The sequence below is a fragment of the Streptomyces sp. CA-111067 genome (genome assembly GCF_050956065.1).
Classification (GTDB): domain Bacteria; phylum Actinomycetota; class Actinomycetes; order Streptomycetales; family Streptomycetaceae; genus Actinacidiphila.
Window position 1 is genome coordinate 1,080,194 of record NZ_CP192103.1, and the last position, 113,969, is coordinate 1,194,162.

The window sequence follows — 113,969 nt, forward strand, 5'->3', positions numbered from 1 at the left end:
GGTTGAACTCGGCGAGGGTGGAGGGGAACTCGCCCCACGTCGAGCCGCACTGGAAGTGCCCGCAGTCCCCGGTCACGCAGTGGCCGTTCCCGGCCGCGTCGAAGTGGCAGCCGGTGCGGGCCCAGACCCGGACGTCCCAGTGGTCGGGCACGGTGAAGCTCACGCTCGCGCCCGGTGTGAGGACCCAGCCGGTGGCGCCGACGGGGTGCTTGGGGTCCGCGGCGATGGCCGGCCAGATCGTCTGGGAGAGCCGGTTGACCAGGGTGACCGTCCGCTTGCCGGGGGCGGCGGCGGAGCCCTTGTGCGTGGGAGGAGGCGGTTTCCGCGGGGTGGACGCCGAGGTCGCCGACCGGGTCGGGGAAGCGGTCGCGGAGGGCGGCGCGGAGGCCGACGGCGAGGCGGTGGCGGTCCCCCGGGCGGCCGTGGCGGAGGCCGAGGGGACCGGCGCGGGGCGGCTCGCCGCGGCGGCGGAGGCGGACGCGGAGGTGGGCGGCCGGTCGGCCGCGGCGTCTTCCGGCCCGCCGCGGATCAGCAGGACGGCTGCGACAACGGCGAGGCAGGTGACGACCGCCGCGGCGGCAGCCACCGAGAAGGTCCGCGCGCGCCTGCGCCGGCTGCGCTGTCTGCGGCGGCGGGACAGCCGGCTTTCTGACACCGCGGGCACTCCTGTCCGGTCATATGGCTGCTTCCGGAAAGGAGACGGCTCCGAGGCCGTCCGGATAACGCAAACCTCGCCGAGCGAGGCTGAGGTCAGGCAGCGGGACGGAGGAGGGTGTTCAGTTCCTCGGCCGTCACCACCCGATGCTGAACACCCTCCCCGCTGTCCCGGGCCAGGACTGCGGATCCCGGGACTTCGGAGTTCGGGTCAGGCCGTTCTGGCCTCGGGGTCCATGTCCCGCGGCACCGGCTGTTCGACCAGTGCGAGCACGCGGGTGGCCATGAAGCGGGCGGTGCGCACCACCGTGCCGCTGCGGGTGACTTCACTCACTTCCACCACCCCGCGGCGCACCGCCGTCTCGACCCGGCGTCCCGCGCGGGTGGCGATCACCTCATAGGTTCGGGTGGTGTCCCCGGCATCCACGACTATCTCCACACGATCACCTTTCACGGCGTCATTCCCCCTTGGCAGACGGACCGTTGGCGAAGTGGGCGCGGCGCTGACAGCCCGTCGGACGGGCCCGCTCCCACACCTCCAAGGATCCCACCGGGCACTGACAATTCACGGCCCCGCGCCTGCGGGGCTTCAGCGCACGCGGGGACTTGAGTCCGTAAGCTGTGGTCGGCCGACCGGCCAGTCGGCGGACAGTTGAGTGGGGCCTCCCCCACCGGAGGCAGGGGACGGACATGGCGATGATGCGGCTCCGACGGGAGGATCCGCGGGTCGTCGGCGCGTTCAGGCTGCACCGGCGGCTGGGTGCGGGCGGCATGGGCGTGGTGTACCTGGGCGCCGACAAGCGCGGCCAGCGGGTGGCGTTGAAGGTGATCAGGCCGGAGCTGGCGGAGGATCAGGAGTTCCGCTCCCGGTTCGCCCGCGAGGTGTCCGCGGCCCGGCGGATCCGTGGCGGCTGCACGGCGCGGCTGGTGGCGGCGGACCTGGAGGCCGAACGGCCCTGGTTCGCCACGCAGTACGTGCCCGGGCCGTCGCTGCACGACAAGGTCGCCGAGAACGGGACGCTGGCCGCCGCGGAGGTCGCCACGATCGGCGCGGCGCTGGCCGAGGGCCTGGTGGCCGTGCACGAGGCCGGGGTGGTGCACCGCGACCTGAAGCCGTCCAACATCCTGCTGTCGCCCAAGGGGCCGCGGATCATCGACTTCGGCATCGCCTGGGCGACCGGGGCGAGCACGCTGACGCACGTCGGCACGGCGGTCGGCTCGCCCGGGTTCCTCGCGCCCGAGCAGGTGCGGGGCGCGGCCGTGACGCCGGCCACCGACGTCTTCGCGTTCGGCGCCACGCTGGCCTACGCGGCGACCGCGGACTCGCCGTTCGGGCAGGGCAGTTCCGAGGTCATGCTCTACCGGGTGGTGCACGAGGAGCCGGACCTCGCGGGCGTGCCGGACGCGCTGGCGCCGCTGGTCTACGCGTGCCTGGCCAAGGATCCGGAGGAGCGGCCGAGTACGGTGCAGCTCTCCGAGCGGCTGACGGAGATCGCGACGCGCGAGGCGCGCGGGATCGGCGCGCCGCGGCGCGAGGCGCGGGACGCGCTGCCGAAGGCGGCCGGGCCGCGACCCGAGCGGCCGGTGGGGCGACGGGCCGAGGAGTACGCGCAGCAGCGCACGGAACGGCGGCCTTCGGCGGGGCCGGGGGCGGCGTCCGGGCCCGGTGGCCGCTCCGGGACGGGGCGCACGCCGGTGTCGCGACCATCGGGTGCGCGCCAGCAGGATCGCGTGCCGCGGGCGACCGGGGCGGGGCGGACGACCGGTTCAGGCCGGTCGACCGGGGCCGGGTCCGGGCAGCGGCCCGGGGGCTCCAACCGGCGGTTGATGCGGCAGCGGATCGTGGTGTTCGTGATCGTGACGTTGCTGGCGGCGGTGTGTATTGCAGCCGTGCAGGGCTGCCAGCACATTTAACGCATCCGCGCGGGGCAACCCGATCGTCCCGGCTGCCCGGCCGTCGTGGCTGAGCGCGCAGTTCCCCGCGCCCCTTCTTCCCGCCGTAGGGGCCGAGCTTTGCGTCTACGTGCCGGCCCGTCGTGGCTGGTCGCGCAGTTCCCCGCGCCCCTACGGGGCACGTCTCCCCGGGGCCGGGCGGCCCCCGTCAGGGGCGCGTCCGCCGGCCGGGTGGGCCCCGCTAGGGGCGCGGGGAACTGCGCGACAAGCCACCTACCGGGCCGCAGACCGGGGACGAGCGCAACCACCCCACCCCGACCCGGAAAGGGGCGCGGGGAACTGCGCCACAAGCCACCCACCCGGCCGCAGACCGGGGACGAGTGCAACCACCCCGCCCCGACCCGGAAAGAAGGGCTGGCGCTCAGGTCGGAGGGGACGTAGATTAGCAAGCGCTTGCTTAGCTCTGCACGGGAGAGAGGGACGCGCCGCATGACTGACCGCAGTGCGAGGGACGACCTCGGCGACGTAGACGTAGAAGCAGAGGTGGCCCGCCGGGTGCGGGAGCTGCTCGTCGCGCATGACCCGGCGTCAGCCGAACCGCTCGACTTCCTGCGCGCCCGCTTCGACGCCGGCCTCGCCTGGGTGCACTTCCCCGCCGGCCTCGGCGGCCTGGGCGCGCCCCGGTCCGCGCAAGGGGCCGTCGACGCCGCGCTCGCCGCCGCCGGCGCGCCGGACAACGACCCCCGCCAGATCGGCATCGGCCTGGGCATGGCCGCCCCGACCATCCTCCGCTACGGCACCGATGAGCAGAAGTCCCGCTTCCTGGGCCCCCTGTGGACCGGCGAAGAGGTCTGGTGCCAGCTGTTCAGCGAGCCGGGCGCCGGCTCCGACCTGGCCGGTCTGCGTACCCGCGCGGTGCGCGAGGAGTCCAGCGGCGACTGGATCGTCGACGGCCAGAAGGTCTGGACGTCCAGCGCCCACAACGCCCGCTGGGCCATCCTCATCGCCCGTACCGACCCGGCAGTACCCAAGCACCAGGGCATCACCTACTTCGTCTGCGACATGACGGACCCCGGCGTGGACGTCAGGCCGCTGCGCCAGATCACCGGCGAGGCGGAATTCAACGAGGTGTTCCTCACCGGCGTCCGGATCCCCGACGCGCACCGGCTCGGCGCGGTCGGCGACGGCTGGCGGGTCGCGCAGGCCACGCTGATGAACGAGCGCGTCGCGATCGGCGGCGGGGGCGGCTCGCTGCCCCGCGAGTCCGGGATGATCGGCACGGTCGCGGCCACCTGGCGGAACCGCCCCGAGCTGCGTACCCCCGAGCTGCACGACCGGCTGCTCGGCCTGTGGGTGGAGAGCGAGGTCGCCCGGCTGAGCGCGGAGCGGGTCAGGCAGCAGATGGCGGCCGGCGCCCCCGGCCCCGAGGGCTCCGGGCTGAAGCTGGCCTTCGCCCGGCTCAACCAGCGGATCAGCGGCCTGGAGGTGGAACTCCTCGGCGAGCAGGGCCTGCGCTACGGCGACTGGACGATGGCCAGGCCGAGCCGGGTGGACTTCTACGGCCGCGACGCCGGCTACCGCTATCTGCGCGCCAAGGGCAACTCGATCGAGGGCGGTACGTCGGAGGTGCTGCGCAACATCGTCGCCGAGCGGGTGCTCGGCCTGCCCGCGGAACCCCGTACCGACAAGGACGTCGCCTGGAAGGACCTGCCCCGATGACGCTCTCCCCCGCCGTGCCCGACCTGCTGTACTCCGAGGTGGAGGACGATCTGCGGGCCGCCGTCCGCGCGCTGCTCGCCGACCGCTGCGGCCCGGCGGCGGTGCTCGGCCGGATCGAGACCGACGCGCCGTACGACCCGGAGCTGTGGCGGGTGCTGGCCGCCGAACTGGGCCTGGCCGGGCTGCTGGTGCCGGAGAAGCTGGGTGGCCAGGGCGGCTCTGCGCGCGAGGCGGGCGTGGTGCTCGAAGTCCTCGGCGGCGCCGTCGCCCCGGTGCCGTTCCTGGGCAGCGCGGTGCTCGCCACCACCGCCCTGCTCGGCTGCGACACCGCGGACGAGGCGGTGGCCGCGCTGCTCGGCCGGCTCGCCGCGGGCACCGCCACCGCGGCGCTCGCCGTGCCGCTGTCGGCCGCGCCCGGCGACGCCTTCCCGGCCGCCGCGGTCCGCGCGGACGCCGAGGGCCGGCTGACCGGCCGGGTCACCAGCGTGCCGGACGCGATCACCGCCGACGTCCTGGTCGTCCCGGCCATCGGGCCCGACGGCCCCGGCCTGTACGAGGTCGCCGCCGCCGAAGCCGCCGTCGAACGCCCGGTCTGCCTCGACCTCACCCGGCCGCTCGCCGACCTGGCCTTCGACGGCGCCGCCGGCCGGCCGCTGCCCGCCGCCGACCCGGCCGCCGCGCTGGACCGCGCGCTGCTCACCGGCGCCGGCCTGCTCGCCTCCGAGCAGCTCGGGGTGGCCCAGTGGTGCCTGGACGAGACGGTCCGCTACCTCGGCGAACGGCACCAGTTCGGCCGCGTCGTCGGCTCGTTCCAGTCGCTCAAGCACCGCCTCGCCGACCTGTGGCTGGAGGTCGTCTCCGCCCGCGCCGCGGCCCGCAACGCCGCGGCGGCGCTGGCCGCGCCGGGCAGCGGGCAGGAGGCCGAGATCGCGGTGGCCGTCGCCCAGTCCTACGTGGCGGGCGTCGCCGTGCACAGCGCGGAGGAGGCGATTCAGCTGCACGGCGGGATCGGCATGACGTGGGAGCACCCGGCGCACCTGTACCTCAAGCGGGCGAAGGCGGACGAGATCGCGCTCGGTACGCCGGGCAGGCACCGGGCGGCGCTCGGCGGCCTGGTGGGGCTGCCGGGCTGACGAACCTCCGGGTTCCGGCGGCAGGGGTCACACCACGGGCCTCTGGACGCCCGGTGTCCAGGTTGGCAGGATGCCGGGCGCCCGACGATCACGCGCCCGGCCGTCAACCGCGCAGGACAGGGAGCCACCCCGACCATGAACCGCCGCCCCGCACTGATCGCCGTCGTCCTGCTCGCGTCCGTGGTGGCGGTGGTGGGCGTGTCCAGGTGCGGCAACGACGGCCCGGACAAGGCCCAGGGCAGGAAGCTCGCGCTGGCCGACCGGAAGGGCGCGGCCACCGCGTACTGGAAGGCCGTGGACGCGCTGCCCGCGGGGAAGTTCGACACGCCGTCCGGCGTCGGGATGTTCCGGGCCTGCCAGGCGGGCCGGGAGAAGAACGGCAAGGGCGCCGCACGGTACGACCTGGCCGACTACCTCCAGCCCGTGCGGGACGACGAGAAGATGGCCGAGCTCCTCGCCACGGTGAGGACGGCACTGGCCCCGCAGGGCTGGCGGTTCACGTCCGTGCCGATCGCGGACAGCCTGATGCCGGACCCGGTGCGGGAGCCGCTGTACGTATGGCAGGCCGAGCAGGACGGCCGCTACCTCCAGCTCACCCTGCACGAGGGCAAGGACGGCCTGCCGGCCGCCGGGTACCTGGACGTGCTCACCGGGTGCCGGAAGTACGGCAAGGCGCAGAAGGAGGTCATCGCGCACTACGACGGGTCGGTACGGGACGAGTACCGGGCGACGTCGAAGGCGACACCGAACCCGATCCCGACCGGCTTCCCCACCGCCACGCCCTGACCGGGCGGTTCAGCCGTCTTCGCGCCGCGTGCGGGAATCCGGCGGCCGGGTGGCGTAGAAGGCCACGGCCGAGGCGGCGGCGACGTTCAGCGAGTCCACCCCGGCGGCCATCGGGATCGTCACCCGCTGGTCGGCCAGCTTCAGCGCGCCCGGGGTCAGCCCGTCGCCCTCGGTGCCGAGCAGCAGGGCGAGCCTCTCGGGCCGCCGGGCGGCGAGCTCGTCCACGGTGATCGCGTCGTCGGCCAGGCAGAGTGCCGCCACCGTGAAGCCGTGGCCGCGCAGCAGCTCCAGATCGCCCGGCCAGCTCTCCAGCCGGGTCCACGGCACGGAGAAGACGGCGCCCATCGAGACCTTCACCGACCGCCGGTAGAACGGGTCGGCGCAGCGCGGCGACAGCAGCACCGCGTCCACGCCGAGCGCGGCGGCGCTGCGGAAGGCGGCGCCCAGGTTGGCGTGGTCCACGATGTCCTCGAAGACGGCGACCCGCCGCATGCCGCCGGTCAGCAGTGCGGACGGCTCCGGCAGCGGTTCGCGGCGCATCGAGGCCAGCGCGCCGCGGTGCACGTGGTAGCCGGTGACCTGCTCGGCCAGCGCCGGGGTGACCTGGTAGACCGGCGCGTCTGCGGCGGCGATCACGTCGGCCATCGGGCCGAGCCACTTCGCGGACAGCAGCATCGAGCGCATCGCGTAGCCCGCCGCCAGCGCGCGCCGGATCACCTTCTCGCCCTCGGCGATGAACAGGCCCTCGGCCGGTTCGCGGCGGCGCCGCAGCTCGACGTCGGTGAGCGAGGTGTAGTCCGCGAGCCGCGGGTCGTCCGGGTCCAGGACGGCGACGGGCTCAGCCACGCCCGTACCCGCCGGCGCCGACGGAGACCACGTCGCCGATGACGATCACGGCGGGCGGCCGTACGTTCTCGTCGGCGACCGCGCGCGCCACCGTGCCGAGGGTGGCGTCCACCCGACGCTGCGCGGCGGTGGTGCCCTCCTGGATGACGGCGACCGGGGTGCCGGCGGAACGGCCCTCCGCGATCAGGGCGTCGGCGATGGCGCCGATCCGCTCGACGGCCATCAGCAGTACCAGGGTGCCGCGCAGCCGGGCCAGCGCGGACCAGTCCACCAGCGAGCGCGGGTCGTCCGGCGGTACATGGCCGCTGACCACCGTGAACTCGTGCGCCACGCCCCGGTGGGTGACCGGGATGCCGGCCGCGCCGGGCACGCTGATCGCGCTGGAGATGCCCGGTACGACGGTGACGGCGATGCCGGCCGCCGCCAGCGCCTCGGCCTCCTCCATGCCGCGCCCGAAGACGAACGGGTCGCCGCCCTTGAGGCGGACCACCGCCTTGCCGGCCTTGGCGTGCTCGATCAGCGCGGAGTTGATCGCCTCCTGGGCCATCGCACGGCCGTACGGGATCTTCGCCGCGTCGATCACCTCGACGTGCGGCGGCAGTTCGTCCAGCAGGTCGCGGGGGCCGAGCCGGTCGGCGATCACGACGTCGGCCTCGGCGAGCAGCCGCCGGCCGCGGACGGTGATCAGGTCGGGGTCGCCGGGGCCGCCGCCGACCAGGGCGACGCCCGCGGTACGGGCCCGGTGCCGGGGGGCGGCCAGGCTGCCGTCCCGCAGGCCCTCGATCACCGCGTCCCGCACGGCGGCGGAGCGGCGCGGGTCGCGCCCGGTGAGCACCGCGACGGTCACGCCCTCGGTGCGGCCCGTCGCCGGGGTCCAGGCGGTGGCGGCCTCGGCGTCGTCACTGCGGACGCACCACACGCGGTGCCGCTCGGCTTCGGCGCTGGCCGCGGCGTTGGCCTCCGGGTCGGTGCTCGCGATGAGGGCGTACCAGGCGTCGGCGAGGTCGCCGTCCCGGTACTTCCTGCGCTCCCAGCGCAGCTCGCCGGCGGTGGCCATCGCCTCGACGGAGGGGGTGGCGGAGGGCGAGACCAGCACGATGTCCGCTCCCGCGGAGACCAGGGCGGGGAGGCGGCGCTGGGCGACCTGCCCGCCGCCCAGGACGACGACCCGCCGTCCGCCGAGGCGGAGCCCGACGGGGTACGCGGGGGCGTCGTGCGGCATGAGGTCTCCTCGTATCAGTGACGTGGGGTTCGCCCCCCAGCGTAAAGGGCTCCGCCCCGGCCCCAGCCCCCCGGCTGCCCCGCCGTCGTGGCTGGTCGCGCCCACGCGGCGCCCTTTTGGGGCCCGGCCCCCGGCCCCCGGCATTCGGCTGCAGGTCCGCCGTGGCTTGTCGCGCAGTTCCCCGCGCCCCTTCGGGGCCCGACCGCCGGTTCCTCGGCTACCCCGCCGTCGCGGCTGAGCGCGCAGTTCCCCGCGCCCCTACGGGGCCCAGCCCCCGGTTCCTCGGCTACCCCGCCGTCGTGGCTGAGCGCGCCCACGCGGCGCCAGCCGCAAATGGACACAGCCCCGCGCCCCTGTCGGGGCGCGTTCCCCCCGGGGCCGGGCGCGCCCCGTCAGGGGCGCGGGGAACTGCGCGGCAAGCCCCCACCGGGCCGCGGGCCGGGAACGAGCGCGACCGCCCCGCCCGGGCCCGGAAACCCCCGCCGGGCCGCAGGCCGGATGGTGCGACGCGGCCCGGCGAAGGGCTAAGCCTTTTCCGTGACGCCGGCCGCGTCGAACGTGGCCACCTCGTGCATGACACGAGCAGCGCTCTGAACGAGCGGGAGCGCCAGCAAAGCGCCCGTGCCCTCGCCCAGCCGGAGGTCGAGATCCACCAGCGGCCGCAGGCCCAGCGTGGTCAGGGCCGCCACGTGGCCGGGCTCGGCGCTGCGGTGCCCCGCGATGCACGCCGCAAGCACCTCGGGCGCGATCGCCCGGGCGACGAGCGCCGCCGCTCCCGCGCTCACGCCGTCCAGGATCACCGGAGTCCGCAGCGCCGCCGCGCCGAGCAACAGGCCGACCATCGCGGCGTGTTCGAGTCCGCCTATGGCGGTGAGCACGCCGATCGGGTCGGCCGGGTCCGGCCGGTGCAGGTCGAGCGCCCGGCGGACGACGTCGATCTTGCGCGCGTGCATCTCGTCGTTGATGCCGGTACCGCGCCCGGTCACCTCCGCCGGGTCGACCCCCGTGTAAACGGAGATGAGCGCCGCCGACGTCGTCGTGTTGGCGATCCCCATCTCCCCGGTAAGCAGCGCCTTGTTACCCGCCGCCACCAGATCCCGCGCCGTCTCGATCCCGATCTCGATCGCCCGCAGCGCCTCTTCCCGGTTCATCGCGGGCCCGACGCTGAAGTCCGCCGTGCCGGCCCGCACCTTGCGCGGCAACAGCCCCGGCGTACTGGGCAGTTCGGAGGCCACCCCGACGTCGATCACGCAGATCTCCGCGCCGACCTGGTTGGCGAACGCGTTGCAGACCGCGCCGCCGCCGAGGAAGTTGGCCACCATCTGCGCGGTGACCTCCTGCGGCCAGGACGTCACGCCCTGCGCGTGCACCCCGTGGTCACCCGCGAAGATCGCCACCGCGGCGGGCTCGGGGATCGGCGGCGGGCACTTCCTGGACAGCCCGCTGAGCTGCGCGGAGATGATCTCCAGCATGCCGAGCGCCCCGGCCGGCTTCGTCATCCGCTTCTGCCGCTCCCACGCCTCGCCGAGCGCCTTCGCGTCCAGCGGGCGGATGCCCCGCAGCGTCTCCTCCAGCAGGTCGTGCGGCTCCTCGCCGGGCAGCGCCCGGTTGCCGTACTCCTCGTCGTGCACGACCCACGACAGCGGGCGCCGCTGCGACCAGCCGGCCTGCATCAGCTCCGGCTCGTCGGGGAACTCGTCCACATAGCCGATGCACAGGTATGCGACAACCTCAAGGTGCTCGGGAAGGCCCAGCTCCGTCACCATCTGCCGCTCGTCGAAGAAGCTCACCCAGCCGACGCCGAGCCCCTCCGCGCGGGCCGCGAGCCACAGGTTCTCCACCGCGAGAGCCGACGAGTACGGGGCCATCTGCGGCTGGGTGTGCCGGCCGAGGGTGTGCCGGCCGCCGCGGGTCGGGTCGGCGGTCACCACGATGTTGACCGGGGTGTCGAGGATCGCCTCGATCTTCAGCTCGCGGAACTGCCGCGCGCGGCCCTTGGGCAGCGACTTGGCGTACGCCTCGCGCTGCTGCGCCGCCAACTCGTGCATCTTCTCCCGGGTCTTCTCGGATCGGATGATCACGAAGTCCCACGGCTGGGAGTGCCCCACGCTTGGCGCGGTGTGCGCGGCCTCCAGCACGCGCAGCAGCACGTCGTGCGGGATGGGGTCGGGGCGGAAGCCGTTGCGGATGTCGCGGCGCTCCCGGATCACCCGGTGCACGGCGTCGCGCACGGCGGGCTCGTACGGTTCCGCCGCCGGGCCGTACTCCCGCTCGGCCGCCTCGTCGGCGAACGCGACGGACGGCCCTGCGGGCCGGGCTTCGGCGGGGACGGCGGCCGCGGCGTCAGCCTCTGCGGGCTGCTCGTCGAGAGCCGCGCCCGCGAGGTTCACGCCATGCGCGAGCGTCGCGCCCGCCGGGGTGGCGGCGGCCTCCTGGGCGGGCACTCCCGCCTCGGGACTGCCCGCCGGGGTGGCGGCGGCCTCCTGGGCGGGCACTCCCGCCTCGGGACGTCCGGCGTGGGCGCCGGAGGACCCGCCGCCGGCCGGTGCGGCCACCTCCTGCGGCAGGCCGACGGCACGCCTACGGGTACGGACCCCGCCGCCTCCCTGCGGCGGACGTCCCGCCGGGGCCGCACCGCCCGCGTGCGCACCCTGGCTCGCGCCAGCTTCTGCCCCGGGAGCGACCGGCGTCTGATCGCTCGGCGCGGTGCCCTCGGTGGGGCTGACGGCACCGGCCGTCTGCGCGTCCTGCGCGGGGATGCCGGAGCCGGCGGCCGCCTGCGGGACGGCACCAGGCACGCCATGCGCGGGAGTCCCCGACGCGGAGGCCGCCCCGATGGAGCCATCGGCCGTCGCCTGCTGCCCGTGCGCGTTGGCGCCGGGCGCGTCCAGCACGCTGACGCCATGCGCGGGAGTGCCCTGAGCCGAGTCCGACTCGACGTTGCCACCGCCCGCTGCCTGCTGCCCCTGGGAGTTGGCGCCGGGCGCACCCAGCACGTTCACGCCGTGGGCGGGAGTGCCCGACGCGGAGGCCGAGCCGCTGCCCGCTGCCTGCTGCCCCTGCGAGTCGGCACCGGGCGCACCTGGCGCGCTCACGCCGTGCGCCGGAGTCCCCGAGGCCGAGCCGCCGCCCGCCGCCTGCTGCCCCTGCGAGTAGGTGCCCGGCGAACTCGGCACGCTCACGCCCTGGGCGGGGGTGCCCTGAGCCGAGGCTGCGCCGCCACCCGCTGCCTGCTGCCCCTGCGAGTCGGCGCCGGGCGAACTCGGCGCGCTGACACCGTGGGCGGGAGTGCCCTGAGTCGAGGCCGAGCCGCCGCCGGCGGTGCCAGTCGGACCCGGCACACTCACGCCGTGCGCGGGGGTTCCGGACGCCGAGGCCGGGCCGCTTCCCGGCGCCTGCTGCCCGGCGGCCACCGCACCCGCGTCCACGCCCTGGCCGACCACACCCTGCTGACCGGAAGCGCCGCCGGCCACGGGAGCACCGTCACCCGGGGCCAACCCGGCCTGGACGCCGACCGCTTGCTCGCCGCCGGACGCCTGCGCGCCGACGCCGGGCGAGCCCGCCGTCACGCTCACGCCATGCGCGGGAGTGCCCTGCGCCGAGGCCGACTCCGGCGAGCCGCTGCCCGCGAGCTGCTGCCCGACGGACGCCTGCCCGTTCACCGCCTGCACGGGACCACCGGCGCCCTCGGCCAACTCCGCCGGAACGCCACCCACTTGCTGCCCGCCGGCCGAACCAGCCGCATGCACGCCCTGCGCAGGAGTACCGGCACCCGGGGCCGCCGGGACGCCGTGCACCTGCTGTCCACCGCCCACCTGAGCGGCCGGTCCGGCCACGCTCACGCCGTGCGCGGGCGTACCCGCAGCCGTAGCGGCCTGTGCGCCAGGCGCAGCAACGCCATGCGCCGGAGTCCCCGGAGCCGAGGCCGACTCAGGTGAGCCACCGGCCGCAACCTGCTGCCCAGCGGACACCTGACCGTTCGCCGCCTGCCCACCCTGCACGGGAGCACCGGCACCCCCGGCCAACCCCACCGGAACGTCACCCACTTGCTGGCCGCCGGGCACGTTCACGCCATGCGCCGGCGTGCCCGCAACCTGCTGACCGGCCGCATCGCCGGCCACTCCCCCGCCCTGCGCGGGAGTTCCAGCGCCCGGGGCCAACCCCACCGGACCGCCATGCACTTGCTCGCCGACGCCGGGCGTACCCGCAGCCGTAGCTGCCGTCGAACCTGGCGTACCAACGCCATGCGCGGGAGTCCCCGCGACCTGCTGCCCACCGACAACCGCAGCCGCCTGGTCGGCCTCAGACCCGTACGCCCCAGCGGCCGGAGTCCCGGAGCCGGGAGTCGGCTCGACGGAGACCACGGGCTGCACGCCACCCTGAACCTGCGGCTGCTCGGCCGGCGGGCCCACCGTGTGGGCGGAACCGGGGGCGTGCACGCCGTGCGGGGGCGTTCCCGGGGGGACGCCGGGCGTCTCGGCCGGGGGTTGCGGCAGCAGGTGGGCATCCGCCTGGACCGGGATCGGGATCATCTGCGCCGGGGCGGCGGGGAACGAGGTCTGCGCCGGGATCACGCTGTCGGCGTGCGGGATCAGCGAGACCTGGGAAGCCGCCTGGGCGGCCGGCCACTCGCTGCCGGGGACCGCGACCGCGGGATCGGCCGAACCGCCGGTCTGCTGGACGGGGATGCCCGTGGAGTCGTCGGCCGGCACGTCGAGGTACTCGGGGCCGATGGTGGGCGGGCCTGAGGCCCGCACCGGGGGCTGGGTATGGGCCGGGCCGCGGTCGGCCAGCGAGCGGACCGAGACGCCGGCCGTCGCGTCGGGCATGGGCGGCCCCATGTGCAGCGGCCGGCGCGGGGCCGGCGCGGCCTGCTGCGGCTGCTCGGCCTGCGCCGTCTCCACCGCCCGCACGGGTGCGAACTCCACCGAGCCGGAGTCCCGACCGCCCGACTCGTGCGCCGCGTCCCCGGCCTGCTGGGGCATGGGCTGGGACGGGACCGGCTGCGGATCGCTCCACGTGCCCTGCGGCCCCGGCATCAGCAGGACGTCGTCCTCGTCGTCGATCCCGGGCCCCGGCGCCGCCGGGTGGTCGAGGTACTCGAAACCCTGGGCGCCCTGGGAGCCCTGGCCGGCCTGCTGCTCCACCTGCCAGCCGGAGGCGTCCTGCTGCTGTCCGTCGAGGAGACCGTCGGGCCCGGGTACGCCGTTGCCGGGATGGGCGGCCGGCGGCTGAAGACCCGCCTCGCCGACCGCGTTCTCCGGTAGCCCCTCGCCGGGGATCTGACCGGTGTCCGTCATGCGTGCCCCTCGCCCATCGGTTTCGCTCCTTCCAGCGCCGCACCGTCCGCGACTCAACCCCCGCTACCAAGAACGAGCGTGCGGGGGATGCGGCACGTCGGCGCCGGGCGCCGGAAAAGCTCGACGACCCGTCAACGCACGACGACGGCACAACGATCCGCCAGCCTACCCCGCACCGCCCGGCCGCCCGCCCTGCGGTCCGTCCCATGGGACACCCATTCGAAGACCCCAGCCGTCACCGGGGTGACCAGCGAAAACAGCACCCCCACCAGCCCCGTTGATCATGGACAGGTCAGCGTCTGGTACCGCAGAGTGCGAAGGTCACCGACCGTTCCCGCTCGGCCCATTCGGCGTCCAGTTCGACTGACTGCAGGAGCGTACGTTCGATGTCGTAGCCCCCCTCGGCGAGCGCCCTGCTGACCGCCTCGGCGTCGTCCCGGGTGGCCGCGTCCGCCACGATCCGCTCCGGGCGGCGGGCCGCGCAGGCGGCGGCCACCTCGGCGTCGGCGCAGCCGATCCTGACCACGTCCGGCTCCGGCAGGTCTTCGAGCACCTGCGGCGCGACGCCGTGCACCACGTGCAGTTGGACGCCGGTGCGGCGGCCGGTCGCGGTGATCCAGTCGCAGGCGTCGGCGTCCCGGTCCACCGCGATGACGGCGGCGCCGAACCGGGCCGCCTCGACCGCGACCGCTCCGTCCGCCGCGCCGATGTCCCACACCAGGTCGCCGGTGCGCGGGCCGAGCCTGGCCAGCTGGTAGGCCCGCACCTGGGCGGCGATGTGGCCGCCGTACTCGGCCGGCGGCAGCGCCCAGCCGCGGACCGGGCCGGGGAAGCCGGGCTCGCCGCCGGCGATCCAGCCGCCGCCCGACGGGACCGGCGGGACACCGAGCACCGAGGCGCCGGGCGAGACGGCGCTGACCCCGCCGACGACCAGCACCACATTGGGATCGCGCCAGATGTGGTCGGCGACCTTGTCCGAGGTCAGGACGGTGACCTGCTCCTCCTCGCTGCCGAGCGCCTCGCAGATGACGAAGGTGCGGTGCACCCCGGTCAGCAGCAGGGCGAGTTCGGCCGGGCCCGCGCCGGGCGCGGTGAGCACCGCGACCTTGGGATAGGAGCGGCAGACGTTAACCGCGCGGCGCAGCGTGCGGCTGGTGGCGACGACCACCCGGGCGTCGTCCCACGGCATGCCGGCCCTGGCGAACGCCTGGGAGACGGCCGAGACGCCGGGGACGACCTCGATCTCCAGGCCGAGTTCGGGGGCGCGCAGCGCGCGGACCACGCCGAAGAAGCCGGGGTCGCCGTCGGCGAGCACCACCGCGCTGCCGCGGTGCTTGGCGATCCGGCGGGCGGCGATGTCGATGCTGCCGAGCACGATCTGCTCGGCGTGCGCCGGGACGTGGGACAGGGCCAGGTGCCTGCGGGTGCCCGCGACGAGGCTGGCGGCGTCGAGGGCGGCACGGGCGGCGCCGGACGGGGGTGAGCCGTCCCATCCGATCACGGTGACCCGGTCGGCCATCGTCGTCTGCCTCCATGGCGTGGGCGGATCGCTGGGGGTGCCGGGGAGGGTCCTGCCGGCGCGCTGGGAGGAGGCAGGTTCCCGGAGGAGAACCCTAACCCGGCGAGGTGTTCGAATGTGGTCCCCGGCAAGGCTCGCGGGTGGCCGCTCGGCGGAGAGCGGGAGCGGAGGCGGGAATCGGCGAGCGCGGGCGCGGCAATCGACGCGGGAACCGAGGAGCGCGGGCGGGGCCCGGGGATCAGCGCCAGTCGGCGTACGCGTTGTAGCTGTCGTAGGCGCCGACGGCGGTGGAGCTGTCCGACAGCCGCTCGTCGAGGTCCTCCGGGAGCAGGCTCCAGACCAGCAGGTCGGTGCGGATCTCGGCCCAGCGGCCGTCCTCGGTCTGGCTGCGGACGATGCCCGCGTTGCGCAGCACTCCCTCGCTGACGCAGCCGATCTTCTGCGCGACCTGCTGGGAGGCAGTGTTGTCCGCGGCGGTGCGCAGCTCGATCCGCTCGAAGCCCTGGTGGTCGAAGAGCCAGCGGCAGACGGCGAGCACCGACTCGCTCGCGTAGCCCTCGCCCCGGGCCCAGGACGCGGTCAGGTAGCCGATCTCGGTGCCGCGGATGCGCCAGTCGGTGTTCTGCAACTGCACCGCGCCGACCAGCCGCTGGGTGAGGAACTCGGTGACGGCCAGAACCAGGCCGCGGCCTTCGGTACGCTCGGCGGGCGCGGCGCGGGCGATGAACTCGCGGGCGGCCTCGGCGGAGTACGGCTGCGGCACCTGGGTCCACGCCGTGACCAGCTCGTCGTCCATCATCTCCGCGAGCGCGGACGCGTCCTCCTCGTCGTAGGCGCGCAGCACCAGCCGCTCCGTACTGAGTGAGACGTCCGGAAAGATGGAGGTCATTCGCTGCTCCGTAACAGGGCATAGGTGGACTGCTCAGCATGCAGCATCAGGCGCGGTGCCGGCCGGGCAGGGTCGCCACCGCGTGTCCCGGAGCGGGTCCCGAGCCGGTGCCGGGCCGGGTCCCGGAGCGGGCGGACTGGCGAACACCCTTCCAGAGTAGGGCGGATGCCCTTCAGTACGGGTATCCGTGCCCGTCATCTGATCCTGCTACCGTCAGCCCGCGTGACAGTGCACCACGCAGCAGGAGTCGGCTACCAGCGGGCCGCGGGGGTCTACGACCGCTCCCGGCCCTCCTATCCGCTCGCCGCCGTCGCGGCGCTCGCCGACGCGTTGCCCCTGGAGTCCGGCCGCACGGTGGTCGACCTCGGCGCGGGCACCGGCAAGTTCACCCGGCTGCTGGCGCTGACCGGCGCTGAGGTGCTGGCGGTGGAGCCGGTCAGGGAGATGCGCGAGCGGCTGGCCGAGCTGCTGCCCGGGGTGGCGGTGACGGCGGGCACCGCGGAGGCAACCGGGCTGCCGGACACCTGCGCGGACACGGTGGTGGCGGCGCAGTCCTGGCACTGGTTCGAGGACGGCGCGGCGCTCACCGAGGTGGAGCGGCTGCTGCGGCCGGGCGGGGCGCTGGCGCTGGTGTGGAACACGTACGACACGTCGGTGCCGTGGGTGCGGGACTTCCAGGACATCTACTTCAGGCTGGCGCCGAGCGACCTGCCGAGCCCGCCGCTGTCGTCCGGACTCGGCGCCCCCTACCCGGGCGGCGGCTGGCGCAAGGTGTTCGAGGCGCGGCCGGGCTGGGGCAAGGTGGAGGAGCGGCACTGGCCGAACCCGTACACCACGACGGTCGCGGACGTGGTGGAGCGGATGACGTCGTCCAGCCATATCGCGGTACTGGACGCGGCCGCGCAGGCGCGGGTGCGGGCCGAGGTGGAGGCGCTGCTCGGGGCGCACGACGCGACCAGGTCGGGCGGGGCGATCGAGATGCCGTACACGACGGACGTGTACTGGATGCGGCACGGCTGACCGCCCCGGCCGGGGCTGCCGTCCGGCCGGCCCCGGCAGGCAGGGCGGCGGGCCCGGGGGTGGCGGGCCCGGGGGAAACCGTCCGTAATAAAGTCGTCGCATGCTCGACGCGGTGTTCATCACGGTCTCGGTCACTGCGCTGCTGCTGGCGGCGTGGTGCGGCTTCGCCGCGTATCGTGACGAACCGACCAACGACTGGCACTTCATCGGCATGGCCGTGGTCACGGTGGCCGCACTGGTCCAGCTCGTGGTGTCGATCGTGCGGCTCACCCAGGGCGACCGGCCCGAGCAGGGCACCGTGGTCTACGTGGCCTACCTGGTCGGCGCGCTCTGCGCGATCCCGGCGGCCGGCTTCATGTCGCTCGCCGAGCGGACCCGCTGGGGTTCGGCGATCGTCGCGGCCGGCGGGCTGATCCTGGCCGTACTCGAACTGCGGCTGAACGACATCTGGGGGGCCGGACATGGCTGAGGACGGCACGGAGGCCGAGAGCATGACGACGCAGGACACGGCGGAGACGGCCGCCCCGGTGGAACTGGCGAAGACGTCGGAGGCGCCCGGGGAGCCGGAGCCCGGGCAGAGCGGGAGCGGCCGGATCGGGCAGGGCCCCGGGCGGCTGCTGCTGGCGCTCTACGGGGTCTTCACGGTGGCGGCGCTGTCCCGCTCGCTGGTGCAGATCAGTACGAAGTACCACGACGCCCCGTTGGCGTATGTGCTGTCCGCGGTGGCCGGTGTGGTCTACGCGGTGATCACGGTGGCGCTGTGGCGCGGCGGCGAGTCGGCCCGCCGGGTGGCGCTGGTGTGCTGCTCCCTCGAACTGGCCGGGGTGATCTCGGTCGGCACGCTGACGCTGGTGGACTCCTCGGCCTTCCCCGACGCGACGGTCTGGTCCGACTTCGGGATCGGCTACGTCTTCCTGCCGCTGGCACTCCCGGTCGCCGGCCTGCTCTGGCTGCGGAGGTCCGCCCGCGAAGCGGCGGCGGACACGCGGCCCGGACAGGCCGGCGCCGAGGCGTGACGTTTGCGCGGTCGAGGCCACCGGCGGCGCCGGCGGTGGCCTGCCGCGGATCTCAGGCGGTGGCCGCGAAGCCGGCGGCCGCGGCGGCCTTCTCCATGGTGACCAGGCTCAGCCGGCGGCTGACCGGTTCCGCGGCGCCCACCTGCTCGTAGCCGAGCTTGCGGTACATCCGCAGGTTGACCTGGCTGCGGTGGCCGGTGAAGAGCCGGTACCGCTTGGCCTCCGCCTCCTCGGCCAGCCGGTCCTCGACGGCGGCCAGCAGCCGTCCGCCCAGGCCGTGCCGCTGCAGTCGCGGGTGGACGATGAGCTTGCCGATCCGCGCGGTGCCGTCGTCGTCGACGGCGCCGCGCACCGAACCGACGACCTCCTCGCCGAGGCGTGCCACGAGCACGACACCACCGGCGAGTTCGGCACGCAGTTCGTCCAGCGTCTGGGTGAGCGGTTCGATGCTGTAGTCGCCGTACAGCTCGGCCTCTCCCTGGTAGCAGAGGTATTGGAGTTTCAGGATCTTCTCGGCGTCGTCGTGCTCCGCCGTAGAGATGGTCACGCTCATGCCCATGCGCGCCGGCCTTCCCTTCGAATCCGTCCGGGCAGTTTGAGGGATGGGTAATCGCCCGGAACGTGTGCCTGAGTGGAGTTGGTACGGGTGTGCGCCGCCTCCGTGGCGCCGATGATCGCACATGCACTCCTGCGGGGTACCCCTTGCGCGATACCCGTCTCAGTCACGTCCAGGCGCGCCGAGGCTGCCCACTGCCGCTGACTGTTTACCGTGCATTACCCCGCCTCACCGGGGATCCAACCCTCGAATTCAGGATCGTCCGAAGACAGTTCAGACAGCGTGATCGCAGCGGCCCGAGGCTGCCCTGTGAGATTCCCAACTCCCGGGAGATTTGCCGGTAAGTGGGGTCAGAGGGGGACATCAGGGCGCCGACCACCTGCGGGCAGCGTCCCGGCAGCCGCCGCACCGCGGCCCGTACCGCCCGGTACGACTCCGCTGCCAGCACCTCGTCCTCCACGCCGCGGGCCTCCGGGGCAGCCGGTCCGGCGCCGTCGTGGTCGTCGTAGGGCAGCTCGCTGCGCATCCTGCGGGCGGCGCCGCGCACCTCGGCGCGGACCGCGCCGCGCACCCAGCGGCCGGGTTCGGCGGGCGGGCCGTCCAGTTCGAGCAACCGTACCCACAGGGTCTGTTCGAGGTCGGCGGCCTCGATCGCGCCGGGCAGCGCCTCGGCCGCGGCCTCCGCGGCGAGCAGCGGCCCCAGCAGCCGGTACGGGTCGGGGTCGGACGGTCCGGCCGCGGCCGTCGGGGGCGCGCTCAGCGGGGGCGGTGTCATGGGAGTCTGCATACCGGTTGCCACGGACCGGCCGGGCCCGGCGGTTGCCGGACCCGGCCGTTTTCATCTCAAGGTGTGGCGTTCCGGGCGGGGTTGACGTCTCCGAGGGCCGCCGCGTGCGTCAGGCGTTCCAGAAGTCCTGCCGGGCGAGCACCGCCGTGTCGGCGTTGTCGGTGAACAGGCCGTCGATGCCGGTGGCGAACCAGGTCCTGAAGGCGTCGATCGGCTTGCCGTACGCGTTCGGGTCGGTGCCCGTCCGGAAGTCGACCGGCAGGAACTGGTTCTCGTTGCGGGCGGTGAAGGGGTGCAGCACCAGGCCCTGCCGGTGGGCGTCCCTGACCAGGGTGGTGGGCTTGAGCAGGTGGCCGGTGGCGTCCAGCGGGATGACCAGCTCCGCGGTCGGGCCGATGCCCTGTGCGAAGCCCGCGATCCACTTCAGCCCGGCCGGGGTGACCAGGTCGGCCACGGTCCGCTTGTCGCCGGACACCACGAAGTCCCACGGCTGCGAGGTGAGGCCGTTGAGCAGGAAGATCTTCGCCGGGGCGGCGCCCAGCCGGCCGAGCCGCTGCAGGCTCTGCGCCTCGAAGGACTGCAGGAACTGCGGGGCGCCGGCCCGCAGCCTGCCGTACGGGCGCAGCAGCGCCACCAGCCGCTCCTCCAGCGGCAGGCCGATGCCGCGGAAGTACGTGGGGTGCTTGGTCTCGGTGTGCAGCCAGACCGGCCGGCCGCGCTCGCGGCCCTTGCGCTCGGCCCAGTCGAGCACCTCGGCGAAGGTGGGGATGTCCCAGCGGCCGTCGTAGATCGTGTTGCGCTGCCGGACGGCGGGCAGCCGCTCGACGGCGCGCAGCCGCTTCAGCTCGGCCAGCGTGAAGTCCTCGGTGAACCAGCCGGTGGTGGGGACGCCGTCGATGGTCTTGGTGGTCCTGCGGCCGGCGAACTCGGCGTGGTCCGCGACGTCGGTGGTGCCGCCGATCTCGGGTTCGTGCCGGCACACCAGGTGCCCGTCACGGGTGGGGACGACGTCCTGCTCGACGATGTCGGCGCCGATCTCCAGGGCGTGGTCGTAGGAGCCGAAGGTGTGCTCGGGGCGGTAGCCGGCGGTGCCGCGGTGGCCGACGATCGCCGGTACGGGCAGGCCGCCGGGCCTGCTCTTTCCGGGCGTGCCGGGCTTGGCCGCGGGATGCGCCGGGGCGGCGTCGCCGCTGTCCTGCGCCTGGGCGGTGGCCGCCGTGCCGAGCACGGCGCCGCCGGCGCCGATCGCCGCCGCGGACAGCACCGCTCGCCTGCCCAGGCCCGTCTTGTGCTGGTCATCCGTCATGCGCGGCATGATGCCGCGGGCAGCTTGCCGGGGTGCGACACCGGCCGGAACACGCCCGTAACACGGGTCAACACGGAGTAGCCGTCCGGTGAACCCGACGTGCGCCGGGACGCGGCACGGAAGTATCGTCTTCTTGCGAAGTCCGCCGTACGAGATCCGGAGGGGTCAGTTGTCCCGCACCTTGCTCAAGGCGATCCTCGGAGTGCTGATGCGCGTCCTGTACCGCCCCACGGTCGAGGGCTTGGAGCGGATCCCGGGCGACGGGCCGGTGATCCTCGCGGGCAACCACGTGACCTTCATCGACTCGATATTCCTCTCCCTGGTCGTCGAGCGGCAGGTGTACTTCATCGGCAAGGACGAGTACGTCACCGGCAAGGGGCTCAAGGGCCGGGTGATGGCCTGGTTCTTCACCACCTGCGGGATGATCCCGGTGGACCGGGACGGCGGCCGCGGCGGCGTCGCGGCCCTGATGACCGGCCGCCGGGTGCTGGAGCAGGGCCGGATCTTCGGCATCTACCCCGAGGGCACCCGCTCCCCCGACGGCCGGCTCTACCGCGGCCGTACCGGCGTGGCCCGGCTGACCCTGATGACCGGCGCGCCGGTGGTCCCGTTCGCGATGGTCGGCACCGACAAGGTGCAGCCGGGAGGCACCGGCATGCCGAGGATCGCCCCGGTCACCGTCCGCTTCGGCAAGCCGCTGGAGTTCGCCCGCTACGAGGGCATGGACCGCGACCGCTACGTGCTGCGCGCCGTGACCGACGAGGTGATGAGCGAGGTCATGCGGCTCGGCGGCCAGGAGTACGTGGACATCTACGCCACCAAGGCGAAGGCCGCCTGAGCGGCGGTCGCGGAACCGGGACCGGCCCGTTGAAGCCCTGGCTGTTCCTCGACGTCGACGGGCCGCTCAATCCCTACGCGGCCCCGTCCGGCCGCCTCCCGCGCGGTTACGCCCTGCACCGCCTGCGGCCGACGCACTGGCCGCCCGAGCACCCCGACCTGCCGGTCTGGCTCGACCCGGGCCACGGCGCCCACCTGGACTGGCTGACCGCGCACTTCAGCCTGGTCTGGGCCACCACCTGGGAGGACGACGCCAACACCATGATCGGTCCGCTGATCGGGCTGCCGGAGCTTCCCGTCGTCCACTGGCCGGAGCAGCGGGCGCAGTCCGCGACGGGGCTGTTCTGGAAGACCGCGGAGCTGGTGCGGTTCGCCGACGGGGCGCCGTTCGCCTGGGTGGACGACGAGGTCGACGAGGAGGACCGGGCGTTCGTGGCCGCGCACCATCCGGCGCCGGCGCTGCTGCACCGGATCGATCCCCGGGTCGGGCTGCGCAGTGCCGACTTCGCCACGCTGGGCGAGTGGGCGGTCGGGATCGGCTGAGCCCGGGGCGCGGGTGCGGCCCAGGTTGAGCCCGGGGCGCGGGGGCGCCTCGGGCTCAACCTGCTGACGGGTGCGGTCAGTTGTCCTTCGCGTGGGCCCAGGCGTGCTGGCGGGCCAGGTCTGCCTGGAGTTCGGCGAGCTGGACGGCGACCGCGCTCGGGGCGGTGCCGCCGCGGCCGCTGCGGGAGGCCAGCGAGCCGGAGACGTTCAGCACGCCGCGGACCTCGGGGGTCAGCGCGGGCGAGATCTTGGCGAACTGCTCGTCGGTCAGCTGGTCGAGCGTGATGTCCTCGGCCTCGCAGACCTTCACGCACTCCCCGGCGACCTCGTGCGCGACCCGGAACGGCACGCCCTGCTTGACCAGCCACTCGGCGACATCGGTGGCCAGCGAGAAGCCGGCCGGAGCGAGCTCCGCCATCCGCTCCTCGTGCACGGTGAGGGTGGCCATCATCCCGGTGAAGGCCGGGAGCAGCACCTCCAGCTGGTCGCAGGAGTCGAAGACCGGCTCCTTGTCCTCCTGGAGGTCCCTGTTGTATGCCAGCGGGAGCGCCTTGAGGGTGGCGAGCAGCCCGGTCAGGTTGCCGATCAGCCGCCCGGACTTGCCCCTGGCCAGCTCGGCCACGTCCGGGTTCTTCTTCTGCGGCATGATCGAGGAGCCGGTGGAGAAGGCGTCGTGCAGCGTCACGAAGGAGAACTCCTTGGTGTTCCACAGGATCACCTCCTCCGCGATCCGTGACAGGTTGATGCCGATCATCGCGGTGATGAACGCGAACTCGGCGACGAAGTCGCGGGAGGCGGTGCCGTCGATGGAATTGCCGACGCTGCCGTGCTCGAAGCCGAGGTCCTTCGCGACCGCCTCCGGGTCCAGGCCCAGCGAGGACCCGGCGAGCGCGCCCGACCCGTACGGCGAGACGGCGGTGCGCTCGTCCCACTGCCGCAGCCGCTCGGCGTCCCTGGACAGCGCCTGGACGTGCGCGAGCACGTGGTGCGCGAACAGTACCGGCTGGGCGTGCTGGAGGTGGGTGCGGCCGGGCATCGCCGCGTCCGGGTGCTCCTGCGCGAGGCCGACCAGCGCGTCCTGGAGGTCGGCGACCAGGCCGCCGACGATCCGGGCGTGGTCCCGCAGGTACATCCGGAACAGGGTGGCGACCTGGTCGTTGCGCGACCGTCCGGCCCGCAGCTTGCCGCCGAGCTCGGGGCCGACCCGCTCCAGCAGGCCGCGCTCCAGCGCGGTGTGCACGTCCTCGTCGGCGATGGTGCCGGTGAACTCGCCTGCGGCCACGGCCACTTCGAGCGCGTCGAGCCCGGCGGTCATCCGGTCCAGCTCGTCGGCGGTGAGCAGGCCGGCGTGGTGCAGGGCGCGGGCGTGCGCCCGGGAGCCGGCGATGTCGTACGGCGCCAGCCGGAAGTCGAAGTGCACGGAGGCGGACAGCTGCTCCAGGGCGGCGGACGGCCCGTCGGCGAACCGGCCGCCCCAGAGCTTGCCGCCCTGCCGCTGCCCGGTCACTGGGCCAGGTCCCGCTTGGCCGCGATCTTGCTCGACATGCCGAAGATCTCGATGAAGCCCTTGGAGAGCGACTGGTCGAAGGTGTCGCCGGTGTCGTACGTGGCGAGGTTGAAGTCGTACAGCGACTTGCCGGACTTCCGGCCGGTGACGACCGCCCGGCCGCCGTGCATGACCATCCGGATCTCGCCGGTGACGTGCTCGTTGGCCTCGGTGATGAAGCCGTCGAGCGCCCGCTTGAGCGGCGAGAACCACAGGCCGTCGTAGACCAGCTCGCCCCAGCGCTGCTCGACCTGCCGCTTGTACCGGGCGAGCTCCCGCTCGACGGTGACGTTCTCCAGCTCCTGGTGCGCGGTGATCAGCGCGATGGCGCCGGGCGCCTCGTAGATCTCCCGGGACTTGATGCCCACCAGCCGGTCCTCGACCATGTCGATCCGGCCGATGCCCTGGGCGCCGGCCCGGACGTTCAGCTGCTGGATCGCCTCCAGGACGGTGACCTCCTGGCCGTCGATGGCCACCGGCACGCCCTGGTGGAAGGTGATGACGACCTCGTCGGCCTCCCGCGGGGTGGCCGGGTTCTGCGTGTACTCGTAGACGTCCTCGATCGGCGCGTTCCAGATGTCCTCCAGGAAGCCCGTCTCGACGGCCCGCCCGAAGACGTTCTGGTCGATGGAGTACGGCGACTTCTTGGTGGTGGCGATCGGCAGGTTGTTGGCCTCGCAGAAGGCGATGGCCTTGTCCCGGGTCATCGCGTAGTCCCGGACCGGGGCGATGCAGCGCAGCTCGGGGGCGAGCGAGGAGATGCCGGCCTCGAAGCGGACCTGGTCGTTGCCCTTGCCGGTGCAGCCGTGCGCGACGGTGTCGGCGCCGTGCTTGCGGGCGGCGGCGACCAGGTGCTTGACGATGGTCGGCCGGGACAGCGCGGAGACCAGCGGGTAGCGGTCCATGTAGAGCGCGTTGGCCTTGATCGCCGGGAGGCAGTACTCGTCGGCGAACTCGTTCTTGGCGTCCGCGACCTCGGCCTCGACGGCCCCGCAGGCGATGGCCCGCTTGCGGATGACGTCCAGGTCCTCGCCGCCCTGGCCGACGTCGACGGCCACGGCGATGACTTCGGCGCCGGTCTCCTCGGCGATCCAGCCGATGGCGACGGAGGTGTCAAGGCCGCCTGAGTAGGCGAGTACGACGCGCTCGGTCACGGGTCTCTCCTTACGGGTGTCATACGCTGTTAGGTATAACTATGCACTCCCCCGCATGAACCGTCAACACGCCAGGTCAGCGGGGGTGCGGGCGCGCCGCGGTCAGCCGCTACGCGTCGCCCTGGGCGAGCCGCAGCAGATGCCCGGCCAGTTTCTGGCCGCCCGTCGCGTCGCGAGAGATGAGCATCACCGTGTCGTCGCCCGCGATCGTGCCCAGGATGTCGTACACCTCCGCCTGGTCGATCGCGGACGCCAGGAACTGGGCCGCGCCCGGCGGCGTGCGGATGACGACGAGGTTCGCGGACGCCTCGGCGGAGATCAGCAGCTCGCTCGCCAGCCGCCGCATCCGCTCCTCCTTGACCGACTCGCCCAGCGGCGCCTGCGGCGTGCGGAAGCCGCCCTCGGAGGGCACCGCGTAGATGAGCTCGCCGTCGTTGGTGCGGATCTTGACCGCGCCGAGCTCGTCCAGGTCGCGGCTGAGCGTCGCCTGGGTGACGCTCAGCCCGTCGTCGGCGAGCAGCTTGGCCAGCTGGCTCTGCGACCGCACCGGCTGCCGGCCGAGGATGTCCACGATCCTGCGGTGCCGTGCGGTACGGGTCTGCGGCACGGCCTGGCCGACCCCCTGCTGTGCGTCGGTCATCGTCGTGTCCGCCTCCGTCGTCGTGCCGTCAATGCCCCGGTCGGCTCACCCGGCTGCCCGGTGCACCTGGTCGAGGACGCCGGGCAGCACCTGGAGGAACGCGTCCGTCTCCTCGTCGCCGACGATCAGCGGCGGGGCGAGCCGGACCGTGCCGGGCACGGCGGCGTTCAGCAGGATTCCGGCGTCCTGAGCCGCCTGCTGGATCTGCGGGGAGCGCGGCTCGGTGAGCACGATACCGATCAGCAGGCCGTTTCCGCGTACATGATCGACCAGCGGGTGTTGCAGCGCCTCGATGCCCTGCCGCAGCTTCTCGCCCTGCCGCTTGACGTTGTCCAGCACGCCGTCGCCCGCGAGGGTGTCGAGGACGGCGATCGCGGCGGCGCAGGAGACCGGGTTGCCGCCGAAGGTGCTGCCGTGGGTGCCCGGGGTGAACAGGTCGGCGGCCGGGCCGAAGGCGAGGGTGGCGCCGATCGGCAGCCCGCCGCCGAGGCCCTTGGCCAGGGTGATCACATCGGGCTCCACGCCCTGCGCCTGGCACTCGAACCAGTGCCCGGTGCGGCCGATGCCGGTCTGCACCTCGTCGAGGACCAGCAGGGCGCCGGCGGCCGAGGTGATCTCGCGGGCCGCCTGGAGGTAGCCGGGCGGCGGCACGACGACGCCGTTCTCGCCCTGGATCGGCTCGATGATCACCATCGCGGTGTCGGTGCCGACCGCCGCGCGCAGCGCCTCGGTGTCGCCGAAGGGGACGTGGCGGACGTCGCCGGGCAGCGGCTCGAAGGCCTGCCGCTTGCCAGGCTGACCGGTCAGGGCCAGCGAGCCGATGGTGCGGCCGTGGAAGGCGCCCTCGGTGGCGACCATGCCGGTACGGCCGGTCAGCCGGCCCAGCTTGAACGCGGCCTCGTTGGCCTCGGCGCCGGAGTTGGAGAAGAAGACCCTGCCGGGGCGGCCGGCGAGCTGCAGCAGCCGCTCGGCGAGCGCGACCGGCGGCTCGGCGATGAAGAGGTTGGAGACATGGCCGAGCGAGCTGATCTGCCGGGTCACCGCCTCGACCACCGCGGGGTGCGCGGTGCCCAGCGAGTTGACCGCGATGCCGCCGAGGAAGTCCAGGTAGACCTTGCCGTCCGCGTCCCAGAACCTGGCGCCCTCGCCGCGGACCAGCGGCAGCCGGGGCAGCCCGTAGTTGTCCGTCAGGGAGCCCTGCCAGCGCTTGGCCAGTTCCTCGTTGCCGGTCACTGCACCTCTCCGCTCTGCGAGTCGTCTGTGTCGTCCGCTGTGTCGTCCGCTGTGCCAGCACTGTCTGCGCTGCCCGCGCTGCCGCTGCCGTTCTTCGGCGCCGCCTCCGGCGTGCCGTCCGGCACGACCATCGTGCCGATGCCCTCGTCGGTGAAGATCTCCAGCAGGATCGAGTGCTGCACCCGGCCGTCGATCACCCGGGCGGTGTTCACGCCGTTGCGCACGGCGAAGAGGCAGCCCTCCATCTTGGGCACCATGCCGCTGGACAGCTCGGGCAGCAGCTTCTCCAGCTCGGCGGCGGTCAGCCGGCTGATCACGTCGTCGCTGTGCGGCCAGTCCTCGTACAGGCCCTCCACGTCGGTGAGCACCATCAGCGTCTCGGCGCCCAGCGCGGCGGCCAGCGCGGCGGCGGCGGTGTCGGCGTTGACGTTGTAGATGTGGCCGTCGTCGGCGCCGCGGGCGATCGAGGAGATGACGGGGATCCGGCCGTCGTCGAGCAGCGCCTCGATCGCGCCGGTGTCTATCGAGGTGATCTCGCCGACCCGGCCGATGTCCACCGGCTCGCCGTCGATCCGCGGGTAGTGCTTGACCGCGCTCATGGTGTGCGCGTCCTCGCCGGTCAGGCCGATCGCCAGCGGGCCGTGCTGGTTGAGCAGCCCGACCAGTTCGCGCTGCACCTGGCCGGCCAGCACCATCCGCACCACGTCCATCGCCTCGGGCGTGGTGACCCGCAGCCCGGCCTTGAACTCGCTGACCAGGCCGTGCCGGTCGAGCTGCGCGCTGATCTGCGGGCCGCCGCCGTGCACCACGACGGGCCGCAGTCCGGCCTGCCGCAGGAAGACCACGTCCTGCGCGAAGGCCGCCTTCAACTCGGTGTCCACCATGGCGTTTCCGCCGAACTTGATCACCACCACCCGGCCGTTGTGCCGGGTCAGCCAGGGCAGCGCCTCGATCAGCACCTGTGCCTTGGGCAGGGCGGTGTGCTTGCGCGGGTGTACCCCCGGCTGGGTCTCGGGGCCGGTCATGAGCTGTACGCGCTGTTCTCGTGGACGTAGTCGGCGGTGAGGTCGTTGGTCCAGATCACCGCGGACTCCGGTCCCGCGGACAGGTCGGCGGTGATCACGACCTCGCGGAACCGCATGTCGACCAGGTCGCGATCCTCGCCGACCGATCCGCTGCGGCAGACCCACACGCCGTTGATGGCGACGTTCAGCTGGTCGGGTTCGAAGGCGGCGGAGGTGGTGCCGATCGCGGACAGCACCCGGCCCCAGTTGGGGTCCTCGCCGTGGATGGCGCACTTGAGCAGGTTGTTGCGGGCGATGGAGCGGCCCACCTCGACGGCGTCGTCCTGCGAGGCGGCGTTCACCACCTCGATCCTGATGTCCTTGCTCGCGCCCTCGGCGTCGCCGATCAGCTGGCGGGCCAGGTCGCCGCAGACGATGCGGACCGCGGTGGCGAACTCCTGGTAGCCGGGGGTGACTTCGGCGGCGCCCGAGGCGAGCAGCAGCACGGTGTCGTTGGTGGACATGCAGCCGTCGGAGTCGATCCGGTCGAAGGTCTGCCCGGTGGCCTCCCGCAGCGCCTTGTCCAGGGTGGCCTGGTCGACGTCGGCGTCGGTGGTGAGCACCACCAGCATGGTGGCGAGGCCGGGGGCGAGCATGCCCGCGCCCTTGGCCATACCGCCGACGGTGAAGCCCGAAGGGCCGGTGGCCACCGCGGTCTTGTGCACGGAGTCGGTGGTCTTTATGGCGATCGCCGCCTTCTCACCGCCGTGTTCCGACAGCGCTGCCGCGGCCTGCCCGATGCCCGGCAGCAGCTTGTCCATCGGCAGGGTGACGCCGATCAGGCCGGTGGAGGCCACCGCGATCTCGCCGGCGCTGTGGCCGAGCACCTCGGCGACCCGCTCCGCGGTGGCGTGGGTGTCCTGGAAGCCCCGCGGGCCGGTACAGGCGTTGGCGCCACCGGAGTTGAGGACGACCGCGGTGACGGCGCCGCCCTTGACGACCTGCTCCGACCACAGCACGGGCGCGGCCTTCACCCGGTTGGAGGTGAAGACGCCCGCGGCGGCGCGGCGCGGCCCGGTGTTGACCACCAGGGCCAGGTCCGGATTCCCGTTCGCCTTGATCCCGGCGGCGATACCCGCCGCCGTGAACCCTTTCGCTGCCGTCACGCTCACGGAGCCACTCCGATCGTGGAAAGTCCCGTCGCCTCGGGGAGTCCGAGGGCGATGTTCATGCTCTGCACCGCGCCGCCGGCGGTGCCCTTCGTCAGGTTGTCGATGGCGCTGATCGCGATGATCCGCTGGGCGCCCTCGTCGAACGCCACCTGGAGCTGCACGGCGTTGGAGCCGTAGACGGACGCGGTGGCGGGCCACTGGCCGGGCGGCAGCAGGCGGACGAACGGCTCGTCCGCGTACGCCTTCTCGTAGGCCGCCCTGACCTCGTCGCCGGTGACGCCGGGGCGCGCCTTCGCCGTGCAGGTGGCGAGGATGCCGCGCGGCATCGGGGCCAGGGTCGGGGTGAACGAGACGTTCACCGGCTCGCCGGCCGCCGCGCTGAGGTTCTGGATCATCTCGGGGGTGTGCCGGTGCGCGCCGCCGACGCCGTACGGGCTCATCGAGCCCATCACCTCGGAGCCGAGCAGGTGCGGCTTGGCCGCCTTGCCCGCGCCGGACGTGCCGGAGGCCGCCACGATGACGGCCTCGGGCTCGGCGATCCCGGCCGCGTAGGCGGGGAAGAGCGCGAGCGACACGGCGGTCGGGTAGCAGCCGGGCACCGCGACGCGCTTGGACCCCTCCAGCGCGGCGCGGCCACCCGGCAGTTCCGGCAGGCCGTACGGCCAGGTACCGGCGTGCGGTGAGCCGTAGAACCGCTCCCAGTCCGCCGGGTCCTTCAGCCGGAAGTCGGCGCCCATGTCCACCACGAGCACGTCGTCGCCCAACTGCCGGGCGACGGCCGCCGACTGGCCGTGCGGCAGCGCGAGGAACACCACGTCATGCCCGGCCAGCACCTCCGCGCTGGTCTCGGAAAGCACCCGGTCGGCCAGCGGCAGCAGATGCGGCTGCACCGCCCCCAGCCGCCGGCCGGCACTCGCGTGTGCGGTCAGCGCGCCGATCTCCACCTCGGGATGCCCCAGCAGCAGCCGCAGCACCTCCCCGCCCGCGTACCCGCTCGCTCCGGCAACCGCCGTCCGCACCACCATCGAACCCTCCTCGTCGATGGCATGAGTATACGGCGCTATGCACTTTTATACAAAGGTCATCTTGTGCGGACTGCTCGACCTCAGGCGTCAGCGCGCGCTGGAGACGGCTTGGTGAACCTGGGCCATGCATGTGGGGATGGGGGTGGTGGTGTCGAGAGTGAGGTGGGGGGTCCAGGGGCACCAGCTGGCACGCATGCGTTCGACGTGCTCCCAGGTCACGGTCCCGGGCCAGCCGGGGATGGAGCGGGAGCGGCTCTCGACGCGGGCGCGGTGCACGACCTCGTCGGAGCAGAGGCACTCCACCTCGACCAGGGCGCCGCCCAGGCCGGTGACCAGTTCTCGCATCCGGTCGCGGTTCTCCTGCTGGTGACCGGCCGTGTCGGCGACGACATCCAGGCCGAGCTGCAGCTGCCGGGCGACAGCCGCACGGACCAGTTGGTCGCCGAGCGCGGCGGCGTTGTCGCCGCGCACCAGACCGAACGGGGTGAGCGAGCCCAGCAGCCAGTCCAGCGAGAACACCGGGGCGCGCAGCGCGATCCCGGTCTCCTCGGCCAGGGTGCTCTTGCCGCTGCCAGGCAGGCCGGCGAACACCACGACGACCGGTGCACGGGCCGGCTCCGGGAGGCGTGGTTCGAGCGCGAGATAGCCGGCATGCGCCCGCTCGGCAGCCATCTCCTGTACCGCGGCGCGGACCGGGCCGAGTTGCGCGCCCCGGGTCAGTGCGTACAGGGCCAGCACCAGGTGTTCGCACCCGACGCGCAGCGACCCGAGGCGCGCGGCCTCGGCCTCGGCCCGGTCGGCCACGCCGGCCGGCGACACGAGGTCCGGCCACGGATCGTCCGGCACCACCCGCTCCAGCAACCGGGCCCCCAGGTTGGGCCCGTGCGAGGCGATCGTCGCGGCGACCGACCCGGCCGGCACCGGATCCTCCCCGCCCAGCGCGGCCAGCACCGCTTCCGCCCTGTCGTTCAGCAACCGGTGCCCCTTCTCACACTCCGAGCATACGGGCGGCGGTCCCGGGTTGCCCGGACCTCGCACGGCCCACCAACCGCAATGCGGGGCCTCCGGTGCGTACAGCGGCTGCATAGGATCGCCGGCATGGCACTGCGACCTGTTCAGGTGAACGTCAAGGCTGTGGACCACCTCGCCGTCGGCCGGTTCTGGGCGGCGGCGCTCGGCTGGAGCGTGCTGCGGTCGGGCGAGACCACCTACGTCGGGCCCGCAGGCGACCTCGTCTGGCCGGACCCGGTCACCGTCTGCATCGATGTCGTCCCGGTGCCCGAGGCCAAGGCGGCGGTGAAGAACCGGCTGCACCTCGACCTCGCCACCACCTCCCCCGCCCACCAGGCGGAGCTGGTCGCGCACGTGCGGGCCCTCGGAGCGACGCCCGTCGACCTGGGCCAGGGCGACGTGCCGTGGACGGTGCTCGCCGACCCGGAGGGCAACGAGTTCTGCGTGCTGGAGCCCCGGGAGGTCTACCGGGGCACCGGGCCGATCGCCGCGATGGTGCTGGACTGCGCGGATCCGCGGGCCATGGCCCGGTTCTGGGACGAGGCGACGGACTGGACCCTGCACGAGGTGACCGACGACCAGGCCACGTTCCGCTCCGCCGGCGGCACCGGGCCGTACCTGGAGCTCCTGCGCGTGCCCGGCGCGAAGACCGCGCCGGACCGCGTCCACCTCGACCTGCTGCCCTACCCCGGTGACGACAAGGCGGCGGAGGTGGCCCGGCTGCGGGCCCTGGGCGCCACCGACCTCGACGTGGGCCAGGGCGATGTCCCGTGGACGTGCCTGGCCGACCCGGAGGAGCACGAGTTCTGCGTCCTCGCGCTGCCCTGAGGCCGGGCGTGGTGGCGTCCGGCCCCTATCCCGTCCCGGCCCCTCGGAATCGCCCTTCGGGTCAGCGGAGCGCCTTGACGGCCGCCTCGCGGATCGCGGCGGCCAGGACGTCGGGGGCGGTGAAGTGGGCGATGTGGCCCTGGCCCCTGAGAGTGAGCACCCGGGCGTTCGGCAGGGTGGCGGCCAGATCGGTCACCCTGGCCCGCAGGTGGGCGGGGCTCAGGTCGCCCTGGAGCAGGGTGGTGGGCAGGTCGAGCGTCCTGAAGCGCTCGATGCCGACACCGAGCGCGTCGATCGCCTCGTCGTCGGTGATCTGCGCGGCGGCCTGGGCGGCGAACGCGGCGCGGATGCCGTCGTCGGCGAACATCGCGTCCACCTCCTCGGCGGGCATCCGGACGATGTCGCGCATGTGGATCCGCATCGCCTCGGCCAGGTCGCCGGCGTCGACCGCCGCACGGGCTCTGGCGCCGTCCTCCCCCGCGAGCGGTGCGCTGGTGGGCATCGGCGGCTCGTAGAGGAAGAGGCCGGCGAACGCCGACGGATCGGCGAGCGCGGCCTCCAGCGCCGCGACCCCGCCCGAGGAGTGCCCGACCAGGAACACCGGCCGATCGAGCAGCCCGGCGATCGCCAGGATGTCGGCGGCCTCGACCGCCATCGAGTGCGCGGTGGAAATGGCCGCGCCGGAGACGTAGATCCGGCGCCGGACCCTGACCACCCGGAAGTCGCCGGTCAGCTCGGCCGCCACCAGGTCCCAGGCGGTCTCGTCACCGCCGCCCGGGTGCAGGCACAGCAGGACGGGGCCGCTGCCCTCGTCGCGGGCCGTGATGGAGCTGCCGTCATCGAGTGTCACGTGAAGTTCGGTCATGCGGGCCATCGTGGGCCGGTGCGGCGACAGCACGCCGACACGGTACGGACGCGGCCGCCGACACCCCGTGTCGCCGGCGTCTCGGCCGGGTGTCACCGGCGTGCGCTGCGGCCTGGGCGGGGCCCCGACGCTCCGGGGGCGGTTCAGGCGACGGTCCCGGCCGGACAGGTCGGGGGGCAGCTCAGGCGGCAATCCGGGCGGGCAGGTCCGGGGCCAGCTCAGGCAGGAATCCGGGCGGGCCGGTCGGCCGGCGCGATACGGCCGGGTAGGCCGGGCGGGGGCTCAGGCGGCGGTACGGGGCGCGGTCCCGGCGGGGGTCTCGGCTGCGATCGGGGCGGGGGTCTTCGGGGACGGCAGGCCCTGGGCCGGCTCGGGCCGGCTGCTCGCGCCGGACACCGGCAGCACCTTCCGCAGCCCGGACCACAGCCGGGGCACGTCCGCCGGGTCGCCGACGTCCACGAAGGACGCGGTCAGGTCGGGGCCGCGGTGCGAGCGCACGTACCGGTGCTCGGGACCGGCGGCGGGCGAGACCGGCGACCACGCGGCCGGACGCGTGCGGAGCTCGGCGCCGGCCTCTCCGGGGCCCGGCTCCAGCAGGGCGCCCGACGCCGGCAACCGTTCACCGGCCAGCAGCCGGCTCGCCACGGGCCACGCGGCGGCCAGCAGGATCACGACCGCCAGGACGCAGCCGACCGTCTTCCAGACCGATCGCGGCGGTATGCCCGGAACAGGAGATGCCATGACAGCAGCCTGGAAGCCGTGGGCGCCCACGGCACCGCAACAGCCGCCGGACGGGCGACGGCGGCCCCTGCCCGGGGCCGGTGAACCGGGCGTGGGGCAGCCGCCGGGCCGCGGATCGGGACCGGATTCGGCGGCCCTTTTCCGGGGCTCAGGACGCGGTGCACACGTGCCGGTATCGGTGGCTGCGTGGCAGTTTATGCAGGGTGACGGGCTGCGGAAGATCGCATGCCGACAGCCCCCGCGGGCCTCCCCCGTGAGTAAAAAAGCCGCTGAGGATCGCAGCGCGGGGGGCCGGGGGCGCATAATGGAGCTCTGATGACAAAGCCCGAGGTAAAGAAGCGCGTCCTGCCGACCAGCCCGTTCAAGGCCTCGGCGGCGGCGCCCCTGAAGGTTTTCGCCGTAGGCAACCGCGTCACGCACGATGTGTACGGCCTGGGACGGGTCACCGGTGTCGAGGAAGGCGTCGCGGTGCTCGTGGACTTCGGCTCGACGCAGCACCGCATCATGAGCCCTTACAACAAGCTCACCAACCTCTGATCCGGATCGGCGGCGGAAGCACGCCGATCATGAGGTGACACCCACCCCGGCCGGGGTGACCCTGGCGAGCAGTTGCGCCCGCAGCTGCGTCAGCCGGGCTATCTCCGCGTCGAGGGCGGACAGGCGATGGGCGATGACCGGTGCGGTCGTCGCGCATGCCCCTTCGGGGCCGCCGCAGACCGGCAGCGCGTCCTCGTCCAGCAGGTGCAGGCGGTCCGCGCAGTCACGCACGTCCTCGACGGTCAGTCCGAGCGCGAGCAGCTGCCGGATCACCCTGACCCGGGCGACCTCGCGCGGCCCGTACTGCCGCTGGCCGGTCGCGGTGCGGGCCGGTGGCGGAAGCAGTCCGCGCTGCTCGTAGAAGCGCAGCGCGCGCGGTGTGGTGCCCGCGGCCGCCGCCGCGTCGCCGATTCTCATTCGTGCCCCCCTCCGTTCTCTCCCGCCCTGCATAACGATCCGGCACCGGCCCCGCGTTCCCGCCGAGCCGGATCCGTTCGATCCGGCCCGCCCGCGTCCGTCAGCCCTCGGGACGTCGGTCCGCAGGACGTCAGCGCGTCAGCCGTCCAGGCTGACCAGCACCGCGCCCACGTGCGCGCCGCCGATCACCTCGGACAACGCCTGGGGCCCGCGTTCGATGCCCGCGACCCGGACGTGCGGGAAGGTGATCTTCCCCGCCCGCAGCCAGCCCGCGAAGCGCTCGTTCCACTCCTGCCGGCCCTGCGGGTGGTCGAGCCCGCTGAAGCCGCGGATGCCGATCCGCTTCAGGATCACCGCATAAGAGTCGATCTCGACCGGCGCGCTGCCGCCGGAGCTGTCCGCCGCCAGCTGCCCGGACAGCGCGCCGACCAGGACGAAACGCGCCTGCGGCCTGGCCACCGCGAGGGCCGCCCGCAGCTGCTCGCCGCCGACGTTGTCCAGCAGCACGTCGATGCCGTCGGGCGCGGCCTTCGCCAGCTGCCCGGCGAGGGGTTCCGCGCCCCGGATCACGACGGCGTCGTAGCCGAGCTCCGCCACCATCCGCTCCGCCTTCGCCGGCGAACCGGTGCTGCCGATCACCCGGCCGGCGCCCAGCAGCCTGGCGATCTGCCCGGCGAGCGAGCCGACCGCGCCGGCCCCGCCGGAGACGAACACGGTGTCCCCTTCGCGCAGTTCGGCGCCCCGGGTCAGCGCGCTGTACGCGGTCGCGCCCTGCGAGAGGTGCGCGGCCGGATCGGGCAGCACGTCCCCTAGCAAGGTGGCCTCGGCGACGGGCACGGCCGCGTACTCCCGCCAGCCGTACCAGTGCGAGACGAGGTCACCGACCCGCGGCCCGCCGTCGGCGGCGGCCGTCACGACCTCGCCGACCGACGCGCCGATCAGCGTGTCACCCGGGCGCAGCGGCGGGAAGGGCGCGTCCTCCACCTCGCCGCCGACGATCGTGCGCAGGGCGGCCGCGACGTGGAAGTACCGGTTGCGGACGAGGAGTTCGCCGGGGCCGGGCACCGGCAGCGGGGTCCGCACCACCTCGAAGTCCTCCGGCCCGGGCAGTCCGCGCGGCACGGCGGCGAGCCTGACCTCCCGGGAAGTGCCGGGCAGTTCACTCACGGTGCCGGCCTGTGCGGGGCCGGGGTCTACGGTGCTGGGCTCGGCGGATTCGGGGTCTGCGGTGATGGGGTCCACGGGCATGGCGCGGCGCTCCTCGTGCGTTCGGCGTCCGGTCGCCGCACGGGAGGTCCGTACGGCGCCGAGACGCTAACCCCTGACCCGCACGTCAGGGTCAAGCCCGCCAAGCCGGCCGGACCGCGTGGTCAGCGCTTGACCGCCCGCAGCACCACGAACTTCGGGTCGCTCGCCACGGTGTGGCAGTTGCCGAACAGCCGCCGCAGCTTGACGTGGTAGCCCAGATGCCGGTTGCCGATCACCCACAACTCGCCGCCGGGGCGCAGCGCGTGCCGGGCCCCGGTGAACATCCGCCAGGCGATCGCGTCGGTGGTCGCCTGGTGGCTGTGGAACGGCGGGTTGTTCAGCACCAGGTCGGCGGACTCCGGCTCGGCCCCGGTCAGACCGTCGGCGACCAGGAACTCCGCCTTCGCGTCGGGCCCCAGGTTGTCCTGGAAGGTGGCCCGCGCCGACTCGACCGCGGAGAACGACTCGTCGAGGAAGGTCAGCCGGGCGGCGGGGTTGGCCAGCGCCACGGCGGTACCGACCACGCCGTTGCCGCAACCGAGGTCCACCACCCGGTCGGGGCCGCCGCGTTCCGGCAGGTGGCGGAGCAGGAAGCGGGTGCCGATGTCGAGCCGGTCGGCGCAGAAGATTCCCGCGTGGTTGGTGACCGTGACGCCGGCCAGCGGCGCCCCGAGGTCGTCGGGCAGCGCGTAACGCAGCGGCCAGCGGCCGGAGTCGGCCTCGGATGCGGAACCGGACGCGGATGAGGACGCGGCCCCGCTCCCGTCCGGCGTGCTGAAGATCAGCCGCGCCTTCCGCACCGCGAGTGACGTCCGCGTCAGGCCGATGAACCGCTCGAACAGCGCCAGCGTCGAGGTGTGGATCTCGGTGACCATGCCGGTGCCGACGACGACCGTGCCCGGGTGCAGGCCCGGTGCCAGCCGTCGCAGCTGGTCCTCGAGGAACGCCAGGTTCTTGGGCACCCGGACGAGCAGGACGTCGATCCGGTCCGGCGGGGTGTCCCGGGCGGACAGCAGCCTGGCCTGCGGCCGTTCCCCGGGCGCCTCAGCCGCGTTGCGGTCCAGGTTCGCGCGGGTGGCCTGCTGGGTGAGGAAGGAGTCGGTGATCTGCACCGGCGAGTGGCCGGCGAGCGCGGTGGTCAGCGCGCCCCAGCGGTCGCCGAGCACCACCACGGAGCCGCCGAGTTCCACCGGGCCGCGTTCGCCGGTGCCCTCGGCGAGGTGCCGCAGCAGGTAGTCGTCGGCAGCGTCCCAGGCACGCAGCTGGTCGCGGGGGTCTTCGGGATAGCGGGCGAGATCGTATTCGCCCCATGACGTCGTCAAACGGTTCATCGTGCGCCCACCCTACGGTCCCGGGCGGCGGCCGGATCACCACGCGGGGCCCGCCGGCCGGGTGGCCCGGCTCCGGCGGGGGGCCGGGAAACGGAGCGGGACCCGGGGGTGTGTCCAACCCCCGGGCCCCTCGAATGCCGCCCATATGGCACGCCGCACCAGTTGGCCGCGGGTCAATCGTCACGCCGTCTCGTTCTGCCATTGAACTACCGCCGCACGGAGAGCGGCGGACCGGATTCGAACCGGCACCTGACGGCCAAGCCCGCGCCGGGCGGTCCGGCGATCGGCGGCGAATGCTGAGTCTGGAGCAATAGTCTGAGCTTGACCGCGACCGCCCTTGACCGGGCCGGCCGCCTCATGACGAACTTCAGTTTCAGCTTCGCGCTCCTGGCGCACCCTCCCGCACTCGGGCGGGAGGGGGTCTGTGGTCAGGGTCCCAGCAGGTACCCCAGTACGGCGTCGCCGACCCGCCGGTCGGTGACCTCGGCGCCGTTGGCCTCCTCGCGGGCGAACTTGACGGCCTGCTGCGTCTTCTCCACCCGCTCCAGGATCTCGTTGACCCGGCGGGCGGGCAGCGCGCCGGAGAACTTCACCGTGGTCCAGTAGCCGACCGGCACGTCCTCGTAGTACACCTCGACCTGCGCCGGGTGCTTCTCGGTGGCCTCGGCCTTCACGTGGTTGCGCGGCACCTTCTTGGTGCGGATGGTGCGCACCGGCTCGGTCTTCCAGGAGTCCGTGGAGGCGTCCAGGTTCCACGACTCGGAGGCGTCGAGCACCGGCAGCGACCTGATGAAGGCGTGCAGCTCGGTGAGTTGCTTCTCCAGGAACAGCAGGTACGACACGGGTACGTCGCTGACGACGACCCGGCCGTCGACCGTCACGTCGGCGCGTGCCTCGCAGTTGGCCCAGTCCTTGGTGGCGGTCACATCGAAGAGCCGGGTCAGGGCGGCGGCGGTGGACCGCAGCACGCTCTCGGCCTGGAGCTGCACCCGGGTGGACTCGGGCGGCAGTTGCTCGCCTTCCTCGTCCTTGGGCTGGTAGGTGCGCGAGATGCCGGAGAGCAGTACGGGCTTGGCCAGGTCGCGGTGCGCACCGGTCAGCTCCTGCTGCGCCTTGGACTTGACGCCCTTCTCCACTGCGATGATCTGATTGAGTTTCGCCACGGCCCGACCGTAACAGCCGGGCGTCCACGCGTTCGACCCAATTGCCGCTGCCCCGGCACCGTTGGGAACGGTGCCGGGGCAGCGGGCGGGAACCCTGCGCGCAACTGCCGGGTCAGTCCAGGCAGGTGATCTGGGCCAGCCCCCAATCCGCGTGGTCGTAGTTCTTGTTGTCGCCGCCGTCGCCCACCGCGAGGGTGAGGGTGTGGACGCCGGTGACGTCGGCGGTCAGGTCGGTCTCCTTCTCGCCGCCGTGGAGCACGCCGGTGGCGGCGAGCTGCTTGCCGTCGTCACCGAGGACGGTGAAGGTGACGCTTCCGTTGCCCTTCGTGTCGTCGTCGACGCCGACGTGCGCGTCGAAGCGGGTGCAGCGGCCCTGGAGGTCGATCTGCACCTGGGACGGGGCGTTGACGCCGAGGCCCTTGGCGTAGACGGTGCCGCCGATCGTCAGCGGGCCGCCGTCCTGGCCGCCGGCCTCGCCGTTGGACTGGTCACGCTCGACCGGCCCGTAGCCGTTGGTCTCGGTCAGGAACGGCTGGTCACTGGCGTAGACGGTGCCGTGCAGCGGGATGGAGACCTGGACGACCTCCTCGACGTGGATCGGCGGCGCCTTCCCGCCGGCCGGGTTGGCGTAGGTGACGACCACGGGCACGTCCACCTCGCCGCCCGGCTGGTCCTTGCCGACCGTCACGTCCCAGTGGCCGTCCAGTTCCTTGCCGGCCTTGAGCGAGCCGGCCGTGACATCGTTGCCAGTGGCGGACCAGCCGGCCGGGAGCCGGTCGCGGTCCAGCGTCATCCGCACCTGGTGCAGCGCGACGCCCTGCGGAAGCACGAACGTGGCGTCCACTCCGGTGCTCGCTCCCGGGCTCACGGTCGCCGTCGCCGGGTCGAGCGTGAGGGTGGTGGCGGGCGCGGTGACGACCGGCTCGTCGCAGTCGGCGCGGCCCTTGGTGGCGGGGCAGGCCACCGCGACGAAGCCGCCGTCGGCGGCGGCGGGCACCGCGAGGGTGTCCTTGGCGGTCAACGTGCTGACGGTGCGGCGCAGTTGGCCGCCGTTGTCGGCGATGGTCTCCACCAGCCACTTGCCCTTGCCGAGGAAGCCGAGCGGCGCCTTCATCGTGTCGCTGGTGCCGGCCAGGATGCCGCCGACGAACCAGCGGTCGCCGCTGCGGCGGGCGATGACGGCCTGCCGGTCGCCGGCCGGCTGCGCGCCGGGTCCGCCGGAGACGAGATGGGTCTCGTCCCAGGTGGTGGGGAGCTGTTCGAGGTAGCGCTCGGCCACCGGCTGCGCGGCGAAGCCCTCGGGGTTGTCGCCGAGGCTGGTCCAGCCGGACTCGTAGACCACCGGCAGTGCCAGCTCGTGCGCCAGCGAGTCCTTGCGGTCGGGGCGGGAGAACCAGGTCGGGGTGTAGTCCATCGAGCCGACGATGTTCCGGGTGAAGGCGAGGAAGATGTCCCGGGTCGGGTTCTGCCCGTTCTCCTCACCGCGGACGGCCTCCACGCTCATCACCTGCGGCCAGGTGCGCTGCAGGCCGCGCGGGATCGTGGCGCCGTGGAAGTCGATCATGAGCTTGGCCTTGGCCGTGTCGTGCAGGATCGCGTCGTACCACTGGAACGTGGACTGGGAGTCGGAGTCCATGTAGTCGACCTTGACGCCCGCGACGCCCCACGCCTTGAGCTTGGCGAACCAGGTGTCGCGCTGCGCCTGCGTCTTGAGGTCGGTCCAGGCGAACCAGAGGATCACATCGACACCCCTGGCCCGCGCGTAGCGGACCAGCTCCGGGACCCAGCTCGCCTGCCATCCGGCGTCCACGAGCGTGTACTGCAGGCCGTGTTGGGCCGCGTAATCGACGAAGTCCTTCTGCCGGTCGAAGTCGCTCGGGCTCGAACCGTTGCTCAGCCAGGACCAGTCGTCCACGCCCGGCCGTATCCAGGAGGTGTCCTTGAACTGCGCGGGCGGCGCGAGGTCGTCCACCAGAGTGGAGCCGACCAGCGTGTCCAGGCTGCCGACGATCGCGGTGCGCCACGGCGTGGCCAGCGGCCCCTGCGAGGTGACGGGCGCGTTGTCCGCCAGCGCGACCGAGTAGGAGGAGCTGCCGTCCACGTGGTCCAGGTGGCTGCCGGAGTAGCGGCCGTTGACGTCCGCCTCGGTCAGAAGGACGTAGGTGCTGCCGACTTCGAACAGCGTCGGGTAGCCGAAGGAGCAGGTGTCGCTGGTGCAGGTCCTGGGCTGCGCCGCGTTGGCCGCGCCCGCGGTGGTCTCGGTCCGCTCGGTCTCGTAGCTGCTTGAGTACGGCTGGACCCAGGCCCTGGCGTCGGTCGGCAGCTCGAACGTCGAGGCCTCACCGGTCACGGTCACCGGCCCCTGGTCGTTCAGCAGGTAGCGGTAGGCGACACCGTCGTCCGACACCCTTACCACCACGCCCAGTTGGGCGCCGCCGGCGCCGCGGAAGGTGAATGTGGCCTCCCGCATCGTGGCCGAGCGCTTCAGCTGCTTGCCGGTGGTCATGGTGTACGACTCGTGGACGGTGCGCTCCTGTATCTTCGCCAGCTTCAGACCCGCCGTCAGGTCGTGCTGGTCGGTGCGGATCCCGAGCCGGCCGGGCAGCAGCACCGGGGCGCCGCCGCTGTCCACCGAGAGGTGGAGTTCACCCGCGGAGTCGAGGGCGAGGTCCGCGCTGACCGCCGACTTGCCCGGCCCGTTCACCGTCCAGGACCCCGCGGGGTTCTGCGCGGCGGTGGACTCAGCGGCGGTGGACGGCCCGCCGGCCGCCATGACCAGCGCGCTGCCCAGCAGCCCCGACAGTGCGACGCCGGTCACCGCCCGCAGGAATGTTCTGTGCCTGTGCCTCATGTGCGTCCTTTACCTCGGACCGCCGCGAACCCCGCCGGGGCCGAGCCCTGATCGGCAGTCAGCACGGGTTCGGCAGTCACCAGTTGAACAACAACGAACTTTTTCGAAGGTTTTCCATCGCATACCATCGGATGCGCACACAGGCGTCAAGCGTTTGGACCAAGTTCGCCGCGCCCCGGGTTCCGGACATGCCGAAGCGGCGGAAAGGGGCAGGCAGAGCCCTCGATCCGCTCGCGTCAACTCATCGGTACGGTCAGGGAGTCCGCACTCGGCAGGGATAGTGGTCGGCGACCACCCGGCTCATCGCGCCGAGCGGGTCGGCCGTGACCTGGGTGGCGGAGAAGTACACATTGCCGCGCACCTGCGGGAAGTCCTGGTCGAACGTGAGGTGCTTCGACAGCTCGGCCGGGTCCTGCCACTGCGCCGGCTGCGCCGGGTCGCCCACCTTGTAGAGCGCCTCGCCGATGTACAGCCGGACCCTGGTGCCGGCCACCACGTCGGACCACCAGGGCACCAGCACGGCGTAGTCCGCGGCGGCGAAGCCGATGTTCCAGTACACCTGAGGAACGATGTAGTCGATCCATTCCTTCTTCACCCAGCCGCGGGTGTCCGCGTGCAGGTCGTCGTACGTCTGCACGCCCGCGGTGGTGGCCGAGCCGAGCGGGTCGGAGGCGGCGTTGCGCCAGACGCCGAACGGGCTGATGCCGAACTGCGTGCCGGGCCTGATCTGCTTGATCCGGGCGGCCGTCTCGCTGACCAGCAGGTCGGTGTTGTGCCGCCGCCAGGCGTCCCGGTCGGTGAAGCCGCCGCCGTAGCGGGCCCAGGCCGCGTCGTCGTCGAAGACCTGGCCGGCCACCGGGTACGGGTAGAAGTAGTCGTCCCAGTGCACGGCGTCGATCGGGTAGCGGCGTACCGCGTCCAGCATCGCGTCCTGGACGAAGCGGCGGACCTGCGGCAGGCCGGGGTTGTAGTAGAGCTTGCCGCCGTAGACGACCGTCCAGTCCGGGTGCAGCCTGGCCGGGTGGGTGGCCGCGAGCTGGGACGGGTCGGCGCTGTTGGCGATCCGGTACGGGTTGAACCAGGCGTGCAGTTCGAGGCCGCGGCGGTGCGCCTCGCGGACGGCGGTGCCCAGCGGGTCCCAGCCGGGGTCGCGGCCCTGGGTGCCGGTGAGATACGCCGACCAGGGCTCGTACGGCGACGGCCAGAAGGCGTCGGCGGTCGGCCTGACCTGGAACATCACGGCGTTCAGCCGCAGCCGCACGGCGGTGTCGAGCAGGGCGAGCAGTTCGGCGCGCTGCTGCTCGACGGGCAGCCCGGGGGCCGAGGGCCAGTCGGTGTTGGCCACGGTGGCGATCCACATGCCGCGCAGTTCGCGGTGGCCCGAGCGGTGCCGGCCGCCGCCGTGGTCCTGGCCCGGGTGTCCGTGTTCTCCGGAGGTGTCCGGGCCGGCGGAGGCGTCCCGGTCGGCGGCCCGCGCCGAGGCCGGCACCACCGTCGTGGCGAGCACACCCGCCGCCGCGGCGGTGAAAGTCCTGCGCGGGAGCCGGTTCATCGGAGCCTCCTGGAGCGGTCACTGCTGCGGTCGACCGGTGCGGTCAGTGGAGCGTCAGTGGAACGATCATCGGTCGCGATCCGCCGATGATGGCCGCCTCACGCCGCCGGAGCAACCCTCTGGTCCGGGTGTCCTCACCCACCGGTAACGTCTGTCCGGTAATCGACGGGTGAGCGGCGGCGAGGAGCTGGACGAGTGAGTGACATCGAGCGCGTCGGAGTGGTCGGCGCCGGCCAGATGGGTTCCGGGATCGCCGAGGTGTGCGCGAAGGCCGGCCTGGACGTCCGGGTCGCGGAGACCACCGGCGAGGCGCTGGAACTGGGCAGGACCCGGCTCACCAACTCGCTCGGCAAGGCGGCGGAACGCGGCAAGATCACCGAGGCGGAACGGGACGCGGCGCTGAGCCGGCTGACCTTCACCACCGACCTCGGCGAGTTCGCCGACCGGGATCTGGTGATCGAGGCCGTCGTGGAGAACGAGCAGGTCAAGACCGACATCTTCCGGGTGCTCGACCAGGTGGTCACCCGCCGGGACGCCATCCTGGCCTCGAACACCTCCTCCATCCCGCTGGTCAGGCTCGCGGTCGCCACCTCCCGGCCCGACCAGGTGCTCGGCATCCACTTCTTCAACCCCGCCCCGGTGCAGAAGCTGGTCGAGCTGATCCCGGCGCTGACCACCGGCAGCGACACCGTCAAGCGCGCCGAGCACCTGGTCACCGAGGTACTCGGCAAGCACGCGATCCGCGCCCAGGACCGCTCGGGCTTCGTGGTGAACGCCCTGCTGGTGCCCTATCTGCTGTCGGCGATCCGGATGTTCGAGTCGGGCATCGCCACCCGCGAGGACATCGACAACGGTATGGAGATGGGCTGCGCGCACCCGATGGGGCCGCTCAAGCTGTCCGATCTGATCGGCCTCGACACGATCGCGGCGATCGCCGACTCGATGTACCACGAGTACAAGGAGCCGCTGTACGCGGCGCCGCCGATCCTGCAGCGGATGGTGGACGCGGGGCGGCTCGGCCGCAAGACGAGCGCGGGCTTCTACGCGTACTGACCGGGAGGTTCAGCCGTTGTCCTCGTAGGCGGCCACGACCTCCTCGGTCGGGCCGTCCATCAGCAGCACGCCCTTCTCGATCCACAGCACCCGGTCGCAGGTGTCGCGGATGGAGTTGTTGTTGTGGCTGACCAGGAAGACGGTGCCGGCCTCCTTGCGCAGCTCCCGGATCCGCTCTTCCGAGCGCTTCTGGAACGCCCGGTCACCGGTGGCCAGCGCCTCGTCGATCATCAGCACGTCGTGGTTCTTGGCCGCCGCGATCGAGAACCGCAGCCGCGCCGCCATACCCGAGGAGTACGTCCGCATCGGCAGCGAGATGAAGTCGTCCTTCTCGTTGATCCCGGAGAACTCGACGATCCCCGCGTAGCGCTCCCGGATCTCCTCCTGCGACATGCCCATCGCGAGACCGCCGAGGATCACGTTGCGCTCGCCCGTCAGGTCGTTCATCAGCGCCGCGTTCACGCCCAGCAGGGACGGCTGGCCGTCGGTGTAGACCTTGCCGCGGTCCGGCGGGAGCAGGCCCGCGATGGCCTTGAGCAGGGTGGACTTGCCGGAGCCGTTGGAGCCGATGATGCCGACGGCCTCACCGCGGTAGGCCGTGAAGCTGATGCCCCTGATGGCGTGCACCAGATGGACGCTCGGCGAGCTCTTGCGGGCCACCAGCCGGTGCAGTGCGGCGGTGGCGTTGCCCTTGCCCGAGCCGGCGCCGTGGATCCGGTAGGTGACGTGCAGGTCGTCCACGACGACGGTCGGCACGCGGGACGCCGGGTCGGCGGGCGCCTGCCCGCTCTGGTCCAGGTCGGCGTCGGCCTGCGGGGCCCCTGACAGGGGCGGGCCGGCCTGCGGCGCGCGGGCGGGGGGCGCCTGCTTCGGCGCTTCCTCCGCCTGCAACGCCGGGACGGCCGACTGTCCGGTTTGCTCAGCCACGTCCGTACTCCTCCTCGGACGACCAGAAGAACGCGTACCCAGCACCTCCGGCCACAGTCGCCCAGATCAGGGCGAGCGGCCACACGTGGGGCGGCAGCTGGGCCCGGCTGACGCTGTCGATCAGCGCGTAGCGCATGAGTCCGACGTACACCCGTGCGGGGTTGACGTCCAGCAGCACGATCACCGGCCGCGGCAGGCCCGCGGTGATCCGGGACAGGTCGTAGAAGATCCCCGACATGTACATCCAGGTGCGCAGGAGGAACGGCAGGAGCTGGGCGACGTCGGTGGTCCGCGCGCCGATCCTGGCCATCGCCAGGGCCGCGCCCGCGTTGAAGACGGCCTGCAGGGCCAGCGCGGGCACGGCCAGCAGCCAGCGGGCGGTGATCGGGACTCCGGTGGCGACCACGATGACGGCGAGCACGCCGAGCGACAGCAGCAGCTGCCGGAGCTGGAGCAGGGTGTCGGCCAGCGGGAGGCAGGCGCGCGGAAAGTGCAGGGCGCGGACCAGGCCCAGGTTGGCGCTGACCGAGCGGGTGCCGGCCAGTACGGCCGACTGGGTGAAGGTGAAGACGAAGATGCCGGTGCACAGGAACGGGATGTAGTCGGGGATGCCCTTGCCCGAGCCGAGCAGGGCGCCGAAGACCAGGAAGTAGACGCCGGCGTTGAACAGCGGCGTCAGCACCTGCCAGAGCTGGCCGAGCCGAGCGTCGGTGTACACGGCGGACTGCCGGGCGGCGGCGAACTCGGTGATGAAGTGCCGGCGGCGCCACAGCTGCCGGGTGTACTCCACGATGCCGGGACGGGCGCCGCTCACGGTCAGGCCGTGGGCGGTCGCGAAAACGGCGGCGGGGACGGAGGCGGGGTCTGCGGCGGGCGCGAGGGCGGGGGCGAGGGCGGTGGGCATGGGCTGCCTCGGGGGTCGGGTGGGCGTTACGACGGAACGGGACCGTATCGTCGTTTCCGACCGTAGGGCAGGGAGGTGGCCGTTCGCAAGGATGGAACGTCACCGTTCCGTCGCAACGGTGAGGTATCGGCGCACGATAGGGTGACGGTATGACTGCGGATCCGGCGCCCGCGCGGCGCGTACCGGCCGGCGCGGCCGTACTGCGCGAGGACGTGACCGAGGCGATCAGGGCGGCCGTCTTCGCGGAGCTGGCCGCCGTCGGCTACGGGCGGATGTCGATAGAGGCGATCGCCCGGCGGGCGGGCGTGGGCAAGGCGGCGGTCTACCGGCGGTGGCGCTCCAAGCTGCCGCTCGTGCTCGACCTGGTGCCGGCGGTGGCGGCCGGGGGGCTGCCGACGCCCGACACCGGGACGCTGCTGGGGGATGTGCGGGCGCTGCTCGAAGTGAGCGAGCGGGCGCTGCGGCATCCGGTCGCCGCGCAGATCATCCCCGACCTGCTGGCGGAGGCGGCGCGGAGCCCCGAGCTCGGGGAGGCGCTGCGGGAGGGGTTGCGGGAGGCGCAGGGTGGGGTGGCGGCGGCGATCGTCCGCCAGGCGGTGGCGCGGGGTGAGCTTGTCGCGAGCTCTGATGTGGAGCTCGCTCTCGATTTGCTGGCGGGGCCGCTGTACTGGCGGGTCTCCGTCCTGGCGGACCGGTCTTTCACGCCGGCCCGGCGTGAGGCGTTGGCGACGGCGATCGTCGCGGCGCTCAGCTCCGCGGGCTGACCCGGTATGCGGCTACCCGCCGCGTGGCTTCCGACCGTCCCCCGGCTGCACCGCCGCCGTGGCTTGTCGCGCAGTTCCCCGCGCCCCTTTGCGGCCACCCGCCGCCACGCTTCCGACCGCCCCCCGTCTGCCGGCCCGCTGTGGCTGAGCGCGCAGTTCCCCGCGCCCCCAAACGGCCACTCGCCGCGACGGCCGAGCTCGTCTCCCGGCTGCACCGCCGCCGTGGCCATTCGCGCAGTTCCCCGCGCCCCTTCGGGGCACGTTCCCCCGGCCGGGTGGGCCCCGTTCGGGGGCGCGGGGAACTGCGCGGCAAGCCACGACGAGCCCGCACCCGACCACCAACCGCCACCACCCCCAGGGGCGCGGGGAACTGCGCGACAAGCCACGACGCGCCCGCACCCGACCGCCGACCGCCAGCACCCCAAGGGGGAACTGCGCCGCCCATCACAGTGGGCCCGCGGCCGAAGGGGGCTACGTCGGGAGGAAGATCGTGCGGTGGGCGAAGGAGGTGGCCGGGGAGGGGGACGTGGTTGCCGCGGCTACCAGGGGGACGGATGTCGTGAGGTCGTGGAGGGTGGCCCACACGCGGTGGGCGGCGGGCTCGTCGGGCGGGGCGTCGACGCCGTCCACCAGCAGCGCGTCCGGGCGGGGGATCAGCGCGAGCGCCACCGTCAGCAGGAGCTGGTCCACCGGGGAAAGGTGCTCGTAGCGGGTGCCGCGGGGCAGCACACCGGGAGGAGCGTCGGCCGGGGGGTGGTCCTCCACGCGCAGGCCGGCGGCGGCCAGAGCGCGGGTCACGTCGGGCGCGCCGATCCGCCGGCCCGCCTGGACCGCCGCGAGGTCGAGCAGCTCGCCGACCCGGTCGTAGCGGTCAGGGGCCGCCGCCCCGAAGGTCCTGGCGACGCCGACCCGGCGCCGCACCGGGTGCGCGGGCCCGCCCCGCAGCCGCATCCGCCCCCCGATCCCGGCAAGCATCCCGCTGCGTCCGGGCCCGGCCGGACCGATGACGGCCAGCAACTCCCCCACCGGCACGGCGAAATCGCCGTCCGGTCCGCGCTGACCGGTCGCCACTGTGGTCATTGCGCCCTCTCCTCACATCGGCCCGTACAAGGACAATGCGCCCATGTCTACCAAGGAAGGACCCGATCAGCGCAGCGGCACTCCGGAGAGCGCGGCGGCCCGCGGCCGGCCGGTGATCCGGACCGGGTCCCGTACGAGCACGAGCAGCGCCACGTCGTCCGCGCAGGCGCCACCGGTGTGGCGGACGACGGCGGCCCGCAGCGCCGCGGCCACGTCCCGTCCGGACAGCGGCGGCCGGGTGGCGTCGGTCAGTGCCGCGGACAGCGGGAAGAAGCGCCCGGCGGGGTCCCGCGCGTCGGGCAGCCCGTCGGTGTGCAGCAGCAGCCCCTCCCCCGCCGCGACCCGCCCGCAGGTCACCGGCGTGACGGTCTGCGCGGGGTCGAACAGCCCGAGCGGCGGCAGCGGCTCGCCCAGCGGCAGCGCGCTGGCCCCGTCGGCCTCGTCGAGCAGATACGGCTGCGGGTGGCCGCAGTTGACGGCCTGGAACACCCCGTCGTCGGTGAGCTGGACGAACTGCGCGGTGGCGAACTCCTCCGCCACCGGTTCCCGCGGCCCGGACCCGCAGACCGCCGGGTGCTCGCCCTGCGCCCGGTCCCGCAGGTGCCTGCGCAGCGCGCCGTCGAGCCGGCCGACCACACCGGAGAGCTCCGGCTCCTGGTGGGCGGCCTCCCGGAAGCTGCCGAGCAGCGCGGCGACCATGCCGATGGCGGGCAGCCCGTGCCCGCGGGCGTCACCGATCAGCGCGCGGACCCCGTAGGGCGTGGCCAGCACCTCGTAGAAGTCGCCGCCGACCCGGGCGCCGCGGCTCGCGGACAGGTACTCCCCCGCGACCGTCCAGTCGCCGACCCGGCAGGGCAGCGGGCGGACCAGCACCTGCTGGGCGGCCACCGCGATCTCCCGGGTGCGGTCGAGTTCGGCGGACAGCAGCGTGCGGCGCCCGGCCGTCCAGCCGCCGGCGACCATCACCGCGACCAGCGTCGCCGCCGCTCCGAGCACCGGGCCCGAGACACTGAGCGAGTCGTCGGCCAGTTCGCCCGCCAGCTCCGCGAGGGTCAGCGCGCCCATGCCGAGCACCCGGCCGCGCCGGGCGCCGATCGCGCAGGTCAGCGCGGGGGCGACGGCGAGGGCCGGCAGCACGTCGGAGCCGTCGGGCAGCCACCAGGCCAGCAGCCCCACCGCCGCCGCCCAGGCGGCGGGCAGCAGTGCCCAGCTGAGCCGGCGCAGAGCGCCGACCGCTCGGTTGAGCATCATCCGTGGAGGCTCCCCCTGAAGCAGCGGCGTAGGCAGTGGTCGTCAGCAGTCGTCGTCAGCAGTCGTCGTAAGCGGTGGTCCTGAGCGGCGCGCCCGCGAGGGCCTGTCCGACAGGCCCCGCCCGGCTCCCGCGTCGCCCTCGATTGTGTCGATTCCCCCCGGCCGCGCCCACCGCCGCTGGACCCAATCACTCGAAAGAGCTACGAAACCCCCGACTCGAACCCGAACACGGCGAAGGGGGCCGCCCGGAACATCCGGGCGGCCCCCTCCATAGGCTGAGACGACGTCAGGCGCCGCGCAGCGTGGCCCCGGTGGCGGCGGTGGCCGCGGCGACCGCCGCGTCCCTGGCCGCGCTGGCCTCCTCGGCCGTCAGCGTGCGGTCGGGAGCACGGAACCGCAGCGCGTAGGCCATGGACTTGCGGCCCTCGCCGATCTGCTCGCCGGTGAAGATGTCGAACAGCCGGATGGATTCCAGCAGTTCGCCCGCGCCCTCGCGCAGCGCCCGCTCCACGTCGGCGGCGGGCACCGAGGAGTCGACGACGAGCGCCACGTCCTGGGTGGCCACCGGGTAGGTGGACACCCGCGGACCCTCGGCCCGCGCGCCGCCGGCCGCCTCGGCCTGGTCGAGGTCGAGCTCCATGGCGCAGGTCCTGGCCGGGAGTCCGAGCGCCTTGGTGACCCGGGGGTGTAGCTCGCCCGCGTGGCCGAGCAACACCTCCGTGCCGTCCACCATGGCGACCAGTGCCGCGCACCGGCCCGGGTGGAACGGCTCGAAGCGGTCCCGCCGTACGGTCAGCGCGAGCCCCGCCTCACCGGCCACGGTGCGGGCGGCCTCGATCGCGTCGGCCCAGCCCGCCGGGTGCCCGCCGCCCCACCAGCCGGCCTGCTCGCGGGCGCCGGCCAGGACGACCGCGACGTGCAGCGGCTGGTCGGGCAGTGCGGCCCGCAGGCTCTCCAGCTCCTCGTCGGTCGGCCGCCGGTCCACCGCGAGCCGCGGCGGCGCCGTCTCCTGGCCGGTGGGCAGGAACACCAGGCCCGTCTCGAACAGGGCCAGGTCGTGCGCGCCGCGGCCGTCGTTGCGCCGCAGCGTGGCCAGCAGCCCGGGCAGCAGGGTGGTGCGCAGCGCGGGCTCGGTGTCGTAGAGCGGGTTGACCAGCTTGACGGTGCTGCGCCGCGGGTCGTCGGCCGGCAGCCCGAGTTGGTCGAAGACCTCCGCACCGAGGAACGGGTAGCTGGGCGCCTCGACGTAGCCGGCGCCGGCCAGCGCGCGGCCGACCCGGCGGCGCAGCAGCTGCGACTCGGTCAGCCCGCGGCCGGCCGGCGGCCTCGGCAGCGTGGTGGGCAGGTTCTCGTAGCCTTCGAGCCTGATCACCTCTTCCGCCAGGTCGTTGGGGAAGGCCAGGTCGGGCCGCCAGCTGGGCACGGTGACGAGCAGCTCGTCGGCGCCCGAGACGTCGCAGCCGATCTCCTGGAGGCGGCGCACCACGGTCTCCCGGCCGTACTCGGTGCCCGCGACGCGGTCCGGGTGGTCGGCGTGCATGGCGACGGTCCGCGGCCCGGACGGGGTGACGGTCTCGGTGACGCCCTCCTCCGCGATGCCGCCGGCCAGTCCGGTGAGCAGGTCGACGGCACGCTGGGCGGCGGCCGACGTGGTCATCGGGTCGGTGCCGCGCTCGAAGCGCCGGGAGGCCTCGGAGCCGAGCTTGTGGCGGCGCGCGGTGCGGGCCACGCTGACCGGCGCGAAGTGCGCGGCCTCGATGACGATGTCGGTGGTGCCGGTGATCCGGCCGGTCTCCGGGTCCGCGGTGGCGTCGGCGATCTCGGTGTGCGCGCCGCCCATCACCCCGGCCAGGCCGATCGCGCCGGAGTTGTCGGTGATCACCAGGTCCTCGGCGCTGAGCACCCGCTGCACCCCGTCGAGCGTGGTCAGCTTCTCGCCGGCCTGGGCGCGCCGGACGCCGATGGGTCCGTCCAGCCGCGACCTGTCGTAGGCGTGCAGCGGCTGGCCCAGCTCGAACATCACGTAGTTGGTGACGTCCACGGCCAGCGAGATCGGGCGCATGCCGACCTTCTGCAGCCGCCGCTGGAGCCAGATCGGCGACCGCGCCTCGGGGTCGAGGCCGGAGACCGTACGGGCGGTGAAGCGGTCGCAGCCCAGCGGGTCGGCGACCTGGACCGGGTAGCCGGCCGCGTTGGGCGTCGGCACGTCGAGCAGCGCCGGGTCGCGCAGCAGCAGGCCGTAGGCGATGGCGGCCTCGCGGGCCACCCCGCGCAGCGACAGGCAGTAGCCGCGGTCCGGGGTGACGGCGATGTCGAGCACCTCGTCGACCAGTTCGAGCAGCTCGATCGCGTCGGCGCCTGCCTCGTGCTCCGGCGGCAGCACGACGATGCCGGAGTGGTCCTCGCCCATGCCCAGTTCGGCGGCCGAGCAGATCATGCCGTGCGAGGTGTGGCCGTAGGTCTTGCGGGCGGAGATCTGGAAGTCGCCGGGCAGCACGCCGCCGGGCAGGATCACCACGACCTTGTCGCCGACCGCGAAGTTGCGGGCGCCGCAGACGATCTCCTGCGGCTCACCCGTCCCGTTGGCGTCGCCGACGTCCACCGTGCAGAAGCGGATCGGCTTCTTGAAGCCCTCCAGCTCCTCGATGGTGAGCACCTTGCCGACCACCAGCGGGCCCTTGAGCCCGGCGCCCAGCTGCTCGACGGTCTCGACCTCGAGGCCGGCGGAAATGAGCTTGGCCTGGACGTCGCGGCCGGTGGCACCGGCGGGCAGATCGACGTACTCCCGCAGCCAAGAAAGCGGGACCCGCATCAGATCTCCATCCCGAACGGGAGGGTGAACCGCACGTCACCCTCGACGATGTCTCGCATGTCCTCGACGTTGTGCCGGAACATGAGCATGCGCTCGATACCGAAGCCGAACGCGAAGCCGCTGTAGCGCCCCGGGTCGACACCGCAGGCGATCAGCACCTGCGGGTTGACCATGCCGCAGCCGCCCAGCTCGATCCAGCCCTCGGAGGAGCAGGTACGGCAGGGGCGGTCCGGGTTGCCGACCGACTCGCCGCGGCACACGTAGCAGAGCATGTCCATCTCGGCGGACGGCTCGGTGAACGGGAAGTAGTTCGGCCGCAGCCGGGTCGTCATCCCCTCGCCGAACAGCGAGACCACCATGTGGTCCAGGGTGCCCTTGAGGTCGGCCATGGTCAGGCCCTCGTCCACCGCGAGCAGTTCGACCTGCGAGAACACCGGCGTGTGGGTGGCGTCCAGCTCGTCGGACCGGTAGACCCGGCCGGGCGCGATCACATAGACCGGCAGCTCCCGGTCCAGCAGCGCGCGGATCTGCACCGGCGAGGTGTGGGTGCGCAGCACGACGCCGGACTGCTCCTGGCCGTCGGGGCCCTGGACGAAGAAGGTGTCCTGGGTCTCCCTGGCCGGGTGGTCGGGCGGGAAGTTCAGCGCGTCGAAGTTGAACCAGTCGGCCTCGACCTCGGGGCCCTCGGCGACCTCGTAGCCCATCGCGACGAAGACGTCCTCGATCCGCTCGGACAGCGTGGTCAGCGGGTGCCTGGCACCCGCCGGGCGGCGGTCGTAGGGCAGCGTGACATCGACGGCCTCCTCGACCAGGACCCGGGTGTCCCGCTCCTCCTCCAGCTCCGCCTGCCGGGCGGCGAGCGCCTTGTTGACCGCGCCGCGGGCCTGGCCGACCCGCTTGCCGGCCTCCGCCTTGGCCTGCGGCGGCAGCGCGCCGATCTCCCGGTTGGCCAGCGCCAGCGGCGAGGTGCCACCGGTGTGCGCGGTCTTGACCTGGGCGAGCGCGTCGAGATCGGCGGCGGCGGTGATCGCGGAGATCGCCTCCTGGCGCATCCGGTCGATCTGCTCCGGCTTCAACGCCTCGACCTCGACAGGGTCGTACGACTTATTGGGTGCCGACATCTTTACCCGATTTTCCCGTTCCGAAGTGGATGGTGCTGGAGGCGCCTCCCAGGGCCGGCCTCCGCTGGAGGCTGCCCGACCGGACACATACCAAGGCCCGATTCTACTGGCGGCGCGAGGACCGGCTGCTGCGCCCGTCGGCGGCTGTCCCGGCGATGGCCTGCGAGGAGTCCGCGGAGGCTGCTCCGCTGCTCGCTCAGGCCATGAAGGCGGGTGCCCCGACGGGCAGGATAAATCGGAACTCGGCGCCGCCCCCGGGGGCCCGGCCGACGGTGATGCTGCCGCCGTGCGCCTCGACGATGCCCTTGACGATGTACAGGCCGAGCCCGGTGCCGCCCCGCTTGCTGCCCCGCCAGAAGCGGGTGAAGACGCGACTCATGGACTCCTCCGGGATACCCGGGCCCTCGTCGCTCACGGTGACCGCTGTGCCGTCACCGCCCGGCTCGCGCGGGAAGGAGGAGGGCGCCACGACGATGGTGACAGTTCCCTCGCCGTGCCGCACCGCGTTTTCCAGCAGGTTGCCGAGGATCTGGTCGACCTTGTCGGGGTCGGCCCACAGCGCGGGCAGCGGCCCGGTCACCCGCAGCTTGAAGCGGTCGGGCTCCTGGCCGGCCGCCACGTGCGCGTCCACATGCCGCTGGATCCGCTCCGCGATCTTCACCGGCTGGCGGCGCACTTCGAGGCGGCCCGAGTCGATCCGGGAGATGTCGAGCAGCTCGGCGATCAGCCGGGTGACCCGGTTGGCGTCGGAGTCCACCGTCTCCAGCATCAGCTTCTTCTGGTCCTCGGTGAAGCGCTCCCACTTGGCGAGCAGCGTCGCCGTGAAGCCCTTGACCGAGGTCAGCGGGGAGCGCAGCTCGTGGGCGACGGTGGCGATCAGCTCGGCGTGGCTGCGCTCGGTACGCCGCCGGGCCTCGGTGCCGCGCAGCGTGACCACCAGCCGGCGGACCGGGCCTCCCGGCTCGTCACGCACGTAGCGGGCGGCGACCAGCACCTCACGGCCGCCGGGCAGCAGCAGGTTGCGCTCCGGCTGGCCTACCCGGATGGCCAGGCCGCCGTAGGGGTCGGTGAGCTGCCACCAGCGGCGGCCTTCGAGGTCTTCGAGCGGCAGCGCCTGCTGCAAGGGCCGGCCGAGCACGTCCTGCCGGCGCAGTGCGGTGATCCGGGCGGCGGCGGCGTTGAAGCAGACCACCTTGCCGGCCTCGTCGGCGATCACCAGGCCGTCGGGCAGGTCGTCCGGGTCGATGCCGGGCCAGCCGCCGCGGAGGTCGTCGCGGAGGTCGTCGCCGGGGTCCTGCTCGACGGGCACGGGGTGAGCGGGATGCGCGGGGTGCTCACGGGCCCGGGTCGGATCGGCGGCTCCCGGAGCCGGGTCGGCGGCGGGCTCGGGTGCGGCGTGCGGGCCGGGCGCGGCGGCGGGATCAGGACCGGGGGCGGCGTGCGGCCCGGGCGCGGGATCGGGCACGGCGTGCGGCCCTGGTGCGGGCGCGGGCTGCGGAGCGGGACCGGCAGGTTCAGCGGGCCGCACCGGCAGCGCGCCGCTGCTCCGTACCGTCACGTCCATCCCGCCATCCCCTCTCAGGGTCCCCCGGGCCGCCACCTTACTAGGTGCGCACGGCGTGGCGGCACCCTCCGGGAGCACGCTGTGCCCTGGCCGAGGCGTACAGGCAGACCGCGGCGGCGGTGGCGAGGTTGAGGCTTTCCGCCCGGCCGTGCAGCGGTACCCGGACCACCTCGTCGGCCAGCGCGCGGGTCGGCTCGGGCAGGCCCCACGCCTCGTTGCCGAAGATCCAGGCGGTCGGGACGCCCATGGCGCCGGCGTCCAGCTCCGCGTCCAGGTCGCGGTCGCCCGCGCCGTCTGCGGCCAGCACCCGGACGCCCGCGGCGCGCAGCCCGGCCGCCGCCTCCTCGACCGGTACGCCGACGGCGACCGGCAGGTGGAAGAGGCTGCCGGCCGAGGCGCGGACCGCCTTGGGGTTGTACAGGTCGACGGACGCGTCGGTGAGCAGCACCGCGTCGGCGCCGGCCGCGTCGGCGCAGCGCAGCACCGTACCGGCGTTGCCGGGGTCGCGGACGTGCGCGAGCACGGCGACCAGCCGGGGCCCGGAGCGCAGGATCTCGTCGAGCGGCGAGTCCAGGAAGCGGCAGACGCCGACCAGGCCCTGCGGGGTGACGGTGTCGGAGATCTCCGCGATCACCTCGGGCGTCGCCGTCAGCACGGGCGCGCCCGCGGCGCGGGCCGCGGCGACCAGGTCGGGGTGCCGCTCGGCCGCCTCCGGGGTGGCGTACAGCTCGATCAGGGTACGGCCGGCCGCACCGCCGGGGTGGGCGGCGGCCTCACGGACGGCCTGCGGCCCCTCGACCAGGAACCGCCGCTCCTTCCCGCGAAAGCTGCGCTTGGCCAGCCGGTGCGCGGCGGTGACCCGCGTGGAACGCAGGGAGGTCAGCTCGGGGGTGCCCATCAGGTGGTCGCACTTTCGATTCGCGGAGAGCGGCAGGGACGACGGGCCGGCGGGGCCGGCGGCCGCCATCATGTCCGCCGCGGCGGTGCTCAGCCGAAACGGCGGATTCCGGCGGCGCGGATTGCGGCGGCGCCCTGCCGGTCGGCACCGGGCAAGCCACAGGCCCGCAGGGAAGAACTCACCCGCGGGCCCGCGAACCGCATGTTCCGCCTACGCCGAGCGCGAGCGTCACGCCGCCTTGGGGGCGTTCACGTCGGACGGCAGCGCCTTCTGGGCCACCTCGACCAGGGTCGCGAACGCGTTGGCGTCGTTGACGGCCAGCTCGGCGAGGATCTTGCGGTCCACCTCGACGTTGGCGGCCTTCAGGCCCTGGATGAAGCGGTTGTAGGTGATGCCGTTGGCGCGGGCAGCGGCGTTGATCCGCTGGATCCAGAGCTGCCGGAAGTCGCCCTTGCGCTTCTTGCGGTCGTTGTAGTTGTAGACCAGGGAGTGGGTGACCTGCTCCTTGGCCTTGCGGTACAGGCGCGAACGCTGCCCGCGGTAACCGCTGGCCTGCTCCAGGATCGCCCGGCGCTTCTTCTGGGCGTTGACTGCCCGCTTGACGCGTGCCACTTGATAACTCCTTCTAGGGGACCGCGGGGGAACTCACGCGGTCCGGAACGATGGGGGTCCCGGTCCGGGACGATGCGCCCCCGAAGGGGCGCGGCCGTCACTTGCCGAGAAGCTTCTTGATCTTCTTGGCGTCGGACTTGGCAACCTCAACGGTGCCGCTCAGGGCGCGCGTCTTGCTGGACGGCTTGTGCTCCAGGTAGTGGCGAACGCCGGCGCGCTCACGGAGCACCTTGCCGGAGCCGGTGATCCTGAAGCGCTTGCTGGTACCGCTGTGCGTCTTGTTCTTCGGCATGGCGCCGTGGTCTCCTCGTCGCTGCCCTGCCGGCGCCGGTGGGCACACGGAGAGCGTCAGTCCTGCTGTCTGTCCTGCATTACCGACCCGGAGCCGGTGGCTCCGGGCTGTTCTCGTTTCCTCAGCCGGCGTCGGCCGGAGCCGCCGCGTCGTGGTCCGCCTCGGCCTCGACATCCTCGTCGGTGTGCTCACCGGCGGTGTCGCCCTGGCGGACCGCCTTGCGGGCGGCCTGTGCCTCGCGGGCCTCGGCCATCGCCTCGGTCTTCTTCTTGTGCGGACCGAGGACCATGATCATGTTGCGGCCGTCCTGCTTCGGATTCGACTCGATGAAGCCGAGGTCCTGGACGTCCTCCGCGAGCCGCTGCAGCAGCCGGTAGCCGAGCTCCGGCCGGGACTGCTCGCGACCACGGAACATGATCGTGATCTTGACCTTGTCGCCCTGCTTGAGGAACCGGACGACGTGACCCTTTTTGGTGTCGTAGTCGTGCGGGTCGATCTTCGGCCGGAGCTTCATCTCCTTGATGACCGTGTGCGCCTGGTTCTTGCGCGCCTCACGGGCCTTCATGGCCGACTCGTACTTGAACTTCCCGTAGTCCATGAGCTTGCACACGGGCGGACGGGCGTTCGCCGCGACCTCGACCAGGTCGAGGTCGTACTCCTGCGCCAGTTCCAGGGCCTTGGCAAGCGGCACGATGCCGACCTGCTCGCCACTGGGACCGACAAGTCGCACCTCGGGAACGCGAATCCGGTCGTTGATGCGGGGCTCGGCGCTGATGGGGCCTCCTCGGTTGCACTACGCGGCTGACTGGCCGACAGCCGCGCTGGGTCTGTCTGTGGTGTCCGACCCCGTACCCAAGGCGCACAAAACGCCCCGTACGGGACACAGGCGGGGCTCCTCACAACCGGGAGCACCGCCGCGTTATTCCGCGGGGCGCATCGGACGGCACTCCGTCGGCGGCGGGCCGATGTGTACCGTCTGACCGGAACCCGTCGGCCTTCCGGCCGATCAGGTGGGAGATCGGAGCCTCCACTTGTTGGCCGGACACATGGGTGCCCGACCGGTCGTACGTCAAGTCTAACATCACAGTTCCCCATCCCATGCACCCGCCGGGTGGGGCATATCGTGTCGTCCATGAGTGACGCACCAGGCCCCGCACCCTCCGCCGGCACCGCGCCGGGTCCCGACTTCGACGACCTGACCCGCGACATCGCGGACGTCCCGGCGGTCGAGGTGATCACCACAGTGGCGGTGCACCTGATGAGTGCCGCCGCGGTGAACCTGGGCCTGGCCGAGGAGGGCGCGGACCACAAGGACCTGGATGAGGCGCGCAAGCTGATCCAGGCGCTGGCCGGGCTGGTGACGGCGAGCGCCACCGAGATCGGCTCGTACCACGCGGCCCCGCTGCGGGACGGCCTGAAGTCGTTGCAGCTGGCCTTCCGCGAGGCGTCGGTGGTGCCGGACGAGCCGGGGCAGGGCCCGGGCGAGAAGTACACCGGCCCGGTCTACGGCTGATCAGGTCGTACGACCCGCGGCCGTGCGCGGCCGGTACCGCCGTACGGTGCTCGGTCCCGCCGTACGACGCCAGATCTCGTCCGACGCCAGATCTCCTCGTACCGCCAGGTCTCGTCGGCCGCTGCTAGGTCTCGTCGGCCGCCGCCTCCGCCTCCACCGCCGCGGCGCGTGCGCTCTTCAGCGCGCTCAGCGCCGGGTGGGTCACCTGGTGCACCACCGCGGCCAGCGCGCCGCCGATCAGCGGGGCCACGATGAACAGCCACAGCTGGGTGAGCGCCGGGCTGCCGGCGAACAGCGCCGGGGCCAGGCTGCGGGCCGGGTTCACCGAAGTACCGGTGAGCGGGATGCCGATCAGGTGGATCACGGCCAGCGCGAGGCCGATCGGTAGGCCGTCGAAGCCCACCACGGCGATCCGGTGGGTCACCGCGAGCACCACGAAGACCAGCAGGAAGGTCAGGATCACCTCGGCGACGAACGCGCCGAAGATGTTGATGCCGACCGCGGACCTGGTGCCGTAGCCGTTGGTGCCGAAGGCGCCGTGCGTCTTCAGGCCCGGCACCTGCTTGGCGATCAGGAAGAGCAGTGCGGCGCCGACGATGGCGCCGGCGAACTGCGCGACCCAGTACTCGACCGCGCGCCGCACCGAGATCCGCCGGGCGACCAGCATCCCGAGGGTGACCGCCGGGTTGATGTGGCAGCCGGATATCGGCCCCAGCGCGTAGGCGAGCGCCAGCAGCACGAAGCCGAAAGCGAGCGCGATGCCAAGGGCGCCGATGTACTCCCCGGACAGGACGGCCGCGCCCACGGCGAAGAAGACCAGCAGGAGCGTGCCGAGGAATTCGCAGATCACCGTTCGCATGTCGACTTGGGCGAGGGTTCCCGCGACGGTTCGCGTGTCATGCGGAGCTTGGCTGTCCATTCGGACCTCCTCGTGATGATCAACCTGCACCGCCAATTGTGATGCTTTGGGGTGAAGGCCACATCTCGGGCACCTTTGGGCAAGGCTTCGAGGGGGGCCTTGCAGTGGCGGCGAGCCTCAGCGCACGAAGAGCGGTTCGCCCGGCAGCGCGGCGCCCGGCGGCAGCAGCGCGAGGTCGAGGCCCTGCACCAGGGCGGCCCGCAGCACCTCGTTGCCGGCGAGCGCGTCGGCGATGCCGCGGCCGGTCAGTGCCGGGTCGGCGTCCGGGGCGAGCACCAGGCCGAGGGTGCCGTCGCTGCCGGCGCCAGGCGTGAGGTGGGCCCGTACGACGCCGGGCTCGGCGGCCACCGCCTCCCGCAGCGCCTCGCGGACCGCCGGGTCGTCCAGCGGTGCGACCCGGTCCGGGCCGAGGGCGGCGGCCCGCAGCGCGGAGCCGGTCAGCTCGTACGTGACCGGGCCGGCGAGATCGATCAGCAGCGTGTCGGCGCCCTCGTGCGCGAGCGCCTGGAGGGCCTGCGGCAGCGGTACGGCGACCGGCCGCGCGTCCGGCCGCCAGCGGGCCAGCGCCTCGGTGGAGGTGAACGCGGGCAGTGCGCGCCGACCGTCCGGCGCCTGGATGGTGGGCACCGCCATGTCGCTGCTCTTCTCCCGGCGCAGCCCGTCCTCGCCGGTCTCGGCCTCGCCGAGCACCGCGACCACCGGCACCAGCAGCCGGGCGCCGTGCAGCGCGTCGAGCACCGCGGGCTCGGTGCCGCGGTCCCGGGCGTAGCCGGCCAGTGCGGCGGCCAGGGCCGGGTCGGCGGTGCCGTCGTCGGCGGAGAAACCGGGGTCAGGGATGTTCTTCAGTGCCACCCGGGCAGCCTATCCGCGGCGGCGCCCGGGTCGGCCGGCCGGGCCGCCGCCCGGCGCCTGGTCCTGAACCACAGCAGTCCTGCGGCAAGCACCAGGACGGCGCCGCCCGCGGCGAAGGCGGCGGCCACCCCGTCGCCGAGCACCTGCGAGCCGGCCTGCGGCTTGGGCGCGGGGTCGGGTCCGGTGCCGAAGTAGCGGTGCGGGTAGCTGGCGGCGGCCGGTGCGATGGGCGCCGGCTTCGTCTTCTTCGCGGCGGCCACCGCGGCGGCCGGGTCGATCAGGCCGGTGCCCAGCTCGTCGCTGCGCCCGCCGCGCGGCCGGTCCCGGGTGGTGGTCTGCAGGATCTGCTTGACCTGGGTGGGGCTGAGCCCGGGGTTGACCGACTTGACCAGGGCGGCGGTGCCCGACGTGTACGCGGACGCGGCGCTGGTGCCCCAGCCGCTGTAGTAGGTGCGGTCGGGGTCGGCGATCACCACGTCGTCGCCCGGCGCGGAGACGGAGGTGTACCAGCGGCGGGTGGAGAAGGGTGAGTGCGCGCCCTTCTTGTTGACGGCGGCGACCGAGATCACGCCCGGGTAGGCGGCGGGGTAGGAGGAACGATCCGCCTCCAGGCCCCCGTTGCCCGCGGAGGCGACGACGACCACGCCCTTGCTCAGCGCGTACTGGATCGCGTCGTCCTCGGCGGCGACCGGGGCCGCGGTGGAACTGTCGTCGCCGAGGGAGAGGTTGATGACGTCGGCGCCGTGGTCGGCGGCCCACCGGATGCCCTGCGGCAGCGCGTCGCCCTTGCTCGTCCTGGCCTTGGCCCGCTGCGGGTCCTTCTCCTCCAGGATCACCCGGACCGGCAGGATCCGGGCCTTGGGGGCGATGCCCATGACGCCGTCGCTGTCGCCGGGGCCGTGCCCGTGGCCCGCGATGATCGCGGCCATCCCGGTGCCGTGCTTGGCCCAGGAGGAGTCGCCGCGCTCGGCGCCGAAGCCGATCATGTCCTTGCCCGGCAGCACCTGCCCGGTGAGGTCGGGGTGGGTGCCGTCCACGCCGGTGTCGAGCACGGCGACGACGACGCCCGCGCCCTGGCTGGTCCGCCAGGCGGAGTCGGCGTGCAGGGCGCTCAGCGCCCAGTCGGTGTCACGGACGTAGTCCGCGGAGGCGGGGGCGGTGCCGAGCAGGAAGGCGGCGGTGCCGGCGGCGAGGGTGGTGAGCAGCCGGCGGGCGCTGCGGGTGCTGGTGGGACGCGGGCGGGCCGTGGTGGGACGGGGGCGGGTCATCGGGACTTCTCCGTCGCGGTCGGCGAGGCACCCGGCGACGCGGTCGGCCGCAGGAACGTGCTGACGGTGCCGTGCAGGCGGTTGTCCACGGCGGAGGCGAGGCCGGCGGCGTCGTTGCCGAGGCCGGCCTGGGCGGGGGCGCTGGTCGCGCCCGGCGCGGTGGCCTGGGCGGCGGACTGCGGGGTGGCGACGGCCCGGCCGTCGGCGAAGCCGCTCACCGCGTAGACGACGAAGGGCAGGTCGGCGGAGACGTGCACGTCCCAACTGCCGCGCTGCTTGGGCCCGAAGCCGGCGGCGAGGGTGTGCGGGACCGCGACGGGGAGGGGGACGAGGTCGGCGCGGTTGCCGAGTGACTCCTTGGTCCAGCGCTGGCTGAGCGCTTTCATGCCGACCGCGTCGGTGGCGGTGACGAGCAGGCCGACGGTCGTCACGCTGGTGGAGGTGCTGTCCAGGTACGTGGCGCGCAGCAGGCGTGCGCAGCCCGCCGGGGCGAGCACACCTTGCAGCAGCGGATCGAACGCCCCGGTGCAGCCGGCCGGCGGCGCCACCCCGATCCGCGTCCAGGTCCGGTCCGCACCCCCCGGCCCGGCGCCGGCCGCCCGTACGACGGGCGGGAAGAGCGAGTCCACCGGCACGCTGTGCCACACCTGCCGCGCACTGGCGAAGGCCCCCACACTCCCGCTGACCACAGGCTTGGCAGCCCGCGCCCCATGCGTGATCACGGCCCCGGCGGTGGCCCCACCGATGAGCCCGAGCCCCAGCACAACACAGAGCGCGGCCCCCACCCGCCCGGCAGCGATCCCCCGATGCCCGACCCGCCCGGCAGCGGGCGCCGGCCCGCCGAGGCCGGCCGGCAAAGGCTCAGCGGCCACGGGCTCCGGCGCGGAATGCGGCAGAACGGTGGGCGACGGCCCACCGAGGCCCGACGGCGAAGGCTCAGCGGCGGCACTGCGCGAGAACCCGGCCTCCGGCGCGGGCGGCAGAACGGTGGGCGGCGGCGGCCCGGCCGACTCCGCCGGTCGGCTCGTCCCGGGCCGCGCGGAAGGCGGCGGGACGGTAGGCCGTGGCGGCACGGTGGACGTGCCGCTGCCCGCGACAGCAGGAACGGTGTCGCCGACGTGCCCGGCGAACGTCGCCCGCGCGGACGATGGCGGCTGCGAGGGCCGGGCATCGCCAACGACGGGCGGTACCCGCGGCGGTACCGGCGGCGGTGGCTCAGCGAAGCGGGTATCGCCGGCGGCGGGCGCACTTGTAGAACCAGCGGCAGCGGTGGTCGGCCGTGTCTTCGGCGACGCCGGACGACTCGTGCCCGGCCGTGCGGAAGGCGGCGGGGCAGTCGGCCGCGGCGGCACGGCGGAATTGCCGCCGCCCGTGCCGGGCGAAGCCGAGGGCGGCGGACCGGCCGGCGGTGGCGGGAAGGTTGTCGGGTCTGGCGGCTGGCCACTGTCTGTGCGCGCCCCACTCGGCCGAGTCCCCGGTCCTGACGGGCGACCGGCGCCGGGGAACGGTGGCGACCCAGGCAATGGCGGCGACGAAGGGGGCGCGGTGCGGGCCGCGTTGGCCGTGCCCGGCCGAGCCGACGGCGGCGGGGCCGCCGGGCGCGGAGGCGTGGGCGGTGGCGGCGGAGGAACGACCCGAGCAGCAGCCTCCGGCGGAGGAAGGGGTCCCTCAGCGGGAGGCGCCGGAACCGGGCGAGCAGGCTGCGCCGAGTCCTCCGCAGCGGCGGCTGCCGCGCGAAACGGACGCGCGTTCGGCGCCGATGGGGCGGTGTCACCAGCAGGACGAGGCGCCCGGGGCGACGGCCACGGCTCCGCCGGACTCCCGCCGAGCGGCTGCGTGCTCGTACGCTCCGACGCCACACCCCCACGACCGCTAGGCGCGTGGGCCCCGGAACCCTCGCCGGCGACGGGCCGCCCTACCCCAAACGCCCCTCCGGCGGCGGGCCGCCGCGCCTCGAAGCCCTCGCCGACACCAGGCGCCTGTGCTCCAAACCCATTGCCCGCGGCGGACGGCTGCCCCTCGAACCCCTCGCCAGCGCCAGGCGACCGCGACCCGAAACCCTCACCATCGGTGGGCTGCCGCCCCTCGAACCCGCCACCAGCAGCAGGCCGCTGCGCCTCAAAACCCTCGCCCGTAGCGGGCCGCTCGGCCCCAACCGCGCCCCCGGCCGCAGGCCGCCGCACCTCAGGCCCATCGCCGACACCCCGCGAAGCGAAGCCCTCGCCAGCCGCTGACCCCTGCGTCCCAAACCCACCGCCAGCAACGGGCCGCTGCGCCTCAGAGCCCTCCCCCGCAGCGGGCCGTCCTGCCCGAAACCCGCCGCCAGCAGCAGGCCGCCGCACGTCAAAACCCTCGCCCGCGGCGGACCGCCCGGCCCCAACCGCATCTCCGGCACCGGACCGGTGCACCTCAGGCTCATCGCCGACACCCCGCGAAGCGAAGCCCTCGCCCGCCGCGGACCGCCGCGTCTCGGGCCTCTCGCCGTCGTCGGAGAGCTCTCTCTCCGGGAGCCGGGCGGAAGCGGATGATCTCGGGTGGAGGGTGGGGAACGGAGTTTGGGGGGGTTCTCCGTTTTCCACTCCGGTGCTCACCCGGCGCCCCCTCGTGACCTGTGCCTGCAACCGCTCTCGGCTTGCGCGTCACTCTACGGGGTAGAGCGCGGGCGGTCTCCCAGCGGGCCGGGAGCGCGGGGCTACCGTTCGGTAGGGGTGGTCTGGCAAGCTGCGGGCATGTCCCAGCGCGCTGCCGACCGGGTCCGGTACGACCGGGCCACCGCTCATCTCGAGGCCCCCGTGGCGATCGTGGATCTGGAGGCGTTCGACGCCAACGCCGCCGATCTGGTGCGCCGCGCGGGCGGCAAGCCGGTGCGGGTGGCCTCGAAGTCCGTGCGCTGCCGGGCGCTGCTCGAACGCGCCCTGGCCCGGCCGGGGTTCGCCGGGATCATGTCGTTCACGATGGCCGAGTCGCTGTGGCTGGCCCGCACCGGGTTCGACGACGTGCTGCTCGCCTATCCCTCCGCCGACCGCGAGGCGTACGCCGAGCTGGCCGCCGACCCGAAACTGGCCCGTGCCGTCGCCGTGATGGTGGACGACGTCGCCCAACTCGACCTGATCGACGCCGCCCGCGGCTCCGGCACCGAGACCATCCGGGTGTGCCTCGAACTCGACACCAGCCTGCGCAAGTTCGCCGGGCGGGTGCGGTTCGGCGCGCTCCGCTCCCCGCTGCACGACCCGGAGCAACTGGCCGCGCTGGCCCGCACGATCGCCACCAGGCCCGGTTTCCGGCTGGTCGGGATCATGGCCTACGAGGGCCATGTCGCGGGCGTCGGCGACGCGTTGGCCGGCCGCCCGCTGCGGTCGCTGAGCATAAGGCTGATGCAGTCGGCGGCCCGCAAGGAGTTGGCGGCCCGGCGCGCGGAGGCCGTACGCGCGGTGCGGGCGGTCGTGCCCGACCTGGAGTTCGTCAACGGCGGCGGCACCGGCAGCGTGCAGCAGACCGCCGCGGAGGACGCCGTCACCGAGATCGCCGCCGGCTCGGGCCTCTACGTGCCGCGGCTGTTCGACAACTACACGTCCTTCCACGGCCGCCCCGCCGCACTGTTCGCGCAGCCGGTGGTGCGCCGCCCCGGTGTCGGCGTCGTCACGGTGCTCGGCGGCGGCTACCCGGCCTCCGGCGCGGCCGGGCCCGACCGGCTGCCGGTGCCGTATCTGCCGGAGGGGCTGCGCTATGACCCGCAGGAGGGCCCGGGCGAGGTGCAGACCCCGCTGATCGGCTCACCGGCCGACGACCTGCTGATCGGCGACAAGGTGTGGTTCCGGCACGCCAAGGCGGGCGAACTGTGCGAGCGCTTCGCGGAGTTGCAGCTGGTGGAGGGCGACCGGGTGACCGCCGTGGTGCCGACGTACCGCGGCGAGGGCAAGACCTTCCTCTGACCCCGCTCCCCCGTCCGTCCGGGCCGCCACCCCGCCGCAGAAACCCGTTGCCGGGCGCTCGACCACCGCGCCCGGCAACGTCAACCCGCAAGAACCTCAGACGCCCGCGCCGCCGGTGCTGCCGTCCGAACCGCCGGACGTGCCATTGCTGGTGACCGGGACGGACTTGATGCCCTTGGTGATCTGGTCGATCAGCCCGACATCGGGCGCCTTGCCGCCGATGTCGAACCCGAAGCGCACCACGATGAGCTGCTTCGGGTTGTGCGGCGACGTGAACACCAGCGACTCGACGTACCCGCTGGTGCCGGAGGCGGTGGCGACCTTCCACCGCACCAGGTAGCCGTTCTGTCCGGCGACCTTCACGGCCTGCGACAGCAGCTGCTGGTGCGAGGTGGTCTTGCCGTAGATGGACGTGCTGTACGAGTCGGCCGCGTTCGGCGCGATGTCCGCCTTGGCGCCGGCCTCCGGGTCGGTGGCGGTGAGCTTCACCAACTGGGCGGGTTGGGCGAAGACCCCGCCGCGTACACATGCCTTGGTGGCGTCACCGGGGCAGGGGTACTGGTCGATGGTCACATCGGCGCCGACCCCGGTCGCGGACGTCTCACCCTTCCAGCCGCTGAGCACCGGCAGGCTGATGCCGTCGAACCCGTCGATCGCGGTGCTGCCGTCGCCCTGCGGGGCCTGCGGATCCTGCGGGTCGTTCGGCGCGGGCGATTCGCCGCCGCCGGGGCCCTGCCCGCGCTCGGGCGCCGAGGAGGAGGACGTGGGGTGCGGCGACGGCGACTTGGCGTCGCTGCTGCTGTTGCCGTTGTCCCACAGCACGAAGCCGGTGATCGCGCCGGCGACGACCAGCACCGCGACCACGATCCAGACGACCGCGGCGCGCGAGGTGCGCCGACCCGGTCCGGGCGGGAAGCCGGGCTGCCCGGGGACCCCCGGATACCCGGGATATCCCATCGGGGCACCCTGGACGGCCTGGACCGGCTGCCCCTCGGGAACCGGCGCGGTCCTGGTGTACTCGGTCCACGCGCTGCCGTCCCACCAGCGTTCCATCGCCGGGCCATTGCCTGTGTGCCCGGGTTCTTTGTACCAGCCGGGCGGGGTCGTCGTCGTCACGGCGGTCACCCTATGGCCCCAGCATGAGAATCCCGTAAGGGCGGCGGTCACAGGGCGGTCACGGCGCGCTCAGCGCACCCGCGCGCCCCCTCCGCGCCGCTTCCCCGCACCAATTCCAACTCGCCCGGCAGTCACGGAATTCCGGAATTCACCGTGATATTCACCGCCCGGCCGGGGCCTTTCCGGCACCTCGGCGGGCACCGCATAATCCGGTCTCCCGCACGCCGGCCGACCCGGAGCCGGTGCGGGCGAAAAAGGGGGAATTGCCCATGACGGCAGGGACGATCACGGCAGCGACCGCGGGCAGCCGGCGGCTCGGCGATCTGGCGGTGAACCGGATCGGCCTGGGCGCGATGCGGCTGACCGGCAGCGCGGCGTTCGACCTCGGCACGCCGAGCGACCGCGAGCGCTCGATCACCGTACTCAGGCGCGCGGTGCGCGAACTCGGCGTCAATCACATCGACACGGCCGCGTTCTACTTCTCGTCGCTGCGTTCGGCCAACGAGCTGATCAACCGGGCGCTCGCACCCTATCCGGCGGATCTGGTGATCGTCACGAAAGTCGGGCCCGGCCGGGACCCTTCGGGCGAGTGGCTGTGGGCGGCGCCGGAGCAACTGCGCGGCCAGGTCGAGGAGAACCTGCGGCAGCTCGGCCGCGATCACCTCGACGTGGTGAACCTGCGGGCCGGCGGCCCCGGGCCGATCTCCGAGCACTTCGGGGCGCTCGCCGAACTGCGGGAGGCGGGGCTGATCCGGCACCTCGGCGTGGCCGCCGTCGACTCGGCGCAGCTCGCGGAGGCGCGGGCCATCGCGCCGGTGGTCTGCGTGCAGAGCATGTTCGGCATCGAGGCCCGGCGGCGGGCGGCGCTGCTGCGCGAGTGCGGCGAGCTGGACATCGCGTTCGTGCCGTACTTCTCGATCGCCGGGGCCGGACGGGAGACGGGCCCGAGTGGTCCGGAACGCCCGGAGGTGCTGGCCGCCGCCCGGGCGCACGGGGTGTCCCCGGCCCAGGTCCGGCTGGCCTGGACGCTCCAGCAGGGCCCGCACGTGCTGGCCATACCGGGCACCGGCGATCCCGACCACCTGGTGGACAACGTGGCGGCGGGCGCGCTCCGGCTGACCGCCGAGGAGATGGCCGCCCTGGACGCGATCAACCCGGCCGACCCGGCGTGACCGCCGCCCTGCGGGCCGCCGCGCGCGTGCACCCGGCCTGAGTCCGGCCGGCCCGGGCAACCGGGCGTGGCCGCCGGCCTCAGCCCACTGCCGCCCGCAGCGCCCGGGCCAGCTCCGCCGGTGCCTCCGCCAGCGACGGCCCGTACCAGGTCAGGTACCGGCCGTCGACCAGTGCGGCCGGTAGGCCGGGGAACGCCTCCGGGCCGTCCTCCGCGGTGAAGCGGTACGGCTCGTCGGGCAGGACGACGAGATCGGCACCGGCCTGGAGCAGTTCGTCGAGCGGCACCCGGGGGTAGCGCTCGGGGTGGCCGGCGTAGTGGTTGTCCACGCCGAACCTGGACAGCAGGTCACCCGCGAAGGTGTCGCTGCCGAGCACCATCCAGGGGCGGCGCCAGATCGGGACCACGGCCCGCAGCCGTCCGGGGGCGGTCTGCGGGACCTCCCGCCAGGCGGCCTCCGCCGCGTCGAGCCAGCCGGGACGGTCCAGCCCGCAGCCGTCGACCAGCACCCGCCGCAGCTCGCCGAACGCCTGTGGCAGCGACCGTACTTCGGTGACCAGGACGGTCAGCCCGGCGGCCCGCAGCGCGGCCAGGTCGGGGGCGCGGTTCTCCTCCTCGTTGGCGATCACGAGGTCGGGGGCGAGCGCGGTGATCGCGGCCACGTCCGGGTTCTTGGTGCCGCCGATCCGCCGGACGTCGAGCCCGGCGGGACGGGTGCACCAGTCGGTGGCGCCGACCAGCAGCCCGGGCGCGCTGACGGCGACGGCCTCGGTCAGCGACGGCACCAGGGACACCACCCGGCGGACGGGTCGGCGGCCGTGCGGACGGTCGGGCGGTTGGTTGCTCACCGTCCCACCGTAGGGCCGCCGGCCCCGCTGCCCGTCGAAGCGGTGGCGGAGCGGCGCCGAAACAGGTGCGCCTTACGCGTCCTCGCGGCCGCCGCCCGGCTGCCGGCCTCGCCTGGTGTCCACATTGCCGGTCAAGGTCCCGAGCAGGCCGGGCAGTTCAGCCACCGTCGCGGCGGGCAGGCCGGCCACGGTCTCCTCCGCGAGAGCGCACCACAGGTCCTTGACCCGGTCGGTCAACTCCGCCCCGCTGTCGGTGAGTTCGACGACGCTGGCGCGCTTGTCGGACGGGTCGGGAGTGCGGCGGATGTGGCCGGCCGCTTCGAGCTTGCGGGCCATGAGCGTGACGCTGGGCGGCTCGCAGCCGAGCGCCTCGCTGAGCTGGGCCTGGATCCTCGGGCCGGTCCTGGCGAGTTCGAGCAGCAGCGCCTCCTGGCCGGGGTGCAGGCCGAGCGGGGCCAGCAGCGCCGCCGTCCTGGCGCGGTGCCGCAGGCTGAGCAGGCGGACGGCCTGGTTGAGTGCGTCGGCCTGTTCGAAGTCCACGGAGCCCTCCTTGACGGATTAATTACGCGCATAACATTATGCGCGTAACTAATCTTACCCGACGACCGGGAGGCGCACATGGCGTCACAACCCACCGCGGACGCGCCGGCCCGCGGCCAGGCGGAAGCAGGAAGCGACCCCGCCCTGATGGTCCTGGTGCTGGCGTGCGCCTGCCAGTTCATGGTCATCCTCGACGCGTCCATCGTGAACGTCGCCCTGCCCTCGATCGACCGCGACCTCGGTTTCGGGCCCGCCGGCCTGGCCTGGGTGGTGAACGGCTACCTGCTCACGTTCGCCGGCCTCATGCTGCTCGGCGGGCGGGCCGCCGACCTGTTCGGGCCGCGGCTGATGCTGGCCGGCGGGCTGTTCCTGTTCTCCGCCGCGAGCCTGGCCGGCGGGCTGGCGACCGCGCCGGCAGTCCTGGTGTCGGCCCGGGTCGTCCAGGGCGTGGGAGCGGCCATGCTGGCCCCGGCGACACTGGCCGTGGTCAACACCGGCTTCCCCGAAGGCCCGGCCAGGGCAAGGGCGTTCGGCGCCTGGTCCGCCGCGGGCGGGGTCGGCGGCATGGCGGGCGCGGTGGCCGGCGGCGCCCTCACCAGCGGGCTGTCCTGGCGCTGGGTCTTCCTGGTCAACGTGCCGGTCGGCGCGGTGCTGATCGCGGTGGCCCTGCGCGCGCTGTCCGGCGCTCCCGCGAAGGGCCGGGCGTCGCTGGACCTCGCCGGCGCCCTCACCGGGACCGGCGGCCTGGCCGCGCTGATCTACGGGGTCATGCGGAGTACCGACCACGGCTGGGCCTCGCTGCCGGTGGCCGGACCGGTCGCGGCGGGCCTGCTGCTGCTCGCCGCCTTCACGACGGTGGAGGCGCGTGCCGCCCAACCCCTGCTGCCGCTGCGGTTGTTCGGCATCCGCGGGGTGGCCGTCGGCAACGTCATGCTGCTGCTGTTCGGCGGGATCGCGATCGCGATGTGGTACTTCAGCTCGCTGTTCCTGCAGGACGTCCTCGGGTACGGCGCGCTGCGGGCCGGGCTCGGGCAGACGCCCGCCGCGGTGGCGTTCCTGGCCGTCGCGCGCGGGACCGCCGCGCTGCTGCCGCGGACCGGGGTACGTCCACTGGTGCTGGGCGGCTGCGGCTGCTTCGTGGCCGGCTTCGGCTGGCTCGCGCAGGCGGACGGGGGCAGCGGCTACCTCACCGGCGTCCTCGGGCCGACGCTGCTCGTCGCGGCCGGCATCGGGCTGGCCTTCCCGACCCTGATCGCCGCGGCGACCGCCGGGGTTCCCGAGGGCGACACGGGGATCATCGGCGGTGTGGCCAACACCGCGAGCCAACTGGGCGGATCGCTCGGCCTCGCCGCCCTCGCGACGGCCGCCGGCGCCAGGACGGCGCGGCACGCACACGGGAGCCCGGCGGACGCCCTCGCCGCCGGCTACGACCTGGTGTTCCTGATCGCGGCCGGCCTCGCGCTGGCCATCGCGGCGGCGGCGCTGCTGCTGCCGCGGCCCGAGTGAGCCCAGGGGCGGAGGGCTCGCGGCGTGAACCGGGCCGCCCCGCCACAACGCGCGCCCCCGGCGGACCGCCCTCCCCGCCGCAACGCCCGGCGGAGAGCCCGGCGGACCGTCCGCCCGCCACAACGCGCGCGCCCGCCGTAGCGCCCGGCGGACCGCCCGCGCCGCCGTAGCGCCTGACCGACCGCCCTCCACCCGTAGCCGCCGGGCGGACCGCCCGCCTCAGCGTCCGCCCCGCCGCAACCCCCCGCTGTCGGTGCGGCGTGCCATGCTGGCGCCGTGACCGATCAGACGCCCGGCGGCAGGCTGCTGCTGCTCGACACCGCGAGCCTCTACTTCCGCGCCTACTTCGGCGTGCCGGACACCGTGCGCGCGCCGGACGGCACGCCGGTCAACGCGGTCCGCGGGCTGCTCGACTTCATCTCCCGGCTGGTCGCCGACCACTCCCCTACCGCGCTGGTGGCCTGTATGGACGCGGACTGGCGCCCGCAGTGGCGGGTGGACCTGATCCCGTCGTACAAGGCGCACCGGGTCGCCGAGGAGGCCCCGCCCGGCGCGGTGGGCGAGCCGGACACGGAGGTCGTGCCGGACACGCTGTCGCCGCAGGTGCCGGTCATCGAGGCGGTGCTCGACGCGATCGGCATCACCCGGCTGGGCGCGCCCGGTTACGAGGCCGACGACGTGATCGGCACCCTGGCCACCGCGGCCCGCACCCCGGTGGCGATCGTCACCGGCGACCGCGACCTGTTCCAGCTGGTGGACGACGCCCGGGGCGTGCGGGTGCTCTACCCGCGCAAGGGCGTGGGCGACTGCGACCTCATCGACGAGGCGGCCATCGCGGACCGCTACGGCGTGCGGGCCGACCAGTACGCCGACTTCGCGGCGCTGCGCGGTGACCCGAGCGACGGGCTGCCGGGCGTGAAGGGCATCGGCGAGAAGACCGCCGCGCAGCTCGTCACCGAGTACGGCGACCTGGCCGGGGTGCGCGCGGCGAGCGCGGACCCGATGTCCAAGCTCACCCCGGCCCGCCGCAGGAACATCGAGGCGGCGTCGGCGTATCTGGACGTGGCTCCGAAGGTCGTGCGGGTGGCGACGGACGTGCCGCTGCCGGACTTCGACCCGGCGCTGCCCGCCGAGCCGGCCGACCCCGAGGTGCTGGAGGAGCTGGCCGCCCGGTGGGGTCTGGGCGGCTCGCTGACCCGGCTGCTCGACACGCTGGCCGCGGCCGGCTGAACCGGTCCCGGCCGGAGGCCGCAGCTCCGCTTCCGCGGCGGATATCGAAGGGGGTACCAAGCCGGTCACGGTCACCTCTCGGCGGCCGGGACCAGCGGTCTTCCGACCGTAGGCTCATCGGGTGAACCTTCGTCGGCGGGGCGGCACGGCCGCGGTATCGGTGCTCGTACTGTTCGTCGCGGCCCTCGCGGGCTGCGGCACCGACCGGCCGCCGGGCGCGGGCGGCCCGAGCGCGTCGAAGCTGGGCTTCACCCGGTACAAGAGCGCGGTGCAGTGGCCGGCCGTCGACGACTACGTACCGGCCGGCATGGGGCTGCGGGTGCTGGCGCCGCTCGGCTCGTGCGCGCTGGGCATCGGCACGTACCGCAACGGCTACCGCGATGTGACCGCCAACTGGACCGGGAACGCGTCCTGCACCCGGCTGTCGATCAACCCGGCGCCGGGCAGCGGCAGCGACGACCGGCCGGAGGGTCCTCCGTCGCAGACCGGCGGCTGGATGGGCGGCGGCGTGCCGGGGGTGGCGGCGGTGCCGTGGCCCGACGGCTCGCTGCTGGTGGTCGGCACCCGTGTCATCCGGCGCGATGCGCAGGGCGACTACCAGGACCTCGCGGACCTCAAGCTGCCGCAGCCGGTCGGCTCCGAGGGCGCGGAGACCGCCGACCAGGGCCAGGCCGACGACGCGATACGGGTCGGCGACCGGCTGCTGATCAGCGGCGGCGAGTACCTGAACCAGGTCGAGTCGCCGTTCCTGATGGCGTCGGACGACGCGGGCCGTACCGTACGGCGGGTGCCACTCCCGACGGCGAACGGCGCCCAACCCACCTCCCCGATGGGCCCGATGGCGGCCGACGGCAACCAGGTGGTGGCGGCCGGCGCCGCCGCGACCAACGCCTTCGACGACGCCCCCACCGGCAGCGTCCCGATCTGGCACAGCGCCGACGGCGGCAGCCACTGGACGGTCACGACGCTGGACGGGGTGCCGGCGGGCACCCGGTTCAACGGCGTCCTCCACGCCGGCGGCATCTGGTTCGCGGTCGGCGGCTACCACGCCGGGGCCGAGCGCACCGACATGCCGCTGATGTTCACCAGCCGGGACGGCGTCCACTGGGCCAGGACCGACACCAAGGCGATGGGCAGCGGCGCGATCATGGCGGCGACCCTGGACGCGGGCGGCCGGCCGGTGCTGCTCGGCAGGCTGACGGTGCCGAGCAACGCGCACAAGAAGCTCGTGACGTTCTGCGGGATGGTCTGGCTCGGCAGCGGCGCCGCGACCGGCTGGCAGCGCGGCGAGCTCGACTGCGACGACGCGCCGGGCCAGGCGCTGCTGACGCTGTCCACCGGCCGGGTGCTGATCGCGGGGAACCGCACGCTGTGGATCAGCGGCGCCGCCAGGCGCGATTGACCCGGCGGCCACCTCAACCCGCCCCGCTCCGCTACTCGTTGAGGCGGGCGCGGACCGCCGGGACGACTTCCTGTGCCCAGCGGGCGAGTTGGGTCTCGACGGCGGTGTCACCGACGGGGAAGTGGATGAAGCCGGCGGCACCGTGTTCGCTGACGGCCAGGGCCAGTTCGTCGGCCCACTGGTCCACCGAGCCGCCGATCCAGCGGCCGTCGCGGTCGCGGGTCGCGGGCAGCGGCGCGGGCGTGATCGCGCCGGGGAAGTTGTAGACGGTGACGATGTCGCCGGGGTCGCGGCCCGCCTCCGCCGCCGCCGCGTCGATCAGCGGGCGCGAGCTGCGGTAGCGCGGGCTCAGCCAGTCCGCGGCGCGGCCGGGGATCCAGCCGTCGGCGACCCGTCCGGTGGCGGCGAGCGACTTGGGGCCGTTGGAGCCGGTCCAGACCGACGCGGCCGGGACGGGCGCCGGTTCCAGGTCGGTCACCTGGTAGAACTCGCCCTCGAAGGTGACTGGTTCACCGCCGTCTGACAGCTCCCTGACCAGCGTGATCGCCTCCTCGAAGGCCCGTACGGCGGCGCCGGGCCCGAGCCGGGGCGCGCCGAGCTTCACGATGTCGTCCCACAGGCCCCCGGCCCCCATCCCCAGCACGATCCGCCCGCCGGAGAGCGCCGACAGCGACGTCACCGTGCGCGCCAGCATCGGGGCCGGCCGGCTCGGCAGGTTGGTGACGTTGACCAGCCCGCTGATCCGCGTGGTGGCGCCGAGGGCGAAGCCGACGGCCGCGTACGCGTCCAGCCGGCCGCCGTAGTAGGGGTGGTCGGAGAGCGAGAAGAGGTCGAGCCCGTCCCGGTCGGCCTGGACGGCGAGCCGCACCGCCTCCGCGGTCGTCCCGATCGCGTTTCCGATACCGACCCCGAACAGAGCCTTTTTCTCCGGGCTTCTGTCATGCATCGCAGCTGATTCCTTTGCCGTATTCTGGCCGAATGGGTAAGGCCGTGGATGAGCGGATGGGTGTCGTCACCGCGCTGGTGCGTTCCGCCTTCCTGGTGAACGCGGTGTATGCCGAGACCGCCCGGGAGTACGGACTGACCGCCCAGCAGGGCCAGTTGCTCTGCGTGCTGATGCCGCAGCCGTACGGGATGAGCGAACTCGGCGGGATTCTGGGGCTGGCGAAGTCCAGCCTCACCGGGCTGGTCGACCGCACCACCCAGCGCGGCCTGGTGCGGCGCGAGCCCGACCCGGAGGACAAGCGTGCGGTGCGGGTCGCCCTCACCGAGGAGGGCGACACGCTCGTGGACGCCTTCTTCGCCGAGACCTGCCGGCGGGTGGAGCAGCTGCCGGCCGGCCTGGCCGAGGCCGACCGGGTCGTGCTCGCCGGGCTGCTGAGCCGGGTCGTGACCGACAACGAGGTACCGGTGGTCTTCCTCGACGTGGACGAGGCGCCGGCTCACCGCTGAGGGGCCACCAGGTCGCCCGGCCCAGCCGGACCCCTCGGCGCGCCCCGGTCACCCCTCGCCCGTGCCGAACAGTTCGACGAAGCGCCCCACGAACAGGTCAACGCCCTTGTACTCCGCCACAGCCGCCGCCGGCAGCACGGACGCCGCGCCGTCCTCCCCCGGCACCTGGCCGACCCCGCCGCTCGGCCCGAGCGGCAGCAGCATCGACGGGACGGGCGAGGGCCGGTAGACGGCGGTCGGCTGGCCGCCGCGCACCTGGGCGATGATGTTCTCCGCGACGACCGCCGCGTGCCGCATCGCGTATCCGGCCATCTTGGCCTCGGCGACATCGGTGACGTCACCGATCGCGTACATCCGCTCGTAGCCCCGGACCTGGAGTGCTTCGGTCACCCGTATCCGGCCCTGCGGCGAGCGCGCCTGCTCGTGCAGCGAACCGAGGTAGCCGGTGTTGACCCGCACGCCGTGGCAGCGGAACCAGATGTCGGCGGTGAGGTCGCCGCCGGTGGACAGCGGCACGGTGAAGGTTCCGGCCCGGCCGGGGGCGGTCGGCGGGAGTTCGGCCGGCGCGGCGCCGAGCCGCAGGTCGACGCCGATCGCGTCGAGCTGCCGGTGCAGGTCGGCCCGTACTTCCGGTGCGAAGCCGGGGAGCAGCTCGTTCGCCGGGTCGACGACGGTCACCGTCTTGTCCGGCCACACCGCCTTGATCTCCCCCGACAGCTCCAGGCCGACCGGCCCTGCGCCGGTGATCAGCACCCGCGGGGCGCTCGCGAGCTCCTTGTGTGCGACCCGCAGCCTCTCCAGCGCCTCGGCGGCGACGTCGGTCTCGGTCTTGGCCGGGAAGGGGTAGTCGGACCCGGTGGCCAGCACCACGTAGTCCGCGTCCACCCGCGCGCCGGAGGCGAGGGTGACACCGCCGTCGTCCAGGGCGACGGCACGTTCTCGTACCACCCGGCCGCGGGCGAGCAGGTTGTCGTACCGGAAGAAGATGTTTCCGGCCCAGTCGGGCTGGACCAGCGCGCGCAGCGACCCGGCCGCGTGCACGAACGCGTCCTTCGGCTCGATGAGCACGACGTCGGTGTCCGCGTCCAGCGCCTTGGCGACGGCTGCGCCGCCGTAACCTCCGCCGATGACCGCGACGGTTCGACCCATGGTGTTCGCCCCTCAGTGCGTGACATTGTCATTCGTACTGCGAACCATAATAGTTCGTAGTACGAACAGCAAGCACTGCCCGGGGCCGCCACGGCCGAGGGGCCCCGCCCGCCGGCTTCGAACCGGCGGGCGGGGCCCCTCAGTTGAACCGTCAGTCCTTGAGCAGGGTGAAGTCGCTGGTCGTGGTGGCCCCCTTCTTGATCTTCACGCTCGTCGCCGTCGGCTGGTAGCCGTCCTTGGCGACGATGAGCTGGAGCGGGTTGTTGCGGACGTCGAGCCACAGCGCGTAGCTGCCGTCCGCGGTCGTCTTGAGCGTGTAGTGCGTCGCCCAGGTGTTGATCTGGACGGTCGCACCGGCCAGCGGCCCGGCGGCGGACGTGACGGTGCCGGTGATCTTGCCCCAGGTGGCCGGCGGCTTGACGGTCAGCGAGACGCCGACCGCCGGGATCTGGTAGGGCGTGTCACTTCCCAGGCTCAACTGGGCGGTGTACGTGCCCGGTTGGCTGATCTCCGGGGCCGAGGCGTCGAGCGTCACCGTGAAGGTGGCGCTCTTGCCCGGGTTCACCGTGACCTTGTCCGTGCTCTCGGCCAGCCAGGTCACATCGGTCGTGTCGGGCTGGTCGTAGCCGGGCAGCAGCTCGGCGGTCTTGTCCGGGACCTGTCCGGCGAGCCCGCCGACCGCGTAGAAGCCGGTGCCGCCACCGCCGCGGTAGAGCGAGGCGTTGGCGTTGGGCAGCGCGGTCCAGGTGTTGTCGTTGGGCTGGTAGGCCCAGGTCTGGTTGGTCAGCGCGGCGCCGGCGTTGATGGCACCGCCCTTGACCAGCAGCAGGCCGTTGGCCGAGGTGTACGCCGCGCCCCAGGCGTCGGTCGGCTGGTCCGCGATCGGCGACCAGGAGTCCGTCCCGGGGTCGTAGACGTACGCGCTGGTCAGCGAGCCGTCGTCGGTGGTGCCACCGGAGCAGTAGAGCTTGCCGCTGACGGCGCCGCAGGCCTCCCAGGCCACCGGCTCCGGGTAGGCGGCAGCCGAGGTCCAGCTGTCGGTGGCCGGGTCGTAGGCGGTGACGTCGGTGTTGCCGCAGGCGGTGGCGGTGCAGCCGCCGACGGCGTAGAGCTTGCCGTTCAGTACCGCGCTGCCGGAGCCCGCGTACGGCTTCGGGTCGTCGGCACCGGTGCTCCAGGTGTTGGAGGCGATGTCGTAGACCTCCAGCTTGGCGTCCGGGTCGCCGCCGGCTCCCCAGCCGCCGGCCGCGTAGAACTTGCCGCCGATGATCCCGTGCGCCGGGGCCTCACGGGTGTCGGCGGCCGAGGCCAGCTTCGTCCAGGCACCGCTGTCGGCGGTGTAGGAGTACAGGTCGCTGGTGTCGACGGTGCCGGTGAAGCCGAACGCGGAGTAGACGGTGCCCTGGTAGCTGGCGACCGCGTTGTCACCGGTGGCCACCGGCAGGTCGGGAACCGGCTGCCAGGCGGTGCCGGCCGTACCCTGCGCGGACGGGGCCGCGTTCGTGGTGGCCTTGCCCGCGGCCGACTTGGCCCCGGACTTCGCGCCGTGCGCGCTCAGCGACAGCGGCGAGAAGTGCCCCTTGACCAGGTTGAGCGGGGCGCCGGCCTTCTGCACCACGACTCCGCCGGGGTTCTCCCCCACGGTCAACGTGGCCGGCGCGGTGCCGGTGTTCTTGACGGTGACCGTCTGGGTGGCCTTGCCGCCCCAGGCCACGGTCTTGGCGATGGAGGCCGGGGTGACCTTCAACTGCCCGGCCTTCAGGCTGAGATCACGGCTGGCCGTGCCGTCGGCCGGGATGTTCGCCACGGCGCTCGCCGTGCCGTACTTCGAGGCCGCCGCGGACACCGGGTGCTTGCCGGTGAGGTGCGAGAACGTCCAGTAGAAGCCGTCGGCCAGGTTCGGGTCGTCCGGCGTCGCCGCGGTGGTGGCGTGGTCCTCGGGCGAGTCGGTGCTGGTGACGGTGGCCCCGTTGATGCCGGCGCCGGTGTTGGCGTCGGAGACGTTGCCGACGATCAGCCCGCCGGGCACCGGGTCGTAGGTGCGCTTGCCGACGAAGACGTTGTCGAGCTGCCACCAGTATGCCCAGCTGCCGGTGTAGTGGAAGCGCAGCTTGACGTCGCTCTTGCCCGCGTAGGCGGTCAGCGGCAGGTTGACGTGGTCGGGGCCGGTGACGGAGTCGGTGGTCTGCTCCCAGACGTTGGTCCAGGTGGTGCCGCCGTCGATGGAGGCGTCCACGTCGGCGGTGGAGTTGCTGAAGGCCTTGTAGTCGGTGTCGAAGCCGAGGATCGGGTCGGTGACACCGGTCAGGTCGTAGGACGGCGACAGCAGCGAGGTGTCCTGGTCCAGGTCCTGGCCGAGGTTGTCGCTGTCGATGATCGCGAAGCCGCCGCTGCCGCCGGTGCGGTTGCCGCGGGCGCCCGGGTCGTCGAACGTCCAGCCGCCGGTGGTGCCGTCGGCGTTCGCCACGGTCCAGCCGGCGGGCGGGGCGGTGGTGCTGTCGAACGGCTCGGTGGCGCCGTCCAGATGGACGGTGTAACCGGGCGCCTGCCCGGCCTCCGCGTCCACCGGCACCGCCACGTTCACCGTCTGGTCGGCCGCCGCCACCTGCACGGTCTTGTCAACCGTGTGGTAGCCGGGGTAGTTGGCGGCCACATGCAGGGTGTAGCTGCTGCCCTGCGGCAGCGTCAGGTTGTAGGTGCCGGTGGCCGGGTCGGTGAAGACCGGTCCGCCGGGCACGCCGTCCACGGTGATCTTGGCGTACAGCGGCCACCCGTGGCCCGAGCCGTCGGCGACCTTGCCGGTCACCTTCCTGGTGGGTACGGCGTCAAGTGCGAAGGAGGTGGTGACGGTGGCGCCGTCGGCGAGTACCACGCCGGCCGCGGTGCCGTCGGCGTAGCCGTAGGCGCTCGCGGTCAGGTCGTAGCTGCCCGGCGGGATGTCCAGCTTGTAGGCGCCGGTCGCGTCGGCGGTGGCCGAGTAGTCGCCTGCCTTCACCTTCGCGCCGGGGATCGCCGCGCCGGTGGCGTGGTCGGTGACCTTGCCGCTGAGCACGCCGTGCGGGCCGCTGCGGAAGGCGGCGAGGCCGTTGGGCGTGCCGAGGCCGGTCGGACCGTCGTAGCCGGGTCCCGCGGTGCACAGCGCGGCCGGCGTGCAGGTGCCGTTGTTGCCGGTCGTCACGTCGTTGAACGCGCTCTTCTGCGCGTACGGGTACGAGTTGGGGTAGGTGCCCGCGGTCGGCGTGCCGGCCGACGCGTAGACGCCCGCGATCAGCGGCGAGGAGGCGCTGGTGCCGCCGTAGACGGACCAGCCGTTGCCGCCGTAGGTCTGGTAGACCGCCACACCGGTCAGCGGGTCGGCCACCGCGGAGACATCGGTGATGGCCCGCTTGTCGCAGGTGGTGTCGGTCTGGAAGGCCGGCTTGGGCTCGTAGACCGAGCAGCCGGAGCCGGGGCCGCCGAAGGAGTTGTTCCACACCGACTCGCTCCAGCCGCGGTCGGAGCCGGTGTCACGGGCCAGCGCGGTGCCGCCGACGGAGGTCACGTAGGGCGAGACCGCCGGGTAGCTGACGCCGTAGCCGTCGTCACCGGAGGAGGCGACCACCGCCACCCCCGGGTGGTTGTAGTACGGGTCCATGCTGGTGGCCTCGGACGGGTCCTCGCCGCTGCCGGGCGTGCTGTCGTAGGCGGTGCCGTACGAGTTGGAGACGTACTTGGCGCCGAGCGCCACCGCCTCGTCCACCGCGGCGCCCAGGTCCTCGAAGTTGGCCGAGTCGGCCTCGACCAGCAGGATGTGGGCGTTGGGGGCCGCCGCCGAGACCATGTCCACGTCGAGCGAGATCTCGCCGGACCAGTCCGGGTCGGGGTCGGGGTAGTCGGTGCCGCCGCGCTGGTCCACCTTCTGGAAGCAGCCGCTGGCCGCGGTGCACTCCGGCAGGCCGAACTGCTGCCGGTACAGCGCGAGGTCGGCCTCGGCGCTGGGGTCGTCGTAGGCGTCCACGATGGCCACCGTCTGGCCGGCGCCGCCGTCGGCGGGCAGCGAGTACGCGCTCTGCAGGTCGCCGGGGCCGAAGCCGTCGGGGGTGGCGGCGTGCGGCTGGAGGCCGGTCTTCGCCGGGGTGTCGGTGCGGCGCAGCGCGAAGCAGGAGAACTCCCCCGGCTTGGCGGCGCCGCACTGCCTGACCACGTCCGCCCGGTGCGACGGGGCGGCCGCGGCGGAGACGGCGGTGGGGATCTGGAGCCCGAGTACGGCAACGGTGGCCGACGCGAGGGCGGCTACCGCGGTAGCGGCGCGCCGTCGTGCTCCGCGTCTGAGAAAGGGTATGCGCAAGGGAGGTCTCCCTGGATGCCGGCAAGGACCGGGCCGCGCCGATCACACGGCCGGTCGCGGCCCGATCGGACCGCTGGCGTATACCTGTGCCTCACCCACCCCAGTGGAACCTGAAACTATTGTCGGACACATGACATCCATGGCGGCGAAAGCGGTAGTCGCCTTCCTGCCATCCGGACAATGCACACCGGGCATCGGGCACTTCGCACAGGAACCCGGCGATCGGCAACGGCCGCACGGCACTTGGTGCCAGGCGGGCGGGGGCCGGCCGCCGTTCACCCGGTGTCGTCGAGCCAGCCGTGCCGGGCGGCGTGCCAGACGAGCTGGACGCGGTTGTCCACGCCCGCGTCCCGCTGCATCGCGGCCACATGGCGCTGCACGGTGCGGACCGCGATGCCGAGCGAACGGGCCATCGCCGTATCGGTGCTGCCGCTGACCAGCATGGCGAGTATGCGCAGGTGCAGGGCGCTGCGGGCGCCCGAGTCCGGCACGGCCACCGGCACCCCGGCCGCCCACACCGACTCGAAGAGCGCGAGCAGCGCGTCCAGCAGGCCGCTCGGGCGGACCGCGAGCAGGACCGGGTCCGGCGGCCGGGCGTCGGCGGCCAGCGGGAGCAGCGCGACCGAGCGGTCGGCCACGCACATCCTGACCGGCAGCCGGCCCGCGACCCGCAGCTGCGCGCCGTCGGCGGGCAGCCCCGGCGGACCGGCGCTCCCGGCCAACGACCGCAGCGCGTCGGGGACTTCGAGCGTCGCCCGCTCCAGCACCACCCGCTGCCGCACCCGCGCCGTGGACCCCCCGTACAGCAGCGGATCGCGCACCCCGCCGGCCTCGGGGCAGGCCCGGACGAAGGTCAGCAGCTCGGTGCGGGCGGCGGCGTGGGTCTGCTCGATCAGCCGGCCGATCGCGGCCTGGCCGGTGACGACCTGGACCGCCTCCTCGGCGCGGTGGCCCTCGTGCACCCGCTGGTACTCCACCCCCAGCCGGTCCAACAGCTCGCGCCCGCGGCGCAGTTGCTCCTGCGCGCGGGAGACGAGCGGCAGCAGACCGGTCTGCGGCGGCAGCGGATACCAGCGGCCGTCCCGCCCCAGCCGCACCAGGTCGCGGGCCGCAAGCTCCGCACAAGCGGCCCGCGCCCGTTCGGGCGACACCCCCAACTGCCGGGCCAGTTCACCGTCCGCCACTCCCCTGGTGGCCACCAGCAACGGATAGACCCGGTCCGCGTCGGCACTCAACCCCAGAGCCTCAAACGGACGTTCGTTCATGATCGGGGACTTTAGCCGCCAACTCCCGTGACGGCCGGGGAATGTGGTTCTTGGCACCGACCGCCGCCGATGGTGACGGCAGCGGCCGGTGCGGTGGGTGGGGCGGCAAGCGGTGCGGGGGTACTCGCTTCGCGACCGCCGCCGGGGCCGGCGTCAGGCGCCTTCCGGAGCGAGCGCCTCCATCTCGCGGTCCACCGCCTGCTGGTGGGACTCGGCGTCCTCGCGGGCCTTCTTCGGGCTCCAGCGGCCGGCCATCACGAAGACGAACGGCAGGAACAGCACCTGGCCGCCGACGCAGATCCACCACCAGTCGCGCCACTGCCCGGGACCGTCGGCGGACGCCTTCTGCACCTTGGTGCCGTACTTGTTCAGGACGGCCAGCTGCGGCTGCGCCTTCTGCACGACGCCGAGGTTCGCCACCCCGACCTCCTGCGCGGCCCGCGCGGCCAGCTCCGGCGGAGTGGTCTGCGGGGTGTACTTGCCCAGCTCGGCGAAGATGTCCGGATGCGCCTTGACGATGGCCAGCGCGGGCGCGGCCTGCTGGGACGCCGCCGACACCTCGGTGCCGTGCTCGACCAGCGGGGTGACCGCGGTGACCAGGACCGGGATGAAGGCCGCGGAGACCGCCACCACGATCCGGATCGTCCAGCCCCAGACGGCCAGGCCGGTCGCGGTGGCCGCCGGGTTGTGCTTCTCGACGGTCTCGGTGAAGCTCGCCATCCACGGTCCGTAGGCGACACCGCTGAACACGCCGATGCCGACGAACAGCCAGGCGAACGTGTAGTAGTCGGTACCCGGATGGGTGGTCTTGATCGCGAACAGCGAGGTCACCACGATCGAGCCGACCGCACCGACGATCATGAACGGCTTGCGCACCTTGAGCCGGTCGGACAGCAGGCCGACCACCACCAGCGCGATCGCGTTGGCCGCCCAGTACCAGTTCGCGACGGCGTTGGCCCGCTGCTCGCTGTAGCCGAAGGTGGTCGCGAAGAAGACCACGAAGTTGCCGACAGCGGCGAAGTACAGCAGCAGGAACACCGAGATGGCCACCGCGGAGCCGGCCACGTCCAGCCGAAGCATCTGCCGCCACTGGCCGCTGCGCGCGGCCTGCGGGTCGATCCCCTTGGCCCGCGCCTCGACCAGCGCCCGGTCCCGCAGGGTGACCATGATCTGGTCGCGCAGCCGCGGTGACAGCTCGCGCAGCGCGAAGATCGCCACCACGAAGACCGCGAAGCCGGCGATCGCCGAGTACCGCAGCTCGTCCTGCCAGCTGGACGAGTCCAGGGTGTGGCTGGTGACGGTGGTGACCACCAGGCTGCCGACCACCGGTCCCATCGTCCAGGCGCCCATCGCGGTGGCCCGGCCGAGCTGTGGTGAGAAGTCCCTGATCAGCGCGGGGGTCGCCACCAGCACGATGCCCTCGACGAAGCTCACCAGGGCGAAGAGCACCAGGTAGGTGGCCTTGCCGCCGGCGTTGGGCAGCCCGAAGAACACCAGCACCGAGGCGACCAGCAGCCCGTAGACGACCAGGTTCGCCCGCCCCCAGCGGTCGGCGAGGCCGGCCACCAGCGAGGCGAAGGCGCCGACCGCGTTGCCGATCACCGAGACCCAGACGAAGTACCGGTACGTCATGCCGAAGTGCCCGATGATCGAGGTCGCGACGGCGTACTGGATGTAGAGCATGTAGTACAGCACGACGGTGGTGATCACCACGATGGCCAGATACGCCATCCGCCGCCCGGTGGGCGGGTACTGGGCCAGGTCGCGGCGGTAGAGCCGGTGCAGCGGCGAGGGGCCGGCGACGAGGGGGTCGGGCCCGGGTCTGTTCGCGTCGAAGGACGTCGGAGTGGCGGACATACGGCTCTCCTGGAGGTACTGGAAACCGGTGGAGGCCCGGAGGAACTGTGGAACACCAGTGCGGTGCACCGCGGCTCCGAGTGTGGCCAGAGGTTAGTACCGACCAGTCGGTATGCCAAGAGGTCCCGCACGGGTTCGTCCCATGAGACCGGCGGACCCCTGGAAGCAGGGGCCCGCCAGCGGGGAGGCAGTGGTTCGGATGGGTGGTCAGGTGGACGTTCAGGTGGCGGCGCAGGTCAGGGCGGGTGCGGTGAGGGTGCCGCTGGAGGTGCCCTGGAGGCCGAAGGTGGTCGAGCCGGCCGCGGCCAGCGAACCGTTGTAGGAGAGGTTGGCGGCGGTCACCGAGGCGCCGGTCTGCTTGATGGTCGCGTTCCAGCCGCTGGTCTCCTGCTGGCCGCCGGGCCAGGTCCAGCCCACGGACCAGCCCGAGGTGGGCGCGGAACCGGCGGTGACGGTGACGGTGGCGGTGAAGCCGGTGCTCCACTGGTTGTCGATGTGCAGGACGGCGGTGCAGGCCTTGCCGTTTCCGGTGCCGCCGGTGGAGCCGGTGGTGGTGCCGGACGAGGTGCCTGCCGAGGTGCCGGACGAGGTGCCGCTGCTCGTACCGCTTGACGTACCGGTGGTGGTGCCGGCCGAGGTTCCGCTCGACGTGCCGCTGGAGGTGCCGGCCGAGGTGCCCGCCGAGGTGCCGCCGCCCGAGTCGCCGAAGCCGGGGGCCTTGATGCTCGCCAGGTAGCCGTCCTTGACGGTGTCCACCGTCTGCCAGTCGTCCTTCAGGATGCCGCCGGTGTCACCGGAGTCGGGGTTCCAGGACCAGAACGTCCAGCTGAAGCTGTCGCCGCCGTACGTGCTCGTGGGCCGCAGGTAGTCCACCAGCGTGCGCAGCCAGGTCTGGTCGGTGGTCGACTGGAGCGTGGTGCCGAACTCGCCGACCCATACCGGGGCGATGTTCTGCTTGAAGAGGTAGCCCCAGTATTTGTCCCATATACCCGGCATGTTCGCCGGGAACGACGGGTCGTTGAACCAGGGCTGCTGGGAGACGCTGGTGGCGTAGTCGTGCGCCGAGTAGACCACCCGGTTGGCGACGTTGAGCTGCACCGGGTACTGCCCGGCGCCCATCAGGTTGCCGCCCCACCAGCCGGAGACCCCGTTGAAGGTCTGGATGCCCTCGACGAAGATCAGCAGGTCGGGGTTGACGCCGAGCACCGCGTTGCCGGCCCGCTCGGCGGCCAGCCGCCAGTCGATGGTCGTGTCACCGCAGCCCCAACAGGCCGGGTCGTGCGGCTCGTTGTGCAGGTCGATGCCGACCACGGCCGGGTTGCCGAGATAACGGGTCGCCAGCGCCTTGAGGTCGGTGATCCAGGTGCTCTCCGGCACGGCGGCGGTGTACCAGAGCGCGGACTGCCCGCTGGCGTCCGGCCGGTGCCGGTCCAGGATCACCCGCAGGCCGATGGAGCCCGCGTAGTCCACGATCTTGTCCATCACGCCGAGCGAGTCCAGGCCCTGGAGGTCGGCGTTCATGCCGCTCGAGTAGTTGATGCTGGTGGGCATGGTGCCCGGCTTGAAGATGTCGTCGCTGTACGGCAGCCGGATGGTGTTGTAGCCCAGCGACTTCATCTGGTCGATCATGGACTTGTAGTCCCGGCTCCAGATGCCGTGGGCCACGTAGTTGGCGGTCTCGAAGCCGAACCAGTTGACGCCCGCGATGCGTACCGGCTGGCCGGCGGAGTCCAGGATCTGCCGGCCGCTGGTGTGCCAGTAGCCCGGGGCGGCCGCGTTCGCCACCGGGGCGGCGGCGTTCTTGCCCCGGGCGGCGGCGCTGGCGTGCGGCTGTCCGAACAGCGACAGCAGCGCGAGCAGGACGGCGGCGGCGCCGGCCGCGATGACCGTACGCAGCCGGCGCGGGGACATGCGTGGACTCGGGGAGTCCGGGATGGGGACCACGGTGCGATTCCTCTCGGTGGGGGGACGGAACGCGTACTTCGTGGTGTGGCGTGGAGCCTCCGTGCGGGGTGATGGGAGCGCTCCCATACCCAGCATGGAAGCGATGCCGCCCGGCGGACGTCAAGAGGTGGCACCGCGTTGAAGAAGTGAACCGCTGGAAACCGGTGCGCGATCGGGCATTGAGTTAGGCTTACCTAACCAGCGATGAGAGACCCCGGCAGTGACACAGCAGTGACCCGGCAGTGAGCGAACAGAGCGGAGCACATCCATGGCGGATCGAGCGCCACGCAGGACCCCCAGGCCGCATCACGCGCGGGTGGTGCGCGCCGAGCGGCTCACCCCGCACATGATCCGGGTGGTGCTGGGCGGCGAGACGCTGTCCGGGCTGCCGCTCGGTGTCAGCACCGACCACTACGTCAAGCTCATCTTCCCGGCGGAGGGCGTGAGTTACCCCGAGCCGCTGGACATGGAGGCGGTGCGCCGCGACTTCCCGCGCGAGCAGTGGCCGCGCACCAGGACGTACACCGTACGGGCCTGGGACCAGGAGGCCGGCGAGATCACCGTGGACTTCGTCCACCACGGCGACGAGGGCCTGGCCGGACCGTGGGCCGCGTCCGTCAAGCCCGGCGACGGCATCTACTTCGCGGGCCCCGGCGGCGGTTACGCGCCGGACCCGGAGGCCGGCTGGCACCTGCTGGCGGGCGACGAGAGCGCGCTGCCCGCCATCGCGGCGGCGCTCGAAGAACTGGCGCCGGGCGCCACCGCGCGGGTCTTCGTGGAGGTGGCGGGGCCGGAGGAGGAGCAGAAGCTGCTCACGTCCGCGGACGCCGAGATCGTCTGGCTGCACCGCGGCGAGCGGCCGGTCGGCGAGGCGCTGGTGGCCGCCGTCACCGCGCTGGAGTTCCCGCCGGGCGACCTCCAGGCGTTCGTACACGGCGAGGCCAACTTCGTTAAGGAGCTGCGCCGTTACCTGCGGGTCGAGCGCGCGATCCCGCGCGAGCAGCTGTCGATCTCGGGCTACTGGCGGCGGGGCGCGGACGAGGACGGCTGGCAGGCGTCCAAGCGGGAGTGGAACGCGCAGGTGGAGCGGGAGCAGGAGGCCGCCGAGGCGTGAGGGTGCGCCCGGTCGCCGCCGCCGCGTCGGATGCGGGTGCGGATGCGGATACGGGTGCCAAATGGCGGCCGGGCCCGGTCGGTTGACCGGGCCCGGCCGCAGCCGCGCTCGTCGCGGCGTCGCGGTCCGGCGCCCGGGAGTGACAGCGCCCTGAGGTCCGGGGCCCTAAGGTCCCTGGGGCTCAGACCGACTTCTGGTACGAGCGGAAAGTGCGGGTGGACAGCGCCACCGCCACCGCGGCCAGCGCCAGCAGCCCGCCGCCGCGGCTGAGCACATCGCCCCAGTCCGGGTCGGCGGCCATCGCCGAACGCCCGGCGATCAGCGCCCAGTTGACCGGGTTGAAGGCGGCGACGTGCCGCATCCACCCGGGCATCAGCGCCGACGCCATGAACGCCGAGGACAGGAACGTCAGCGGCAGCAGCAGGAAGGTGTTGATGCCGATGATGCTCTCGCGCTGCCTGACCAGCATGCCGAGCGCGTTGGAGAACGCGCCGAAGACCGTGCCCAGCAGGACCGAGGCGACGATCAGCACCAGCAGTCCGGTGATCCCGCCGGGGTAGTGCGCGCCGCCCGCCTTGCCCAGCAGCACGATGATCACCGACTGCAGTGCGGTACTGAGGCCCTGCTGCACGACGTTGGCGTTCATCAGCGCGGCCCGGCTGACCGGGGTGATCAGGAAGCGGTTGAGCGTGCCCCGCTCGATCTCCTCCAACGTGCCCATGCCCGCCCACATGTTGGAGGACACCGCGCTCATCACGACCACGCCGGGCACCAGGTAGTCCAGGTAGGAACCGCCGCCGAAGCCCGGCAGTTCGACCACCTTCTTGAACAGCGAGCCGAACAGGAACAGCCAGATCACCGGCTGGACCAGGGTGATGACCACGAAGACCGGCTGCCGCAGGATCGCCACGAGTTGACGCTGCGTCATGTACCAGGTCTGGTTGACGGTGCTGCCGAGCGCGCTCATCGGGTGCCTCCTGCGACGGTGGCGGGTTCGGTGCCCGCGCCGGCGGTGGCGGCGTCCGCGTCGGAGAACCGGCGGCCGGCGTAGCGCAGGTAGACGTCGTCGAGCGACGGGCGGGCGACGGTGACCGTGGCCACCGAGAAGCCCTGCTGTTCGAGTACGGCGAGCACGTGCGGCACGGCGGCGGGTCCGTCGTCCGAGCGGGCACTCAACCGCCGCCCGTCGACGGTCACTTCGCGTACCTCGGTGAACTCGGCCAGCGCGGTGGCCACCAGGTCGGCGCCCACCGGTCCGGGATCGTCACGCAGTTCCAATTGGAGGGCGTCGCCGCGCAGTTCGCCCTTCAGCTCGTCCGGGGTGCCCTCCGCCACCACCCGGCCGCGGTCCACGATCGCGATCCGCTCGGCGAGCCGGTCGGCCTCCTCCAGGTAGTGCGTGGTGAGCAGGATGGTCAGGCCCTCGTCACCGGCCAGCCGGGCGATCTCGTCCCACATCGCGCCGCGCGACTCCGGGTCGAGGCCGGTGGTCGGCTCGTCCAGGAACAGCACCTGCGGGCGGTGGATCAGCCCGAGGGCGACGTCCAGGCGGCGCTGCATGCCGCCGGAGTACGTCTTGACCTGCCGGCCGGCCGCGTCGCCGAGGTCGAAGCGTTCGAGCAGCTCGTCGGCCCGCTTGCCGACGGCGGCGCCGCGCTGCCCGTACAGCCGCCCCTGGAGCACCAGGTTCTCCCGGCCGGTGGCGACCGGGTCGGCGCCGGACTTCTGCGAGACGACGCCGATGGAGCGGCGCACCCGGTCCGGGTGGCGCAGGGCGTCGTGGCCGGCCACCTCGACGGTGCCGGAGTCGGGGCGGGCGAGGGTGGTGAGGATCTTGACGGTGGTGGACTTGCCGGCGCCGTTGGGGCCGAGCAGTCCGAAGACCGTGCCGGCGGTGACGCTGACGTTCATGCCGTCGAGCGCCTTCACCCCGCCGGGGTAGGTCTTGAGCAGTTCCTGCGCCGCTACCGCGGGCGCTCGGGTGGTCATGGTGGGGCTCCTCCGCGTAGGGGTCGGTCCGTGGATCCGCTGGTCAGGCGACCGGGATCGGAAACGGGAACGGGCCTAGGGAGCAAGCCGGGCTAAAGTGGGTGTGCGGCACCCGTCGCCCGGCCCCTGCTTCCCGCAGGCGGCCGTCCGGTGGTTCGCGCTCCGGTGTCCGCTGTTGCCGCAGCGGCGCCGGGGGCCGGACGTCCGGGGACTCCCGGAACGTCCAGGTCTTGGGTTCTTCACGGGTCAGATGTTCCGCATCTGCTCCCGGATCTGCTCGGCCGTCTCGGAGGCGGCGAACTCCTCCTCCAGGCCGGCCATGCCCTCGGGGATCTCGCCGGTCTCGTGCCAGCTGCGCCAGTCGGCCGTGCCGCTCACCGTGCCGGCCGCCAGCTCAGCGAGCAGGCCGCGGATCCAGCCGAGCTCGGCCTCGATCATGTGCCGCTGGTACTCGGTCTCCAGCAGGAACAGCCGCGGCAGCTCCTCGTCGAGCTGGTCCAGCACGCCGCGCAGCGCGGCGCTGTTCACGTTCAGGGTGCCGGCCCGCTCCTCCAGCAGTTCGACGACCTCGTCCGGGTGCAGTGCCGCGATGAGCGAGAGCGCCGCCCCGAAGGCGGGGTACTCCCTGGCCGGCACGGCCACCAGGCCGGCGAGCCAGTCGTGCGACTCGATCCTGCCCTTGTCGGTGAGGCCGTAGAGCGTGCGCTCGGGGCGGTTGCCCTCCCGCTGCACCCCGGCCACCTCGACGAGGCCGTGCTTCTCCAGGTTCTGGACGACGGTGTAGAGCGAGCCGTAGTTGATCTTGATGCTGTGTTCCTTGCCGCGCTGGCGCAGCAGCCTGGCGATCTCGTACGGGTGCATCGGGCGCTCGTTGAGGAACACCATGACGGCCAGCGCCAGCGGGTTGGTGAGCTTGCGCCGCCCGGTCGCCATCTCCTCGCCTCCGTTCACTCGTCACCGTATATCCGTGGCCGAGCATATCGCGTCATGCGAGGGCGGACAACCGCGATACATCGCGAATTTCGAGGAGCGTACCGCGGCGGCGGGCGTGAGGACTTCGGCCCGCGGCCGACATGAACGTGTCATCGCGGTGAAACACCAGGTCCCTAATTTCTGTCGCCTGACAGGAATACACACGAGGGGGCCGGCATGACCGCCACCGCACCTACCGACGTCCGCTCGGATCCGGGTTCCGACACCTCCGGTCTGGCCGGGTTCGGCTACCGCCAGGAACTGCACCGCAGCATGGGCCGCTACGCGTCCTTCGCGGCCGGCTTCTCCTTCATCTCCGTCCTGACCACCGTCTTCCAGTTCTTCGCCTTCGGCTACTCCTTCGGCGGCCCGCGCTTCTTCTGGACCTGGCCGGCCGTGCTGATCGGCCAGCTGCTGGTCGCCGCCTGCTTCGCCGAACTCGCCGCCCGCTACCCGATCTCCGGCGCGGTCTACCAGTGGTCGAGCCGGCTCAGCAACAAGGTGTTCGGCTGGTACGCGGGCTGGATCATGGTGCTCGGCCAGATCGTGGTGGTGGCCGCGGCGGCGCTGGCGCTCCAGGTCGTGCTGCCCGCGGTCTGGTCCGGCTTCCAGCTGATCGGTACGGACACCTCGCCGGTGTCGTCGGACGGCGCGGCCAACGCGGCGGTGCTGGGGATCGCGCTGCTGGTCCTCACCACGGCGGTGAACCTGCTCGACAACCGGGTGATGTCGCTGGTCAACCGGATCGGGGTCACCGCGGAGATCATCGGCGCGGTGCTGATCATCGTGCTGCTGTTCACGCACGCGGACCGGACGCCGTCGGTCACCGTGCACGGCGGGGCGGGCGGATCGGCCCTGCTGGTCGGCTCGTTCGCCGCGGCCTACGTGATGATCGGCTTCGACAGCGCGGGCGAGATGAGCGAGGAGACCCGCTCGCCGCGCCGGGTCGCGCCGCGGACGATCCTGACCGCGCTCACCGCGGCCGGGCTGCTGGCCACGCTCTTGGTGCTGGCGGCGCTGCTCGCCGCGCCCAGCCTGTCCGACGGCCGGCTCGGCACGGAGGGCCTGTCCTACGTGCTCACCAGCCGGCTCGGCGACGGGCCGGGCCGGGCGCTGCTGTGCGACGTGGCGGTGGCGGTCGCCGTGGCCACGCTCGCCATCCAGACGTCGGCCACCCGGATGCTGTTCTCGATGGCCCGCGACCGGGCGCTGCCGTTCTCCGCGACCCTCGCCCGCGTCTCGCCGCGCACCGGCCAGCCGCCGGCCCCCGCGCTGGTGGTCGGCGCGCTCTCGGCGGCGCTGCTGCTGCTCAGCTTCGCCTCCCCCGAGGCGTGGCTGGCGATCGGCACGACGTGCATCGTGATGCTCTACCTCGCCTACGCGATGGTCACCGGCCCGCAACTCCTCCGCCGCTTCCGCGCCCCGCTCCCCCCGGCAACCGACGATTCCGGCAACCCGCTGTTCTCCCTGGGCCGCTGGGCCGTCCCGGTCAACGCCCTGGCCCTCCTCTACGGCCTGACGATGACCGTCAACCTGGCCTGGCCCCGAGCAGCCGTCTACGACCCGTCCGGCAGCCACTGGTACTTCCAGTGGTTCACCCTGCTGTTCCTGGCGGCCGCCCTGACAACCGGCTTCGCCTGGCGCACGCTGCGGAAGCCCGCCGCAGCACCGGCGGAGCACCTCGCGCCGTAGCCGTTCCGACCGCCCCGGACCCGCCGCCCGGCGGGGCCGGCCACCCCCCGGAAGCAGTAAGGCAGGTTTATAAGTTAGACTTAGCATATGGACGATGATCTGGATCCCGGCACGGTTGCCGCCGCCCTGCTCGCCGGGGTCGGGGCGCTGGTGCGGCGGGCGCGGCAGGTGCCGGCGGGCGGGGGGCTGACGATGCCCGAGCGGACGGCGCTCTCGCTGCTCGAGCGGGCCGGGCCGGCCACCTCGTCGGCGCTCGCGCGGCAGGTGCAGATCACCGCGCAGGCGATGGGGGCCACGCTCGGCGCGTTGCGATCCCGCGGGCTCGTCGAGCGGCGGCCGGATCCGGATGACGGCAGACGTGTCGTGCTGAACGTCACCGAGGCCGGCACGCGGGCGCTGAAGGACAAGCGCAACGCCCGCGCCGAGCTGGTCGCCGAGGCTCTGACCAGCGGCGAGTTCACCGCCGACGAGGTCCGCCAGCTCGCCGCGGCGGCGCCGCTCCTGGAGCGGCTCGCGCAGAACATACGGGAAGCGCGCTGATGACCGAGCCCTCCAACGCGCCCGCCGGCCGGTCGACCGACGACCGGTACAAGTGGACCGCGCTGACCAACACCACCGCCGCCGTCTTCATGTCCGCCCTGGACGGCTCGATCGTGCTGATCGCGCTGCCCGCCATCTTCCGCGGCATCCACCTCGACCCGCTGGCCCCCGGCAACATCGCGTACCTGCTGTGGATGATCATGGGATACCGGCTGGTACAGGCCGTCCTGGTGGTCACCGTCGGCCGGCTCGGCGACATGTACGGCCGGGTGAAGATCTACAACTCCGGGTTCGCGGTCTTCACCTTCGCCTCGATCCTGCTGTCCTTCGACCCGTTCGACGGCGGCCACGGCGCGATGTGGCTGATCGGCTGGCGGCTGCTACAGGCCGTCGGCGGCTCGATGCTGACGGCGAACTCCGCCGCGATCCTCACCGACGCCTTCCCCAAGGAGCAGCGCGGCTTCGCGCTGGGCATCAACCAGGTCGCCGCGCTCGCCGGGATGTTCATCGGCCTGGTGGCCGGCGGGCTGCTGTCCGCCTGGGACTGGCGCGCGGTGTTCTGGGTGAACGTGCCCGTCGGCGTGTTCTTCACGGTGTGGGCCTACCGCACCCTGCGGGAGACCGCGAAGGGCGGCGGCGGCCGGATCGACTGGTGGGGCAACATCACCTTCGCGGTGGGACTCAGCTCGGTCCTGATCGCGGTCACCTTCGGCCTCCAGCCCTACCACGGGCACACCATGGGCTGGACCAACCCGCTGGTGGACGGCCTGATCGCCGGCGGGCTGATCCTGCTGGCGGCGTTCGTGGTCATCGAGAACCGCGTCTCCGCACCGATGATCCAGCTGAGCCTGTTCCGCCTGCGGGCCTTCACCTTCGGCAACCTGGCGGGCCTGGCCATCTCGATCGGCCGCGGCGGCATGCAGTTCGTGCTGATCATCTGGCTGCAGGGCATCTGGCTGCCGCTGCACGGCTACGACTACAGCGACACACCGCTGTGGGCCGGCATCTTCATGCTGCCGCTGACCGCCGGATTCCTCGCCGCGGGCCCGGTCTCCGGCTACCTGTCCGACCGGTTCGGCTCCCGGGGCCTGGCCACCAGCGGCGCGGTGCTGTTCGGCGGCAGCTTCCTCGGCCTGATGGTGCTGCCGATCGACTTCAGCTACTGGATCTTCGCCCTGCTGATCGCGCTCAACGGGATCGCCAGCGGCATGTTCGCCTCCCCCAACTCCTCCTCGATCATGGGCAGCGTGCCGGCCCGGCTGCGCGGGGTCGCCTCCGGCATGCGCGCCACCTTCCAGAACTCCGGCACCGCCGTGTCCATCGGCGTGTTCTTCTCGCTCATGATCGCCGGACTGGCGAGCAGCCTCCCGCACTCCCTGACCAGCGGGCTGCAACAGCAGGGCGTACCGGCCCATGTGGCCGACCACGTCGGCGGACTGCCCCCGGTCTCCTCGCTGTTCGCCGCCCAGCTCGGCGTCAACCCGGTCGAGCACCTGCTCCAGCCGACCGGCACCCTGTCCCATCTGACGGCGGCGCAGCAACAGACCCTGACCGGACGGGAGTTCTTCCCGTCGCTGATCGCCGGTCCGTTCCACTCCGGCCTGGTCATCGTCTTCGCGTTCGGCGCCACCCTCGCCTTCCTCGCCGCCATCGCCTCCCTGCTGCGCGGCACCAACACCCGGCCCGCCAAGGCCGGGGAACCGACGAACCCGGCAACCAGCAGAGCCCCACAGGAGAAGCACACCCCATGACACGCACGACGACCGACCCCGCACCCGCACCGGCCGCGATCGACACAGTTGGGGGAACCCGATGACGCTGCTCGGCCGGCTGCTCAACAACCGCAGGGCAGGCGATGCCCACACGGCGTGGCACCTGCCCAACCTCCAGGGCCCCGACCTGCTGACCCTCACCAGCCGGCAGTTCGGTGACGGCGAGACCATGCCGCTGGAGACCTGCGCGAAGAACATCGGCGGCACCGACACCTCACCGCATCTGGCCTGGACGGCGCCGCCGCCCGGCACCGGCCAACTCCTGCTGGTCGTCGAGGACATCGACGTCCCGCTGCCCAAGCCCGCCGTGCACTGCCTCGCCCTGATCGACCCGGCGGCCGGGCAGTTGGAGCCGGGCGCGCTCTCCGCGCGTCAACCCGCTACCGGAGTAAGGGTGTTGAGGTCCACCATTGGACGCGGGTACCACGGCCCGGCGCCCATCAAAGGCCACGGGCCGCACCGCTACGTCTTCCAACTCCTCGCCCTCGCGAACCCCGTGGGCGGCGACCCGAGCGCGACGCCCCCGGAGCGGGCACGGCCCCGTGCCCTGCTGCCGGCCGTCACCCCGCCCGTCCTCGGCCGCGGCCGGCTCACCGGAGTCTTCGAACGCTGACCGACCCGTCCGATGACCTCCGTGCCCTCGGGCTCGTTAGCCGGGTGCGGTCCTCAACCGCCGTGTTGTGGACGGCTCCGCCCGCCAGCGCACCGACGGAGGTCACGATGTCAACCGGCCCGCAGAAGTACCCGGGTGCCAGCACCGCGCACTGGTACCAGAGCAAGTTCTCCAGCGACGCCATGGAGACCAACGTCGTCGTCTGGCACTCGACCGAGGGCACCACCCTCCCGGACTACGACGGCGGCTCGGTCGCACCGAACCTGACCGCCGTGCCGGACTTCAAGGCCGAGAAGCTGCTCTGGTACCAGCACTTCGACGTCGACCGGTCCTCCCGCGCGCTGGTCAACCTGACCGGCGGGGTGGAGACCAACACCCTCAACGTCGTACAGGTCGAGATCGTCGGCACCTGCGACCCGGTCACCCACAAGAAGTGGGCCGGCAGCCGGCACCTGTACATGCCCTCCCTGCCCGACTGGGTGATCAGGGACCTGGCCGCCTTCGCCAGGTGGGCGCACGACACCAACGGCGTCCCGCTGGTCTCCGGCCTGGAGTTCAAGGCGTACGACGCCTCGTACGGCGCCCGCAACGGCGTCCGGATGTCGGCGTCCCGCTGGGAGTCCTTCCACGGCCACTGCGGCCACCAGCACGTCCCGGAGAACGACCACGGCGATCCCGGGGCGTTTCCGATGGCGGCGATCCTGGCCGCTGCCGGGGCGGGCTCCGCGCATGCTCCGGCCGGGTCCTCGCATGCACCGGCCGGGTCCTCCGGTGCGGTCAAGCCGAAGGTCTCGCTGGGCCGCCTGATCGACGCCGCGCACAAGGACCCCGAAGCCGCGCAGGGGCACGCCTCGCACCCGGCGGACGTGAAGCCGGTGGAGGCCGCGCTGGTCAAGCTCGGCTACCTCAAGGCCACTTACGCCGGGGACGGCACGTTCGGCAGCATGACGGTGGCCGCTTACGGCAAGTGGCAGCAGGCGTACAGCACGGCGCACGGTCTGGGCTGGTCCGGTACGGCGGTGAACGGCATCCCGGGTGCCGCCTCGCTCAAGGCGCTGGCCTCGGCGACGGGGAAGTTCGCGGTGGCGGCCTGACGCCGGGCCCGGTCCGTCACACCTGGGGGCCGGGCACGCCCGCGATGCGGAGGGCCGCGTCGGCCACGGCCGGGGCGAAGGCGGGGGCCGGGCGGTCGGGGGCGGAGCGCTGGATCAGGATGACGCTCTCGATCAGGGCGAAGATCAGGTCGGCGCGCAGCGCGAGGTCGGCCGGAGGGAGGCCGGCGCAGGCGGCGGTGCGGGACAGCAGCCGCGTGTAGCAGTCCTTCAGGGCCGCGCGGGCCCGGTGGAAGCCGGCGAAGCGCTCCGCGGCGACCTCGGGCAACAGGTAGAGCGCGCCGAGGTTGTGCGGGCCCGCGGACAGCAACTCGGCGTCGGAGCGGCACAGTTCCCACAGCCGGGCCTCGGCTGGCCGGCCGTCGTCGGCGAGCAGCGCGCCGGCCAGTTCGAGCGACGGGGTGACCGTGCTCTCCAGCAGTTCCGCGAGCAGGTCCTCCTTGCCGCCGACGTAGTGGTACATCGACGCCTGCCGCAGCCCGGCCCGTTCGGCGACGGCACGGGTGCTGGTCGCGGTGTAGCCGAGGGTGGTGAAGAGTTCGGCCGCCGCCGCGAGCAGTTCCTCGCGCGGGCTCATCCCGGTCTCGGGACGCTGGCTGGCCCGCGGCCGTCCGACCCGCCTTCCGCTCGTACTCACCGCTTGATCGTCGCACACGGCCGGTACGGCGCTGGGCCGCCGGCCCGGTGAGCGGCCGGTAACCGGCGCGCAACGCACGCGCAATCGGCCGGAATCCACCGGCGCCTAATTTCTGTCGAGCGACAGAAATCAGGCGACAGCGAACCACCGAGACGGAGGTGGAGCACCGTGGCGACAGGGACGAGCGGACCGGCAGCCAAAGCGGGCGGGGGCGGCGGAGGCGGCGCGGCCGGCCGGAGGCCCCGGGCAGGGCGGCGGGGCAAGGGCGGCTCGACGGGGACGGCGCTCGGCGCCCGTGAGCACGCCCGCGCCCAGGACGGCACCCGCGCCGAGGCGATGCCGCAGGTGCCCGCGCCGGACGGCCTGCTGTGGGCCGAGACGGTGGCGGGCGGCAACTACACCCACAAGGCGCTGGCCCGCGGCACCGAACTGCGGCTCACCGACCCGACCGGCGACGCCTGCGCACATCTGCTGCTCTACGTCCAGGACCGGCCGTGGGAACGGCTGAACGCCGCCGACACCGTCAAGGTCCAGTGGAACGCCTACCTAGGCGCCGGCCGGCTGCTGCTGTCCGACCAGGGGCGGGTGCTCGCCTCGCTGATCGCCGACACCAGCGGCCGGCACGACACGCTGTGCGGCACGTCGTCGGCGGCGCGCAACACCGCACGGTACGGGGACGGTTCGGCGCACGGCGGGTCACCCGCGGGCCGCGAGCTGTTCAAACTCGCCGCCGCCAAGCACGGGTTGGCGCCGCGCGACCTGCCGCCCTCGCTGTCGTTCTTCCAGGGCGTGCGCGTGGAGCCGGACGGGGCGCTGGAGTTCACCGGTCCGGCCGGTCCCGGTACGGCGGTGGTGCTGCGGGCCGAGATGCCGCTGACCGTCCTGCTGGCGAACGTGCCGCACCCGCTGGACCCGCGCCCGGCGTACACCTGCGGTCCGCTGGAGGTCAGCGCCCGGCCCGGCCGGCCCACCGCGCCCGGCGACCCGCTGTGGGACACCACCCCCGAGGGCCGCCGCGCCTTCCTGAACACCGCGGAACACCTGACCGCCAGGGGGCAGGCATGACGAGCACCCGGATCACCCAGCCGGCCTCGTCGATCGGGCCTTCCGCGCCGGCGAGCGGACCGGTGCCGATGGCCGCCACGACGACCACCGTGCCGGCCCGCGCTCCCTGGTCCGCGGTCATCCCGGCGGGCGCCCTGCTGACCATCACCGACCTGCACGGCAACCAGGCCGTCGACTTCCTGGTCTACGACGCCCACGACACCGCCGTCCGCTACAGCGCGCCCGACACCATCCAGGCGCAGGGCAACCTCTTCCTGTCCACCGGCAGCGTGCTGCTGTCGGGCGAGCACACGCCGCTGATGACCGTGGTCGCCGACACCTGCGGCCGGCACGACACCATCGGCGGCGCCTGCTCCAAGGAGTCCAACACCCTGCGCTACGGCCACCACACCTGGTCGCAGCACGCCTGCGTGGACAACTTCCTTGCCGAGGGCGCCCGTTACGGCCTGGGCAAGCGCGATCTGGTGAGCAATGTCAACTGGTACATGAACGTCCCCGTGGAGGAGGACGGCACGCTGGGCATCGTGGACGGCATCTCCGCGCCCGGGCTCGAAGTGGTGCTGCGGGCCGAGACCGACGTGCTGGTGCTGGTCTCCAACTGCCCGCAGATCAACAACCCTTGCAACGGCTTCGACCCGACGCCGGTGACGATGACGGTGAGCGGGGCGGACAGCCGATGACGTTCGACACCAAGGCAGGCGACACCCAGGCCGGGGGGACCAAGGCCGGGGACACTCCGTCCACCGCGCCCGCGGCCGGCGGTCCGGCGCCCTTCGACACGCTGCTGGTCGCCAACCGGGGCGAGATCGCCGCCCGGATCATCCGCACCGCCCGCCGGATGGGGCTGCGCACGGTCGCGGTCTTCTCCGACCCCGACCGGGCCGCGCCGCACGTCGCCCTGGCCGACCAGGCGGTGCGGATCGGGCCGGCGCCCGCCAAGTCCAGCTATCTGGACGTGGCCGCGGTGCTGGCGGCGGCCCAGGAGACCGGCGCGGGCGCGATCCACCCCGGCTACGGATTCCTCTCGGAGGACGCCGGCTTCGCCCGCCGCTGCGAGGCCGCAGGGCTGGCCTTCGTCGGCCCGACCCCGCGGCACCTGGAGCTCTTCGGCGCCAAGCACACCGCGCGGGCCGCCGCCGAGGCCGCCGGGGTGCCGCTGCTGCCGGGCACCGGGCTGCTGCCCGACCTGGCGGCGGCGCTGGCGGCGGCCGAGGCGCTGGGTTATCCGGTGATGCTCAAGGCGACCGGCGGAGGCGGCGGTATCGGCATGCGCGCCTGCCACTCCCCCGCCGAACTCAGCTCCGCCTGGGACCCGGTACGGCGGATCGCCGCCGCGGGCTTCTCGACCTCCGGGGTGTTCCTGGAAGGGCTGGTGACCAGTGCCCGCCATGTCGAGGTGCAGGTCTTCGGCGACGGCGCCGGGCAGGTGGCCGCCCTCGGCGACCGGGACTGCTCGCTCCAGCGCCGCAACCAGAAGGTGGTCGAGGAGGCACCGGCGCCCGCGCTCCCCGACCGGGTCCGGCGTCAACTCGCGGACACCGCGCGGGCGTTGTGCGCGTCGGTCGGCTACCGCTCGGCGGGCACCGTGGAGTTCGTCTACGACGCCGAGCGCGAGCAGCCGTACTTCCTTGAGGTCAACACCCGTCTCCAGGTGGAGCATCCGGTGACCGAGGAGATATTCGGCATCGATCTGGTGGAGTGGATGCTCCGACTGGCCCGCGGCGACAGCCCGTTGACGCACCCGAGCCCGTCGGATCGCGCCGCCGTCCCCGGGCTCCGGCCGGCCGGCCACGCGGTGGAGGCGCGGATCTACGCCGAGGATCCCGGCCACGGCCACCGGCCGAGCGCCGGCGTGCTCACCCGGGTCAGCTGGCCGCAGGGCGTGCGGGTGGACAGCTGGGTGGAGACCGGTACCGAGGTCGGCACGTCGTACGACCCGATGCTCGCCAAGGTCATCGCCCACGGCGCCGACCGCGCCCAGGCGCTCGACCGGCTCGGCGAGGCCCTCGCCGCCACCAGGATCGACGGCATCGAGACCAACCTCGGACTGCTGCGGGCCGCGCTCACCGAACCCGCGCTGCGCGCCGCCACCCACACCACCGCCACCCTGGACACCGTCACCGACCCGTCCCGGCGGATCGACACGGTCAGGGCGGGCACCCTCACCACCGTCCAGGACTGGCCGGGCCGTACCGGCCTGTGGCACGTCGGGGTACCGCCGTGCGGCCCGATGGACGACCTGTCGTTCCGGCTCGGCAACGAGGCGCTCGGCAACGACGAGGGCGCGCCCGGCCTCGAATGCACGCTCCAGGGACCGGCGTTGCGCTTCAGCCACGCCACCACCGTGTGCGTCACCGGCGCGCCCGCCGCGGTGACGGTCGACGGCCGCGAGGTGCCGCAGTGGCAGCCGGTCACCGTGCCGGCCGGGGCGGTCCTGGACATCGGCGCACCGCGGGAGGCGGGCCTGCGCACCTACCTGCTGGTCGCCGGCGGCCTCGACGTGCCCGAGTTCCTGGGCAGCGCCGCCACGTTCACCCTCGGCCGGTTCGGCGGGCACGGCGGGCGGGCGCTGCGGGCCGGGGACGTCCTGCACGGCGGGACGGCCTCCGGCGCCGCCGCGGTCCCGGTGGCCGCCGGGCGGCGGCCCGTGATCGGCACCCAGTGGCGGATCGGCGCGGTCGAAGGGCCGCACGCGGCACCGGAGTTCTTCACCGAGGACGACATCCGCGACTTCTACGCCGCCGACTGGAGCGTGCACTTCAACTCGGCGCGTACGGGGGTGCGGCTGGTCGGCCCGAAACCGCGCTGGGCCCGCGCGGACGGCGGCGAGGCGGGGCTGCACCCGTCCAACATCCACGACACGCCGTACTCGGTCGGCGCGGTGGACTTCACCGGTGACATGCCGGTGCTGCTCGGGCCTGACGGCCCGTCGCTCGGCGGGTTCGTCTGCCCGGCCACCGTGGTCACCGGCCAGCGCTGGAAGCTGGGGCAGTTGCGGCCGGGCGACACCGTGCGGTTCGTGCCGGTCGGCGAGGACGCCGCCGCCGGGCTGCGGGCCGCGCCCGCGACGGCGCCCGTGCCGTCCCGGCCGGTCATCGCCGACGGCGGCGTGCTCGGCCGGGCCGAACCAGCCGTGGGGCGGCCCGCCGTGACCTACCGGCGCAGCGGCGACGACAACCTGCTCGTCGAGTACGGCCCGATGCAGCTCGACCTCGCGCTGCGGATGCGGGTGCACGCGCTCGCCGAGCACCTGGCCGCGCAGCGGCTGCCCGGGGTGGTCGATCTCACCCCCGGGATCAGGTCGTTGCAGATCCACGTCGATCCTGCGGAGCTGTCCACCGGCAAGCTGCTCGACCTGGTGCGGGAGGCGGAGGACCAACTGCCGCCCACCGACCGGCTGGTGGTGCCCAGCCGCACCGTGCACCTCCCGCTGTCCTGGGACGACCCGGCCACCCGGGAGGCCATCGCCCGCTACATGGCCGGGGTGCGGGACGACGCGCCGTGGTGCCCGTGGAACATCGAGTTCATCCGCCGGATCAACGGGCTCGACTCGGTCGACGACGTGTACCGGACGGTGTTCGACGCGGAGTACCTGGTGCTCGGGCTCGGCGACGTCTACCTCGGCGCGCCGGTCGCCACCCCGCTCGACCCCCGGCACCGGCTGGTGACCACGAAGTACAACCCGGCGCGGACCTGGACGGCGGAGAACTCGGTCGGCATCGGCGGGGCGTACCTCTGCGTGTACGGGATGGAGGGGCCGGGGGGTTACCAGTTCGTGGGGCGGACGATCCAGGTGTGGTCCAGCCGGGCGCGCCGGCAGCCGTGGCTGCTGCGGTTCTTCGACCGGATCAAGTGGTACCCGGTCGAGGCGGACGAACTGCTCGACCTGCGGGCGGACATGGCCGCCGGGAGGCACACCGTGCGGATGGAGGAGGGGGAGTTCGCGCTCGCGGACCACCAGCGCTTTCTGGCGGACAACGCGGAGTCGATCGCCGCGTTTCGCTCGCGGCAGGCGGTGGCGTTCGGCGCGGAGCGCGAGGCGTGGGAGGCGTCGGGCGAGTTCGCCCGCGCGGACCCGACCACCCCGCCGCCCGCCCCGGCCCCCGGGTCGGAGGTCACCGCGCCGCCCGGCGGCTGCGTGGTGGAGGCGGAGTTCGCGGCGGCGGTATGGCAGGTGGCCGTCCGCCCCGGCGAGCGCGTGGAGGCGGGAGCGCGGCTTCTCACGCTTGAGGCGATGAAGATGGAGTCCTCCGTACGCGCGCCGGGGGCGGGCGTGGTGACCGAGGTGCTCGTCACCCCGGGCGACCAGGTCCTCCCGGGCACGGCGCTTGTCGTTCTTGCCCCATGACCCGGCTCCCCACCGTAGCGTCCCCACCCGGCTCCCGACCGCGGGTCCGTCGTGGCTTGTCGCGCCCACCGGCCCGCACCTGTCTACGGGCGAAAGGATGAAGCATGGAGCACGTTCAGCGGCGCGTCGCCGAGGCGTACCGGCGGGTTCGGGAGGTCGACCGTCCCGAGGTCTGGATCGATCTGCGGGCACAGGCTGAGGTCGCCGACGAAGCCCGGGGCGTCGACGCTCGGCTCGCCGCAGGCGAAACCCTGCCGCTGGCCGGGGTGCTGCTCGCCGTCAAGGGGAACATCGACGTGCGCGGGCTGCCGACCACCGCCGGGTGCCCCTCGTACGCGTACGAGCCGGACGCCGACGCCCCGGCCGTCGCGGCCCTGCGCGCAGCCGGCGCGATCGTGCTCGGGACGACGAACATGGACCAGTTCGCGACCGGCCTGGTCGGCACCCGCAGCCCGTACGGCGCCGTACGCAACGCCCTGGACCCCCACCGGGTGAGCGGCGGTTCGAGCGCCGGCTCGGCCGTCGCCGTGGCGCTGGGCATCGCCGACCTGGCGCTCGGCACCGACACGGCCGGATCGGGCCGGGTCCCCGCGGCCTTCAACGGCATCGTCGGCGTCAAGCCGACCCGCGGCCTGGTCTCCACCGAAGGCGTCGTCCCGGCCTGCGCGAGCCTGGACTGCGTGTCGCTGTTCGCCCGCACCCTGCCCGAAGCGCGCCGGGCGGCGGCCCTGCTCGCCTCTCCCGCGCCGCCGCCCCGGCGGCCGGGGCCCTGGCGGGTGGCGGTGCCCGGCCGCGGGCAGCTCGGCGAGCTAGACCCGGGCTGGGCCCAGGCGTACCAGGCCGCGGCCGATCGGCTGGCCGCCGCGGGCGCCGAGCTGCGGACCGTGGACCTGGGCCCGTTCACCGAGGCCGCCGCCCTGCTCTACCAGGGCGCGTTCGTCGCCGAGCGCTACACCGCCGTCGGCCGCTTCGTCGACGAGCACCTGGACGACCCCGCCCTCGACCCGACGGTCGCCCGGATCATCACCTCGGCCCGCGACCTGCCCGCGCACGCGCTGTTCGCCGACCAGCGCCGGCTGGCCGTGCTCCGCGAACGCGCCCGCGCCGAACTCGGCGACTCCGACGCGCTGCTGCTGCCGACGACGCCGGGCCACCCGACGCTCGCCGAGGTGGCCGCCGACCCGGTCGGCGCCAACACCCGGCTCGCCCGGTTCACCAACTCGGCCAACCTGCTCGACCTGTGCGGGATCGCGGTGCCCGCGGGCGAGGTCGGCGGGCTGGCGTTCGGGGTGATGCTGCTCGGCCCGGCCCAGTGCGACGACCGGATCGCGGAGATCGCCGCGCTGCTGGCGCCCCCGGTGCGGCTCGCGGTGGTCGGCGCCCATCTGGCCGGCGGCCCGCTGAACCACCAGTTGGTCTCGCTGGGCGCCCGGCTCGCGGCGGCCACCGCGACCGCGCCGGAGTACCGGCTGTACGCGCTGGCCACCGAGCCGGCCAAGCCCGGTCTCGTCAGGGTGGGCGCGACCGGCGCGCCGATCGAGGCCGAGGTCTGGGAGCTGTCGGCGGCGGCCCTCGGCGCCTTCACCGCCGCCCTCCCCCGCCCGATGACACTGGGCAGCGTCACGCTCGCCGACGGCAGCGCCGTCACCGGCTTCCTCTGCGAGCCGTCCGCGCTGGACGGCGCCGAGGACATCACCGCGTACGGCGGCTGGCGGGCCTACCAGGACCGGCACCGCCCATGATCCCGCCGGCGCACCCGAACCGGGGGGTGCCGGTCGGGGGTCCGTACACTGTCCCGCACCACAGATCCCACGGGGAGAGGACAACGGCGACATGCGCCACCGCACCACACTGACCGCCGGAGCCCTCGTCGCGGCCATGGCCGCTGCCGTACTGTCCGGCTGCTCCTCGGACACGTCGGACAAGGGCGACGACGGGCCCACCAGCACGCCGCCGGCCAGTTCCGCGGCGCCCACCAGCAAGGCGCCGGCCAAGGCGAACGGGCACCTGGACTACAGTGGCGCGGCCACCGGCAGCGCCGACTTCACCGGCAGCGTCGGCTGCGAGATCAAGGACGGCAAGCTGATCGGGCTGACCACGCCGGCCACGCACACCAAGACGCCGCTGTTCCCCTCGTTCATCGCGACGGGCGCCGCGAGCCCGACCCAGGTGGCGCTGTTCAACACCCCGGACAAGAAGGCGTACGCGGGACGGGTGTCCAAGTCCGAGGGTGTCACCGGGCAGCAGAACGGCAAGACCTGGACGGTGACCGTGAAGAATCTGCAGATCGCGGAGAACTACGGCGGCACCGGCCCGGTGGTCACCCTGAACGGGTCCTTCACCTGCACCGAGCTGAGCTGACGGCCGACGTCGGCGGGCCTTGAAGCCTGGGCCGGGCCTTGAAGCCTGGGGGCCGGGCCCTGAAGCCTTGGGCCGGCCCCTGAAGCGGGGGCGGGCCCTGAAAAGCCCGCCCACGCCTCCATCCCTGAATGCCCACCCGGCTCAGCCCACCGACGAGTACGCCACCACCCCGCGCAGCAGCCCGTCCACCGCCTTGCGGGAGTTGCGCCGGACCGGGCTGTTCTCCGGCGCCGCGTTGCCGATCTGCCCGAGCACGTCGATCAGCTGCTTGCACCAGCGCACGAAGTCGCCGGCCGGCATGTCGGCGTCGGACAGCACCACGTCCAGGCCGTGGCCGGACGCCCAGCGGTAGGCGGGCAGTGCGAAGCCGAGGTCGGGTTCGCGCTGGCCGACTCCCTCGGTCTGGTTGATGCCGTGGTCCTCCTCCAGGGAGTCGAGCCGGCCCCAGATCCTGACCATCTCGCCGAGGGCGGCCTTCGCGTTGCCGGTGGGCAGCTTGGGGGCCACCGCGTCGTCGGACTGCCGGGACTCGAAGACCAGCGCCGAGGCACAGGCGGCCAGTTCGGCCGGGCCGAGGCCGTCCCACACTCCGTCGCGCAGGCATTCGCTGGCCAGCAGGTCCAACTCGCCGTACAGCCGGGCCAGCCTGCGGCCCTCCGGGGTGACCTTGTCGCCCTGCAGGTAGTCGAGTTCGGTGAGCACCGCGCAGACCCGGTCGAAGGTGCGGGCGATGGTGTTGGTGCGCCCCTCGATCCGGCGCTCCAGCTGCTTGGTGTCGCGGCGCAGCCGGTGGTAACGCTCGGCCCAGCGGGCGTGGTCCTCGCGGTCCTCGCAGCCGTGGCAGGGGTGCGAGCGGATCGCGGCCCGCAGCCGGGCGATCTCGGTGTCGTCGGCCGCCGCGGCGCGCTGCCTGCGGTGGTGCCGGGGCTCCGCCCAGCCGGCGGTGCCGGCCTTGGTGCGCATGGCGGAGGCCAGGTCGCGGCGGGACTGCGGGCTGCGCGGGTTGAACGACTTGGGGATCCGCATCCGGTCGAGCGCCTCGACCGGCACCGGGAAGTCGAGCTGCGCCAGCCGCTTGACCTGCCGTTCGGCGGTGAGCACCAGCGGGCGCGGCCCGTCGTGGTAGTCCTCGCCGCGGAAGTTGCCGCCGGACCGGCCGGCCGGCACACCGACTTCGAGGACCAGGGCGAGACCGGCGTACTTGCCGGCCGGCACGTGGATGATGTCGCCGGGCTTGAGCTTCTCCAGCGCGTCGGAGGCGGCGGCCCTGCGCTGCATCGCGCCCTGCCGGGAGAGTTCGGCCTCGCGGTCCTTCAACTCCCGGCGCAGCCGCATGTACTCGCCGAAGTCGCCGAGGTGGCAGTTCATCGACTCCTGGTAGCCGTCGAGCCCTTCCTCGTTGCGCTGCACCTGCTTGGAGATGCCGACCACCGAGCGGTCGGCCTGGAACTGCGCGAAGGACGTCTCCAGCAGCTCGCGGGAGCGGTGCCGGCCGAACTGGCCGACCAGGTTGACCGCCATGTTGTACGACGGCTTGAAGGACGACCGCAGCGGATAGGTACGCGTGCCGGCCAGGCCGGCCACCAGGCCGGGGTCGAAGCCGCGCTGCCACAGCACCACGGCGTGGCCCTCGATGTCGATGCCGCGCCGGCCGGCCCGGCCGGTGAGCTGGGTGTACTCGCCGGGGGTGATGTCGGCGTGGGTCTCCCCGTTCCACTTGACCAGCTTCTCCAGCACCACCGAGCGGGCCGGCATGTTGATGCCGAGCGCCAGGGTCTCGGTGGCGAAGACCGCCTTGACCAGGCCCTGCACGAACAGCTCCTCGACCACCTCCTTGAAGGTGGGAAGCATGCCGGCGTGGTGGGCGGCAATGCCGCGCTCCAGGCCCTCCAGCCACTCGAAGTAGCCCAGGACGTGCAGATCCTCGTCGGGGATGGCGCGGGTGCGCTCCTCGACCAGGGCGCGGACCCGGGCCCGGCCCTCCTCGTTGTTCAGCCGCAGCCCGGCGTACAGGCACTGCTGGACGGCGGCCTCGCAGCCCGCCCGGCTGAAGATGAAGGTGATGGCGGGCAGCAGGCCCTCGCTGTCGAGCCGGTCGATGACCTCGGCGCGGCTGGGGGTCCAGGTCCTGCTGCGGGCCCGGCGCTCCCGCTCCCGGTCGGCCTCCCGGCCGCGCTTGGCGCGGGGGTGGTAGCTGCGCTGGTTCTCCGTCCGGGCCAGCCGCTCCAGGTCGGCGTTGACCTCGCGGCGGCCCTTGTTGTCGGTGGCGCCGGCCTTCTCCTCGAACAGGTCGTACATCCGGCGGCCGGCCAGCACGTGCTGCCACAGCGGCACCGGGCGGTGTTCGGAGACGATCACCTGCGTGTCGCCGCGTACGGTGTCCAGCCAGTCGCCGAACTCCTCGGCGTTGGAGACGGTCGCGGACAGCGAGACCAGGGTGACGGACTGCGGGAGGTGGATGATCACCTCTTCCCAGACCGCGCCGCGGAACCGGTCGGAGAGGTAGTGCACCTCGTCCATCACCACGTAGCCGAGGCCGTCGAGCGCCGGGGAGCCGGCGTAGAGCATGTTGCGCAGTACCTCGGTGGTCATCACGATCACCGGTGCGTCGCCGTTCACACTGTTGTCGCCGGTGAGCAGGCCGACCTTGTCGGCGCCGTAGCGCTTGGCGAGGTCGCCGTACTTCTGGTTGGACAGTGCCTTGATCGGGGTGGTGTAGAAGCACTTGCGGCCCTCACCGAGGGCCAGGTGGACGGCGAACTCGCCGACGATCGTCTTGCCGGAGCCGGTCGGGGCAGCGACCAGGACGCCGCTGCCGGCCTCCAGCGCCTTGCACGCCTCGATCTGGAACGGATCGAGGCCGAAGTCGTACATCTGACGGAACTGCCCGAGGGCTGTGGCGTTCTCCGCCGCGCGGCGACGGCTCGCGGCGAATCGCTCGGCGGGGGACATCTCTTCGGTCATCTCGCTCACGAGCCTACCCGGCGGCACTGACACAGCGCGTGATCTTTATGGCGGCCGGCCACTTCCGCGGGGCAATCATGCCCGCGGGCAGTGACCCGGGTCACACCAGCAGCCGGACCGCCCCCGGCACCGTCTCGGCGACCAGCGGCAGCGGCCCGACCGGCTCGCCGTCGGCCCAGCCGGTGAGCCCCTCGGCGGCCAGCTCGACCCGGGCGGCGCGGTGCACGGTGACCACCGGGTGGCCGGGGTGGGTGCCGCTGTAGACCCGGGGGAAGACCCGCAGCAGGGTGGTGCGGCTGCACGGGCCGACCACGCACACGTCGAACAGGCCGTCGTCCAGCTCAGCGTCGGCGCAGATCCGCATCCCGCCGCCGTACGAGGGGCCGTTGCCGACGGCGATCAGCGTCGCCTCGATCTCCCGCTCGGGCGCGTCGTCGAAGCGCACCCGGTACGGGATCGGGCGCAGCGCCGCGAGTTCGGCGAGCATCGCCAGGTCGTAGCGGAACCGGCCGGCCGGCCACCTCATCCGGTTGCCGCGGTCGTTGACCCGCGAGTCGAAGCCGGAGGCCAGCACGGTGCCGAACCAGCGGTCGCCGACCCGCCCCAGGTCCACCGCCCGGCTGCGGCCCTCCCGCAGCGCCCGCGCGATGACGGCGCCGGCCGCCTCCGGCCGGCGGACCGGCAGGCCGGTGGCGCGGGCGAAGTCGTTGCCGGTGCCGGCCGCCACCACGCCGAGCGGGGTGCCGGTGCCGGCCACCGCCTGGAGGGCGAGCGACACCATCCCGTCGCCGCCGACCGGGACCAGCGCGGCGGTGCCCCCGGCGACCGCCTTCCTGGCCCTGGCCAGCGCGTCCGCCGGGTCGTCGCCGACCACGGTGCGCACCGCGAAGCCGGCCTCACGCAGCGCGGCGGCGGCCGGCGCGGCGGCGCGGGCGCCCCGGCCGCGTCCCGCGGTGGGATTGACGAAGAGGGTGATCTCGCTGGTCACGCGCGGACCCTATCCGATCAGCGGCTCACCCGATCAGGTGGCGTCGTCGAACCCGTCGCCGCCCGAGGACCCGCCGGAGCGGCCCGAGGCGTTCTCGAACGGTTCGGCGTTGATCTGCTCCGGTACGTGGCTGAGGCTGGACGCCTCGTCGGGGTCGAGGCCGAAGTCCGGGTCGGCGGCGCGCCGCCTGCGGCGGCGGCTGTCGTTGAAGAAGCAGACGCCCATCGCCAGGAAGTACAGGAAGACGATCGGTGCGGCCAGCAGGCACATGGTCAGCGGGTCGCCGGTGGGCGTGGCGACCGCGGCGAAGACGGTGATGCCGATCACCATGCCGCGCCACCAGCCGAGCATCCGCCGGCCGCTGACCACGCCGGTGAAGTTGAGCAGCACCAGCACCAGGGGCAGCTCGAAGGCGAGGCCGAAGACCACGATCATCCGGACCACGAGGTCCAGGAAGTCGTCGAGCGCCAGCAGGTTGGTGGTGTCGTTCGGCACGAAGCCGATCATGATCCGCGCGGTCTGCGGCAGGATCTCGTACGCCAGCAGGCCGCCGGCCAGGAAGAGCGGTACGCCGGCGCCGACGAAGCCGAGGGTGTAGCGCTTCTCGTTGCGGTGCAGGCCGGGCGCGAGGAAGCCCCAGAGCTGATAGAGCCAGACCGGGGAGGAGCCGACGATGCCGGCCATCAGCGAGACCTTGAGCGCGATGGAGAAGCCGCCCAGCAGGCCGCTGACGGTCATCTGCGCGCAGGCCTTCTTGCTGTCGTGGTTCGAACCGTCGACGCAGAGGACGTTGTGCGGGATCCGGTGCTGGAGCACCTGGATGATGTCCTTGTAGAACAGTGCCGCCACGATGGTGACGACAATGATGGCAAGGACCGACTTCATCAGCCGGTTGCGCAGCTCACGCAGGTGGTCTCCGAGCGGCATCCGCCCCTCGGGGTCCTTCTCCTGCTTGCGGGCAGTCTTGAGCACCCACGTCCTCGTCTCGTGCGGCGGCCGTCAGGGGCGCGTGTCGGCTTCGTCGTGCGGCGTCATACGGCGGTGGACCAGCTTCCGGCGGGCCGGGTCAGGCCTGCGGGGTGCCGGTGCGCTCGGGCTCGGCGACCGGGCGGGCGCTGGCGGTGTCGCCGGGAGCGGACTGGATCGTCTTCGGAGCGGCCTGCTCGCTCGCGGCGGTGCCGGTGGAGTCCGAGGGGCCGCTGTCGCTCTTCATCGCCTTGGCCTCGCTCTTGAGGATCCGGGCGGACTTGCCGAGCGACCTGGCCAGATCGGGCAGCTTCTTGGCACCGAAGAGCACCACGATGACGAGAAGGATCAGGCCGATCTCTAGGGGCTTGAGATTGCCGAGCATAAATGTCTACCTTCTCACCGGGCGGCGTGTGGACCTTGGCGATCTTCTGCGCTGAGCCTTCGGTCGGACCAGTTCCGGCCTCGGCGCAGGCAGTGATCGTAGCGTGCACCGGTGAACGCCGGGGAATCGTCCGGAATCCACCAGATTGCGGCCCCCGCCGCGCTCCGTTACGGGCCGCCCGGTCAGCGTACCCTCCGCGGGCGACTAAGCGGAGAGCTCATCGGCGGGAGATCTGCCCGGCCCGCTCGGCCACCGGATGGGCGGCCCGCTGCAGCCGGTCGCTGGCGGCGGCCAGCGCCTCGGTGCTCGCGCCGACCTGCCGGGCCAGCTGCTGGACGGCCGCGAAGACCCGTACCGCCAGCACACCGAGCACCAGCAGCCCCGCGGTTGACAGGCCGACATAGAGATAGAGCCACCACATGGGCCGCGAGCTTACCGGTCGGCCCGGCCCTACCGGTCAGCCCTGGTCGTATCGGCCGACCCGGTGCCATCGGTCAGGTCAGGGCGCCAGCCGCATGGTGCGGACGCCGCCCAGGGTCAGCAGCTCCACGATCCGCTCACCGGCCGGCTTGCGCACCGACTCCTCGCAGTGCGGGCAGGTGAACGAGTAGAAGGTGGTACGGGCGCTGCCGCCGATCGCCAGCCGCAGCTCGCCGGCGGGAAGTTCGAAGCTGGTCCGGCAGTGCGGGCAGCCGGCCCGGAACAGCACCGGGGTCGGCGGGCAGGACGTGGTGGTCATCGCGGATGCCTCATTCCCGAACTCCCGTGCTTCCCGTGCTTCCGGTCCGGTCGCTTCACTCGCCGTAGCCGGCCAGGGCCTGGACGGCGGCGTCCCTCGCGCCCTCCGCCAGGTCGGCCGGCGACACGATCCTGCCGTCCCGGCCCAGCCGCAGCGCGAGTCGGCGCAGCGACCCCGGGTCGGGGGTGCGCAGCGTGATCCGCAGGCCGCCGTCGGGCAGTTCGGCGGCGCTGTCGTGCGGATAGTACTCGGCGACCCAGCGGCCGCCCGGGCCGACCTCGACCACCACTTCCGGGTCGTCGCCGGCCGGCTGCACCAGCCCCTGGGACAGGTCGCGCGGCTCGATCCGCGGCGGGTCGGACGGCTCGTCGAGCAGCCGGATCTCCGCCACCCGGTCCAGCCGGAAGGTGCGGCGGTCCTCCGACAGCCGGCACCAGCCCTCGACGTAGGTGTGGCCGAGGGCGAACAGCCGGATCGGGTCGACCTCACGCTCGGTCAGCTCGTCCCTGGCCGGCGAGTAGTAGCGCATCCACAGCCGGCGGCGTTCAGTGATCGCCCGGTCCACGGTGGCGAAGACGCTGCCCTCGGACTCGAAGGTCACCGACATCTGGGCGCTCGACCCGGCGGCCTCGCCGGCCGCGTTCTCCAGCTTGGCGCTCGCCCGCAGCAGGGCCTGCCGGTCGCTGTCCCGCAGCCCCGGCAGGTTGGCCACCGCGCGCGCGGCCACCAGCAGCGCGGTGGCCTCGTCGGCGGCCAGCCGCAGCGGCTGCGCCACATCGTCGGCGGTCCCCGGGTTGTGCCACCAGATCCGCTCGCCGTCGGTGTCGATGTCCAGCAGGTCGCCGCCGCGGAAGCTGGTGCCGCACAGCGGCAGGACGTTCAGGTCGCCGATCAGCTCGGCCTCGGTGACGCCGAAGGCCCTGGCCACCTCGCTGACCCGGGCGCCGGGCCGCTCGCGCAGATACGTCACCAGGGACAGCATCCTGCGGGTCTGGTCGATCGCGTTGCTCACGCCGCCGCCTTCCGGTGGTAACCGCCCGCGCCTGCGGATCGCATCGTCACGTCAGCCCTTCGCCACCGCGCGCAGCCGGTCGAGGACCTCGGTGCGCAGCTCGTCCGGGCCCACCACGACCACATCGGGTCCGAACTCCGCCAGCCAGGCGTCGAGGCCGTGGCCGTACGGGATCTCCAGCTCGTCCCAGTCGGCGTCGACCGGGGTGGTGGTCACCGCTCGGGAGCGCAGCGGGTAGCCGCTGTCCCGGCGCAGCCTGATCGTGGCGGTGGTGGTCGTGGCGCCCTCGCCGGCCCAGCGGGCCACGGTCTCCCGGACGTCCACATGGTCGGGCACGGCGGCGGTGAAGGCGCCGCGCGACCTGACCCGGCCGGAGATCCGGGACAGCCGGAAGACCCGGGCGGCGCCGCGGTCGCGGTCGTACCCGGCCACGTACCAGTGGCCGCGCCAGCACTCCAGCGCCCAGGGCTCCACCTGCCGCTGCTCGGGCCTGGCGGCGTTGGCCTTGCGGTAGTCGAAGGCGACGGCGCGGCGCTCGCGGGCGGCAACCATCAGCGCCTCGAAGGCCGGTTCCGGGGTGGGGATGCGCGGTTCGAGCGCGCTGTGGGTGTCCTCGTAGGGCACGCCGGCCGCGCGCAGCTTCTGCAGGGCGCCGCTGGCGGCCTCGGCGAGCCTGGCCTGCTGCCAGACCTTGGCGGCCAGCGCCAGGGCGGCGGCCTCCTCCGGGTCCAGCGCGATGTCCGGCAGCCGGTTGCGGTCACCGCGGGCGAGATAGCCGAAGTCGCCGTCCAGGCTCTCGACGGTGTCGATGACCAGGCCGAGTTCGCGCAGGTCGTCCTTGTCCCGCTCGAACATCCGGTTGAAGGAGTCGTCCGAGGTCACCTCGTGGTACGCCTCGATGGACGCGCGCAGTTCGCGCTTGCTCACCGGCCGCCGGGTGTTCATCAGGCACAGCGCCAGATTCATCAGCCGCTCCGCCTTGGCGATCGCCATCCCGCACCCTTCGTCTCGCTCCCGCCGCTGACCGTACCGCTACCGGCAGCCACGGCAAAAGCCGAGGGTCCCGCCGGCCGGCGGGACCCTCGGGGATGACTCGATCAGACGGACACCAGATCGCAGACGAAGATCAGGGTCTCGCCGGGCTTGATCGCACCACCCGCGCCGCGGTCGCCGTAGGCGAGGTGCGCGGGGATGGTCAGCTGGCGCCGGCCGCCGACCTTCATGCCCTGGACGCCCTTGTCCCAGCCGGAGATGACCTGGCCGACACCCAGCTGGAAGCGCAGCGGTGTGCCGCGGTTCCAGCTCGCGTCGAACTCCTCGCCGGAGGAGAAGGCCACGCCGACATAGTGCACGGAGACCGTGTCACCGGACTTGGCGACCGGTCCGTCCCCCTCCCAGATGTCCTTGATCTCCAGGTCGGCCGGCGGTTCGCCGCCCGGGAAGTCGATCTCGGGCTTCTCGATGCTCACTTCGATGCTCCTTGTGCTGTTGCGGGCAACCCGGACAGTCTTACAGAGTCGCCAGGATGTCCACGGTGAAGACCAGGGTGGCGTTGGACGGGATGCCACTGCCCTGCGGCGGCTGGTCCTTGTACGCCAGGGCCGGAGGGGCCACCAGCATCACTCGGCTGCCCACCTTCTTGCCGGCCAGTCCCTGGGTCCAGGCCGGGATGACGTTCTTCAGCGGGAAGTCGGTCAGCGCGCTGCGCGAGTAGCTGGAGTCGAACTGCTTGCCGCCGTCCCACAGCAGGCCCTGGTACTGCACCAGCAGGGTGTCGCTGTCCTTGACGACCGCGCCGCTGCCTTCGAGTACGTAGTTCGAGACCAGCTTGGTGGGCGCCTTGGCGCCCTTGGGCAGCGTGACCGACGGGATCTTGCCGTCTGTGTTGGTGCCGACCTTCGGCAGCTTGGTGTCGGTCTGCGGCACCGGCGTGCCCTTGGCCGAGTCCTTGCCGGTGAAGCGCTCCAGCACGTCCACGACGAAGACCAGGGTGTCGGTGGGCTTGATGCCGGCCTGGGAGTAGCCGGCGGTGCCGTAGGCGAGGGACGGCGGGATCGCCATCAGCACCCGGCTGTTGACCTTCTGGCCGGTCAGCGCCTGGTCGAGTCCCGGGATGACCTTGGACTGGCCGAGCGGGATCGCGTAGGGGGCGTGGCCGAAGGAGGTGTCGTAGACCTTGCCGGTGTCCCAGATCTGGCCGAGATAGTTCACTCGAAGGTAGTCACCCGCGACGGCCCCTGCGCCGGTGCCGGGGATCTCCACCTTGACCGCGAGGTCCGTGGACGGCTTCCCGGTGCCCTTGGCGACGGTGGGCTTCTTGTTGAACGCGGTGCCCGCGGTGATGGCCGGCAGCGGCCCTGAGACGATCTTCGGCTTGGCCGGCGCGCTCGACGAGGGCGTGGCGCTGGGCGTGGCGCTGGCGGAGTTGGTGGGCGAGCCGGAAGCCGCGGAACCACTCTTCTTGTCGTCCTTGCCGCAGCCGGCGGCGGTGAGCATGAGCGCGGGCACGGCAAAAAGTACGGAGCGTCGGCGCACGGGGGTCCTCGGTTCGAGTCGGGTGGATCGGCGGCGGTCTGACGGGGGGCCTTGCGGTGGCCTTCCTTGCCGCCCCACACCCTACGGCGTGCGACAGGCCCCGTACGAGTTGCGTACGGGGCCTGTGAGCCGGCTGTCACATGCCGGCGATGAGCTTCTCCACCCGGTCGTCCACCGAGCGGAACGGGTCCTTGCACAGCACGGTGCGCTGCGCCTGGTCGTTGAGCTTCAGGTGCACCCAGTCGACGGTGAAGTCCCTGCGCTGCTCCTGCGCGCGGCGGATGAAGTCGCCGCGCAGCCGGGCCCTGGTGGTCTGCGGGGGCACCGACTTGGCCTCGAAGATCTTCAGGTCGTTGCAGATCCGCTTGGCCTGGCCCTTGCGTTCCAGCAGGTAGTACAGCCCGCGACGGCGGTGGATGTCGTGGTAGGCGAGGTCTATCTGGGCGACCCGGGGGTGGGACATGGTGATGTTGTCCCGGTTCCGGTAGCGCTCGATGAGCTGGTACTTCATCACCCAGTCGATCTCGGTGCCGATCCGGGCCAGGTCGCCGTCGCCGATCGCCTCCAGGGTGCGGCCCCACAGTTCGAGCACCTGCTCGATGACGCCGCTGCGGATGCCGCGGCGCTCGCAGAACTCCACTGCCTTGGAGTAGTACTCCTGCTGGATGTCCAGCGCGGACGCCTCCCGGCCGGAGGCGAGCCTGACCTTGCGGCGGCCGGTGATGTCGTGGCTGACCTCGCGGATCGCCCGGATCGGGTTCTCCAGGGTGAGGTCGCGCATCACGGTGCCGGCCTCGATCATCCGCAGCACCAGGTCGGTGGCGCCGACCTTCAGCAGCATCGTGGTCTCTGACATGTTGGAGTCGCCGACGATGACATGCAGCCTGCGGTAGCGCTCGGCGTCGGCGTGCGGCTCGTCGCGGGTGTTGATGATCGGCCGGGAGCGGGTGGTGGCCGAGCTGACCCCCTCCCAGATGTGCTCGGCGCGCTGGCTGACGCAGAAGACCGCGCCGCGCGGGGTCTGCAGCACCTTGCCCGCGCCGCACAGCATCTGCCGGGTGACGAGGAACGGAATCAGGATGTCCGCGAGCCGGGAGAATTCCCCGTGCCGCGCCACCAGGTAATTCTCGTGGCAGCCGTAGGAGTTGCCGGCCGAGTCGGTGTTGTTCTTGAACAGGTAGACATCTCCCGCGATGCCTTCTTCGTGCAGCCGCCGTTCGGCGTCCACCAGAAGGCCCTCGAGGATGCGTTCACCGGCCTTGTCGTGCGTGACGAGTTCAGTGACGTTGTCGCACTCCGGAGTGGCGTACTCCGGGTGCGAGCCGACGTCGAGGTAGAGGCGGGCACCGTTGCGGAGGAAAACATTGCTGCTGCGGCCCCATGACACGACACGGCGGAAGAGGTACCGCGCCACCTCGTCAGGGGACAGACGCCGCTGTCCCCTGAACGTGCATGTGACGCCGTACTCGTTCTCCAGCCCGAAAATGCGGCGGTCCATGTCTGAACATTACGCCTGATGCGTTGAGCTGAAACGAGGTTCGACGGCACGGTTTGGATCTTTTTCCGACCGGCTCCGGAGGTTTGGGAGCGTCAGGATTCGGCCGGTGACCAGCAGTACGAGCATCGCGGCCGCGCCGCCGGCCGCGCTGACGCCGAATCCGGCCCGTGTCCCGCCGTGCTGCGCCACCACGCCGGCCAGCGCGGTGCCGAGCGCCGCGCCGACCCCGATCGCGGTCACCAGCCAGGAGAAGGCCTCGGTCACCGTGCCCGCCGGGGCGTGCCGGTCCACCACCAGGAAGGCGCAGGCCAGGGTGGGCGCGAGGAAGAAGCCGGACAGGGCGGCGAGCAGCAGCATCCAGCCGAGGGCGGGCGCCAGCAGCAGCGGCGGGTAGCAGGCGGCCAGGCCCAGCGAGAGCAGCCGCAGCCGGCGCTCGGGGACGCCGGCCCAGCCGCGGGAGCCGTAGCCGAGGCCGCCGGCCAGCGCGCCGGCGCCGTTGGCGGCCAGGACGCAGGCGGTGGCGGAGTCGCCGCCGTGCGCGTCGCCGTAGGCGACCGCGGCCAGCGAGAAGGCGCCGAGCGCGATGCCGACGAACAGGCAGGCGCCGAGCAGTACGGCCAGGCCGCGGGAGCGCAGCGCGCCCAGCCAGTGCGCCTCGCGGGCCGCCGCCCGCCAGCTCCGGGAGGGCGCCGAGCTGACCACGACCAGGGTGCCGGCGACGCCGAGCAGCCCGGTGAGCACCACCGCGGCGGCC

Annotated in this window: 97 protein-coding genes (2 of these 97 running past the window's edge); 31 read left to right on the forward strand and 66 right to left on the reverse strand. The window is 73.2% G+C overall.

The annotated features are described in order from the left end of the window. Positions 1-655 carry the 5' portion of a thaumatin family protein gene (locus ACQPW6_RS04675; protein ID WP_433888247.1) on the reverse strand. Its footprint begins 422 nt before the window's first position, so the window shows 655 of its 1,077 coding nt (coding positions 1-655); its start codon is at positions 653-655; its stop codon lies off the left edge, out of view. Positions 656-865: 210 nt separating this feature from the next. Beyond that, positions 866-1,108 carry a hypothetical protein gene (locus ACQPW6_RS04680; RefSeq protein WP_433888248.1) on the reverse strand — a complete coding sequence of 81 codons (243 nt, stop codon included), beginning with the start codon at positions 1,106-1,108 and terminating at the stop codon, positions 866-868. A gap of 236 nt (positions 1,109-1,344) precedes the next feature. Between ACQPW6_RS04680 and ACQPW6_RS04685 the strand changes: the two genes are divergently transcribed. From ACQPW6_RS04685 to ACQPW6_RS04700, 4 genes are all read left to right on the forward strand, one after another. Next, on the forward strand, positions 1,345-2,568 hold the full coding sequence (locus ACQPW6_RS04685) for a protein kinase domain-containing protein (RefSeq protein WP_433888249.1): 1,224 nt from the start codon (positions 1,345-1,347) through the stop codon (positions 2,566-2,568). Between the two features lie 468 nt (positions 2,569-3,036). Then, complete coding sequence (locus tag ACQPW6_RS04690; RefSeq protein WP_433888250.1) at positions 3,037-4,266, forward strand: acyl-CoA dehydrogenase family protein; 1,230 nt, start codon at positions 3,037-3,039, stop codon at positions 4,264-4,266. Beyond that, complete coding sequence (locus ACQPW6_RS04695) at positions 4,263-5,399, forward strand: acyl-CoA dehydrogenase family protein (protein ID WP_433888251.1); 1,137 nt, start codon at positions 4,263-4,265, stop codon at positions 5,397-5,399. The genes ACQPW6_RS04690 and ACQPW6_RS04695 overlap by 4 nt, the downstream gene beginning before the upstream one ends. 135 nt (positions 5,400-5,534) lie before the next feature. Continuing rightward, complete coding sequence (locus tag ACQPW6_RS04700; protein ID WP_433888252.1) at positions 5,535-6,185, forward strand: hypothetical protein; 651 nt, start codon at positions 5,535-5,537, stop codon at positions 6,183-6,185. A gap of 9 nt (positions 6,186-6,194) precedes the next feature. Here ACQPW6_RS04700 and ACQPW6_RS04705 read toward each other — a convergent pair whose 3' ends face one another. The 5 genes from ACQPW6_RS04705 to ACQPW6_RS04725 all read right to left on the reverse strand — a co-directional run bounded on the left by ACQPW6_RS04705 (position 6,195) and on the right by ACQPW6_RS04725 (position 15,961). Further along, positions 6,195-7,031, reverse strand: coding sequence for a TrmH family RNA methyltransferase (locus tag ACQPW6_RS04705; RefSeq protein WP_433888253.1), 837 nt, complete (start codon positions 7,029-7,031; stop codon positions 6,195-6,197). Then, positions 7,024-8,253: a uroporphyrinogen-III C-methyltransferase gene (gene cobA, locus ACQPW6_RS04710; protein WP_433888254.1), complete on the reverse strand. Its 1,230-nt coding sequence runs from the start codon at positions 8,251-8,253 to the stop codon at positions 7,024-7,026. Before cobA ends, ACQPW6_RS04705 begins: the two co-directional genes overlap by 8 nt. 524 nt (positions 8,254-8,777) lie before the next feature. Further along, positions 8,778-13,553: a nicotinate-nucleotide--dimethylbenzimidazole phosphoribosyltransferase gene (cobT, locus tag ACQPW6_RS04715; RefSeq protein ID WP_433888255.1), complete on the reverse strand. Its 4,776-nt coding sequence runs from the start codon at positions 13,551-13,553 to the stop codon at positions 8,778-8,780. 292 nt (positions 13,554-13,845) lie between these two features. Further along, on the reverse strand, positions 13,846-15,072 hold the full coding sequence (cbiE, locus tag ACQPW6_RS04720; protein ID WP_433888256.1) for a precorrin-6y C5,15-methyltransferase (decarboxylating) subunit CbiE: 1,227 nt from the start codon (positions 15,070-15,072) through the stop codon (positions 13,846-13,848). A 238-nt stretch (positions 15,073-15,310) separates the two neighbouring features. Continuing rightward, complete coding sequence (locus ACQPW6_RS04725) at positions 15,311-15,961, reverse strand: GNAT family N-acetyltransferase (RefSeq protein ID WP_433888257.1); 651 nt, start codon at positions 15,959-15,961, stop codon at positions 15,311-15,313. Positions 15,962-16,183: 222 nt separating this feature from the next. Between ACQPW6_RS04725 and ACQPW6_RS04730 the strand changes: the two genes are divergently transcribed. The 3 genes from ACQPW6_RS04730 (at position 16,184) to ACQPW6_RS04740 (ending at position 17,997) form a co-directional block, all read left to right on the forward strand. Continuing rightward, on the forward strand, positions 16,184-16,981 hold the full coding sequence (locus ACQPW6_RS04730) for a class I SAM-dependent methyltransferase (protein WP_433888258.1): 798 nt from the start codon (positions 16,184-16,186) through the stop codon (positions 16,979-16,981). 100 nt (positions 16,982-17,081) lie between these two features. Next, positions 17,082-17,450, forward strand: coding sequence for a hypothetical protein (locus ACQPW6_RS04735; RefSeq protein WP_433888259.1), 369 nt, complete (start codon positions 17,082-17,084; stop codon positions 17,448-17,450). Beyond that, the gene (locus tag ACQPW6_RS04740) at positions 17,443-17,997 is read left to right on the forward strand and encodes a hypothetical protein (RefSeq protein ID WP_433888260.1); all 555 of its coding nucleotides are present in this window, start codon (positions 17,443-17,445) and stop codon (positions 17,995-17,997) included. The genes ACQPW6_RS04735 and ACQPW6_RS04740 overlap by 8 nt, the downstream gene beginning before the upstream one ends. Before the next feature lie 52 nt (positions 17,998-18,049). Here ACQPW6_RS04740 and ACQPW6_RS04745 read toward each other — a convergent pair whose 3' ends face one another. The 3 genes from ACQPW6_RS04745 to ACQPW6_RS04755 all read right to left on the reverse strand — a co-directional run bounded on the left by ACQPW6_RS04745 (position 18,050) and on the right by ACQPW6_RS04755 (position 20,655). Next, on the reverse strand, positions 18,050-18,556 hold the full coding sequence (locus tag ACQPW6_RS04745) for a GNAT family N-acetyltransferase (RefSeq protein ID WP_433888261.1): 507 nt from the start codon (positions 18,554-18,556) through the stop codon (positions 18,050-18,052). A gap of 205 nt (positions 18,557-18,761) precedes the next feature. Next, positions 18,762-19,328 (reverse strand): sigma-70 family RNA polymerase sigma factor, encoded by a 567-nt coding sequence (locus ACQPW6_RS04750; protein WP_433888262.1) that lies wholly within the window; start codon positions 19,326-19,328, stop codon positions 18,762-18,764. 121 nt (positions 19,329-19,449) lie between these two features. Next, positions 19,450-20,655, reverse strand: coding sequence for a glycerophosphodiester phosphodiesterase (locus tag ACQPW6_RS04755; RefSeq protein ID WP_433888263.1), 1,206 nt, complete (start codon positions 20,653-20,655; stop codon positions 19,450-19,452). Between the two features lie 160 nt (positions 20,656-20,815). On the opposite strand from ACQPW6_RS04755, the gene ACQPW6_RS04760 reads away from it, so the two are divergent. Both ACQPW6_RS04760 and ACQPW6_RS04765 read left to right on the forward strand, forming a co-directional pair. Further along, positions 20,816-21,484, forward strand: a complete 669-nt coding sequence (locus tag ACQPW6_RS04760; RefSeq protein WP_433888264.1) for a lysophospholipid acyltransferase family protein — start codon at positions 20,816-20,818, stop codon at positions 21,482-21,484. Positions 21,485-21,513: 29 nt separating this feature from the next. Further along, on the forward strand, positions 21,514-22,026 hold the full coding sequence (locus tag ACQPW6_RS04765; RefSeq protein ID WP_433888265.1) for a hypothetical protein: 513 nt from the start codon (positions 21,514-21,516) through the stop codon (positions 22,024-22,026). 76 nt (positions 22,027-22,102) lie between these two features. Here ACQPW6_RS04765 and argH read toward each other — a convergent pair whose 3' ends face one another. The 8 genes from argH to ACQPW6_RS04805 form a co-directional block, all read right to left on the reverse strand. Then, complete coding sequence (gene argH, locus ACQPW6_RS04770) at positions 22,103-23,533, reverse strand: argininosuccinate lyase (RefSeq protein WP_433888266.1); 1,431 nt, start codon at positions 23,531-23,533, stop codon at positions 22,103-22,105. Then, positions 23,530-24,726, reverse strand: coding sequence for an argininosuccinate synthase (locus ACQPW6_RS04775; protein WP_433888267.1), 1,197 nt, complete (start codon positions 24,724-24,726; stop codon positions 23,530-23,532). The genes argH and ACQPW6_RS04775 overlap by 4 nt, the downstream gene beginning before the upstream one ends. 109 nt (positions 24,727-24,835) lie before the next feature. After that, positions 24,836-25,366, reverse strand: a complete 531-nt coding sequence (locus ACQPW6_RS04780) for an arginine repressor (RefSeq protein ID WP_433888268.1) — start codon at positions 25,364-25,366, stop codon at positions 24,836-24,838. A 45-nt stretch (positions 25,367-25,411) separates the two neighbouring features. Beyond that, positions 25,412-26,599, reverse strand: a complete 1,188-nt coding sequence (locus ACQPW6_RS04785) for an acetylornithine transaminase (protein WP_433888269.1) — start codon at positions 26,597-26,599, stop codon at positions 25,412-25,414. After that, entirely contained in the window at positions 26,596-27,624 is a 1,029-nt protein-coding gene (gene argB, locus ACQPW6_RS04790) for an acetylglutamate kinase (protein ID WP_433888270.1), read from the reverse strand. Before argB ends, ACQPW6_RS04785 begins: the two co-directional genes overlap by 4 nt. Then, positions 27,621-28,775 carry a bifunctional glutamate N-acetyltransferase/amino-acid acetyltransferase ArgJ gene (argJ, locus tag ACQPW6_RS04795; RefSeq protein ID WP_433888271.1) on the reverse strand — a complete coding sequence of 385 codons (1,155 nt, stop codon included), beginning with the start codon at positions 28,773-28,775 and terminating at the stop codon, positions 27,621-27,623. The genes argB and argJ overlap by 4 nt, the downstream gene beginning before the upstream one ends. Further along, positions 28,772-29,800, reverse strand: coding sequence for an N-acetyl-gamma-glutamyl-phosphate reductase (gene argC / locus ACQPW6_RS04800; RefSeq protein WP_433888272.1), 1,029 nt, complete (start codon positions 29,798-29,800; stop codon positions 28,772-28,774). The genes argJ and argC overlap by 4 nt, the downstream gene beginning before the upstream one ends. A gap of 87 nt (positions 29,801-29,887) precedes the next feature. Next, positions 29,888-30,775, reverse strand: a complete 888-nt coding sequence (locus ACQPW6_RS04805; protein WP_433888273.1) for an AAA family ATPase — start codon at positions 30,773-30,775, stop codon at positions 29,888-29,890. Positions 30,776-30,898: 123 nt separating this feature from the next. Between ACQPW6_RS04805 and ACQPW6_RS04810 the strand changes: the two genes are divergently transcribed. Beyond that, on the forward strand, positions 30,899-31,639 hold the full coding sequence (locus tag ACQPW6_RS04810; RefSeq protein WP_433888274.1) for a VOC family protein: 741 nt from the start codon (positions 30,899-30,901) through the stop codon (positions 31,637-31,639). 61 nt (positions 31,640-31,700) lie between these two features. Here the strand turns inward: ACQPW6_RS04810 and ACQPW6_RS04815 are convergent, their stop codons facing one another. Next, positions 31,701-32,504: an alpha/beta fold hydrolase gene (locus ACQPW6_RS04815; protein ID WP_433888275.1), complete on the reverse strand. Its 804-nt coding sequence runs from the start codon at positions 32,502-32,504 to the stop codon at positions 31,701-31,703. A gap of 282 nt (positions 32,505-32,786) precedes the next feature. Beyond that, positions 32,787-33,245: a hypothetical protein gene (locus ACQPW6_RS04820; protein WP_433888276.1), complete on the reverse strand. Its 459-nt coding sequence runs from the start codon at positions 33,243-33,245 to the stop codon at positions 32,787-32,789. Positions 33,246-33,560: 315 nt separating this feature from the next. On the opposite strand from ACQPW6_RS04820, the gene ACQPW6_RS04825 reads away from it, so the two are divergent. Continuing rightward, positions 33,561-33,782, forward strand: a complete 222-nt coding sequence (locus ACQPW6_RS04825; protein ID WP_433888277.1) for a hypothetical protein — start codon at positions 33,561-33,563, stop codon at positions 33,780-33,782. A 27-nt stretch (positions 33,783-33,809) separates the two neighbouring features. On the opposite strand, the gene ACQPW6_RS04830 is transcribed toward ACQPW6_RS04825, so the two are convergent. The 6 genes from ACQPW6_RS04830 to ACQPW6_RS04855 all read right to left on the reverse strand — a co-directional run bounded on the left by ACQPW6_RS04830 (position 33,810) and on the right by ACQPW6_RS04855 (position 42,344). After that, positions 33,810-34,199 carry a MerR family transcriptional regulator gene (locus ACQPW6_RS04830; protein ID WP_433888278.1) on the reverse strand — a complete coding sequence of 130 codons (390 nt, stop codon included), beginning with the start codon at positions 34,197-34,199 and terminating at the stop codon, positions 33,810-33,812. Positions 34,200-34,337: 138 nt separating this feature from the next. Then, positions 34,338-35,447, reverse strand: a complete 1,110-nt coding sequence (locus tag ACQPW6_RS04835; RefSeq protein WP_433888279.1) for an MDR family NADP-dependent oxidoreductase — start codon at positions 35,445-35,447, stop codon at positions 34,338-34,340. Positions 35,448-35,569: 122 nt separating this feature from the next. Further along, positions 35,570-36,778 carry a methyltransferase gene (locus tag ACQPW6_RS04840; RefSeq protein WP_433888280.1) on the reverse strand — a complete coding sequence of 403 codons (1,209 nt, stop codon included), beginning with the start codon at positions 36,776-36,778 and terminating at the stop codon, positions 35,570-35,572. Between the two features lie 428 nt (positions 36,779-37,206). Next, entirely contained in the window at positions 37,207-37,941 is a 735-nt protein-coding gene (locus tag ACQPW6_RS04845; protein WP_433888281.1) for a hypothetical protein, read from the reverse strand. Positions 37,942-38,053: 112 nt separating this feature from the next. Next, on the reverse strand, positions 38,054-40,792 hold the full coding sequence (locus ACQPW6_RS04850; protein ID WP_433888282.1) for a glycoside hydrolase family 97 catalytic domain-containing protein: 2,739 nt from the start codon (positions 40,790-40,792) through the stop codon (positions 38,054-38,056). Between the two features lie 253 nt (positions 40,793-41,045). Next, positions 41,046-42,344, reverse strand: a complete 1,299-nt coding sequence (locus tag ACQPW6_RS04855; protein WP_433888283.1) for a glycoside hydrolase family 10 protein — start codon at positions 42,342-42,344, stop codon at positions 41,046-41,048. Positions 42,345-42,539: 195 nt separating this feature from the next. Here ACQPW6_RS04855 and ACQPW6_RS04860 point away from each other — a divergent pair, with 195 nt between their 5' ends. Continuing rightward, the gene (locus ACQPW6_RS04860) at positions 42,540-43,397 is read left to right on the forward strand and encodes a 3-hydroxybutyryl-CoA dehydrogenase (RefSeq protein ID WP_433888284.1); all 858 of its coding nucleotides are present in this window, start codon (positions 42,540-42,542) and stop codon (positions 43,395-43,397) included. A gap of 9 nt (positions 43,398-43,406) precedes the next feature. On the opposite strand, the gene ACQPW6_RS04865 is transcribed toward ACQPW6_RS04860, so the two are convergent. After that, positions 43,407-44,195, reverse strand: coding sequence for an ABC transporter ATP-binding protein (locus ACQPW6_RS04865; protein WP_433894420.1), 789 nt, complete (start codon positions 44,193-44,195; stop codon positions 43,407-43,409). Positions 44,196-44,316: 121 nt separating this feature from the next. Further along, positions 44,317-45,228, reverse strand: a complete 912-nt coding sequence (locus tag ACQPW6_RS04870; RefSeq protein ID WP_433888285.1) for an ABC transporter permease — start codon at positions 45,226-45,228, stop codon at positions 44,317-44,319. A gap of 149 nt (positions 45,229-45,377) precedes the next feature. Here ACQPW6_RS04870 and ACQPW6_RS04875 point away from each other — a divergent pair, with 149 nt between their 5' ends. Then, a complete protein-coding gene (locus tag ACQPW6_RS04875; RefSeq protein WP_433888286.1) occupies positions 45,378-45,992 on the forward strand; it encodes a TetR/AcrR family transcriptional regulator in 615 nt (204 codons plus the stop codon). Positions 45,993-46,463: 471 nt separating this feature from the next. Here the strand turns inward: ACQPW6_RS04875 and ACQPW6_RS04880 are convergent, their stop codons facing one another. The 9 genes from ACQPW6_RS04880 to infC all read right to left on the reverse strand — a co-directional run bounded on the left by ACQPW6_RS04880 (position 46,464) and on the right by infC (position 56,397). Further along, the gene (locus tag ACQPW6_RS04880) at positions 46,464-47,072 is read right to left on the reverse strand and encodes an ABC transporter ATP-binding protein (RefSeq protein ID WP_433888287.1); all 609 of its coding nucleotides are present in this window, start codon (positions 47,070-47,072) and stop codon (positions 46,464-46,466) included. Between the two features lie 66 nt (positions 47,073-47,138). Further along, on the reverse strand, positions 47,139-48,323 hold the full coding sequence (locus ACQPW6_RS04885; protein ID WP_433888288.1) for a PP2C family protein-serine/threonine phosphatase: 1,185 nt from the start codon (positions 48,321-48,323) through the stop codon (positions 47,139-47,141). 286 nt (positions 48,324-48,609) lie between these two features. Continuing rightward, positions 48,610-51,135, reverse strand: coding sequence for a phenylalanine--tRNA ligase subunit beta (gene pheT, locus ACQPW6_RS04890; RefSeq protein ID WP_433888289.1), 2,526 nt, complete (start codon positions 51,133-51,135; stop codon positions 48,610-48,612). Beyond that, complete coding sequence (pheS, locus tag ACQPW6_RS04895; protein ID WP_433888290.1) at positions 51,135-52,256, reverse strand: phenylalanine--tRNA ligase subunit alpha; 1,122 nt, start codon at positions 52,254-52,256, stop codon at positions 51,135-51,137. The genes pheT and pheS overlap by 1 nt, the downstream gene beginning before the upstream one ends. Positions 52,257-52,452: 196 nt before the next feature. Further along, on the reverse strand, positions 52,453-53,820 hold the full coding sequence (locus ACQPW6_RS04900; RefSeq protein WP_433888291.1) for a sensor histidine kinase: 1,368 nt from the start codon (positions 53,818-53,820) through the stop codon (positions 52,453-52,455). A 40-nt stretch (positions 53,821-53,860) separates the two neighbouring features. Next, the gene (locus ACQPW6_RS04905) at positions 53,861-54,718 is read right to left on the reverse strand and encodes a TrmH family RNA methyltransferase (protein ID WP_433888292.1); all 858 of its coding nucleotides are present in this window, start codon (positions 54,716-54,718) and stop codon (positions 53,861-53,863) included. A gap of 228 nt (positions 54,719-54,946) precedes the next feature. Further along, positions 54,947-55,330 carry a 50S ribosomal protein L20 gene (gene rplT / locus ACQPW6_RS04910; protein ID WP_093739444.1) on the reverse strand — a complete coding sequence of 128 codons (384 nt, stop codon included), beginning with the start codon at positions 55,328-55,330 and terminating at the stop codon, positions 54,947-54,949. Positions 55,331-55,427: 97 nt separating this feature from the next. Beyond that, entirely contained in the window at positions 55,428-55,622 is a 195-nt protein-coding gene (rpmI, locus tag ACQPW6_RS04915) for a 50S ribosomal protein L35 (RefSeq protein WP_433888293.1), read from the reverse strand. 121 nt (positions 55,623-55,743) lie between these two features. Then, a complete protein-coding gene (gene infC, locus ACQPW6_RS04920; RefSeq protein WP_433894421.1) occupies positions 55,744-56,397 on the reverse strand; it encodes a translation initiation factor IF-3 in 654 nt (217 codons plus the stop codon). A 357-nt stretch (positions 56,398-56,754) separates the two neighbouring features. On the opposite strand from infC, the gene ACQPW6_RS04925 reads away from it, so the two are divergent. Further along, positions 56,755-57,135: a DUF1844 domain-containing protein gene (locus tag ACQPW6_RS04925; protein ID WP_433888294.1), complete on the forward strand. Its 381-nt coding sequence runs from the start codon at positions 56,755-56,757 to the stop codon at positions 57,133-57,135. A gap of 124 nt (positions 57,136-57,259) precedes the next feature. Here ACQPW6_RS04925 and ACQPW6_RS04930 read toward each other — a convergent pair whose 3' ends face one another. The 4 genes from ACQPW6_RS04930 to ACQPW6_RS04945 all read right to left on the reverse strand — a co-directional run bounded on the left by ACQPW6_RS04930 (position 57,260) and on the right by ACQPW6_RS04945 (position 60,809). Beyond that, entirely contained in the window at positions 57,260-57,994 is a 735-nt protein-coding gene (locus tag ACQPW6_RS04930) for an MIP family channel protein (RefSeq protein WP_433894422.1), read from the reverse strand. 177 nt (positions 57,995-58,171) lie between these two features. After that, on the reverse strand, positions 58,172-58,906 hold the full coding sequence (locus ACQPW6_RS04935) for an SseB family protein (protein ID WP_433888295.1): 735 nt from the start codon (positions 58,904-58,906) through the stop codon (positions 58,172-58,174). After that, on the reverse strand, positions 58,897-60,174 hold the full coding sequence (mycP, locus tag ACQPW6_RS04940) for a type VII secretion-associated serine protease mycosin (RefSeq protein ID WP_433888296.1): 1,278 nt from the start codon (positions 60,172-60,174) through the stop codon (positions 58,897-58,899). Before mycP ends, ACQPW6_RS04935 begins: the two co-directional genes overlap by 10 nt. After that, positions 60,171-60,809, reverse strand: a complete 639-nt coding sequence (locus tag ACQPW6_RS04945; RefSeq protein ID WP_433888297.1) for a hypothetical protein — start codon at positions 60,807-60,809, stop codon at positions 60,171-60,173. Before ACQPW6_RS04945 ends, mycP begins: the two co-directional genes overlap by 4 nt. Before the next feature lie 2,094 nt (positions 60,810-62,903). Here ACQPW6_RS04945 and ACQPW6_RS04950 point away from each other — a divergent pair. Further along, on the forward strand, positions 62,904-64,106 hold the full coding sequence (locus tag ACQPW6_RS04950; protein WP_433888298.1) for an amino acid deaminase/aldolase: 1,203 nt from the start codon (positions 62,904-62,906) through the stop codon (positions 64,104-64,106). Positions 64,107-64,202: 96 nt separating this feature from the next. On the opposite strand, the gene ACQPW6_RS04955 is transcribed toward ACQPW6_RS04950, so the two are convergent. Continuing rightward, positions 64,203-65,222, reverse strand: coding sequence for a DUF2510 domain-containing protein (locus ACQPW6_RS04955; protein ID WP_433888299.1), 1,020 nt, complete (start codon positions 65,220-65,222; stop codon positions 64,203-64,205). 269 nt (positions 65,223-65,491) lie between these two features. On the opposite strand from ACQPW6_RS04955, the gene ACQPW6_RS04960 reads away from it, so the two are divergent. After that, positions 65,492-66,394, forward strand: coding sequence for an aldo/keto reductase (locus ACQPW6_RS04960; protein WP_433888300.1), 903 nt, complete (start codon positions 65,492-65,494; stop codon positions 66,392-66,394). Between the two features lie 79 nt (positions 66,395-66,473). On the opposite strand, the gene ACQPW6_RS04965 is transcribed toward ACQPW6_RS04960, so the two are convergent. Both ACQPW6_RS04965 and ACQPW6_RS04970 read right to left on the reverse strand, forming a co-directional pair. Further along, positions 66,474-67,241, reverse strand: a complete 768-nt coding sequence (locus ACQPW6_RS04965; RefSeq protein WP_433888301.1) for a helical backbone metal receptor — start codon at positions 67,239-67,241, stop codon at positions 66,474-66,476. A 72-nt stretch (positions 67,242-67,313) separates the two neighbouring features. Continuing rightward, on the reverse strand, positions 67,314-67,781 hold the full coding sequence (locus tag ACQPW6_RS04970) for a MarR family winged helix-turn-helix transcriptional regulator (protein WP_433888302.1): 468 nt from the start codon (positions 67,779-67,781) through the stop codon (positions 67,314-67,316). Between the two features lie 78 nt (positions 67,782-67,859). Here ACQPW6_RS04970 and ACQPW6_RS04975 point away from each other — a divergent pair, with 78 nt between their 5' ends. The 3 genes from ACQPW6_RS04975 (at position 67,860) to ACQPW6_RS04985 (ending at position 71,919) form a co-directional block, all read left to right on the forward strand. After that, positions 67,860-69,287 (forward strand): MFS transporter, encoded by a 1,428-nt coding sequence (locus tag ACQPW6_RS04975; protein WP_433888303.1) that lies wholly within the window; start codon positions 67,860-67,862, stop codon positions 69,285-69,287. Between the two features lie 306 nt (positions 69,288-69,593). After that, positions 69,594-70,517 carry a 5'-3' exonuclease gene (locus ACQPW6_RS04980; protein WP_433894423.1) on the forward strand — a complete coding sequence of 308 codons (924 nt, stop codon included), beginning with the start codon at positions 69,594-69,596 and terminating at the stop codon, positions 70,515-70,517. A 121-nt stretch (positions 70,518-70,638) separates the two neighbouring features. After that, positions 70,639-71,919 carry a hypothetical protein gene (locus tag ACQPW6_RS04985; RefSeq protein WP_433888304.1) on the forward strand — a complete coding sequence of 427 codons (1,281 nt, stop codon included), beginning with the start codon at positions 70,639-70,641 and terminating at the stop codon, positions 71,917-71,919. A 31-nt stretch (positions 71,920-71,950) separates the two neighbouring features. Here ACQPW6_RS04985 and ACQPW6_RS04990 read toward each other — a convergent pair whose 3' ends face one another. Next, the gene (locus tag ACQPW6_RS04990) at positions 71,951-72,865 is read right to left on the reverse strand and encodes an LLM class flavin-dependent oxidoreductase (protein WP_433888305.1); all 915 of its coding nucleotides are present in this window, start codon (positions 72,863-72,865) and stop codon (positions 71,951-71,953) included. Positions 72,866-72,921: 56 nt separating this feature from the next. On the opposite strand from ACQPW6_RS04990, the gene ACQPW6_RS04995 reads away from it, so the two are divergent. Continuing rightward, positions 72,922-73,371, forward strand: a complete 450-nt coding sequence (locus ACQPW6_RS04995; RefSeq protein ID WP_433894424.1) for a MarR family winged helix-turn-helix transcriptional regulator — start codon at positions 72,922-72,924, stop codon at positions 73,369-73,371. A 48-nt stretch (positions 73,372-73,419) separates the two neighbouring features. Here ACQPW6_RS04995 and ACQPW6_RS05000 read toward each other — a convergent pair whose 3' ends face one another. From ACQPW6_RS05000 to ACQPW6_RS05020, 5 genes are all read right to left on the reverse strand, one after another. Beyond that, positions 73,420-74,520: an NAD(P)/FAD-dependent oxidoreductase gene (locus ACQPW6_RS05000; protein WP_433888306.1), complete on the reverse strand. Its 1,101-nt coding sequence runs from the start codon at positions 74,518-74,520 to the stop codon at positions 73,420-73,422. 151 nt (positions 74,521-74,671) lie between these two features. Beyond that, a complete protein-coding gene (locus tag ACQPW6_RS05005; protein ID WP_433894425.1) occupies positions 74,672-78,751 on the reverse strand; it encodes a carboxypeptidase regulatory-like domain-containing protein in 4,080 nt (1,359 codons plus the stop codon). Positions 78,752-79,122: 371 nt separating this feature from the next. Beyond that, positions 79,123-80,112: a LuxR C-terminal-related transcriptional regulator gene (locus tag ACQPW6_RS05010; protein WP_433888307.1), complete on the reverse strand. Its 990-nt coding sequence runs from the start codon at positions 80,110-80,112 to the stop codon at positions 79,123-79,125. Between the two features lie 153 nt (positions 80,113-80,265). After that, positions 80,266-81,969: an MFS transporter gene (locus ACQPW6_RS05015; RefSeq protein WP_433888308.1), complete on the reverse strand. Its 1,704-nt coding sequence runs from the start codon at positions 81,967-81,969 to the stop codon at positions 80,266-80,268. A 219-nt stretch (positions 81,970-82,188) separates the two neighbouring features. After that, positions 82,189-83,880, reverse strand: coding sequence for a cellulase family glycosylhydrolase (locus ACQPW6_RS05020; protein ID WP_433894426.1), 1,692 nt, complete (start codon positions 83,878-83,880; stop codon positions 82,189-82,191). Between the two features lie 301 nt (positions 83,881-84,181). Here ACQPW6_RS05020 and ACQPW6_RS05025 point away from each other — a divergent pair, with 301 nt between their 5' ends. Then, positions 84,182-85,027, forward strand: coding sequence for a siderophore-interacting protein (locus ACQPW6_RS05025; protein WP_433888309.1), 846 nt, complete (start codon positions 84,182-84,184; stop codon positions 85,025-85,027). 181 nt (positions 85,028-85,208) lie between these two features. Here ACQPW6_RS05025 and ACQPW6_RS05030 read toward each other — a convergent pair whose 3' ends face one another. The 3 genes from ACQPW6_RS05030 to ACQPW6_RS05040 all read right to left on the reverse strand — a co-directional run bounded on the left by ACQPW6_RS05030 (position 85,209) and on the right by ACQPW6_RS05040 (position 87,949). Then, positions 85,209-85,994: an ABC transporter permease gene (locus ACQPW6_RS05030; RefSeq protein WP_433888310.1), complete on the reverse strand. Its 786-nt coding sequence runs from the start codon at positions 85,992-85,994 to the stop codon at positions 85,209-85,211. Beyond that, positions 85,991-87,016, reverse strand: coding sequence for an ATP-binding cassette domain-containing protein (locus ACQPW6_RS05035; RefSeq protein WP_433888311.1), 1,026 nt, complete (start codon positions 87,014-87,016; stop codon positions 85,991-85,993). The genes ACQPW6_RS05030 and ACQPW6_RS05035 overlap by 4 nt, the downstream gene beginning before the upstream one ends. Before the next feature lie 246 nt (positions 87,017-87,262). Then, positions 87,263-87,949 carry a PadR family transcriptional regulator gene (locus tag ACQPW6_RS05040; RefSeq protein WP_433894427.1) on the reverse strand — a complete coding sequence of 229 codons (687 nt, stop codon included), beginning with the start codon at positions 87,947-87,949 and terminating at the stop codon, positions 87,263-87,265. Positions 87,950-88,165: 216 nt separating this feature from the next. On the opposite strand from ACQPW6_RS05040, the gene ACQPW6_RS05045 reads away from it, so the two are divergent. The 5 genes from ACQPW6_RS05045 to ACQPW6_RS05065 all read left to right on the forward strand — a co-directional run bounded on the left by ACQPW6_RS05045 (position 88,166) and on the right by ACQPW6_RS05065 (position 93,699). Continuing rightward, entirely contained in the window at positions 88,166-89,680 is a 1,515-nt protein-coding gene (locus tag ACQPW6_RS05045; RefSeq protein ID WP_433888312.1) for an amino acid permease, read from the forward strand. Positions 89,681-89,767: 87 nt separating this feature from the next. After that, positions 89,768-90,220 (forward strand): MarR family winged helix-turn-helix transcriptional regulator, encoded by a 453-nt coding sequence (locus ACQPW6_RS05050; protein ID WP_433888313.1) that lies wholly within the window; start codon positions 89,768-89,770, stop codon positions 90,218-90,220. Next, complete coding sequence (locus ACQPW6_RS05055; RefSeq protein ID WP_433888314.1) at positions 90,220-91,971, forward strand: MFS transporter; 1,752 nt, start codon at positions 90,220-90,222, stop codon at positions 91,969-91,971. Before ACQPW6_RS05050 ends, ACQPW6_RS05055 begins: the two co-directional genes overlap by 1 nt. A gap of 61 nt (positions 91,972-92,032) precedes the next feature. After that, positions 92,033-92,605, forward strand: a complete 573-nt coding sequence (locus ACQPW6_RS05060; protein WP_433888315.1) for a YbhB/YbcL family Raf kinase inhibitor-like protein — start codon at positions 92,033-92,035, stop codon at positions 92,603-92,605. A gap of 107 nt (positions 92,606-92,712) precedes the next feature. Next, complete coding sequence (locus ACQPW6_RS05065) at positions 92,713-93,699, forward strand: peptidoglycan-binding domain-containing protein (RefSeq protein WP_433888316.1); 987 nt, start codon at positions 92,713-92,715, stop codon at positions 93,697-93,699. 16 nt (positions 93,700-93,715) lie between these two features. Here ACQPW6_RS05065 and ACQPW6_RS05070 read toward each other — a convergent pair whose 3' ends face one another. Beyond that, complete coding sequence (locus tag ACQPW6_RS05070) at positions 93,716-94,294, reverse strand: TetR/AcrR family transcriptional regulator (RefSeq protein WP_433894428.1); 579 nt, start codon at positions 94,292-94,294, stop codon at positions 93,716-93,718. A 228-nt stretch (positions 94,295-94,522) separates the two neighbouring features. On the opposite strand from ACQPW6_RS05070, the gene ACQPW6_RS05075 reads away from it, so the two are divergent. From ACQPW6_RS05075 to ACQPW6_RS05095, 5 genes are all read left to right on the forward strand, one after another. Beyond that, positions 94,523-95,419 (forward strand): urea amidolyase associated protein UAAP1, encoded by an 897-nt coding sequence (locus tag ACQPW6_RS05075; protein ID WP_433888317.1) that lies wholly within the window; start codon positions 94,523-94,525, stop codon positions 95,417-95,419. A gap of 68 nt (positions 95,420-95,487) precedes the next feature. Next, the gene (locus tag ACQPW6_RS05080; protein ID WP_433894429.1) at positions 95,488-96,099 is read left to right on the forward strand and encodes an urea amidolyase associated protein UAAP2; all 612 of its coding nucleotides are present in this window, start codon (positions 95,488-95,490) and stop codon (positions 96,097-96,099) included. Further along, positions 96,096-99,767: an urea carboxylase gene (gene uca, locus ACQPW6_RS05085; RefSeq protein WP_433888318.1), complete on the forward strand. Its 3,672-nt coding sequence runs from the start codon at positions 96,096-96,098 to the stop codon at positions 99,765-99,767. Before ACQPW6_RS05080 ends, uca begins: the two co-directional genes overlap by 4 nt. Positions 99,768-99,871: 104 nt before the next feature. Then, positions 99,872-101,509, forward strand: coding sequence for an allophanate hydrolase (locus ACQPW6_RS05090; RefSeq protein WP_433888319.1), 1,638 nt, complete (start codon positions 99,872-99,874; stop codon positions 101,507-101,509). A gap of 91 nt (positions 101,510-101,600) precedes the next feature. Further along, positions 101,601-102,128 (forward strand): hypothetical protein, encoded by a 528-nt coding sequence (locus tag ACQPW6_RS05095; RefSeq protein ID WP_433888320.1) that lies wholly within the window; start codon positions 101,601-101,603, stop codon positions 102,126-102,128. Positions 102,129-102,269: 141 nt separating this feature from the next. On the opposite strand, the gene ACQPW6_RS05100 is transcribed toward ACQPW6_RS05095, so the two are convergent. The 12 genes from ACQPW6_RS05100 to ACQPW6_RS05155 form a co-directional block, all read right to left on the reverse strand. Further along, entirely contained in the window at positions 102,270-105,092 is a 2,823-nt protein-coding gene (locus tag ACQPW6_RS05100) for a DEAD/DEAH box helicase (protein WP_433888321.1), read from the reverse strand. A 100-nt stretch (positions 105,093-105,192) separates the two neighbouring features. Beyond that, positions 105,193-106,080: a diacylglycerol kinase gene (locus tag ACQPW6_RS05105; RefSeq protein ID WP_433888322.1), complete on the reverse strand. Its 888-nt coding sequence runs from the start codon at positions 106,078-106,080 to the stop codon at positions 105,193-105,195. A gap of 33 nt (positions 106,081-106,113) precedes the next feature. Next, on the reverse strand, positions 106,114-107,052 hold the full coding sequence (tatC, locus tag ACQPW6_RS05110; RefSeq protein WP_433888323.1) for a twin-arginine translocase subunit TatC: 939 nt from the start codon (positions 107,050-107,052) through the stop codon (positions 106,114-106,116). A gap of 94 nt (positions 107,053-107,146) precedes the next feature. Beyond that, a complete protein-coding gene (tatA, locus tag ACQPW6_RS05115) occupies positions 107,147-107,431 on the reverse strand; it encodes a Sec-independent protein translocase subunit TatA (RefSeq protein ID WP_433888324.1) in 285 nt (94 codons plus the stop codon). 217 nt (positions 107,432-107,648) lie between these two features. After that, positions 107,649-107,852 carry a hypothetical protein gene (locus ACQPW6_RS05120; protein WP_433888325.1) on the reverse strand — a complete coding sequence of 68 codons (204 nt, stop codon included), beginning with the start codon at positions 107,850-107,852 and terminating at the stop codon, positions 107,649-107,651. A 78-nt stretch (positions 107,853-107,930) separates the two neighbouring features. Continuing rightward, positions 107,931-108,170, reverse strand: a complete 240-nt coding sequence (locus tag ACQPW6_RS05125; protein WP_433888326.1) for a hypothetical protein — start codon at positions 108,168-108,170, stop codon at positions 107,931-107,933. A gap of 55 nt (positions 108,171-108,225) precedes the next feature. Continuing rightward, entirely contained in the window at positions 108,226-109,152 is a 927-nt protein-coding gene (locus ACQPW6_RS05130) for a helix-turn-helix transcriptional regulator (RefSeq protein WP_433894430.1), read from the reverse strand. Positions 109,153-109,233: 81 nt separating this feature from the next. Next, positions 109,234-110,175, reverse strand: a complete 942-nt coding sequence (locus ACQPW6_RS05135) for a helix-turn-helix transcriptional regulator (RefSeq protein ID WP_433888327.1) — start codon at positions 110,173-110,175, stop codon at positions 109,234-109,236. Between the two features lie 104 nt (positions 110,176-110,279). Next, on the reverse strand, positions 110,280-110,651 hold the full coding sequence (locus ACQPW6_RS05140; RefSeq protein WP_433888328.1) for an FKBP-type peptidyl-prolyl cis-trans isomerase: 372 nt from the start codon (positions 110,649-110,651) through the stop codon (positions 110,280-110,282). 40 nt (positions 110,652-110,691) lie between these two features. Next, entirely contained in the window at positions 110,692-111,717 is a 1,026-nt protein-coding gene (locus ACQPW6_RS05145; RefSeq protein ID WP_433888329.1) for an FKBP-type peptidyl-prolyl cis-trans isomerase, read from the reverse strand. 136 nt (positions 111,718-111,853) lie between these two features. Continuing rightward, entirely contained in the window at positions 111,854-113,215 is a 1,362-nt protein-coding gene (pafA, locus tag ACQPW6_RS05150) for a Pup--protein ligase (RefSeq protein WP_433888330.1), read from the reverse strand. A gap of 9 nt (positions 113,216-113,224) precedes the next feature. Next, positions 113,225-113,969: the 3' portion of an MFS transporter gene (locus ACQPW6_RS05155; RefSeq protein ID WP_433888331.1), read on the reverse strand. The gene runs 506 nt beyond the window's last position; only the last 745 of its 1,251 coding nucleotides appear in the window; its start codon lies off the right edge, out of view — the gene reads right to left on this strand; its stop codon occupies positions 113,225-113,227.

Excerpts from the sequence above, each read along its gene's own strand:
- ACQPW6_RS05000 (WP_433888306.1), bottom strand. The coding sequence starts at position 74,520 with ATGGGTCGAACCGTCGCGGTCATCGGCGGAGGTTACGGCGGCGCAGCC.
- ACQPW6_RS04995 (WP_433894424.1), top strand. The coding sequence starts at position 72,922 with ATGGGTGTCGTCACCGCGCTGGTGCGTTCCGCCTTCCTGGTGAACGCG.
- cobT (WP_433888255.1), bottom strand. The coding sequence starts at position 13,553 with ATGACGGACACCGGTCAGATCCCCGGCGAGGGGCTACCGGAGAACGCG.
- ACQPW6_RS04950 (WP_433888298.1), top strand. The coding sequence starts at position 62,904 with ATGTCCCAGCGCGCTGCCGACCGGGTCCGGTACGACCGGGCCACCGCT.
- ACQPW6_RS04975 (WP_433888303.1), top strand. The coding sequence starts at position 67,860 with ATGGCGTCACAACCCACCGCGGACGCGCCGGCCCGCGGCCAGGCGGAA.
- ACQPW6_RS05015 (WP_433888308.1), bottom strand. The coding sequence starts at position 81,969 with ATGTCCGCCACTCCGACGTCCTTCGACGCGAACAGACCCGGGCCCGAC.
- ACQPW6_RS04830 (WP_433888278.1), bottom strand. The coding sequence starts at position 34,199 with ATGAGAATCGGCGACGCGGCGGCGGCCGCGGGCACCACACCGCGCGCG.
- ACQPW6_RS04930 (WP_433894422.1), bottom strand. The coding sequence starts at position 57,994 with ATGCGAACGGTGATCTGCGAATTCCTCGGCACGCTCCTGCTGGTCTTC.
- ACQPW6_RS04870 (WP_433888285.1), bottom strand. The coding sequence starts at position 45,228 with ATGCCCACCGCCCTCGCCCCCGCCCTCGCGCCCGCCGCAGACCCCGCC.
- ACQPW6_RS04810 (WP_433888274.1), top strand. The coding sequence starts at position 30,899 with ATGGCACTGCGACCTGTTCAGGTGAACGTCAAGGCTGTGGACCACCTC.
- ACQPW6_RS04750 (WP_433888262.1), bottom strand. The coding sequence starts at position 19,328 with ATGACACCGCCCCCGCTGAGCGCGCCCCCGACGGCCGCGGCCGGACCG.
- ACQPW6_RS05080 (WP_433894429.1), top strand. The coding sequence starts at position 95,488 with ATGGCCGCCACGACGACCACCGTGCCGGCCCGCGCTCCCTGGTCCGCG.
- ACQPW6_RS05070 (WP_433894428.1), bottom strand. The coding sequence starts at position 94,294 with ATGAGCCCGCGCGAGGAACTGCTCGCGGCGGCGGCCGAACTCTTCACC.
- ACQPW6_RS04695 (WP_433888251.1), top strand. The coding sequence starts at position 4,263 with ATGACGCTCTCCCCCGCCGTGCCCGACCTGCTGTACTCCGAGGTGGAG.
- argC (WP_433888272.1), bottom strand. The coding sequence starts at position 29,800 with ATGGTGGTGCGGACGGCGGTTGCCGGAGCGAGCGGGTACGCGGGCGGG.
- ACQPW6_RS04820 (WP_433888276.1), bottom strand. The coding sequence starts at position 33,245 with ATGGCATCTCCTGTTCCGGGCATACCGCCGCGATCGGTCTGGAAGACG.
- pafA (WP_433888330.1), bottom strand. The coding sequence starts at position 113,215 with ATGGACCGCCGCATTTTCGGGCTGGAGAACGAGTACGGCGTCACATGC.
- ACQPW6_RS04875 (WP_433888286.1), top strand. The coding sequence starts at position 45,378 with ATGACTGCGGATCCGGCGCCCGCGCGGCGCGTACCGGCCGGCGCGGCC.
- ACQPW6_RS04815 (WP_433888275.1), bottom strand. The coding sequence starts at position 32,504 with ATGACCGAACTTCACGTGACACTCGATGACGGCAGCTCCATCACGGCC.
- ACQPW6_RS05065 (WP_433888316.1), top strand. The coding sequence starts at position 92,713 with ATGTCAACCGGCCCGCAGAAGTACCCGGGTGCCAGCACCGCGCACTGG.
- ACQPW6_RS04925 (WP_433888294.1), top strand. The coding sequence starts at position 56,755 with ATGAGTGACGCACCAGGCCCCGCACCCTCCGCCGGCACCGCGCCGGGT.
- ACQPW6_RS04740 (WP_433888260.1), top strand. The coding sequence starts at position 17,443 with ATGGCTGAGGACGGCACGGAGGCCGAGAGCATGACGACGCAGGACACG.
- ACQPW6_RS05050 (WP_433888313.1), top strand. The coding sequence starts at position 89,768 with ATGGACGATGATCTGGATCCCGGCACGGTTGCCGCCGCCCTGCTCGCC.
- ACQPW6_RS05095 (WP_433888320.1), top strand. The coding sequence starts at position 101,601 with ATGCGCCACCGCACCACACTGACCGCCGGAGCCCTCGTCGCGGCCATG.
- cbiE (WP_433888256.1), bottom strand. The coding sequence starts at position 15,072 with ATGGCCGACCGGGTCACCGTGATCGGATGGGACGGCTCACCCCCGTCC.
- ACQPW6_RS05040 (WP_433894427.1), bottom strand. The coding sequence starts at position 87,949 with ATGGCGACCGGGCGGCGCAAGCTCACCAACCCGCTGGCGCTGGCCGTC.
- ACQPW6_RS04885 (WP_433888288.1), bottom strand. The coding sequence starts at position 48,323 with ATGATGCTCAACCGAGCGGTCGGCGCTCTGCGCCGGCTCAGCTGGGCA.
- ACQPW6_RS05130 (WP_433894430.1), bottom strand. The coding sequence starts at position 109,152 with ATGCTGTCCCTGGTGACGTATCTGCGCGAGCGGCCCGGCGCCCGGGTC.
- ACQPW6_RS04990 (WP_433888305.1), bottom strand. The coding sequence starts at position 72,865 with ATGCATGACAGAAGCCCGGAGAAAAAGGCTCTGTTCGGGGTCGGTATC.
- tatA (WP_433888324.1), bottom strand. The coding sequence starts at position 107,431 with ATGCTCGGCAATCTCAAGCCCCTAGAGATCGGCCTGATCCTTCTCGTC.
- ACQPW6_RS05120 (WP_433888325.1), bottom strand. The coding sequence starts at position 107,852 with ATGTGGTGGCTCTATCTCTATGTCGGCCTGTCAACCGCGGGGCTGCTG.
- ACQPW6_RS05090 (WP_433888319.1), top strand. The coding sequence starts at position 99,872 with ATGGAGCACGTTCAGCGGCGCGTCGCCGAGGCGTACCGGCGGGTTCGG.
- argB (WP_433888270.1), bottom strand. The coding sequence starts at position 27,624 with ATGACCGGCCCCGAGACCCAGCCGGGGGTACACCCGCGCAAGCACACC.
- uca (WP_433888318.1), top strand. The coding sequence starts at position 96,096 with ATGACGTTCGACACCAAGGCAGGCGACACCCAGGCCGGGGGGACCAAG.
- ACQPW6_RS04900 (WP_433888291.1), bottom strand. The coding sequence starts at position 53,820 with ATGGACGTGACGGTACGGAGCAGCGGCGCGCTGCCGGTGCGGCCCGCT.
- ACQPW6_RS05055 (WP_433888314.1), top strand. The coding sequence starts at position 90,220 with ATGACCGAGCCCTCCAACGCGCCCGCCGGCCGGTCGACCGACGACCGG.
- rpmI (WP_433888293.1), bottom strand. The coding sequence starts at position 55,622 with ATGCCGAAGAACAAGACGCACAGCGGTACCAGCAAGCGCTTCAGGATC.
- ACQPW6_RS05010 (WP_433888307.1), bottom strand. The coding sequence starts at position 80,112 with ATGAACGAACGTCCGTTTGAGGCTCTGGGGTTGAGTGCCGACGCGGAC.
- ACQPW6_RS05135 (WP_433888327.1), bottom strand. The coding sequence starts at position 110,175 with ATGGCGATCGCCAAGGCGGAGCGGCTGATGAATCTGGCGCTGTGCCTG.
- ACQPW6_RS05025 (WP_433888309.1), top strand. The coding sequence starts at position 84,182 with ATGGCGGATCGAGCGCCACGCAGGACCCCCAGGCCGCATCACGCGCGG.
- ACQPW6_RS04960 (WP_433888300.1), top strand. The coding sequence starts at position 65,492 with ATGACGGCAGGGACGATCACGGCAGCGACCGCGGGCAGCCGGCGGCTC.
- ACQPW6_RS04855 (WP_433888283.1), bottom strand. The coding sequence starts at position 42,344 with ATGAACCGGCTCCCGCGCAGGACTTTCACCGCCGCGGCGGCGGGTGTG.
- mycP (WP_433888296.1), bottom strand. The coding sequence starts at position 60,174 with ATGACCCGCCCCCGTCCCACCACGGCCCGCCCGCGTCCCACCAGCACC.
- pheS (WP_433888290.1), bottom strand. The coding sequence starts at position 52,256 with ATGTCGGCACCCAATAAGTCGTACGACCCTGTCGAGGTCGAGGCGTTG.
- ACQPW6_RS04690 (WP_433888250.1), top strand. The coding sequence starts at position 3,037 with ATGACTGACCGCAGTGCGAGGGACGACCTCGGCGACGTAGACGTAGAA.
- ACQPW6_RS04880 (WP_433888287.1), bottom strand. The coding sequence starts at position 47,072 with ATGACCACAGTGGCGACCGGTCAGCGCGGACCGGACGGCGATTTCGCC.
- ACQPW6_RS04745 (WP_433888261.1), bottom strand. The coding sequence starts at position 18,556 with ATGGGCATGAGCGTGACCATCTCTACGGCGGAGCACGACGACGCCGAG.
- ACQPW6_RS04735 (WP_433888259.1), top strand. The coding sequence starts at position 17,082 with ATGCTCGACGCGGTGTTCATCACGGTCTCGGTCACTGCGCTGCTGCTG.
- ACQPW6_RS04755 (WP_433888263.1), bottom strand. The coding sequence starts at position 20,655 with ATGCCGCGCATGACGGATGACCAGCACAAGACGGGCCTGGGCAGGCGA.
- ACQPW6_RS05030 (WP_433888310.1), bottom strand. The coding sequence starts at position 85,994 with ATGAGCGCGCTCGGCAGCACCGTCAACCAGACCTGGTACATGACGCAG.
- ACQPW6_RS04905 (WP_433888292.1), bottom strand. The coding sequence starts at position 54,718 with ATGGGCACCCCCGAGCTGACCTCCCTGCGTTCCACGCGGGTCACCGCC.
- ACQPW6_RS04835 (WP_433888279.1), bottom strand. The coding sequence starts at position 35,447 with ATGCCCGTGGACCCCATCACCGCAGACCCCGAATCCGCCGAGCCCAGC.
- ACQPW6_RS05060 (WP_433888315.1), top strand. The coding sequence starts at position 92,033 with ATGACGCTGCTCGGCCGGCTGCTCAACAACCGCAGGGCAGGCGATGCC.
- ACQPW6_RS04685 (WP_433888249.1), top strand. The coding sequence starts at position 1,345 with ATGGCGATGATGCGGCTCCGACGGGAGGATCCGCGGGTCGTCGGCGCG.
- ACQPW6_RS05100 (WP_433888321.1), bottom strand. The coding sequence starts at position 105,092 with ATGACCGAAGAGATGTCCCCCGCCGAGCGATTCGCCGCGAGCCGTCGC.
- ACQPW6_RS04725 (WP_433888257.1), bottom strand. The coding sequence starts at position 15,961 with ATGACCTCCATCTTTCCGGACGTCTCACTCAGTACGGAGCGGCTGGTG.
- ACQPW6_RS04840 (WP_433888280.1), bottom strand. The coding sequence starts at position 36,778 with ATGAACCGTTTGACGACGTCATGGGGCGAATACGATCTCGCCCGCTAT.
- pheT (WP_433888289.1), bottom strand. The coding sequence starts at position 51,135 with ATGCGGGTCCCGCTTTCTTGGCTGCGGGAGTACGTCGATCTGCCCGCC.
- cobA (WP_433888254.1), bottom strand. The coding sequence starts at position 8,253 with ATGCCGCACGACGCCCCCGCGTACCCCGTCGGGCTCCGCCTCGGCGGA.
- ACQPW6_RS05035 (WP_433888311.1), bottom strand. The coding sequence starts at position 87,016 with ATGACCACCCGAGCGCCCGCGGTAGCGGCGCAGGAACTGCTCAAGACC.
- ACQPW6_RS05125 (WP_433888326.1), bottom strand. The coding sequence starts at position 108,170 with ATGACCACCACGTCCTGCCCGCCGACCCCGGTGCTGTTCCGGGCCGGC.
- ACQPW6_RS04700 (WP_433888252.1), top strand. The coding sequence starts at position 5,535 with ATGAACCGCCGCCCCGCACTGATCGCCGTCGTCCTGCTCGCGTCCGTG.
- ACQPW6_RS05045 (WP_433888312.1), top strand. The coding sequence starts at position 88,166 with ATGACCGCCACCGCACCTACCGACGTCCGCTCGGATCCGGGTTCCGAC.
- ACQPW6_RS04825 (WP_433888277.1), top strand. The coding sequence starts at position 33,561 with ATGACAAAGCCCGAGGTAAAGAAGCGCGTCCTGCCGACCAGCCCGTTC.
- ACQPW6_RS05020 (WP_433894426.1), bottom strand. The coding sequence starts at position 83,880 with ATGTCCCCGCGCCGGCTGCGTACGGTCATCGCGGCCGGCGCCGCCGCC.
- ACQPW6_RS04780 (WP_433888268.1), bottom strand. The coding sequence starts at position 25,366 with ATGACCGACGCACAGCAGGGGGTCGGCCAGGCCGTGCCGCAGACCCGT.
- ACQPW6_RS04850 (WP_433888282.1), bottom strand. The coding sequence starts at position 40,792 with ATGAGGCACAGGCACAGAACATTCCTGCGGGCGGTGACCGGCGTCGCA.